Origin of the sequence: Lacticaseibacillus porcinae, from assembly GCF_003946305.1 — a bacterium.
In the GTDB taxonomy this organism is placed as follows: domain Bacteria; phylum Bacillota; class Bacilli; order Lactobacillales; family Lactobacillaceae; genus Lacticaseibacillus; species Lacticaseibacillus porcinae.
Genome location: NZ_RHNS01000003.1, coordinates 173,015 through 282,524 on the forward strand (window position 1 = coordinate 173,015; position 109,510 = coordinate 282,524).

The 109,510-nt window shown below is 46.9% G+C and carries 105 protein-coding genes (1 of these 105 only partly in view); 31 read left to right on the forward strand and 74 right to left on the reverse strand.

The window, feature by feature from the left end:
• The 10 genes from EKM92_RS04540 to EKM92_RS04585 form a co-directional block, all read right to left on the reverse strand.
• A protein-coding gene (locus EKM92_RS04540; RefSeq protein WP_125708325.1) for a WxLIP family cell surface protein crosses the window boundary here: on the reverse strand, positions 1 to 652 show its 5' portion. 392 nt of this gene lie to the left of the window's left edge; the window shows 652 of its 1,044 coding nt (coding positions 1-652); its start codon is at positions 650 to 652; the stop codon falls past the left edge of the window.
• A gap of 83 nt (positions 653 to 735) precedes the next feature.
• Positions 736 to 1,752: a WxL domain-containing protein gene (locus tag EKM92_RS04545; RefSeq protein WP_125708327.1), complete on the reverse strand. Its 1,017-nt coding sequence runs from the start codon at positions 1,750 to 1,752 to the stop codon at positions 736 to 738.
• A gap of 365 nt (positions 1,753 to 2,117) precedes the next feature.
• Positions 2,118 to 3,551, reverse strand: a complete 1,434-nt coding sequence (locus EKM92_RS04550) for a helix-turn-helix domain-containing protein (RefSeq protein WP_164509898.1) — start codon at positions 3,549 to 3,551, stop codon at positions 2,118 to 2,120.
• Between the two features lie 16 nt (positions 3,552 to 3,567).
• A complete protein-coding gene (locus tag EKM92_RS04555; RefSeq protein WP_125708330.1) occupies positions 3,568 to 4,248 on the reverse strand; it encodes a hypothetical protein in 681 nt (226 codons plus the stop codon).
• Positions 4,248 to 4,796: an alcohol dehydrogenase gene (locus tag EKM92_RS04560; RefSeq protein WP_125708332.1), complete on the reverse strand. Its 549-nt coding sequence runs from the start codon at positions 4,794 to 4,796 to the stop codon at positions 4,248 to 4,250. The genes EKM92_RS04555 and EKM92_RS04560 overlap by 1 nt, the downstream gene beginning before the upstream one ends.
• Positions 4,797 to 5,247: 451 nt before the next feature.
• A complete protein-coding gene (locus tag EKM92_RS04565) occupies positions 5,248 to 5,865 on the reverse strand; it encodes a TetR/AcrR family transcriptional regulator (protein WP_125708334.1) in 618 nt (205 codons plus the stop codon).
• A 442-nt stretch (positions 5,866 to 6,307) separates the two neighbouring features.
• Positions 6,308 to 7,465, reverse strand: a complete 1,158-nt coding sequence (gene nagA, locus EKM92_RS04570) for an N-acetylglucosamine-6-phosphate deacetylase (RefSeq protein ID WP_125708336.1) — start codon at positions 7,463 to 7,465, stop codon at positions 6,308 to 6,310.
• 122 nt (positions 7,466 to 7,587) lie between these two features.
• Positions 7,588 to 7,920: a type II toxin-antitoxin system RelE/ParE family toxin gene (locus EKM92_RS04575; RefSeq protein ID WP_125708338.1), complete on the reverse strand. Its 333-nt coding sequence runs from the start codon at positions 7,918 to 7,920 to the stop codon at positions 7,588 to 7,590.
• Positions 7,920 to 8,171, reverse strand: coding sequence for a hypothetical protein (locus tag EKM92_RS04580; RefSeq protein ID WP_125708340.1), 252 nt, complete (start codon positions 8,169 to 8,171; stop codon positions 7,920 to 7,922). The genes EKM92_RS04575 and EKM92_RS04580 overlap by 1 nt, the downstream gene beginning before the upstream one ends.
• Positions 8,158 to 8,415: a type II toxin-antitoxin system Phd/YefM family antitoxin gene (locus tag EKM92_RS04585; protein WP_125708342.1), complete on the reverse strand. Its 258-nt coding sequence runs from the start codon at positions 8,413 to 8,415 to the stop codon at positions 8,158 to 8,160. The genes EKM92_RS04580 and EKM92_RS04585 overlap by 14 nt, the downstream gene beginning before the upstream one ends.
• A gap of 124 nt (positions 8,416 to 8,539) precedes the next feature.
• On the opposite strand from EKM92_RS04585, the gene EKM92_RS04590 reads away from it, so the two are divergent.
• The 3 genes from EKM92_RS04590 to EKM92_RS04600 all read left to right on the forward strand — a co-directional run bounded on the left by EKM92_RS04590 (position 8,540) and on the right by EKM92_RS04600 (position 11,838).
• Positions 8,540 to 9,988: a glycoside hydrolase family 1 protein gene (locus tag EKM92_RS04590; RefSeq protein WP_125708344.1), complete on the forward strand. Its 1,449-nt coding sequence runs from the start codon at positions 8,540 to 8,542 to the stop codon at positions 9,986 to 9,988.
• 105 nt (positions 9,989 to 10,093) lie between these two features.
• Positions 10,094 to 10,276: a hypothetical protein gene (locus EKM92_RS04595; RefSeq protein WP_125708345.1), complete on the forward strand. Its 183-nt coding sequence runs from the start codon at positions 10,094 to 10,096 to the stop codon at positions 10,274 to 10,276.
• Between the two features lie 170 nt (positions 10,277 to 10,446).
• Positions 10,447 to 11,838, forward strand: coding sequence for an amino acid permease (locus EKM92_RS04600; RefSeq protein ID WP_125708347.1), 1,392 nt, complete (start codon positions 10,447 to 10,449; stop codon positions 11,836 to 11,838).
• 40 nt (positions 11,839 to 11,878) lie between these two features.
• Here the strand turns inward: EKM92_RS04600 and EKM92_RS04605 are convergent, their stop codons facing one another.
• The 10 genes from EKM92_RS04605 to argC all read right to left on the reverse strand — a co-directional run bounded on the left by EKM92_RS04605 (position 11,879) and on the right by argC (position 23,220).
• Positions 11,879 to 12,196 carry a hypothetical protein gene (locus EKM92_RS04605; RefSeq protein ID WP_125708349.1) on the reverse strand — a complete coding sequence of 106 codons (318 nt, stop codon included), beginning with the start codon at positions 12,194 to 12,196 and terminating at the stop codon, positions 11,879 to 11,881.
• A 77-nt stretch (positions 12,197 to 12,273) separates the two neighbouring features.
• Positions 12,274 to 12,651 (reverse strand): hypothetical protein, encoded by a 378-nt coding sequence (locus EKM92_RS04610; protein ID WP_125708351.1) that lies wholly within the window; start codon positions 12,649 to 12,651, stop codon positions 12,274 to 12,276.
• Positions 12,652 to 12,799: 148 nt separating this feature from the next.
• Positions 12,800 to 14,059: an NADP-dependent isocitrate dehydrogenase gene (gene icd / locus EKM92_RS04615; RefSeq protein ID WP_420812562.1), complete on the reverse strand. Its 1,260-nt coding sequence runs from the start codon at positions 14,057 to 14,059 to the stop codon at positions 12,800 to 12,802.
• 17 nt (positions 14,060 to 14,076) lie between these two features.
• Positions 14,077 to 15,171, reverse strand: a complete 1,095-nt coding sequence (locus EKM92_RS04620; protein WP_125708353.1) for a citrate/2-methylcitrate synthase — start codon at positions 15,169 to 15,171, stop codon at positions 14,077 to 14,079.
• A gap of 18 nt (positions 15,172 to 15,189) precedes the next feature.
• Positions 15,190 to 17,796 carry an aconitate hydratase AcnA gene (acnA, locus tag EKM92_RS04625; RefSeq protein WP_125708355.1) on the reverse strand — a complete coding sequence of 869 codons (2,607 nt, stop codon included), beginning with the start codon at positions 17,794 to 17,796 and terminating at the stop codon, positions 15,190 to 15,192.
• A 259-nt stretch (positions 17,797 to 18,055) separates the two neighbouring features.
• Positions 18,056 to 19,078, reverse strand: a complete 1,023-nt coding sequence (argF, locus tag EKM92_RS04630) for an ornithine carbamoyltransferase (protein ID WP_125708357.1) — start codon at positions 19,076 to 19,078, stop codon at positions 18,056 to 18,058.
• Between the two features lies 1 nt (position 19,079).
• The gene (locus EKM92_RS04635) at positions 19,080 to 20,216 is read right to left on the reverse strand and encodes an acetylornithine transaminase (RefSeq protein WP_125708358.1); all 1,137 of its coding nucleotides are present in this window, start codon (positions 20,214 to 20,216) and stop codon (positions 19,080 to 19,082) included.
• Between the two features lie 15 nt (positions 20,217 to 20,231).
• On the reverse strand, positions 20,232 to 20,972 hold the full coding sequence (gene argB / locus EKM92_RS04640; RefSeq protein WP_125708360.1) for an acetylglutamate kinase: 741 nt from the start codon (positions 20,970 to 20,972) through the stop codon (positions 20,232 to 20,234).
• 12 nt (positions 20,973 to 20,984) lie between these two features.
• Entirely contained in the window at positions 20,985 to 22,169 is a 1,185-nt protein-coding gene (gene argJ, locus EKM92_RS04645) for a bifunctional glutamate N-acetyltransferase/amino-acid acetyltransferase ArgJ (protein WP_125708362.1), read from the reverse strand.
• A gap of 19 nt (positions 22,170 to 22,188) precedes the next feature.
• Positions 22,189 to 23,220 (reverse strand): N-acetyl-gamma-glutamyl-phosphate reductase, encoded by a 1,032-nt coding sequence (gene argC / locus EKM92_RS04650; protein WP_125708364.1) that lies wholly within the window; start codon positions 23,218 to 23,220, stop codon positions 22,189 to 22,191.
• A 228-nt stretch (positions 23,221 to 23,448) separates the two neighbouring features.
• Between argC and EKM92_RS04655 the strand changes: the two genes are divergently transcribed.
• Together EKM92_RS04655 and carB are read left to right on the forward strand one after the other, a co-directional pair.
• Positions 23,449 to 24,519: a carbamoyl phosphate synthase small subunit gene (locus EKM92_RS04655; protein ID WP_125708366.1), complete on the forward strand. Its 1,071-nt coding sequence runs from the start codon at positions 23,449 to 23,451 to the stop codon at positions 24,517 to 24,519.
• The gene (carB, locus tag EKM92_RS04660) at positions 24,512 to 27,556 is read left to right on the forward strand and encodes a carbamoyl-phosphate synthase large subunit (protein WP_125708368.1); all 3,045 of its coding nucleotides are present in this window, start codon (positions 24,512 to 24,514) and stop codon (positions 27,554 to 27,556) included. Before EKM92_RS04655 ends, carB begins: the two co-directional genes overlap by 8 nt.
• Positions 27,557 to 27,614: 58 nt before the next feature.
• On the opposite strand, the gene EKM92_RS04665 is transcribed toward carB, so the two are convergent.
• On the reverse strand, positions 27,615 to 28,976 hold the full coding sequence (locus EKM92_RS04665; RefSeq protein ID WP_125708370.1) for an FAD-dependent oxidoreductase: 1,362 nt from the start codon (positions 28,974 to 28,976) through the stop codon (positions 27,615 to 27,617).
• A 13-nt stretch (positions 28,977 to 28,989) separates the two neighbouring features.
• On the reverse strand, positions 28,990 to 29,670 hold the full coding sequence (locus EKM92_RS04670; protein ID WP_125708372.1) for an EAL domain-containing protein: 681 nt from the start codon (positions 29,668 to 29,670) through the stop codon (positions 28,990 to 28,992).
• Positions 29,671 to 29,910: 240 nt separating this feature from the next.
• Between EKM92_RS04670 and EKM92_RS04675 the strand changes: the two genes are divergently transcribed.
• Positions 29,911 to 30,609, forward strand: a complete 699-nt coding sequence (locus EKM92_RS04675) for a GTP pyrophosphokinase (protein ID WP_125708374.1) — start codon at positions 29,911 to 29,913, stop codon at positions 30,607 to 30,609.
• 83 nt (positions 30,610 to 30,692) lie between these two features.
• Here EKM92_RS04675 and EKM92_RS04680 read toward each other — a convergent pair whose 3' ends face one another.
• Positions 30,693 to 31,319, reverse strand: coding sequence for a carbonic anhydrase family protein (locus tag EKM92_RS04680; RefSeq protein WP_125708376.1), 627 nt, complete (start codon positions 31,317 to 31,319; stop codon positions 30,693 to 30,695).
• A 17-nt stretch (positions 31,320 to 31,336) separates the two neighbouring features.
• Positions 31,337 to 32,200: a metal ABC transporter solute-binding protein, Zn/Mn family gene (locus tag EKM92_RS04685; protein ID WP_420812563.1), complete on the reverse strand. Its 864-nt coding sequence runs from the start codon at positions 32,198 to 32,200 to the stop codon at positions 31,337 to 31,339.
• Positions 32,201 to 32,299: 99 nt separating this feature from the next.
• Between EKM92_RS04685 and EKM92_RS04690 the strand changes: the two genes are divergently transcribed.
• The gene (locus tag EKM92_RS04690; RefSeq protein ID WP_125708378.1) at positions 32,300 to 33,223 is read left to right on the forward strand and encodes a LysR family transcriptional regulator; all 924 of its coding nucleotides are present in this window, start codon (positions 32,300 to 32,302) and stop codon (positions 33,221 to 33,223) included.
• A gap of 216 nt (positions 33,224 to 33,439) precedes the next feature.
• Entirely contained in the window at positions 33,440 to 35,650 is a 2,211-nt protein-coding gene (locus EKM92_RS04695) for a hypothetical protein (protein WP_125708380.1), read from the forward strand.
• A 114-nt stretch (positions 35,651 to 35,764) separates the two neighbouring features.
• On the opposite strand, the gene EKM92_RS04700 is transcribed toward EKM92_RS04695, so the two are convergent.
• The 4 genes from EKM92_RS04700 to EKM92_RS04715 form a co-directional block, all read right to left on the reverse strand.
• A complete protein-coding gene (locus tag EKM92_RS04700; protein WP_125708382.1) occupies positions 35,765 to 36,544 on the reverse strand; it encodes a sugar phosphate isomerase/epimerase family protein in 780 nt (259 codons plus the stop codon).
• 11 nt (positions 36,545 to 36,555) lie between these two features.
• A complete protein-coding gene (locus tag EKM92_RS04705) occupies positions 36,556 to 37,863 on the reverse strand; it encodes a PTS sugar transporter subunit IIC (RefSeq protein WP_225420716.1) in 1,308 nt (435 codons plus the stop codon).
• A gap of 101 nt (positions 37,864 to 37,964) precedes the next feature.
• Positions 37,965 to 40,313, reverse strand: a complete 2,349-nt coding sequence (locus EKM92_RS04710; protein ID WP_125708384.1) for a glycoside hydrolase family 9 protein — start codon at positions 40,311 to 40,313, stop codon at positions 37,965 to 37,967.
• A complete protein-coding gene (locus EKM92_RS04715) occupies positions 40,313 to 41,266 on the reverse strand; it encodes an ROK family protein (RefSeq protein ID WP_125708386.1) in 954 nt (317 codons plus the stop codon). The genes EKM92_RS04710 and EKM92_RS04715 overlap by 1 nt, the downstream gene beginning before the upstream one ends.
• 192 nt (positions 41,267 to 41,458) lie before the next feature.
• Here EKM92_RS04715 and EKM92_RS04720 point away from each other — a divergent pair, with 192 nt between their 5' ends.
• From EKM92_RS04720 to EKM92_RS04730, 3 genes are read left to right on the forward strand one after another with little or no spacing between them, the layout of a single operon-like run.
• On the forward strand, positions 41,459 to 42,526 hold the full coding sequence (locus EKM92_RS04720) for a LacI family DNA-binding transcriptional regulator (RefSeq protein ID WP_125708388.1): 1,068 nt from the start codon (positions 41,459 to 41,461) through the stop codon (positions 42,524 to 42,526).
• A complete protein-coding gene (locus EKM92_RS04725) occupies positions 42,523 to 43,332 on the forward strand; it encodes a Cof-type HAD-IIB family hydrolase (protein ID WP_125708390.1) in 810 nt (269 codons plus the stop codon). Before EKM92_RS04720 ends, EKM92_RS04725 begins: the two co-directional genes overlap by 4 nt.
• A 12-nt stretch (positions 43,333 to 43,344) precedes the next feature.
• The gene (locus EKM92_RS04730; protein WP_125708392.1) at positions 43,345 to 44,439 is read left to right on the forward strand and encodes an SIS domain-containing protein; all 1,095 of its coding nucleotides are present in this window, start codon (positions 43,345 to 43,347) and stop codon (positions 44,437 to 44,439) included.
• Positions 44,440 to 44,580: 141 nt separating this feature from the next.
• Here the strand turns inward: EKM92_RS04730 and EKM92_RS04735 are convergent, their stop codons facing one another.
• Both EKM92_RS04735 and EKM92_RS04740 read right to left on the reverse strand, forming a co-directional pair.
• Positions 44,581 to 46,365: a bifunctional diguanylate cyclase/phosphodiesterase gene (locus EKM92_RS04735; RefSeq protein WP_125708394.1), complete on the reverse strand. Its 1,785-nt coding sequence runs from the start codon at positions 46,363 to 46,365 to the stop codon at positions 44,581 to 44,583.
• 153 nt (positions 46,366 to 46,518) lie between these two features.
• A complete protein-coding gene (locus EKM92_RS04740; protein WP_125708396.1) occupies positions 46,519 to 47,682 on the reverse strand; it encodes an acyltransferase in 1,164 nt (387 codons plus the stop codon).
• Between the two features lie 169 nt (positions 47,683 to 47,851).
• On the opposite strand from EKM92_RS04740, the gene EKM92_RS04745 reads away from it, so the two are divergent.
• Positions 47,852 to 48,787, forward strand: coding sequence for a DHH family phosphoesterase (locus EKM92_RS04745; RefSeq protein WP_125708398.1), 936 nt, complete (start codon positions 47,852 to 47,854; stop codon positions 48,785 to 48,787).
• Entirely contained in the window at positions 48,787 to 49,257 is a 471-nt protein-coding gene (locus EKM92_RS04750; RefSeq protein ID WP_125708400.1) for a nucleoside 2-deoxyribosyltransferase, read from the forward strand. Before EKM92_RS04745 ends, EKM92_RS04750 begins: the two co-directional genes overlap by 1 nt.
• 65 nt (positions 49,258 to 49,322) lie before the next feature.
• On the opposite strand, the gene EKM92_RS04755 is transcribed toward EKM92_RS04750, so the two are convergent.
• A complete protein-coding gene (locus EKM92_RS04755; RefSeq protein ID WP_125708402.1) occupies positions 49,323 to 51,215 on the reverse strand; it encodes a heavy metal translocating P-type ATPase in 1,893 nt (630 codons plus the stop codon).
• Between the two features lie 154 nt (positions 51,216 to 51,369).
• Between EKM92_RS04755 and EKM92_RS04760 the strand changes: the two genes are divergently transcribed.
• Entirely contained in the window at positions 51,370 to 52,080 is a 711-nt protein-coding gene (locus EKM92_RS04760; RefSeq protein WP_125708404.1) for an EAL domain-containing protein, read from the forward strand.
• 745 nt (positions 52,081 to 52,825) lie between these two features.
• Here EKM92_RS04760 and EKM92_RS04765 read toward each other — a convergent pair.
• Positions 52,826 to 53,134, reverse strand: coding sequence for a metal-sulfur cluster assembly factor (locus EKM92_RS04765; protein WP_225420717.1), 309 nt, complete (start codon positions 53,132 to 53,134; stop codon positions 52,826 to 52,828).
• A 121-nt stretch (positions 53,135 to 53,255) separates the two neighbouring features.
• Between EKM92_RS04765 and EKM92_RS04770 the strand changes: the two genes are divergently transcribed.
• Together EKM92_RS04770 and EKM92_RS04775 are read left to right on the forward strand one after the other, a co-directional pair.
• Complete coding sequence (locus EKM92_RS04770; protein WP_125708408.1) at positions 53,256 to 54,662, forward strand: C69 family dipeptidase; 1,407 nt, start codon at positions 53,256 to 53,258, stop codon at positions 54,660 to 54,662.
• 125 nt (positions 54,663 to 54,787) lie between these two features.
• Complete coding sequence (locus EKM92_RS04775) at positions 54,788 to 55,129, forward strand: hypothetical protein (RefSeq protein ID WP_125708418.1); 342 nt, start codon at positions 54,788 to 54,790, stop codon at positions 55,127 to 55,129.
• 43 nt (positions 55,130 to 55,172) lie between these two features.
• On the opposite strand, the gene EKM92_RS04780 is transcribed toward EKM92_RS04775, so the two are convergent.
• The 6 genes from EKM92_RS04780 to EKM92_RS04805 all read right to left on the reverse strand — a co-directional run bounded on the left by EKM92_RS04780 (position 55,173) and on the right by EKM92_RS04805 (position 60,738).
• Positions 55,173 to 55,463: an iron-sulfur cluster assembly protein gene (locus EKM92_RS04780; RefSeq protein WP_125708420.1), complete on the reverse strand. Its 291-nt coding sequence runs from the start codon at positions 55,461 to 55,463 to the stop codon at positions 55,173 to 55,175.
• A gap of 150 nt (positions 55,464 to 55,613) precedes the next feature.
• Positions 55,614 to 56,489, reverse strand: coding sequence for a metal ABC transporter solute-binding protein, Zn/Mn family (locus EKM92_RS04785; RefSeq protein WP_225420718.1), 876 nt, complete (start codon positions 56,487 to 56,489; stop codon positions 55,614 to 55,616).
• 112 nt (positions 56,490 to 56,601) lie between these two features.
• Positions 56,602 to 57,717, reverse strand: coding sequence for an AI-2E family transporter (locus EKM92_RS04790; RefSeq protein WP_125708422.1), 1,116 nt, complete (start codon positions 57,715 to 57,717; stop codon positions 56,602 to 56,604).
• Positions 57,718 to 57,729: 12 nt separating this feature from the next.
• The gene (cls, locus tag EKM92_RS04795; RefSeq protein ID WP_125708424.1) at positions 57,730 to 59,190 is read right to left on the reverse strand and encodes a cardiolipin synthase; all 1,461 of its coding nucleotides are present in this window, start codon (positions 59,188 to 59,190) and stop codon (positions 57,730 to 57,732) included.
• A gap of 146 nt (positions 59,191 to 59,336) precedes the next feature.
• On the reverse strand, positions 59,337 to 59,891 hold the full coding sequence (locus tag EKM92_RS04800; protein WP_125708426.1) for an ECF transporter S component: 555 nt from the start codon (positions 59,889 to 59,891) through the stop codon (positions 59,337 to 59,339).
• Between the two features lie 13 nt (positions 59,892 to 59,904).
• Complete coding sequence (locus tag EKM92_RS04805; protein ID WP_125708427.1) at positions 59,905 to 60,738, reverse strand: pyridoxamine kinase; 834 nt, start codon at positions 60,736 to 60,738, stop codon at positions 59,905 to 59,907.
• A gap of 82 nt (positions 60,739 to 60,820) precedes the next feature.
• Between EKM92_RS04805 and EKM92_RS04810 the strand changes: the two genes are divergently transcribed.
• A complete protein-coding gene (locus EKM92_RS04810) occupies positions 60,821 to 61,621 on the forward strand; it encodes a MerR family transcriptional regulator (protein WP_125708429.1) in 801 nt (266 codons plus the stop codon).
• 42 nt (positions 61,622 to 61,663) lie between these two features.
• The gene (locus EKM92_RS04815) at positions 61,664 to 62,347 is read left to right on the forward strand and encodes a DUF554 domain-containing protein (RefSeq protein ID WP_125708431.1); all 684 of its coding nucleotides are present in this window, start codon (positions 61,664 to 61,666) and stop codon (positions 62,345 to 62,347) included.
• On the opposite strand, the gene EKM92_RS04820 is transcribed toward EKM92_RS04815, so the two are convergent.
• From EKM92_RS04820 to EKM92_RS04845, 9 genes are all read right to left on the reverse strand, one after another.
• Entirely contained in the window at positions 62,300 to 63,052 is a 753-nt protein-coding gene (locus EKM92_RS04820; RefSeq protein ID WP_225420719.1) for a glycosyltransferase family 2 protein, read from the reverse strand. The two genes, EKM92_RS04815 and EKM92_RS04820, sit on opposite strands and share 48 nt — an antisense overlap.
• Positions 63,053 to 63,085: 33 nt before the next feature.
• Positions 63,086 to 63,241 carry a hypothetical protein gene (locus tag EKM92_RS13570; RefSeq protein ID WP_164509900.1) on the reverse strand — a complete coding sequence of 52 codons (156 nt, stop codon included), beginning with the start codon at positions 63,239 to 63,241 and terminating at the stop codon, positions 63,086 to 63,088.
• A gap of 87 nt (positions 63,242 to 63,328) precedes the next feature.
• On the reverse strand, positions 63,329 to 63,715 hold the full coding sequence (arsC, locus tag EKM92_RS04825; protein WP_125708433.1) for an arsenate reductase (thioredoxin): 387 nt from the start codon (positions 63,713 to 63,715) through the stop codon (positions 63,329 to 63,331).
• 57 nt (positions 63,716 to 63,772) lie between these two features.
• On the reverse strand, positions 63,773 to 63,916 hold the full coding sequence (locus EKM92_RS13575; RefSeq protein WP_164509901.1) for a hypothetical protein: 144 nt from the start codon (positions 63,914 to 63,916) through the stop codon (positions 63,773 to 63,775).
• 18 nt (positions 63,917 to 63,934) lie between these two features.
• Positions 63,935 to 64,531, reverse strand: a complete 597-nt coding sequence (locus EKM92_RS04830; protein ID WP_125708435.1) for a helix-turn-helix domain-containing protein — start codon at positions 64,529 to 64,531, stop codon at positions 63,935 to 63,937.
• Positions 64,532 to 64,616: 85 nt separating this feature from the next.
• Positions 64,617 to 65,225, reverse strand: coding sequence for a helix-turn-helix domain-containing protein (locus EKM92_RS04835; protein WP_125708437.1), 609 nt, complete (start codon positions 65,223 to 65,225; stop codon positions 64,617 to 64,619).
• Positions 65,226 to 65,363: 138 nt separating this feature from the next.
• The gene (locus EKM92_RS04840; protein ID WP_164509902.1) at positions 65,364 to 65,939 is read right to left on the reverse strand and encodes a helix-turn-helix transcriptional regulator; all 576 of its coding nucleotides are present in this window, start codon (positions 65,937 to 65,939) and stop codon (positions 65,364 to 65,366) included.
• A gap of 168 nt (positions 65,940 to 66,107) precedes the next feature.
• Positions 66,108 to 66,230, reverse strand: a complete 123-nt coding sequence (locus tag EKM92_RS13810; RefSeq protein WP_263853884.1) for a hypothetical protein — start codon at positions 66,228 to 66,230, stop codon at positions 66,108 to 66,110.
• 65 nt (positions 66,231 to 66,295) lie between these two features.
• Positions 66,296 to 66,607, reverse strand: a complete 312-nt coding sequence (locus EKM92_RS04845) for a DUF2200 family protein (RefSeq protein ID WP_338035098.1) — start codon at positions 66,605 to 66,607, stop codon at positions 66,296 to 66,298.
• Positions 66,608 to 66,864: 257 nt separating this feature from the next.
• Here EKM92_RS04845 and EKM92_RS04850 point away from each other — a divergent pair, with 257 nt between their 5' ends.
• The 4 genes from EKM92_RS04850 to EKM92_RS04865 all read left to right on the forward strand — a co-directional run bounded on the left by EKM92_RS04850 (position 66,865) and on the right by EKM92_RS04865 (position 71,046).
• The gene (locus EKM92_RS04850) at positions 66,865 to 67,203 is read left to right on the forward strand and encodes a DUF1048 domain-containing protein (protein WP_125708441.1); all 339 of its coding nucleotides are present in this window, start codon (positions 66,865 to 66,867) and stop codon (positions 67,201 to 67,203) included.
• On the forward strand, positions 67,200 to 68,117 hold the full coding sequence (locus EKM92_RS04855; RefSeq protein WP_125708443.1) for an ABC transporter ATP-binding protein: 918 nt from the start codon (positions 67,200 to 67,202) through the stop codon (positions 68,115 to 68,117). Before EKM92_RS04850 ends, EKM92_RS04855 begins: the two co-directional genes overlap by 4 nt.
• Positions 68,104 to 68,886 (forward strand): ABC transporter permease, encoded by a 783-nt coding sequence (locus tag EKM92_RS04860; protein ID WP_125708445.1) that lies wholly within the window; start codon positions 68,104 to 68,106, stop codon positions 68,884 to 68,886. Before EKM92_RS04855 ends, EKM92_RS04860 begins: the two co-directional genes overlap by 14 nt.
• A 372-nt stretch (positions 68,887 to 69,258) precedes the next feature.
• Positions 69,259 to 71,046, forward strand: a complete 1,788-nt coding sequence (locus tag EKM92_RS04865) for a flavocytochrome c (protein WP_125708447.1) — start codon at positions 69,259 to 69,261, stop codon at positions 71,044 to 71,046.
• Between the two features lie 92 nt (positions 71,047 to 71,138).
• Here EKM92_RS04865 and EKM92_RS04870 read toward each other — a convergent pair whose 3' ends face one another.
• Entirely contained in the window at positions 71,139 to 71,957 is an 819-nt protein-coding gene (locus tag EKM92_RS04870) for an aminoglycoside 6-adenylyltransferase (protein WP_125708449.1), read from the reverse strand.
• A 1-nt stretch (position 71,958) separates the two neighbouring features.
• Positions 71,959 to 73,947: a KUP/HAK/KT family potassium transporter gene (locus tag EKM92_RS04875; RefSeq protein ID WP_125708543.1), complete on the reverse strand. Its 1,989-nt coding sequence runs from the start codon at positions 73,945 to 73,947 to the stop codon at positions 71,959 to 71,961.
• A gap of 171 nt (positions 73,948 to 74,118) precedes the next feature.
• Here EKM92_RS04875 and EKM92_RS04880 point away from each other — a divergent pair, with 171 nt between their 5' ends.
• Positions 74,119 to 74,556, forward strand: coding sequence for a MarR family winged helix-turn-helix transcriptional regulator (locus EKM92_RS04880; protein ID WP_125708450.1), 438 nt, complete (start codon positions 74,119 to 74,121; stop codon positions 74,554 to 74,556).
• 42 nt (positions 74,557 to 74,598) lie between these two features.
• Here EKM92_RS04880 and EKM92_RS04885 read toward each other — a convergent pair whose 3' ends face one another.
• Positions 74,599 to 76,062, reverse strand: a complete 1,464-nt coding sequence (locus EKM92_RS04885) for a glycoside hydrolase family 1 protein (RefSeq protein ID WP_125708452.1) — start codon at positions 76,060 to 76,062, stop codon at positions 74,599 to 74,601.
• A 59-nt stretch (positions 76,063 to 76,121) separates the two neighbouring features.
• Positions 76,122 to 76,943 (reverse strand): Cof-type HAD-IIB family hydrolase, encoded by an 822-nt coding sequence (locus tag EKM92_RS04890; protein WP_125708454.1) that lies wholly within the window; start codon positions 76,941 to 76,943, stop codon positions 76,122 to 76,124.
• Between the two features lie 92 nt (positions 76,944 to 77,035).
• Between EKM92_RS04890 and EKM92_RS04895 the strand changes: the two genes are divergently transcribed.
• The gene (locus tag EKM92_RS04895) at positions 77,036 to 77,908 is read left to right on the forward strand and encodes an AraC family transcriptional regulator (protein ID WP_125708456.1); all 873 of its coding nucleotides are present in this window, start codon (positions 77,036 to 77,038) and stop codon (positions 77,906 to 77,908) included.
• A 180-nt stretch (positions 77,909 to 78,088) separates the two neighbouring features.
• Here the strand turns inward: EKM92_RS04895 and EKM92_RS04900 are convergent, their stop codons facing one another.
• The 3 genes from EKM92_RS04900 to EKM92_RS04910 all read right to left on the reverse strand — a co-directional run bounded on the left by EKM92_RS04900 (position 78,089) and on the right by EKM92_RS04910 (position 80,046).
• Positions 78,089 to 78,730 (reverse strand): SDR family oxidoreductase, encoded by a 642-nt coding sequence (locus EKM92_RS04900; protein WP_125708458.1) that lies wholly within the window; start codon positions 78,728 to 78,730, stop codon positions 78,089 to 78,091.
• A gap of 92 nt (positions 78,731 to 78,822) precedes the next feature.
• A complete protein-coding gene (locus tag EKM92_RS04905) occupies positions 78,823 to 79,398 on the reverse strand; it encodes a TetR/AcrR family transcriptional regulator C-terminal domain-containing protein (protein ID WP_225420720.1) in 576 nt (191 codons plus the stop codon).
• 21 nt (positions 79,399 to 79,419) lie between these two features.
• Positions 79,420 to 80,046: a pentapeptide repeat-containing protein gene (locus EKM92_RS04910; RefSeq protein ID WP_125708462.1), complete on the reverse strand. Its 627-nt coding sequence runs from the start codon at positions 80,044 to 80,046 to the stop codon at positions 79,420 to 79,422.
• 59 nt (positions 80,047 to 80,105) lie between these two features.
• Between EKM92_RS04910 and EKM92_RS04915 the strand changes: the two genes are divergently transcribed.
• Positions 80,106 to 80,912: an HAD family hydrolase gene (locus EKM92_RS04915; RefSeq protein WP_125708464.1), complete on the forward strand. Its 807-nt coding sequence runs from the start codon at positions 80,106 to 80,108 to the stop codon at positions 80,910 to 80,912.
• Here EKM92_RS04915 and EKM92_RS04920 read toward each other — a convergent pair.
• The 5 genes from EKM92_RS04920 to EKM92_RS04940 form a co-directional block, all read right to left on the reverse strand.
• Positions 80,901 to 81,518, reverse strand: coding sequence for a LysE/ArgO family amino acid transporter (locus tag EKM92_RS04920; protein WP_125708466.1), 618 nt, complete (start codon positions 81,516 to 81,518; stop codon positions 80,901 to 80,903). The genes EKM92_RS04915 and EKM92_RS04920 overlap by 12 nt on opposite strands.
• A 244-nt stretch (positions 81,519 to 81,762) precedes the next feature.
• Positions 81,763 to 81,978 (reverse strand): P8 family protein, encoded by a 216-nt coding sequence (locus tag EKM92_RS04925; protein ID WP_125708468.1) that lies wholly within the window; start codon positions 81,976 to 81,978, stop codon positions 81,763 to 81,765.
• Positions 81,979 to 82,910: 932 nt separating this feature from the next.
• Positions 82,911 to 83,579 carry an EAL domain-containing protein gene (locus tag EKM92_RS04930; RefSeq protein WP_125708470.1) on the reverse strand — a complete coding sequence of 223 codons (669 nt, stop codon included), beginning with the start codon at positions 83,577 to 83,579 and terminating at the stop codon, positions 82,911 to 82,913.
• A 149-nt stretch (positions 83,580 to 83,728) separates the two neighbouring features.
• Positions 83,729 to 84,427 (reverse strand): EAL domain-containing protein, encoded by a 699-nt coding sequence (locus tag EKM92_RS04935; RefSeq protein ID WP_125708472.1) that lies wholly within the window; start codon positions 84,425 to 84,427, stop codon positions 83,729 to 83,731.
• Between the two features lie 229 nt (positions 84,428 to 84,656).
• Entirely contained in the window at positions 84,657 to 86,129 is a 1,473-nt protein-coding gene (locus EKM92_RS04940) for an MFS transporter (RefSeq protein ID WP_125708474.1), read from the reverse strand.
• Between the two features lie 144 nt (positions 86,130 to 86,273).
• Between EKM92_RS04940 and EKM92_RS04945 the strand changes: the two genes are divergently transcribed.
• The gene (locus tag EKM92_RS04945) at positions 86,274 to 86,768 is read left to right on the forward strand and encodes a GNAT family N-acetyltransferase (RefSeq protein ID WP_125708476.1); all 495 of its coding nucleotides are present in this window, start codon (positions 86,274 to 86,276) and stop codon (positions 86,766 to 86,768) included.
• Between the two features lie 38 nt (positions 86,769 to 86,806).
• On the opposite strand, the gene EKM92_RS04950 is transcribed toward EKM92_RS04945, so the two are convergent.
• The gene (locus EKM92_RS04950; protein WP_125708478.1) at positions 86,807 to 87,397 is read right to left on the reverse strand and encodes a DUF1801 domain-containing protein; all 591 of its coding nucleotides are present in this window, start codon (positions 87,395 to 87,397) and stop codon (positions 86,807 to 86,809) included.
• A 98-nt stretch (positions 87,398 to 87,495) separates the two neighbouring features.
• Here EKM92_RS04950 and EKM92_RS04955 point away from each other — a divergent pair, with 98 nt between their 5' ends.
• Entirely contained in the window at positions 87,496 to 88,260 is a 765-nt protein-coding gene (locus tag EKM92_RS04955; RefSeq protein ID WP_125708480.1) for a putative ABC transporter permease, read from the forward strand.
• Between the two features lie 44 nt (positions 88,261 to 88,304).
• Here the strand turns inward: EKM92_RS04955 and EKM92_RS04960 are convergent, their stop codons facing one another.
• The 4 genes from EKM92_RS04960 to EKM92_RS04975 all read right to left on the reverse strand — a co-directional run bounded on the left by EKM92_RS04960 (position 88,305) and on the right by EKM92_RS04975 (position 93,674).
• Positions 88,305 to 89,381 (reverse strand): Ldh family oxidoreductase, encoded by a 1,077-nt coding sequence (locus tag EKM92_RS04960; RefSeq protein WP_125708482.1) that lies wholly within the window; start codon positions 89,379 to 89,381, stop codon positions 88,305 to 88,307.
• A 49-nt stretch (positions 89,382 to 89,430) separates the two neighbouring features.
• A complete protein-coding gene (locus EKM92_RS04965; RefSeq protein ID WP_125708484.1) occupies positions 89,431 to 90,261 on the reverse strand; it encodes a PucR family transcriptional regulator in 831 nt (276 codons plus the stop codon).
• 285 nt (positions 90,262 to 90,546) lie between these two features.
• A complete protein-coding gene (locus EKM92_RS04970; protein ID WP_125708486.1) occupies positions 90,547 to 91,905 on the reverse strand; it encodes an RNA-guided endonuclease InsQ/TnpB family protein in 1,359 nt (452 codons plus the stop codon).
• Between the two features lie 371 nt (positions 91,906 to 92,276).
• Positions 92,277 to 93,674: an L-cystine transporter gene (locus EKM92_RS04975; protein WP_125708489.1), complete on the reverse strand. Its 1,398-nt coding sequence runs from the start codon at positions 93,672 to 93,674 to the stop codon at positions 92,277 to 92,279.
• A gap of 963 nt (positions 93,675 to 94,637) precedes the next feature.
• On the opposite strand from EKM92_RS04975, the gene EKM92_RS04980 reads away from it, so the two are divergent.
• The 4 genes from EKM92_RS04980 (at position 94,638) to EKM92_RS04995 (ending at position 98,262) form a co-directional block, all read left to right on the forward strand.
• Positions 94,638 to 95,624, forward strand: a complete 987-nt coding sequence (locus EKM92_RS04980) for an ABC transporter permease (RefSeq protein WP_125708491.1) — start codon at positions 94,638 to 94,640, stop codon at positions 95,622 to 95,624.
• Positions 95,618 to 96,382, forward strand: coding sequence for an ABC transporter ATP-binding protein (locus EKM92_RS04985; RefSeq protein WP_125708493.1), 765 nt, complete (start codon positions 95,618 to 95,620; stop codon positions 96,380 to 96,382). The genes EKM92_RS04980 and EKM92_RS04985 overlap by 7 nt, the downstream gene beginning before the upstream one ends.
• 23 nt (positions 96,383 to 96,405) lie before the next feature.
• Positions 96,406 to 97,467 (forward strand): ABC transporter substrate-binding protein, encoded by a 1,062-nt coding sequence (locus tag EKM92_RS04990; RefSeq protein ID WP_125708495.1) that lies wholly within the window; start codon positions 96,406 to 96,408, stop codon positions 97,465 to 97,467.
• 93 nt (positions 97,468 to 97,560) lie between these two features.
• The gene (locus EKM92_RS04995; protein ID WP_125708497.1) at positions 97,561 to 98,262 is read left to right on the forward strand and encodes an SDR family oxidoreductase; all 702 of its coding nucleotides are present in this window, start codon (positions 97,561 to 97,563) and stop codon (positions 98,260 to 98,262) included.
• A gap of 42 nt (positions 98,263 to 98,304) precedes the next feature.
• Here EKM92_RS04995 and EKM92_RS05000 read toward each other — a convergent pair whose 3' ends face one another.
• The 10 genes from EKM92_RS05000 to EKM92_RS05045 form a co-directional block, all read right to left on the reverse strand.
• The gene (locus EKM92_RS05000; RefSeq protein ID WP_125708499.1) at positions 98,305 to 100,233 is read right to left on the reverse strand and encodes a copper-translocating P-type ATPase; all 1,929 of its coding nucleotides are present in this window, start codon (positions 100,231 to 100,233) and stop codon (positions 98,305 to 98,307) included.
• Positions 100,233 to 100,502, reverse strand: a complete 270-nt coding sequence (locus EKM92_RS05005) for a cupredoxin domain-containing protein (RefSeq protein WP_125708501.1) — start codon at positions 100,500 to 100,502, stop codon at positions 100,233 to 100,235. Before EKM92_RS05005 ends, EKM92_RS05000 begins: the two co-directional genes overlap by 1 nt.
• A gap of 11 nt (positions 100,503 to 100,513) precedes the next feature.
• Positions 100,514 to 100,885, reverse strand: a complete 372-nt coding sequence (locus tag EKM92_RS05010; RefSeq protein WP_191988945.1) for a cupredoxin domain-containing protein — start codon at positions 100,883 to 100,885, stop codon at positions 100,514 to 100,516.
• The gene (locus tag EKM92_RS05015) at positions 100,882 to 101,322 is read right to left on the reverse strand and encodes a CopY/TcrY family copper transport repressor (protein WP_125708505.1); all 441 of its coding nucleotides are present in this window, start codon (positions 101,320 to 101,322) and stop codon (positions 100,882 to 100,884) included. The genes EKM92_RS05010 and EKM92_RS05015 overlap by 4 nt, the downstream gene beginning before the upstream one ends.
• A gap of 120 nt (positions 101,323 to 101,442) precedes the next feature.
• Positions 101,443 to 101,973, reverse strand: a complete 531-nt coding sequence (locus tag EKM92_RS05020; RefSeq protein WP_125708507.1) for an NYN domain-containing protein — start codon at positions 101,971 to 101,973, stop codon at positions 101,443 to 101,445.
• A 1-nt stretch (position 101,974) separates the two neighbouring features.
• A complete protein-coding gene (gene rlmB, locus EKM92_RS05025; RefSeq protein ID WP_125708509.1) occupies positions 101,975 to 102,844 on the reverse strand; it encodes a 23S rRNA (guanosine(2251)-2'-O)-methyltransferase RlmB in 870 nt (289 codons plus the stop codon).
• Positions 102,819 to 103,238 carry a Mini-ribonuclease 3 gene (locus tag EKM92_RS05030; protein WP_125708511.1) on the reverse strand — a complete coding sequence of 140 codons (420 nt, stop codon included), beginning with the start codon at positions 103,236 to 103,238 and terminating at the stop codon, positions 102,819 to 102,821. The genes rlmB and EKM92_RS05030 overlap by 26 nt, the downstream gene beginning before the upstream one ends.
• Positions 103,235 to 104,638 (reverse strand): cysteine--tRNA ligase, encoded by a 1,404-nt coding sequence (gene cysS, locus EKM92_RS05035; RefSeq protein WP_125708513.1) that lies wholly within the window; start codon positions 104,636 to 104,638, stop codon positions 103,235 to 103,237. Before cysS ends, EKM92_RS05030 begins: the two co-directional genes overlap by 4 nt.
• A 187-nt stretch (positions 104,639 to 104,825) precedes the next feature.
• Entirely contained in the window at positions 104,826 to 106,586 is a 1,761-nt protein-coding gene (gene recQ, locus EKM92_RS05040; RefSeq protein WP_125708515.1) for a DNA helicase RecQ, read from the reverse strand.
• Positions 106,587 to 106,720: 134 nt separating this feature from the next.
• Positions 106,721 to 109,021 carry an FAD-dependent oxidoreductase gene (locus tag EKM92_RS05045; protein ID WP_164509903.1) on the reverse strand — a complete coding sequence of 767 codons (2,301 nt, stop codon included), beginning with the start codon at positions 109,019 to 109,021 and terminating at the stop codon, positions 106,721 to 106,723.
• Between the last annotated feature and the right edge of the window lie 489 nt (positions 109,022 to 109,510).

Consider the following 109,510-nt stretch of genomic DNA (forward strand, 5'->3'; position numbering starts at 1 on the left):
CCTTGTAGTTTTGCAATGTTGCCGTGACTGCAGTGCCAGTAAAATCATTGACCACACCAACTTGTTTTAATCGCAAGTCAGGCTGTTCGCTAAGCCCGTTAGAAAGCCGTACAGCTACAGCGTACCCATACGTATTGCCAATCCCAGCTTGAGTTGACTTCTTAACTACTGGGCTGACACGAATCGCCCCTAAGATGATTCCTCTGAATTTCTGTGTAGGCATCGTTATCGGCATATGAAACAAAGCAGTTGATTGACCAGGAATTGTGAGTTTATGATATGCGTCAGGGATCTTGATCAAACTCGATAGTGGATGAGCTAAAGATGAATCCTTTGGTTGTGTGGTATTAGCGTATGAGATTTGTGAGCCAGTACTAGTTGTACTAGTGATAGCTTGCATATCCACAACGATCGCCTTTGTACCCTTATTCGCCAGCTTCATCTGTAGTTCTGTTGATTTGCCTGGTTGGATCTCCAAGTCATAAAAAGCAGTATTGGCATTCACCTGATACGGATTTTTAACTGGGATCACTGACAATGGCACTTCTTCATAACTTTTGCTCGAAGCCGCATTGACACTGTGACTTGTCCCAATGACTACTCCAAATATTGCAAGTAGTACTGGAAGCCACCAAAGTTTGATTTTTCGCATATCCCTCACACTTTCTACCAAGTTAGTCCACTTGTGGTTCTCCCCAAGACTAGTTGGTATCTACAGCTTACAACGACTTTGAGTTAGGCACCAGGAGTAACTGCTGCATCTAATGAAGTAGTAGGTACTGCAGAAAGTGTCCAGTCGATAGTTGCCTTGTATTGACCAACCGTTGCAGCATTTGGAATGCTCAAGGTAACATCTTTAGTTGCCCATTGTTGTTGAGTAACACCCTTTTGCTTTGCGCCTACAATGATGTTGGTGCCTGCGTCGTTAGTGGAATCCAAGATAACCTGCTTGTTTTCGTCTTGGACGATTTTTTCACTTGATTCTGCCCATGTCTTACCATTTACAAATGCTGAAACACCATTTGCTAAGATAATCTTGGCCCCAGTCAAGCCTTCCTCATTGTCTTTAGTGGTGAAATGACTCAGCTTTGCATTCAAAGTCCATGCAACGTTTGGATCTGCAGTCACGTTAGTTTCTTGAGCGAAGATTTTGCCCTGGAACTGTTCAGTATTTGTGACGCCTTTATCATCAGTGGTCGTAGAAGTCCCGAAGTCAGTGGTCTTTGTCGTGCTACCGTTAAATGTGGCATCCGTACGGGTATCGTTTTGTGCATCCTTATAACTTTGATCGCCAGAAAGGAGTTGAATTGTTTGTGCAGTACCAGTCGATGCGTTAACACCAAAGTTCAAAGTGTTAGGAATGGCATCCAAAGTCAACGTCCCAGTTTCATTGGTAATATTAGGGTTGTTACCTTCATCGATTGGTTTAACCGGAGTGTCAGGATCGCCAGGTGTGACAACTGGGTTACCATCCTTGCTAGTTGTGATTTCAACATATGCATTACCTTGTTCAGTTACTTTGCCATCTGTACTGTTAACGCCTTGATGAGCAGCTTTAGCAGTGGTAGTCGTGCCAGTTGTAGCACCAGTATCAGTCGTGCCAGTAGAATCAGTAGCACCAGAAGTGTCGCCAGTTTGTTCTGTACCAGTTGGATCCACAGTACCGGCAAAAACAGTGCTACCTACAAAGCTACCGCCTAATACTAAAGCAGAGAATAAAGCTGCTGCGGATAATTTAGTTTTGTTAGTCATGATATATTCCTCCATTGTGTGTATGTTGAGAAGCCCAACCCTTGTTCAAGTTTCGAACAAGTTTTAAATATTTAATTTATGCTTTTAGTATATCCACAATTTCGTCACAAATAATTCATGATTTAATAAAATCCTTTTGATGATTTGGAAAGTATAGTTCTTTAACTCCTGATTTGTGCATACAATTCAGCGTTTTACGGGGTCAATCGGCATGTTTGCGGTTAACACACGTTTTTCATGTACAGATGTTGATACATTGCAAGCGAATCATTCCATAAAAGATAAATTAGAATTCAATGCGAATTTGTCCCTACAATCTGAAAATGAGCCCATATAAAAAGGAGACTGCATACGTCTCCTTTTTATCATCCCACATCATTCAAACTGTTTTGCTTTTCCACTAAGGTTTGGATCAAGCTTTCACGATATGGTGAGAGGTCCAAAGCATTGGGATACCAAGTGAAATCCGGCTGTTCTTCTTGCAAGCTATCGGCATTGCCGATCACTAAGTCACATTTAGAATCGCTGACCCCAGCCACCCAAGGCACACAGTTGATAAAGCCAGTTAATTCTTGATAACCTTCGCTTCTTGGATCAACAGACAACCGCACGTGCAAGCGACGATGATGCATGACACTGTCTAAATATGGGGCAATCAATGGTCCCATGGTGCTGATAAATCGCGGTTCAAACTTCCGAAACGCTTCAAATTCTGAAGTCTTAGGCAGGCTTGCGACCACTTGGCTGAGCAATTGTTGAAGCTCTGCAGACACTGGGATCACTGGCCCGCCAACATAATCATGGGCTTGTGGCGTCGGCCCTTCAGCGATCAAGAACCCGCTGATCACCCGCAACAAGTTTAAGTACAGATCATCGCTTAAATCACCACATTCTTTTCGATAAACTGCAGCGACTAAAGTATCGATCACGATCGATGAGGCATCGTCGGTCAACAGTGCCAACTCAACTGCCGCAGCTTCTGGGACACGGGTTTGCATGTCAAACCGTGACTGGCTGATTTGGAAGAAGTTGAACGCTGCGACATCCACCGGCATAAACGGTGGCCGTACACACCCAGCTCGCAAATTATGTTGCTTCACTTTGCTGTCAAAAGCACGCAAGCTTTCAGTCGGACGGATCCGCGCTTGTTTGCCGACCCGCAAGTGGCTGATAGCCAAGAAATACAGTTGTTGTAGATGGGTCAACGGCCGATCAGCGACGATTGTGATCGCCGCAAATTCATCTTCCAGCTGCTCGCGATCAACAGTGGCAAATGGCCATTGAGTTCCGCGGTACGCCCACCAATACATGGTGAACAAGAAGTAGCGAATGTTGATCTCATCGCCGTCAAAGGCAAACTTGGCAAGCTTTAACTTCAACCCGAATTGCTTAAGCAGATCATTTAATGGTTTGAGCTTCCGGGAAATTGTTGAGCGACTGACGAATTCTTGATCGCAGAATTGCGAAGGACTTGGACTTGGTGATTTGATCACATAATCGACGATGCGATAAACCAAGGAATTTTGAACCAAGTACGCGCGATAAGCATCTAAACTTAATGGTAAGTCGACGCCTGCTAACATCGCCGTGCGAACATTTTCCCGAGAGACGCCGGATAAATCAACGAGATCATCCAGCAATTCTTGAAAGACGTTATAAGTTGGTTGATATTTACTATTTAACATCACCGCTAAATCGGTGATGGTGACATCTTTAACGTAAGGCCGCGACAACACGGTATAGAGTTGGTACTTCAACCAGTCAGCACGTTCTAGAAATATTTGGGCATAATCGATCAAAGTGCCACCTCCTTTTTTAGTCGACATCCGTGAAAACGAATGTTCCTGCTGCTGTGGTTGCCGCCTGTTTCAGCGGCGCATCGAACAATTCTGTGATTTGTTGGTCTGCTTGTTGCCAATCACCAAGCGTGATCTGCACTGCATCAGGCAATGGCGTCAAGTGTTTAGGTTCTGTTTCTGGTGCTTGTTGCAAGAATGCCTCAAGGGTTTGACTTTCCTTCATCGGCCAGCCATCAAGCAATTCCGCCACACTCACTGGCATTTGGTAATCGTCGCTAGCGCCATTGGCTAAAAAGTCAAACATCACTTGGGCAGGCATTACCAAGTTCACCACATTTTGTTGTGGGATCGCAGTGCAACCAGCTAGTTGCGCCAACACCCCGCGGTCAATGTCTAACGTCGGCACTTGTAATAAATACAAAGGCTCGAGGTTTTGGCCATCGACCGCGGTAAGAAATTCTTCTACCGCAGTCGCCGTCAGCGGCAACGCTTGATTGCGGTCAGTCAACCGCAAAGCGCGGATCGCTAAGTCTTTGACATGGTCATGCCGACGCAACTGCCAGTAAAAACGTTCTGGTTGCTTTGCTTCGCCGAAGTGGACGATCACACTACGCGTTGGTTTTGCGATCGTTGCGGAGATCACCTCTGGGGTCAGCCGTGGTTGCGGCTTACGCCCCCAGAGCCACCACCGGCGCATTAGTGCTTGCGGGCGGCAACAACTGCCAATACCCGCTGTAAGCTACGAGAATCTGGGGCGGCATCGAGTTGACGTTGAACTTCCGGCGTCAAGAAACGCTCTTCTGCTTCGCGACGCGCTGCCACGGCATCACTATAGTTAACAAACATTTGATTGAGAACATAATGTCCGCGTAACATCAAACGTGCGACCCAATGAGCAGAGGTTTTATCAAAGGAGACACCAGGCACGCCAGAGCGATTGTTCCGACGTGGGATCAATGAGGCTTGTAAGTTCACCCCATCATGGATCCCAAAGCCTGCACGAGAGCCGATATGGGCAACAAACGCAGGATTTTTATGAGCGTTGACGATGCTGACTTCACGCCGCCAGCAGCCACATGAGCTGGTGCTACCGTGACGTAAGCGATAGCCATCAGTCACCACAGTGTTCCCACAATCGCAGGAGCATTGCCACAAGGCGTTGCCATTATGATTATCCCGACCAGCATAAGCAGTGACCACTAACCGACCAAAACGTTGGCCCACCATATCGATTCGTTTTGTCATACCCATTCTCCTTAAAGCGGCTGCGCGCCCCCACCCGCAGTTTCCGCACGTTTTCATAATAAAAATATAAGCCACATGAATGTTTTATGGCGTTCATCTTTTATAAGAATCCTTATACAGATTTGGATTGGTACCTAATTTCGGGTACCAATTTACGATTACAGAAATGCAAGAAGTGCAAAAGACTAGGCTTTTGCGATGACAAGAAATCGCTTGCACTTAGTTTACCCAGAATTTGTTCACTATTTTTGAATGGTGGTGACCGCGTCGCGACCCAGTAGATGTTGACGACTGTAATCTGAACACTTTTTCAAACTACAGTTGTCATTGTTCGGCTATATTCTGAAAATCAGAAATCCTATACCTTTTCGTTCGGAATGTATCGTGGTGAACTCATTTTTGCTCGCCCATGAAAAAAACTTAAGCCGCAACTTAAGTCTCGATTTCAAGATTATTTACCGTTTTTCAAACAACCAGCAGCCAACCACTGCAATTGTTGCGCCACAGATTGTTTAAGGGCATTAACTGAACCCAGTTTTTCCGGGTGTTGATAATAAGTGGTCATGGTTTGAACAAACATCCCCACCACTGACCAAATCAACAACTCGACTGCTTCATCGCTTTGCTCGTTCAATTGGCTGCGATCGAGATGGTCCTGTAAATATAACGCCGCGCCAGTTTGGGGTTGCGGCGTGAAGTATTCAGGCCCTTGATCTTTGAGATAGTCGAAAACATTTGCATAAAACGGCGCATAAGGCCCACTGACCAACATGTCGATCAAACGATCAAAGACGATGGCGATCGCCGCAAAAAAGTCATTGTGCTCTTGCGCTAACACCTCGCGCATCCACGCAATGTTGTGATTTTGTTGTAAGCTCAACAAATAATCGAAGATGTCTGCTTTATCTTGAAAATACTGATAGAAACTCCCATGCGCAACTTGGGCCCCGCGAATAATGTTGGACACACTGGCATCATGAAACGGTGCTCGAGCAAATTCGGTATACGCTGCTTGAACGATTCGCGCCCGTTTCGGCGTGGGCAGCCGATAAAAAGTAGCAGTAGGCATCACACAACCTCCAAAGAAAAGATGATGACACCATCCTATCAAATTCGTTCCTTGATTTAATCGGCCTAAAGTCCAAAAAATTCAATGACGTGGCATTCAATTGAAACAAGTTGACCATGCGGACATTGTTGTGATTCGAAATTTCAACGTTCACGTCAACATCACCTATTTCTCGCAGTTACCTGACGCCACATCCGTGATTTGAAATGGGGACGGAAGCTGGCCGCCGCTACATGGTGAGATTCTCGTTAGCGGTTTACCGCTTACGAGAAGCCGCAGGAAAAGATCCACTTGGAACGGAGCGTAGCGACGGATCAAGTTAGCTTTTCCGAGGACCCTCACTATGTAGCGGCGAGCCAGCTGGAGTCCCCATTTCAAATCCCCCACGCCATTAAAAAAATCACCAAGCACGCGGCTTGGTGATTTCAATTAAAGATTTAAATTACGCTTGGTAGCGGGAAACGCCATCCAAGTAAGTTTCAGACAAGGACATGTCCTTGTTCAATACTAAGAAGTCAGCGTCGCGGCCTGGTAAGATCGAACCGCACTTATCGTCGATCTTAGAAGACTTAGCAGGCACATAAGAACCCATCATGATGGCTTCTTCAGGGGTGTTGCCGTTCCAGTCAACGACATTCTTGATGGCATCGTTCAACTTCAAAATCGAACCGGCCAAGTTGCCGCCGTTCTTCAAACGAGCAGTCCCGTCTTTAACGATAACTGGGAATTCACCTAACATGTAGTCGCCTTCTGGCATCAAACCTGCAGACATGCAGTCAGTGATCAAGGCGATGTGTTCAGGGGTCTTTTCACGAATCAAAGATGAAGCAACTTCTGGACGCACATGGTGGCCATCGCAGATCAATTCGTCGTCAACAATGTTCATAAACATCGCGGCGCCGACCATCCCAGGTTCGCGGTGAGTCAAGCCAGACATCCCGTTGAAGGTATGGCAAAATACAGTCGCGCCGGCTTCAACACAGGCCTTGGCTTGTTCAAATGTCGCAGAAGAATGACCTAAAGCAACCGCTTTGCCATCTTGGGCCATGTGCTTCGTAAATTCAACCGCACCGTCACGTTCTGGGGCTAAAGCCATTTTTTGTAACAGGCCTTTAGCAGACTTTTGCCATTCGTCGTATTCTTCGATGGATGGGTCGCGGAAGTACTTCGGGTTTTGGGCGCCTTTGTGTTCTTCAGTAAAGAATGGGCCTTCGAAATAGATCCCTTGGACCTTGGCACCAGTTTCTTCACCAGCGTGGTCGCCGATAGTCTTACATACGTCATTCAGATGTTCAAAATCAGCAGTCAAAGTAGTTGGCAACCAGCTGGTGACACCAGTTTTCAACAAGCCTTCAGACATGTCGTTAATGGCGTTCCAGTCGTTGTCCATCACGTCATGGCCTAAAGAACCATGAATGTGGGTGTCGACCAAACCTGGGGCGATCCATTGATCCCCGTAGTCTTTGATCTCGCCGGTTGGCTTTTCGCCGTAAGATGGGGTGTAGTCCCCAAACTTGCCGTCGTCAGTAATTTCAAGCCAGCCACCGTTTTCAGTGGTGTTCTTCAGGAAAAACTTGTCCGCATGGATGTAGTAGCTCATTAGATGATCTCCTTCATTGAAGTTTGCCGTTTCTCAACAGTTACAGTGTAGCACGGAAATCAATAGTGGTCTAGGCCAAAAGTTCAGGGTATCCTGATTTTTTGAAGGCGGTCCACGACGCATTAGTTTCGTTCACGAAAGAAAATTGCCTGAGCTCGGATCAATTCGGTGCGATTATCGATGATCGCGTAAATTGAAATCACAGATTGCGCATCGTCCAGATGATATAAGACTGTGTTCTTCCCAGTTTGAAGCGTAAATAGATTTTCAGATTCTGCGGCTTCAAATCTAGGCAATCTTTTACCCAACCTAGGAAAATAGCTGAGACTGTCGAGTTGATCAAGCAACAGCTTGATCTTTTGCTGGGCGGTACGTTGCCCAAAACTTTGCTTGAGATAGGCTTCGATTTTGAAAAGATCAGCACGCGCCTCTGGGTAAAGGATGACGCGATACATCAGCGTCCCAACAATTCAGCACGAACTTCAGCGAGAGATTTTGTTTCCCCATGCCGCGCCTGAGCTGCGATTTCGTTCAGTTCTCGAACGACCAGTTGTTGCCCTTGTTGATAGAAATCGTCAAGGGATAAAACGGCGAATTCATCGACATCGTGATCGTCCAGCATCAAACGATGATCCTGTGTCACAGAGGCGAGTAACTGCTGAAAATCGCGCAATTCCCCAATCCGATGTGTGTCAATTGTTGTCATCTTCCTCTAACTCCCTTTTGATCGCAATTAATTCACGATAATCCTTAATGGCTAATATGACATACTTGCCATAACCGTTTTTTGTTAAAATTACTGGGTGCCCTGGAACGACATCTTTTAATACTTTGCGATAATGCCGCAATTCCGACATCGGTCGAATATCTGGTTCTGTCAGAAAATCTTTGCCTTCCAATCCGTTCACCTCCCATGTCAAGATATCATAACTGCTGAAAATTTTCAACATAACCAGTTCTTCCTGCCATTGCCAATTAAGCTAACCGCCGAGTTGCCCTATACTCCTCATTTATGTGCGTTGAGTCCAGTGTGTTACAATAACGGTAGCGCTTACGCTGAAAGGAGTATACTGTATGAGTTTTCCAAAACATTTCTTATGGGGTGGCGCCACTGCTGCCAATCAACTCGAAGGTGGCTGGCAAGCAGGCGGACGCGGCCCGTCCATCGACGACGCGTTGCCTGGGGGTAAACAACGGTTAAACATTGTTGCCGACCCAAACTTTGATTGGACCATCGATCCATCGAAATACACTTATCCGAACCACGAAGGCATCGACTTCTTCCATTATTACAAAGAAGATATCGCCTTGTTTGCGGAAATGGGCTTCAAATGCTACCGCTTCTCGATTGCATGGAGTCGCTTATATCCTCAAGGCACTGAAGATAATCCTAACGAAAATGGCCTCGCCTTTTACGATGATGTGATCAACACATGTCTTGAACATCACATTGAACCAGTGATCACCTTGTCACATTACGAATTACCATTGAACTTAGCGATCAACTTCGGCGGCTGGAAGAACAAGCAATTGATCACCTTCTTCAAACGCTTCGCCGATACGGTGATCGAACGTTGGGGCAACAAAGTCAAATACTTTCTCACCTTTAACGAGATCAACTCTGCGGCGCACTTCCCAGTATTGTCGCAAGGGATGGTCGGCGACACCCCCAAAAAAGCCGTTTTCCAAGCTTGGCATAACCAATTTGTTGCCTCGGCATACGCTGTGCAAACGGCACGCCGCGTCAACCCTGACATTCAAATGGGGAATATGATCTTGTATGCCACCAGTTATGCGTACAATGCTAATCCCGTCAACCAACTGGCCAACTTACAACATAACCAAGATTTCAATTTCTTCTGCGCTGATGTCCAAGTCCGCGGCGAATATCCCGCCTACACCCATCGCTATTTAGGTGAATTCGGGTTAACGGAAGCGGACCTTGACCGCACCCCAGAAGAACTCGCGTTGTTGAAAAAATATCACGTTGATTTCTTGAGTTTTTCCTATTATATGTCCAGTGCCACAGAAATCACCGGTGAAACTAAGGACACTGTCGCCGGCAACTTAATGGGCGGCGTGAAGAACCCTTACCTCAAAGCCAGTGACTGGGGTTGGCAAATCGACCCTACCGGCTTGCGCATCGCGTTGAACGAACTTTACGATCGCTACCAAGTCCCAGTCTTTGTTGTGGAAAATGGTCTCGGTGCTCGCGATAAAGTCGAAGCCGACGGTCGGATCTTTGATAGCTATCGCATTGATTACTTGCGCGAACATGTCAAAGCCATCGAAGGGGCTCTTGAAGACGGCGTCCCCGTGATGGGTTACACCCCATGGGGCTGTATCGACTTGGTGTCTGCTTCAACTGGTGAAATGTCCAAACGCTATGGCTTCATTTATGTCGATCTCGACGATGAAGGCAAAGGCAGCGGCGCTCGCAGTCGCAAAGAATCGTTTGCTTGGTATCAACGGGTGATCGCCACCAATGGCGCGAACTTATCGAGTGATGATTTGGATTACTGATGGTTTTCACGTATCAGATGCTGTGAGGCATCTGATATTTTTTTGCGTAAAATTCGTCAAGGCGCCAACGTCATGTTAAATTAGTTGAAAAAGGCGGTACGGCACATGTTTTGGTTGCTGATCATCGTGATTTTGTTGACGTTCGCTTTAGTGATGGCGACCCATCGATTTCTCCAAACCCGCAGACGCAGTGACTTACTGGTCATGATCGGCTTCGCCACTTTGATTGCGATCATTGCCATCCCATGGCTGATGATTTTTCTTGGAGTCGGGACGAATATCGAATAAATTCTTTTATGGTGAATATTATTCATCTAAATCTTGATAAATTTCACACAGCTCACTTAAGCCCGCCACGACGCGTTTTCATTGATGTGGCGGGCTTTGGTCAGTTGCACCGACAACATTCGGTCGGTAACATAGAAAACGTGAGATTTTTTCAGAAAGCAGGAGAATGCATGGCAAGCAAGCAAAACGCAGACGGCACCAAACGTGAATTAACCAAACGACATGTGCAAATGATCGCCTTAGGTGGCACCATCGGCACTGGGTTGTTCCTTGGCGCCAGCAATTCCATCATGAAAACTGGTCCCTCGATCTTGTTGGTTTACTTGATCTTAGGCGTGATCTTCTTCTTGATGATGCGTGGGATCGGGGAAATGATGTACCACGATCCTGATAAGCACACCTTCATCTCCTTTATCGGGAAATATTTAGGGAAAACCGTCGGCTACTTCGCTGGTTGGACTTATTGGCTCGGCATTATCTTCGTCGCCATGGCCGAACTAACTGCTGTTTCCAAGTATGTGCAATACTGGTTCCCGAGCTGGCCGACCTGGGCGATTCAAATCGGTGTCCTCGCGATTCTCGTATCGATCAACTTGATTGCCGTTGGGTTGTTCGGGGAAGCAGAGTTCTGGTTTGCAATGATCAAAATCACCGCCATCGTGGTCATGATCATTGTCGGGTTGTTCTTAGTGTTCACCAACTTCAAAACCCCTGTCGGTCATGCTAGCTTTGGGAACATCACCAATCACTTCTCCATGTTTCCAAATGGCATCATGAGCTTTGTCGCCGCCTTTCCAATGGTATTCTTCGCCTTTCAAGGGATGGAATTCATCGGCATTACCACCAGCGAAACCCAAGATCCTCGTAAAGTGTTACCTAAAGTCATTAACGAGATCATTTACCGCGTGTTGTTATTTTACATCGGTGCCATCGCCATCATCATGGCGATTTACCCTTGGCAATCGCTTGACCCGACGCAATCACCTTTCGTGCAAGTCTTCCAATTAGCCGGCATGAAAGCCGCTGCTGCAGTGATCAACTTTGTCGTCTTAACCGCTGCGGCTTCTGCGTTGAACTCTTACATGTACTCCGCAGGTCGCCATTTCTATCAATTGGCGTTAGATACCAAGCACTCGAAGTTTATGACCCACTTCCGGAAAATTTCTCGGACTGGGGTGCCAGCACGTGGGATCTTATTCTCTGCCGCGTTAGTGTTGATCGGCCCGATTTTAAATTCAATGCCGCAAATCACTGATGCCTTTGCTTTTATCACTAGCGTTTCGTCAGATCTCTACATCATCGTTTACTTGTTGACCATGATGGCGCACCGCAAGTACCGCGAATCTGCAGACTTTGATCCTGAAGGGTTCTTGATGCCGCATTATAAATTCACCAGTCCTTTGGTGATCGGCTTCTTCGCCTTGATCTACGTCAGCTTGTTCTTCACCGGCTCCGGTGCCATTTGGCCAGCGATCGGCGGCTTGGTTTGGACCGTCGGCTTTATGGCGATGATCAAATTCGTCAACCGCCAAACCGCTGTGAGTATGAACGTCGAAGATTAATTCAAAAAACCGCTCAACTTTTAAAAAGTTGAACGGTTTTTTAGTCCTCAATCATTCGATATTGTTTCGCGAACTGTTTGGCCGACACCACGCGATGATTGGTCACATCGAGATAATCACCTGGATACCCTAATTCATACATCCCATACCCTGCAAATCCGCCACCAACTGTGCCCACGGCGCCGGTTTTTAGATTTTGGGTAACAGATGGTCGCAACCCACTCATTAAAATCCGCACATGATGGTCTAACCACACCAAATAATTTTCTGCAAATGCACGTTGCACCCAGTTTGGTTGAATCCCAGTTTCGCTGATTTGCCACACGTCAGCAACGGCACCTTTGTACATGACTTGCATCTGGTTACCTCTTAACGTAATCGCTTTCATTTTACTGGAAATAAAAGCCTTCGCCGACAGACGAAAGCTCATCGCCTTTAACACACCCCTGTGCGCGTGGCGACCATCAGCGTCAACTCATCGCAAAGACTAGCGACGGTGTGTGCTGCTGGGAAGAATTGCAAGTTTTCTGGTTGTGATGATTGCCATTGACTTGCTGAATATCTTGGGGCTTTGTGCGCGATAGCTCGTGCATCAAGGCCCAATTCGTCTGCAAGCCCCCACAAGCGGCGCAGTTGCGTGATTCGCAATTGATTGGTGTAGTGGCCCACCACTAACACCGCCGCCATCCATAAACCATAGGCCAACATAGCAGCAATGACCGATTCAAACACCAAACCAATGATCACATGCATCATCAATAAGCCTGCCACCATAATCATCAATTCGAATGCTTTTAACGTGCGTCGTTTCATGACTGCCACCTCCGACATTTAAGATACACGCCTGCATCAATTCCCTCAAGCAATGTGACAGAACTGTTAGTTACCGTCACCCAACCGGTTGTGCACAAGCATTTTAAAAATGACACCAAAAAAGCAGGCACAAAGCCTGCTTTTGAATTTAGAGATGTTCGGCGACATAAGTGCCAAAGCCTTGCGTCCCAAGCACTGTGGCAGCGTCGCTAGTCGCAAAGTCTTGGGTGACATGTTGACTGGCAATGGCTTCAGCAATGCCTTTGCGGATCTTGTCCGCGGCTTCTCCCCAGCCGATGTAATCAAACATCATGACCCCACTTAAGATAATTGAAGTGGGATTGAGTAAATCTTTCCCTGCAAACTGTGGTGCGGTACCATGGGTCGCTTCAAAAATCGCTTGTCCAGATTCATAGTTAATGTTGGCCCCTGGGGCAATGCCGATGCCACCAACTTGCGCCGCTAAGGCATCAGACAAATAATCACCATTTAAATTCATCGTCGCCAACACTTCAAAGTGATCAGGATGTAGCAAAGTTTGTTGGAAGCAGTTATCACAGATAATATCATTCACAATGATCTTCCCAGCAGCTTTGGCGTCAGCTAACGCTTTATCCGCAGCCGCTGCACCAGCAGTTTTTTTGATTTCACCATACTGGTTCATGGTGAAGGTTTCATCAGCAAAGTTAGTTTCTGCTTCTTGATACCCCCAACGTTTAAAGCCGCCTTCAGTTTGCTTCATGATGTTGCCTTTGTGCACCAATGTCACAATATGGCGATCATGTTTGATGGCGTGTTCAATGGCTGCATGTACAAGGCGTGCTGAGCCTTCTTGAGACACAGGTTTGATCGCAAATGCCGCAGTATCTGGAAAACGCACTTTTCCAGCTTGTCCTTGTTTTGCCAACAAGTCCAACCAAGCTTGCGCTTCAGGTGTCCCTGCTGCCACATCGATCCCGGCATAAATATCTTCAGTGTTTTCACGAAAGACATCGATATCGACCAGTTCTGGATGAACAACTGGCGCCGGAACACCTTTAAAGTATTGCACCGGACGAAAGCAAGCATACAAATCTAACGTTTGTCGCAAGGTGACATTGATCGAACGATGTCCTTCGCCGACTGGTGTGGTCAACGGCCCTTTGATCGCCACTAAATGGGACTTTAACGCGGATAACGTTGCATCAGGCAACCACTCGCCTGTGTCTGCAAAAGCAGATTCTCCGGCAGCTAGCGGCAACCAGTCCACGGCACGTTCTCCTGCATAAGCTTTTTTTACGGCAGCATCAAAGACTTTTTGGGCTGCTTGCCAGATCTCAGGTCCAATGCCATCCCCTTGAATAAACGGGATCTGTGGGTGATCAGGAGTTTGTAAATGATGGTTTTCCATGGTAATCGCTGAACTCAAAAGATAACCTCCAAGAATTATTTGTCTGTGGTTGCTTTCACATGCCGATCAGTTGGCCCCACATATTCAGAAGCTGGGCGAATCAAGCACGCTTCTTCGCGTTGTTCCATAATATGCGCTAGCCACCCAGCCGTGCGGCAAGCAGCAAACATCACGGTAAAGGTCGATTCATCTAACCCTAAGCTGTGATAAACCACGGCGGTGTAGTAATCGACATTTGGATGTAGTCCCAACTTTTCTAACATGTAGCTGGCAATTTGCTCTTGGATCTCAAAAAATGGTTGATTGTTGGTTTCATCTGCCATTTCTTCAGCAATACCGCGTAAGATCTTCGCACGCGGATCGCCGTCTTTATAAACACGATGGCCAAAGCCCATGATTTTTTCATGATGGGCAATTTTGTTGTCGATATAGCGTTGAGGCGATACCCCAGTGTGGCGGATCTCTTGTAACATATTGAAGACTTGCTCATTGGCGCCGCCATGCAAAGGCCCTTTTAACGCGCACACTGCGGCGGTTAAACAAGAGTAAAAGTCAGCATTAGTGGAAGCAACCACCCGACTCGTAAACGTCGAGGCGTTCAATTCGTGATCAGCGTGCAGCACCATCACGGTATTAAACATCCGCACTTGCGACTTGCTTGGGCGCCGGCCCATAAACAAGTACATGAAGTTTTCCACGACGCCCCACTCAGGATTCACTTGCATTTGCGGTTGCGAATCACGCAAGCGAATGATCGCCGCGATGGTGGTGAGCATTTTCCCTAAAATTTCTCGTGGTTCATCAAGTTTGCCATCGTTGTTGGTGGTCCCAAGTAGTGACACCATTGTCCGCAAAATACTCATCGGATGTTGTGGTTCAAGGGCAATGTCACCCATTAAGCGAATCGTTTCATCAGGCAAATGCATCGAACTGAGCAGATCATGTTGCATGGTTTTGAGTTGTTCAGCATTTGGTAAGTTCTTGTGCCACAGCAGGTATACCACTGCTTCGTACGGCAAGTCTTTTAATTCTTCAATGGGGTAGCCGGCAAATGTCAGCTTCGAATCTTTCGTCGAACTGATCTTAGTTTCCGTGATCACGACCCCTGCTAATCCTTTCGGTACGTCCATATGGTAACCTCCTATAGCTTAATTCAGTGCATTGGCAACAATTTGTGGCATGATCCCACCTGCTTGGTAATAACCCCAATCTGCAGGGGTATCAAAACGGACTTTCGCATCAAAATGTTTGCTTTGACCTGCGTGATCAGTTGCAGTGACATGGGCAACGTGTTGATCTAGTTCAATGTCATAAGTCTCTTTACCAGTTAATCCCAAGCTTTCAGCAGTGTCCCCTGGCAAATATTGCAAGGGGATCACACCCATCATCGCCAGGTTCGCGCGGTGAATGCGTTCAAAGCTTTCAGCAATGATGGCTTTAACGCCTAACAACTTCACACCTTTAGCGGCCCAATCACGAGACGACCCCATCCCGTAATCTTTGCCTGCTAAAATCACCAAACCCGTTTCAGTTTTCGCATATTCACACGATGCTTCGTAAATCGTGGTTTGCGTGCCATTTGGCAAGGTGGTGAAGCCACCTTGAGTGCCTGGGGCAAGTTGATTTTGCAAGCGAATGTTGGCAAGGGTCCCACGCATCATCACTTCATGATTCCCACGACGAGAGCCATAAGAGTTAAAGGCTAACGGCTTGATCCCGCGAGCTTGTAAATATTTACCAGCTGGGGTATCTCTGCCGATAAAGCCTGCTGGTGAAATATGATCAGTGGTGACTGAATCCCCTAACTTCGCTAACACGCTTAATCCAGTTAAAGTCGTTGGGGCACTGCCTTTCAACGCCTCGCCAAATGGTGGTTTGGCAATATACGTTGATGTCGCGTCCCAAGCATAAGTGTCACCTGTGGCAGTTGGTAAGGCATCCCAGTCAGCGTTTTGATGATAAAGGGTTTGATAGTTGGCGGTAAATTGTTCAGGATGCAAATAATCTGCCGTTAATTGTGCGATTTGCGCATCGCTTGGCCACAAGTCTTTCAAGTAAACCGAGTGACCATCGGCAGCTTGGCCGACTGGTTGGGTATCGAGATCAATATCCATCGTCCCGGCTAACGCATAGATCACGACTAATGGTGGCGAAGCCAAGTAAGTGTCTGTGATCTTCGGGTTCACCCGACCGGTAAAGTTACGGTTTGCAGATTCAACTGCCGCCAGTGGATAAGGTTTTGCTTCTACCGCTGCTTGCAGATCATCTTGCAACGCCCCAGAGTTCCCGATACAAGTCATACAACCATAACCAGTTAAGTTAAAACCCAATGCATCAAGGTCTGCTTGCAACCCTGCCGCCGTCAAGTAGTCTGACACCACCCGAGAGCCTGGTGAAAAACTAGTTTTCACGTAATCAGGCACTTGCATCCCGAGTGCTCGGGCTTTTTTAGCAATTAATCCGGCGGCAAACAACACTTGGGGATTCGAGGTGTTGGTACAACTGGTGATCGCCGCTAACCCTAACGCCCCTGGATGTAAGTCAAAATGCTTCCCTGCAACTTCTACTGGAAATGCGTCCAATTGACGACGATCATCGAATTGTTTCGGCAAATCTGCCAAGTAAACCAGATCTTGCGGCCGCGTCGGCCCAGCAACACTAGGTTTAACCGTCGATAAGTCGAGGGCCACATTTTCACTGTAATGACGAATATCATCTTCAACCGGCTTATAAGCTAAATGATTGGCATCAGCATAAGCTTGGACTAACGCAATTTGCTCAGCGGAGCGACCAGTGAGCTTCAAGTAGTCGATGGTTTGACTGTCGATCGGGAAATACCCGCAAGTGGCACCATATTCAGGTGCCATGTTGGCAATAGTGGCACGATATGCTAAAGGCAAACTCGATAATCCGACGCCATAATATTCAACAAACTTCCCGACGACGCCATGTTCACGCAACAAATGGGTCAACGTCAACGTGAGATCAGTGGCAGTGACCCCAGGTTGTAAGCGCCCAGTCAACGCCACGCCGACGACTTTTGGCGTTTGCATCAATGTCGCTTCACCAAGCATATTCGCTTCTGCTTCGATCCCGCCGACACCCCAGCCTAAAACACCGAGCCCGTTGATCATCGTGGTATGCGAGTCAGTGCCGACTAAGGTATCAGGGAACGCCTCCCCGTCTTTGGTCATCACCACTTGTGCTAAACGTTCCAAGTTGATTTGATGAATGATCCCAGTGTCAGGTGGGACCACTTGTAAGTTTGAAAAGCTATTTTGGGCCCATTTCAAAAAAGTATAACGTTCTTGGTTGCGTTCAAACTCCCGCTTCACGTTAAACGCAAACGCTTCGTCATTGCCGGCTTTGTCGACTTGGACCGAGTGATCGATCACCAAGTCTACTGGGACAGAAGGATTAATGCTGGTCGCGTCGCCGCCTTGGGCAACCACAGCATCACGCATCGCGGCTAAATCAACGATGGCTGGGACGCCGGTGAAGTCTTGCAAGATCACGCGTTCTGGTTGATAGGCGATATCTTGGTCATGCGCATTGTCCCAATGCAACAACGCGTTGAGTTCGTCACCTTGTTCATGGCCTGAATTAGCGCGTCGCAACGCCGCTTCTAGTAAGATTCGAATCGTGTAAGGTAAGGTGTCGACTTGGGCTTGATGTTCGGCAAGAAAAGCTGAAATATCCGCATATTTGTAGGTTTGGTCGCCACTTTGGAACGTGTTTTCGTATATCTGTGCCATCCGTTATCCCGTCCTTTACGCTATTAAAAAGTAATTTTAATCTAAGTCTTAGTTTATCATATAAATTTAATATTATCGTGCTTATCTGACAAGTCAAGCGGTTTCGTCAGCTAATCTAACACGACAATTAATTAACTTACGGTGAGAATTCGGCATCATGGTTTTGAACAAAAAAACGAACAATTGCCCGACCGAATATTGACAAAAAAGCGGCGATCTAAACATCAGACCGTCGCTATCAGACGCAAGAGCTTTCAGCTTAATTAAATAAACTATCAGGAATAAACAAATCGCCTAAAGTCGCTACCATAATGGCTTTGATGGCATGCATCCGGTTTTCTGCTTCATCAAACACAACGGATTTGTCTGAGTTGAAGACCTCATCAGTGATCTCTAAGGCATCCATGTCAAATTCTTCACCGAGGGCTTTCCCGACTTCAGTTTGATGGTCATGATAAGCTGGCAAACAATGCATAATGATCGTGTCAGCTTTACCAGTGGCCGCCACCAGTTCAGCATTGATTTGATAAGGCTTCAACGCATTGATCCGCGCCGCGACATCGATTTTTTCACCCATGGAGATCCACACATCCGTGTACAAGGCATCTGCACCATTGGCAGCCGCCTTAGCATCTTCAGTCAATAACACTTCAGAACCAGCAGCAGCGGCATACTTTTTCGCAAGATCGATCACGTTTTGCGCTGGCCACAAAGACTTCGGCGCGCCGATGTGAATGTTGACGCCAAGCATTGCTGACGTCACCAACAAACTATTGCCCATGTTGGAGCGGCCATCGCCTAAATAAGTTAAGGTCAACCCTTTTAAGTGGCCGAATTGTTCTTTCAATGTCAAAAAGTCAGCGATCATTTGTGTCGGGTGCCATTCATCCGTCAACCCATTCCACACTGGCACGCCAGAGTACTTGGCGAGGTCTTCAACCGTTTGTTGCGCAAAGCCGCGATATTCAATGCCGTCAAACATCCGCCCCAGCACTTTGGCAGTGTCGGCAGTCGATTCTTTTTTCCCGAATTGAATGTCGTTTTTCCCTAAGAATTCTGGATGAGCGCCGAGGTCGATGCTGGCAACTGTGAAGGCAGAGCGAGTCCGTGTCGAAGTTTTTTCAAATAACAGCGCAATGTTTTTGCCTTGCAAATATGGATGGGGAATATGCGCATGCTTCAACGCTTTTAAATGCGCCGCAAAGTCGATCAAATATTCGAGTTCTTTAGGCGTATAGTCGATTTCTTTGAGCCATGAACGATTTTGAAAATGATTGGTCATGTTATGCCTCCTTTAAAACGCTAGCGATCAACGCTAAGCCTACTTGCAAGTCTTGTTCGCTCATCACCAGTGGTGGCAACAAACGCAACGTGTTGTGTTTAGCTGACAAGGTCAACAACCCTTTTGCTTGCAGTTGATGAATAATGGCTTCGACATCATATTGTTCATCAATGTGAATGCCGATCATCAACCCCATGCCAGTGATCCCAGTCACTGCAGGCAGTGGGGCAATGGTATCAGTCATGGTGGTCCAGACATTGGCAGATTTTTGTTGGACATCCACTAAGAATTCAGGGGTCAATTTCGTTAATACTGCTTGCGCTGCTGACAACGCCAACTTGTTGCCACCAAAGGTCGTGCCGTGACTGCCAGGCGTAAAGGCTGAGCCTAACGCTTTTTTGCCGATCATCGCACCAATCGGCAACCCTGAACCTAACGCTTTGGCCAACGTGACAATGTCAGGATCCAAATCAAAGGCTTGATAAGCAAATTTGTACCCGGTGCGGCCGATGCCTGATTGGACTTCATCAATGATCAACAAGGTGTCTGTGGCTTTACATTTCGCATCAACAGCTTGCAACCAAGCTTTATCGCCAACATACACACCGCCTTCGCCTTGGATCACTTCTAAAATCACCGCTGCTAAGTCTGAATCAATTTTATCTAAAGCTTCAGGATCGTTGTAATCAGCAAAAATCACATCTGGCACTAATGGTGCAAAGCCTGCTTGAATCGACGGGTTGCCAGTCAACGACATTGAGCCATAAGAGCGGCCATGAAAGCCGTTGTTGAAGGCTAAGACGCGAGTTTTCTCAGAAGCTTTACGGGCGAGTTTAAAGGCCGCTTCGTTAGCTTCAGTCCCAGAATTACAGAAAAAGGCGAGCTTGTCGTCTCCTGCCAACATTCCGCCGACAGTTTCTTGTAATTGTGATTCATACAAATTCGACGTGTGCCAAATTTGGGTGACTTGTTGTTGAACGGCGCCGGTGATTTCAGGATCATTGTAACCGAAACTACATACCCCAATGCCTGAGGTGAAATCTAAATATTCCTTGCCTTGGTTGTCGACCAAATGAACATCATGGCCAGACACCAAATCAAAAGGGTAACGCGCGTAGGTATTAAATAAATGACTCATACTTTCCTCCTGAAATTAACCAGCACAAGCTTCTACGACTGTGCCAGCGTGATTCAATGCATCAGTGATCACCACTTCATGCACCACTTGTGCGGTGTGTGCCGCCGCCTCGATTTTTGGTTGCATGCCTTTGGTGATCACGTTCGTCGCGATCAATTGGGCTGCTTTTTGTGGGGTGAGCTTGGCGACGACATTGCCTTGTTCTAATACCCCAGGCACATCGGTCAATAACACTAACTTGCTAGCGTGTAACGCGGTAGCCACAGCTGCAGCGGCCATATCAGCGTTCACGTTAAGCAATTGACCATCTTCTGTTTGTGCCAGTGGTGCCAGCACCCCAATATGCTCACTTAAAAATTCATCAAGTGCTTGGCCATTTACCCCGGTGACCGCACCAACTTGACCGTAAATTGTTTGATCTAAGAAATCACCGACTAATAAATGGGCATCGGTGCAATTCAACCCAAGAGCTGGTAACCCATGTTGGGATAATGCTAAACATAATTGCGGTTGCACCACGCCAAGTAACACAGCTTGGGTGACTTGCATGGTTTGCGCATCAGTGACCCGGATCCCTGCTTTTTTGATCGGGGTGAGGCCAAACTTTTCACTCCAAGCATTGATCTGAGGCCCGCCGCCATGGATCAATAACACTTTTTTGCCGGCTTCATGCCAGGCGGTCAATTGGGCAAAGAACTCTCCAGATAGCTGAGTGGTTGCGTTGCCCCCTAATTTAATAATGATCAGATCTGACATGTTTGCCTCCTGTTATGAGCGATAAGATGCGTTGATTTTGACGTAATTGTAAGTGAGGTCACAACCCCAAGCTTGCCCTTGGGCATCCCCAGCGTTGAGATCCACATCAATGGTGATTTTATGATCGCCCATTGCCGCTTTCACAGCGGCTTCATCAAATGGGAGTTCCAATGAATCTTCGACTAACTTGAAGCCATTGAGGATGATGGCGACATGATCGACATCGATTTTGACGTTGGTTTGACCGAGTGCTGAGATAATGCGGCCCCAGTTGGGATCTTCACCAAAAATCGCAGCTTTGACTAAGTTCGAACCGACAATCGCTTTGGCAGCGTGTTGCCCTTCAGCATGGGTCGCGGCGTGATGCACGTTGACTTCGACCAACTTGGTGGCGCCTTCGCCATCTGCAGCAATCCCTTGCGCAAGCTTTGCTAAAACACCGCTAAGTGCTTGGGCAAAGGCTGGGTAATCAGGATGGTTGCTGGTCAACAAGTGGTTGTCGGCTAAACCGTTAGCCATGACAGTCACCATATCATTGGTGGAAGTATCCCCATCAACAGTAATTTGATTAAACGTTTCATCAACGGTTTGGGACAACAAGCCTTGTAGTTGCAAACCTGAAATATTCGCGTCGGTGAAGACGAAACCTAACATCGTTGCCATTTTCGGATGGATCATCCCACTACCTTTGGCAAAACCAGTGATGGTCACTGTCTTGCCGTCGATCATCAACTGGGTACTAGCGATTTTGGCATGAGTATCAGTGGTCATCACTGCTGTGGTCACGCCGATATCTTGTTTAAGTTGCAATTGATCGATCCCAGCATGGATCTTCGTCATCGGCAGTTGTGCCCCAATCAAACCAGTAGACGCAACACCGACGAGTTCTGGGTCAATTTCTAATTTATCGGCCACTTGTTGTTGTTCGGCTAAAGCATTCTCCCAACCCTTAGCTCCGGTACAAGAGTTGGCGATCACAGAGTTCATGACGATAGCTTGCAAATGATGGTGTTCGGCGATCAACTGTTTGCATAATTTCGTTGGGGCAGCGATAAATTGACTCGTTGTATAGGTACCGGCAGCAGCGGCGGGGACTTTTGAGACTAACCAGCCCATGTCATTGCGATCGCGTAACCCTGCTTGAACGCCATCTGTGTAATAGCCTTTTGGCCAAATGAATTCATTGGTAATCGCCATGTGCTTGTCCTCCTGAAAGTTAAGGTAATGCCACTGTGGTCGGCAAACCTGCCAGTGGGTTGAAATTAAATAGTTGATTGAAGTTTTGAATGGCTTGGCCGCCAGCACCTTTGATCACATTGTCGATCACTGACACCACTAGGATGGTGTTGGTCACCGGGTTATACACCGCGCCGATATCAGTAAAGTTAGAACCGACGACTTGCTTTAATGTTGGCAGTTGCTCGCCGGTGAAACGAACGAAGAAATCATTTTGATAAGTGTCGTTGAACGCTTTAGCCACTGCTTCTCCATCCACTCCAGGCGCAGCTTTAGCGTAAATCGTGGCCATCAAGCCAGTGGTGACTGGCAACAAGGTAGTGGTAAATTGCAGTGCTGGGACTTCAGGATCCCAAGTTTGGACTTCTTGCATGATCTCCGGGATGTGTTTGTGGGTGTTGATCCCATAAAGTTGTAAATTCTCATTCGTTTGAGAAAAATGCGTCAGCGCCGTTAATTTCTTCCCTGCGCCTGACGTCCCAGACTTTGCATCAACGATCAACGAGTCTTTGACGATCAAGTGCTGTTGCACTAATGGTGCGATACCTAACAACGTTGCTGTGGCGTAGCATCCAGGGTTAGCGATATAGGTTTGGCCTTGCGCATTTTCAAATTCTGCTAAACCGAAGTGCGCCGCTTGTAAGTCTTTGGCATCTGCTGCTGGTTTGTGATACCACTTTTCATATTGAGCGGGATCTTTCAGGCGGTAATCCCCAGATAAATCGATCACTGGAAAATGTGCTTTAATGAAAGGTTTCGCCAAGGTGTTGGTGATCCCAGCGCTAGTGGCGAAGAAAACCACTTGGTTATCTGCCATGATGACATCTGCGTCATAAGGCTTGAGTAATGTGGTTTCAGTAGGTCCGAATTGAGGCACTGCTTCATATAATGGTTGGGCTTGTGTTTGATCATGGCCATATAAGTTGATCATCGACACTTCTGGATGACCTTTCAACAATTGATATAACACCATGCCGGCATAACCGGTGACCCCGACGATCGCAACTTTCATGTGTCTGCCTCACTTATGCAAAATATTGAATGACAGTAGCTTACCCCCTTCTGAACGAAAATACAAGCTTTTCGTGATTTTTATTCAACATTTATTCAAATTTAGGCGTAATTTGACCGATTTTCTCTATATTCTCTGAATATTTTGTTGACATTCTCATGAATTTGCCGTTAAATATGGACAAGCAATAATGAATATTGACTGCATAAATTTACGAGGTGGCGCAACATGAAAAAATATCTCTACCTACAAGACGGGACGCATTTTGAAGGCACCGCATTTGGTGCGACCAATGAAATCGCTGGCGAAGTGGTGTTCAACACCAGTATGGTCGGTTATCAAGAAGCCTTAAGTGACCCCAGTTACGCCAACCAACTTTTGACTTTTACCTATCCATTGATCGGCACTTACGGCGTGGATCCCACTCGCAATCAAAGCACTGGGATCTTAGCGCAATGTGCGATCGTTCATACCTTAGAGCATGAACCTGGCCCCACTGGTGAAACGTTAAACGACTATCTATTGAAATATCACGTGCCGGGCATTCAAGGGGTCGATACCCGCCAGTTGACCAAACACATTCGCCAATCACACACCATGCAAGCAGTCTTGTTGAATCAACCGCTTGTAGATGACTTTGACGTCGTGTACGGAAAGCTTTTTGCCCAATGCAAAAAAACGCCACAACTCGGTCATGCGACTTATCATAGTGAAGCAGCCCATGCCAAACATGTGGTGATGATCGATTTTGGCACCAAACAAGGGATCATCGACTCATTAGTCGACAACGGCATCTCAGTGACTGTGGTGCCTTACACCACAGATCTCGCCATGATTCAAAACTTGCATCCAGATGGCATCTTGTTATCTAATGGCCCTGGCGACCCAGCGGACTATGACGTCTTACCGCTGATTCAAAAACTCGAACACCTTTACCCCACTGCCGGCATTTGCTTAGGTCATCAGATCTTAGCCTTAGCCAATGGCGCTAAAACGGTGGCCATGGCGTATGGTCACCGCGGGATCAATCACCCAGTGCACGCGATCGGTTCAGACCACGCGATCATCACGAGTCAAAATCATGGCTACATGGTCGATCCTGATAGTTTAAACGGCACTGACTTAGTGGTGACTGCGGTGGAAGGCGACGATGGTACGGTTGAAGGCTTAGCCCATCAATGGCTACCAATGTTTTCTGTGCAATATCACCCTGAAGCCAATCCTGGTCCAAAAGATGCGAGTGGTTTCTTCACCCAATTCAAACAGTTAATGGAAAAGAAGGTCGCGGCTCATGCCTAAAAATTTGAACATTCATAAAATCGTGGTGATCGGCTCAGGTCCGATCATCGTCGGCCAAGCCGCTGAATTTGATTACTCTGGCTCGCAAGCCTGTTTGTCATTGCGCGAGGAAGGCTACTCAGTGGTATTGATCAACTCCAACCCAGCAACGATCATGACTGATGATGACATCGCCGACAAAATTTACTTGGAACCTTTGACCTTAGCGTCAGTCACTCACATCTTAGAGATTGAAAAACCTGATGCCTTGTTGCCGACGCTTGGTGGTCAAACCGGTTTAAATATGGCGGTGGCTTTAGATGAAGCAGGCGTCTTGAAAAAATTAAACATTGAACTCCTTGGCACCGGCTTGGATACCATTCATCAAGCAGAAGATCGCCAAGCGTTCAAACAATTAATGGAAGATCTCCATCAACCAGTTCCGCAATCATTGACAGTGCATGATTTAGACAGTGCTTTAAAGTTTGCTGATGCCTGCGGGTATCCAGTGATCGTGCGACCTGCCTTTACCTTAGGCGGCACTGGCGGTGGCATCGCGCATAACGTCGACGAATTAAAGACGATCGGTCAACGGGGTTTGGAATTATCGCCTAACACCGAATGTTTAATTGAAAAATCGATCGCAGGCTACAAAGAAATTGAATTTGAAGTGATGCGTGATGCCGCTGGTACTACGATTTCCGTTTGCTGTATGGAAAACGTCGATCCCGTTGGCATTCACACTGGTGATTCCATCGTGGTGGCACCTAATCAAACCCTTGATGATCCCACTTTTCAAAAGTTACGTTCAGCCTCTTTGAAAATTGTCGATGCGTTAAATATTCAAGGCGGCTGCAACGTCCAACTCGCGCAAGATCCCAATTCTGATCAATACTACATTATCGAGGTCAATCCCCGGGTCAGTCGCTCCAGTGCTTTAGCGTCTAAAGCCACTGGTTACCCCATCGCCAAAATCGCCGCCAAAATCGCAGTCGGCTTGAATCTACAAGAGATTCAAAATCCCGTGACCAAAACCACTTTTGCGGCTTTTGAACCGACTTTAGATTATGTGGTCGCCAAGATCCCGCGGTTTCCATTTGATAAATTCGTTTCCGCAGAACGTCAACTTGGTACACAAATGAAAGCCACCGGCGAAGTAATGGGTATCGGCACCACTTTTGAAGAAGCGTTACTCAAAGCGGTGCAATCATTGGAACTGGACACCAAGATGCAAACCACCTTGTTGCCTAAAGTCACTCCTTCTGAAGCCGAATTAACTGATGAGTTGGAACACCCTACTGATGTCCGCCTGTTCTACTTGTTTGAAGCCATGCGTCAAGGCTGGTCCAAACAAAAGATCCAAGCCCACACCCAGATCACAATGTTTTTCTTGAACAAGCTGGAACACCTATTCAACACGTTAACGGCCTTACACACCGGTCAACTCACGGTTCAAAAAGCCACACATGCCAATCAATTAGGCTTTACTGCCACCATGATCGCGACGGCTGCCGACGTGTCAGACTCAGTGGTGAACGCCTTGTTGCCAGCCCCAGTGTATAAAATGGTTGACACTTGCGCTGGTGAGTTCGCTTCTGAAACACCATATTTTTACTCAACCGCCTTCCCTGGCGAAAATGAGTCCCAGCCTTTAGGCAACAGTATCATTGTCATTGGCTCAGGTCCCATTCGGATCGGTCAAGGGGTTGAATTCGACTACACTACGGTTCACTGCGTCCAAGCGATTCAAGCAGCAGGCTATCACGCCATCATCATTAACAACAATCCAGAAACCGTTTCGACTGATTTTTCGATTTCAGATAAGTTGTATTTTGAACCACTGACGGCGGAATCGGTGAAGCATATCATCGACTTAGAGCAACCGCTTGGGGTGATCGTTCAATTCGGTGGGCAAACTGCGATCAACTTAACCGCGCAACTGGCAAAACTCGGCGTCAAAATCTTAGGCACCAGTTTAGCAGGGATCAATCAAACCGAAGATCGTCACGAATTTGAAACCTTACTCGCAGATCTGCACATCAATCAACCACTTGGTGACACCGCGATGAACCTTGAAGAAGCGCGTCAAATTGCCCCAGTAGTCGGCTATCCGGTCATGGTGCGCCCAAGTTACGTCTTAGGTGGCCGCGCCATGGCGATTGTTGAAGATGAATCACAACTTGCCGAATATGTCCAAAAAGCCATCGCCGCAGCCCCTCATCAACCGATTTTAATCGATCATGATGTCCAAGGCTTAGAATGTGAAGTCGACATTTTATCTGACGGCCAAGATGTCTTTATTCCTGGGATCATGGAACACTTAGAAGGCAGCGGCATTCACTCTGGTGATTCTATCGCCATTTACCCACCACAACATTTAAGTGATGCCCAGCAAGCGGAGATCATCAAAACTGCCACTGCGATCGGTAAAGCGGTGCATTGTGTTGGGATGATGAATGTGCAATTCATCGTCGCCGATCACCTGTATGTGATCGACGTCAATCCTCGCGCAAGTCGCACGGTACCATTCATGAGTAAAGTGACCGGCTATCACTTGGCGAAGTTAGCAACGAACTTGATTTTAGGGAAGTCTTTAGCCGACTTGAATCTACCTGTTGGCTGCCCAACACCAAAACCAGGCGTTGCCATTAAAGCCCCTGTTTTCTCCTTCACCAAACTGCCTGGCATGGCCACAGGATTGGCTCCGGAAATGAAGTCCACTGGCGAAACCATCGGCTTAGGTCACGACTATCATGAAGCCTTAGCTAAAGCATTATGTGATAGTTATCACTGCACCTTGCCACAATCTGGTGATGTGTTGTTGAGTTCTCATCCCCTCACTGGCGAATTAGCCGAAGCCTTGGCGCATGTTGGCGTCAAAGTCAACGTGTGGGACAACACCTTGCCTGATCAAAAACCTTGGGCAGTCCTCAACATTGACGACCACCAAACCACTGCCAGTCCTTTGAACTACTACGCCTTGAGTCATCAAGTACCTTTGTTGACCAGCAGTGCCACCTTGATCGGGTTACTCAAAGCAGTATTACAACCGGCATAACCAAATAATACCCTGATGATCACAACGGTGATCATCAGGGTATTTGCGTTTGAGGCATTCAGTCGGAGGTGCTGGCATGATCAGCTTGGGTCACTGCCAGTTGCGCCACCAAATTCAAATAATTGAACGGCTGATCATAATGCGGATTGAACAACATATCCACAAAGGCTAAATCATCAATGGTGTTGCGGTTTTGAATGGCGATCGACACTGCATTAGCAGATTGGGTGATTTCATGAGTTGACCACAGCTGAGCTCCTAATACTCGACGATCTTCGGTGCCGTATACCAAGGTGATCCGCACATCATCATGGTCTGGCATAAACGGCGGCCGATAAGGTCCAACGTAAGTCACACAATCAGCAGGAATACCTTCTTTTTTCGCCCGAACTAACGTTAAACCAGTGGTAGCTAACGTATGATCAAATAAGTGCATGGCAGTTGTTGCTTGCGTCCCCAGATCTTTTTGGATATTGCCAAAGACGTTGCGGCCAACGATATAGCCTTGACGCACCGCATTGGAAGCTAATGGCACATATGCTGACTTCCCGGTCGGATTAAAATGCACCGCACAAGCATCCCCAGCGGCATAAATATTTTCATCACTGGTTTGCATCCATTGATTCGTCAACAAAGCACCATGGCGATCCATTGCCACTTGTCCTTGCAACAAAGCGGTATTCGCAAGAAACCCAGTGCAAACGATCGCGACATCTGCTTCAACATTGCCAGCGGCAGTTTCAACAGTGATCCCAACATCCCCACTCCCTGCTTCAAAAGCCTTAACCCGGGCGTTTAACCGCACATCAACGCCATGTGAAACAAGTTTTTTCGCAATGCTAGCAGACATACAAGGATCGATATAGTTGTTCAGCAGTTGCGCATTGCCTTGAATCAAAGTGACTTTGTGGCCGGTGTTGGCAAACGCCTCAGCTAACTCGACACCGATGTACCCAGCCCCAACAATCGCGATATGTTGGCCAGCAGCGGTTTCTTTTTTGACCAATTCAGCTTGACGAGCATCTTTGCACATCAACACCCTTGAATCATCGATCCCAAATAATGGCGGCACCTGCACATATGAGCCCGTGGACATGATCAGCTTGTCATAATGATCATCAAATACGGCATTGGACTTAAGATCTTGCACTCGCAAGGTTTGCGCTTTTGAATCAATGGCGAGTACGTCATGGCGGATCTTCACATCAACCCCTAAACTCGCCAAATGTTCTGGGGTTTCATAGAACATGTCAGAAAGTTTTTCGACTTCACCAGATAAATACAAGGAGATGCCACAAGATAGAAACGACACATTATCATCGCGTTCATAAATCACCACTTCAGCTTCTGGGTGAAACGTTTTAATGGCCTTCACCGCAGAAACGCCAGCATGGGTACAACCTACGATCACAATTTTCAATGATTGGCCCTCCTTATGCGGGATCATCTGAGGCTAAGCGGAGTAAATGAGGCTTTCCATAAAAGTAGCCTTGTCGCAAATCAATATGTAATTCATCGGCAACCACGTCATCATGAACGTCTTCAATGCCTTCCAAAACAAACCGTAAATTGCGTTGATGTGCCAGATTTTGCCAAAATTCTACCCGTTGATGCACCGCAGGGTCTTCTAAGCTTTCCTCAAAATTTTGCAACGCAAATTTGATTTCAGACGCGTAAGGTAACAAATCTTTGACATGGCTGAAGTCGTTGTCCCCAGAATCCACATCATCAAGGCTTAGTTCCATCCCTCGCGCCAAGTAACGTTTGATCTGAGGCAACAATAAAGCAGTGGTAATGTTTTTGTCGCTAGGTTCCTCAGTTAATTCCACCACTAACTTCACCGGACGCAAGAAATTTTGCGCCTTGATCAACGCCGAGTTGACTTCAGCATCTAGCAATTGGGTGCGATTTAAGTTAACGGAAACTGAAGGGATCTTCAACGCTAATTTACTTGTGGTAGCAACTAACACGTCTGCCACTGTATGGGCTGGAATCGCACTAAAGCTCACTGGTGGCCGCCAACCTTGATCAGTATAAGTCTTCATCAACAACTCATAGCCGATCAAGGTATTATTGATCCGATTTAACTGGGGTTGGATGAAGTACCGATACATCGCCAAGCTCCTTTATTGAGGTCATGAATTCTTAATATCATTATCCTACTAAGGCCAACCTTGTACAAATTTTTTAATTTGTAAACATTCGTGGATAACTGAAACGTCAACACCTCGCGAAGTCCGAGCACCTTTCACTGCGGTTGCACCATGAACTGCCTCAACCTCACAACATCGATCACCCTCAACGTAGGTGATAAATATAATTATCATGGTACAATATCGGCATGGAGGATTACCATGATCTTACAACGTCCAAACTTACCAAACTTGCTTCAAACCCAAGAAGAGCTCAACCGCTTTGCACCGCCAGAATTACAAATGGACTTGACTGAATTCGTCAGCTATTACCAACTGTGTCAAGCAGCGGTTAATGAAGTCGGCACGAAACTCGAAAATCTCGATGCCGATTACCAACTCCATAATGCTCACAATCCGATCCATCACATGGAAGCGCGGATGAAAGATGCCCGAAGCTTATTTCGAAAAGTCAAAGCACACAACTTGCCGTTAAATTTTGCCAGCATTCATGATCATATTTTTGATATCGGAGGCATTCGCGTGATTTGCAATTACCAAGCGGATGTTTACACAGTGGCTGGGAATCTATTAGCACAATCTGATATCACCTTGCTGCGACGCAAAGACTACATCAAAACCCCGAAAGCTTCCGGTTACCGCAGTTTGCACTTAGTGGTATCGGTTCCCGTATTTCAAGCCAAAGGCGTTCAAAATACCCCAGTGGAGATTCAACTGCGCACTGTCGGTATGGATACTTGGGCAAGTTTGGAGCATAAATTACGTTATAAAACTGATGTCGACGCTGCCACCGTGTCCCGTTACGCCGCGCAGCTGCATCAATATGCCGATGAAATGGATCATATGGAACTTGGCATGCAACACATTTTTCACGCATTATCCGATCACAGTGAGTCGTGATATCTTGTCAGCATACCAAGAATCATTCCAACCGTCAAAAAAGTCCGTTCACTTTCATTAATAAAAGTGAACGGACTTTTTGATTAGTCTAGATCAAAGCATTCGATCACGCGATCGTAGCGGGGTTGCAAGGCGCGATTGTTTTTACCAAAATGTTGGACAAACCAAGTGACTTGTTGCTCAGACACAGTGAAATGCTGCGGTTGGATCACATACCACTCAACGCCTTCAGTCAAAGGAGGCGTCGTCAAGGAGCCTAAGTAATGATAAACCTTACCTTGGGTTGGCATCAGTGCCGATAAGTCGATAGTTTCAGGATGTTGACTGCCAGCTACAAAATCTGCGATCACTTGCTGGATCAAGGGATCCGCTTGACCTTTGCTGAACAGCACCGCCACAACGCAAAGCTGACCGATTCGATTTTGATGAACGAAATGTAATTCCAACGCAGCTGCTTGATCAATGACATGCTCAGCTGGCACATGAAAATGGGTTTGCACGCAATCATAAGTCCGCGCACCGATTTGGACTTGGCCTTGACCCAATAACTTGATCGTCGTGCCATCGTCTAACTCTGAATGCATGAGATATGGTGCAGTGACTTGCAAATGTACATTTGACACCATTTGGGCATCTGCCAAGGCGATCGGTGACTCTTGGGCACCAAAGCCATTGGGCCATGCTGCTTGCTTTCCATAATCTAAAACCATGATCCCATCTCCCAAAATTAATTTTGAATGGTTTGTAACTCACGATATTGTTTGAGCATCCAACTGGTATAAGACAACCCTTTTGGCAAGGTTTCAGTCACATGCAAAATCGGAATATGATATTTTTTTGCGGTCGTGATCGCATTGTCAACGATTTTACTGGAAACTTGGGTATTCACCACGAAAAATGCAATTTTGCCAGTAGCCATTTGGCGATCCAGCCGCCGCACATCTTGGGGACTGGGGTCGCTACCTTCTTCCACTGCTTGGGCAAAATGGGTGTTGGCGACGCGATAACCCATGAAAGTCAACGCATTGTTGAAGACTGGTTCAGACACTGCCACTGATTTGCCATGTGACTGCTGTTTTAAGTCATCGATCAATTGCATCATAGGTTGCAATTTCGCAATATAGGTTTTGGCATTTTGTTGATAATCAGCTGTGTGCAAGGGATCCAAGTGACCGAGCTTTTTCGCTAAAGCATTGGCGATTTTAGGCATAGCCGTTGGCGTATACCAAATGTGTTCGTTTTGGCCATTGTGGACGCCAACGATTTTGGCAGCAGACAAGGTCGCCACGTCAGGTTCTGCTGCAGTCAGCTTGTTCATCCAAGCATCATAGCCGGCCCCATTGGCTAAGACTAAATCTGATTGCGCGACTAATTTTCCTGTGGCAACCGTCGGATCGAAATCATGGGGATCGACCGCTGGATCATTGATCACACTGGTCACCGAGCCATGGTCACCCACCACGGCTTTGGCGACTTCCGCATAGAAATCCACACTGGTCACCACCTGCATGCGATGCGGCGCTTGAGGTTTGGCCGTACAGCCAGCAAGTGCCAGCACTAACAATAGAAATAACCATTTTAATTTTCGCACAGCCGTCCTCCGATTATGAACATATTGTACCAAAAAATCACGGCAATGCTTGCAGGTTTATGCCAAAATCGGCATACTAGATAAAAAGGGGGCTCGATCATGGCATTGTTTGACCGCGAAAATCAACTGATCCAAATTCTCGAAAGTTTATCGCGCACCGGGAATATTTCCCAAACCGCAAGTGAGTTATTTATGACGCAACCCACTGTCAGCAAAATTATTCGCACCCAAGAAAAAGAGTTTGATTGCGAGTTCATCGATCGCACTGCGCATCCATTGAAACTAACCTATGCTGGCGAATATTACCTCAACAAAATTCGCCAACTCGCCCAGTCTTATCAAACTTTGAGTCATGATCTGCAAACCTACGCCCAAGATGCCCATGGTCATATTTCCATCGGGGTCAATTCGAGTTTAGCGCAAGTCGTGTTGCCTAAGTTGCTCCCATTATTTCATGAGCGTTTCCCACAAGTCGGGATCCAGTTGCGAGAACTAGATTCCACCGTGTTACAACAAGCCGTTCAAAATGGCGAACTTGATGTTTATATCGGCGTCACCCCAGCTTATAACGCGGCATTAGCTTACCGTCACTTGTATAATGATGCTGGCGCTTTGGTTCTCCCCGCACGTTTAGTTCCTAAAGTCATGCCAGACTTGCCGATCGTCAACATTGCCCCATTTGTCAACGGTCAAGATTTCATTTGTGAAACCCCAGAGTCAGACTTTCAACGTAGTGTCGACGGATATTTAACCAAATACCACATCGCACCAAGCACCGTATTACAAACGCCGAATTTAACTACAGCTTGTGCGTTAGCATGTGCTGGGTTAGGTGCCACGATCATCCCCCACTCGATGCCTGCACATTATTTGCAAGATCAAGCTGTGACCGTCCTCCCGATCGCTGAATCGGCATTTCAAACCGCCGTCGAAATCGCCTACAACCAAGAGCGTCGCTTAACGACTCCGGTCCAGGCTTTCGTCGATCTCGCAATCGAAAGTTATACTGAAAAAACAGAATGATAATTTTCAAAAACCAGTCACTTTTTTCTGCAAAGTGACTGGTTTTGTTGTACTCTTAACAAGAGCCAACAATTGAGCGCGGCAAATGCTTTCGTCAAACTCTTGTTTTTGGTCGCGGGACGTTGCCATAGCGCGCGGCGTACCAGCACCATTTTTGACTCCGATCAAAATCATCACAACTTTTTTTGTTGTGCCATATATTAGGAGGAACAATCTATGAATGGTAGCACTGCCTTCCATTTGAAACAAATCATGAGCGCCGAGCATTTAAGCGTGACGCAAGCCGCAAAGCAAATCGGGATCTCACCGGTCAGCATGCGCAAAGTATTAAAAGATGCCAAAATGAGTACTGCAGTCATGTTCAAAATCAATCGTTTTATCGATGAACATGAAAGTATTATTGCCACTAAACCTGGTGAATTACCCACTGCCCCACAACCTGCAAAAAAAGCAGCTGAACCAGCTAAAAAAGCACCAACTGCCAAAACACCAGCTAAAAAAGCAACGCCTGCTAAACGCAACCATCAAGAATTAGCTGAAAAGGCTGCTACTAAAAAAGTTGCCGCTAAACAACCTGCTAAAAAAGTTGCTGAAAAGCCAGCGAAGAAATCCGTAACCAAGCAAACGCCTTCGAAGCAAACCGCTGCTAAACAAAAAACCACTAAACAAGCGGCGACTAAACAGACTACGGCTAAACAAAACACCGCTAAACAAGCTCCTACTAAACAGACTACGGCTAAGCAAAACACCGCTAAACAAGCAGCGACTAAGCAAACTACTGCAAAACAAAACACCGGCAAACAAGCGACAGCTAAACAAACTACGAAAAAATCCGCAACTAAAGCATCGAGTCAGTCAACAGCGACAAAGTCAGCTAGTCAAGTAACTGAATCAGCATCTCGCCAAGATCACAAGTCGCAAACTAAAGCCGCTAAAGTCAGCCGCAAGCAAAAGCCTGCCCGCTTCACTATTCATCAAATCGATGGGGCGCCAATTCAAACAGAAGCGGAACACGAAGCAGAACGGTTAGCTCAAGCTGCTGCAGTTGAAGCACGGGCAGAACAATTATCTCAAGCAGGCGTTGGGAGCATGAATCCAAGTGCTCAAGTACCTGCTCACCGCAAAGCCCAAACACCAGTCGTGCAACAACCAAAAGCAACAAAACCAACTGTAAAAGCTGAAAAGGTTGAAAAATCTGTCGTTGCTGAAAAATCAACCACCGCAAACCCAACTCTGGCAAAACCGGAAGCTAAGGCTGCGCAACCAACTGCTGCTAAACCAGCAACAAATGTCGTACCTACAAAAGACGTTGCGCCAGTCGAAGCAAAACCTGAAGCGACTAAAGCCTCAACACCAGTTGAAAAGCCTGCAACACCTACAGAAACAGCTGCCAAAGTTGACGCCTCCAAGAAGAATCCGCAAACCTTGCAATTGTTCATCGATGAATCGTTTGTCCATGGCAATGACTATCAACGCAACATGTTTATCGGTGCCACGTTAGTCGATCAAGACAACGATCATGCTTTAGATCAATTCTCAAACACGTTGTATCCTTTTGGTTGGCAACCAGGTGATGAAGTCAAAGCCCGCGGCAAGAGTCATGAACAAATTGCCGCGATGTTGACGCAAGCCCATGGCGATCAGGCGCAAAACTTTGTCACTTATTCCCCACAATCGGATATGGGGAACTTCGCGTTAGGCTTTGGGATCTGGTATCCATACTTAGCGACCATTTTACGCGTGTTGAACACCTTGGATTACTTACCAAATAAGGTACGCATCGCATTAGATCGTCGCAACGAATTTGAAGATGAACAATTGGCTGTCGCTGCTCGCATGCTGAATGCTTATGTCAAAGCCCAAAGTGGTAAAGACGTCATGTTCATGTTGCGCACTAGCGACTCTAAGTCCACCATCGGGATCCAATATTCTGATTTCTCCGCACATGCAGCGTTGACCTTCACCAAAGAACAACTTGCTGAATGCGGGATCACCCGTTTAGAAGACCTCGGTAGCCAAATCGGCGATCAAATCACCTTGTTCTCTATGATCGGGTTGCAAAAGTACATGTTGGATGATCGCTCTGTGGTCAAACAACAAGCCGGGTTCAAAAATCCTGTATTAGTCGCCGCTGAACGCTTATTCCGTTTAGCCAACAAAGCCACCAACTTGTCTCAAGTGCCTGATGAAACCTTGACGCAAGCCAAATTAGTCGTCAACCAATTGTTGCAAGTGTGCCCAAGTGCCATCAGCGGTGCCATCAACAAAATGCCTTTCCAAACTTGGTATGATATGGTCGCTCGCGCTGCTGCATTGCTCCACTACAACGATGAAACCTTACCAAACTTTGAATTAGATCCAGATGCGATGCAAATCGCTCAAGATGCGTTAAACAACATTGCCAACCTTTTGGCAACTGCACGTTAATCTGCAAATGAACCGAGTGTGATTTTGATGTCACACTCGGTTTTTGTTTGACCTAAAAGACCCAGCCATCATGACGACGGCTGGGTCTGCTTTGTAAGTAGAAATGAGAGAAAGTTATTTAACAAATGGTTTTAATGCCCTAAAGCATTGCGCCATGGTCTCAAGTGGACTGCCCAACGTGGTCGACTCAGGTTCGACCACCAGCCATTGAGATTCGGCATCTTGTGCAGCCTTCACGATCGCTGGCCAATTATTTTTGTCCGCTTCACTTCCCAAGGCAACTTCGTATTTATCTTTGGTGCCGTATGGTTTGCAGTGAACGAATGGCACACGACCAGTTAAGCGAAGCAGTTCATGTTGGGGATCGCGCCCACCTTCGATACAGTTGCCTGTATCCACTTCGATTTGAACGTCGGAGTCGACGGCCTTGAGTAAAATATCAAGTGATCCTGCTTTGCCTTCAACAAGTTCACCAAAGTCATAAGCATGGGTGTGATACCCCAGGGTCATGCCAGCATCATGAAAGACTTGGTTCATTTCATTGATGCGAGCAGCATGCTTCTGCCACGTCGCCACCGTGTTTTCAGAGATTTTGTGTCCTGATTCCCATGGACCGCCGAGTGCCGCGATCAACACATGCTGATTTTTCAACGCTTTTTGATAGGCGATGACTTTTTGTAGGCCCTCACCTTGCATCAAGCGCCATGGCACTTGAGCGCCAGTTAAGGCCAGGCCACTTTCATCGATCAATTGACGAATTTCACTTGCTGCCATGATGGGATCGCCATACCATTCGATGCCGGTATAACCGATAGCCTTCAACTGATTCAATGTGCCTTGTGGGTCTTTTTTAAAATCTTCTAAAACGGGATACAGTTCAGCAGCAATTTGCATGTGCACACTTCCTATAGTTCTTGATCCTTAATGCGGTTGGCAGCCATCACAAATGGTAAGTAAACCAAGACACCAACGGCAATGATCACGATTTGTAATACCGCGGCACGCCAGTCACCACCAGTTGCCAGGTAACCAGAGATCACAGCAGGAGTGACCCAAGGCACGATGACATAGGTCTTAGCAACTAACCCTAAAGCAGTGGCGACATAAGCGAGACTTGATGAGAAGATCGGGACGATGATATATGGGATCGCCAAAATTGGGTTAAAGGTAATTGGCAAACCAAAGATCAAAGGTTCAGAGATGTTGAATAAGGCAGGCACACCACCAATTTTAGCAACTTGGCGATAGTTGGCTTTCTTTGATGCGATCAAGATGGCAATGACCAAGGAGATCATAGTGATGAAGATGTAGCAATCAACAAATGGTTGGGTGACGATGTTTGGCGCAGCGTGCCCAGCTTTGATGGCACTCATGTTTTCTTGGAACGCCGTCAACAAAATTGGGCTAGAAACAGCGCCTAAGACGTCAGAACCGTGGATACCAAATGAGAACAAGAAGGAAACCATGACACCATAGATCGTGATCCCGATCCAGCTTTGGAAGCCGCCAACTAATGGGGCTTGAACCAACTTAGCAATTAAATCAGTGACACTCATACCAGTCAAAGATACAATAGCTTGTTCAAAAATACCAAAGATCGTGGCAACCATCCACATTGGGATCAAGCCGTTAAAGGAATCAGCGATAGCCGGTGGCACAGAAGCTGGCATCTTAACGCGTAAGTGCTTGTTTTTAGAGATTGCTTCAAGCAAAGGTGTTGCGATCAAAGCAGCGAAAATGCCTAAGAACATACCTTCAGCAGAAGTTTGAGAAGAAGTCAAAACCGCTGTGGCTTTGAAGACGTGGCCAGAAACGCTGGTGATGGACAATTCGTTAGGAACCAAAATGACCATGCAGACAACGGACATGACCCCATCCAAAACCCCGTTGGAGCCAAGTTTTTTACCTAAGTAATACCCGATCAAGTATGTGACCAGCAAGCCCATCATACCTAACGTCCCGTTGTAGACTTGAATGCCGACGTTGGTGATGAATTGGTGGCCTGGAATGTTTTTGAGGATCCCGATTGTTGGGTCCAACAACAAGTTATTAACTAAAACGAAGAACGATGCGATGATCGTCAATGGCAAAGCAGCACCAAAGGCATCACGAATTGCTAAAAGATAGGTGTTTCCGGCTAAGGCACCAGAAAACTTGGTCAAACCATTCATGACTTTGGTACCCAATGAGTTTGCGTGCTTTGGGTCATCCATGAGAATTCCTTCTTTCTTGAGTAGATCGATCGAAATGAATTTTGTATTCAGAATAAAAGGTCATGATGCAAACACGAGAACCGTGTTTTAAGTAAATGAGTTCATTTTTGGTCGGCTTTCAGCAAAGCTGCGATCACCGCAAGCCATTTGCCGTTATTGCCGATCCAAACTTCTTTATACGTGGCATTGGTAAACTGTGGCCAAAACGGCACATCTTCGTCAGCTTCCGTTTCGATGCCGACGGGTAAAGCCCCGACTTGTTGACCACAAGAGATGGCATACAAGTTTTCAAATTTGGTGCCAAGGCCATACATCAAAGACTGACCAAATGGATTTAGCCCAGTGACCCAGGCCAATTGATCTTCAGCCAGTTGGGCCAAGTTCTGATCATGTAAAGCATCCGCTAAGATCGCGGCACTTTGCGCAGTGGACAAGATCACGCCGTTGTTACCACGGAAGGAGAACCACACTGGGAATCGTTTGATGAATAAGTGTGGTCCCACTTGGATCCCGCCTTGAAGTTGGGTGGTGTATTCAGATTCAGCAGATTTATCGACCAAGAGGTGTTGAATATAAAAGCTGTCTTTGTCTTTTGGTTCATCATCGAAATAAAGCCCTGACGAGATCATCGGATAAGGTGCAGTGAAATGCTGCAACCACAAGAGGTAATCGCCATAGTTGCGAGCCGCTTGGACGAATTCATCATCGCCATCAGTCAAACCGATCAATGCATCTAACGCTTGTGCAAAGAGGTGTTCACGCGCTTGATGGTTGAAATGTTGAAAGACTTTGTGGGTCGCATCGCGGTAAAAGACGCCGCGGATGACAGTGCCATCATCAAGTTTCAAGCCTTTGGTTTCTTGATACGTCAACAGCCGTTTGCCATAAGTTAAAGCAGCTTCACGATAATCCGAATCTTTGGTCAAATTGAACAACTGAGTGGCCGTCCAAACGATCGTCGCATCATAGCTTGCTTTGGAAGTATTGTAGGTATGCTCCCACATGATCGGCTCTGCGGCATAAGGATGCTCACCAAAGGTCGCTTTGGCAAAGGCATAATCGCTGATCGCAGCTTGTTTTAAAGCATGAGCTTGAATTGGTTCTGGCATTAACGCAGCAGCTTGAGCTTCAATGCCTGAAAATAAAAAGTTGTCATAAGCGCTGTTGTGAACGCGAGCGTTGACATCATCAAAGTTGCCAATGTAGTTGTCGGTCCAACGCGAAGTCCCAGCACTGGTGGCACGGTAACCATCACCAAAGCGAGTCTTCAACACAAAATCCAATCCCCACTGCGCTTCTTCAACCATCCGCGCACTGAGTCTTGCATCAGCATCCCGATAAGAATCAGCCGCTTGCAATAAGCTCAACGCGACTTCAGCGGTTTGCATCGTTTGTTGTGATAAGTCGCCAGCATCATGCCAGCCGCCGTTAAACGGCATGATCAAGCCGTTATGTTGGGCAAAGACATCGGTGTGGCACGTTGGGTGTAAGCCAGGAACTGGAAAGCCGCAACGTTGTGAGTAAATGAAGTTTAGATCATCGAGCACGCTAGTTTCCCAAAGCTTAGCATTTTCAGCGATCGTCACTTTGGTATCAGGAAAGCCTTCAATTTGAAGGCGATAGTTCCCTACCGTTTGGATAGCCGAAAAGTCCGCCACTTTAATGCCAGTCTCGGCAACTTCTTGTAATCCTAAGTTACCTGACAAAACTTGTGTGCCCAATGCATCGACCAAACTAAAGCTCGTTGCATTGGTTTCACAGCTCAACAATGCGAGCTTTTGGCCCCAAGTCGGATATCCTGCTTGAGCGACCACAACGGTGTTAATTTGAGGCTCCCAGCCATGGGTCACTGGCTGTTGATCAGCGTTTGCGACGCTGAACGCTTCAAAGGTCATGTTGATCTCACCAGGTAAATTGAGATAAGACCCATTGGCGGTGGTATTGATGCTGATCTCACTGATGGCATCTCGGGGAAGATCTGCGATATTTAAGTAATAAGTATGTGGTTTGCCATCTGAGATCAAGTCCACTGCATGAAAGCCAACGCGGTTATATTCATCAGGGACTTTGATCACGCCATCGTTTTTAAAGGCCAAGGTAATATTGGCATTGATCACGCCAACATTGTTCACTGTGGCAGAAAATACGAAATGATCAAAAGCGCGCCAGTCTTCGTGATTGATCGGCAAAAACGTTCCGATCTGGCCATATTGGATGTAATCCCCATCTTGAGGTGCGCCTTGAGGCCAACTTTCATAGCGTGTTGGCGAATGCAAGGTCACCGCATCACCATCAGTTTCAATGGTGCCGCGATCACGTTGTTGCCAAACGCCGTTGCCTTTCAGTGGGACTTTGGTTTGATGATGGATCTCAAGCGGCTTAGTCAATGGCGGAGTTTGCAGCATACGATGCAATTCACCACTTTGATCAAGTAATGTATCAACTGACATCACAGCAATCCTCCTTTGACAAACCCTAAACGACTAGCACCCATGATAGCGACTTGGTTGGGATCAAGTTGACTCTTGACCACACCGACTTTCATCAAGTGGGTCACCGCGTTACCTAAAAGTGGCTTGAGGTGAGTCATCAGCCAGTCGCCATTGGTGACGCCACCGCCTAAAACAACTGCTTCAGGGTCGCTGACCCGGATGAGATTCAAGATCAAGCAAGCTAGTGCGGAAAGTGCGCGGTCAACGACCTCACGTGCCACCTTGTCCCCTGCATCATATGCTGGGAACAATTGCTCAGTACCGACCCGTCCATGATCATCGATCTTTAAGCTAGTGTCCTCACCTGCATTGATCTTTTCGATCGTAGCGCGGCTCATGCCAAGACCTGATGCGATCGGTTCAACACAGCCGAAACGTCCACAGATGCACTGTTCTTTACTATTGAAATCGACCACCATATGACCGATCTCGCCAGCATCTGAATGTGCCCCTTGAACGATTTGACCATTGGTGACGACGCGTCCAGCAATGCCAGTGCCAACATTGAGATAGATGAAGTTATCCGTGGTTTGACCGATGCCAAAGGCTTGTTCAGCGACGGTCGCGCTGTAGACGTCATTGCCAATGTAAGTCGGCAACTCAAATTGCTTTTGAATGATGTCTGCAAGTGCCACTGGTGTTGGATGGTCGGGATTGATCTCGTACCAAATGCCAGTTTCTGAATCAATGCGGCCAACAGTGCTAATACTGATGGCTTTGATGTCACCATGATGTGGTTCTTTCAAATACTCAGCGATGGCTGATTGGATCTGTTTAGTGGCGGCGTGTTGGTCAGACACGTCTGATGGATACTTACGACTGTTGAAAAGATGTCCTGCCTGATCACATTCAGCGATCAAGATCTTGGTCCCACCTTGGTCAACCGTCAAAACTGTTGGGGTTAATTGCATCCTCACCCCTCCTTTTTGAGAACGTTACCAAATATTTGTAATCGGTTACTTATGTGCACGTCTATAGGCTACAACCGTCTGAACAGTTCGTCAAGGGGTTCTGATAAATTTTGGTAACGTTCCCACAAATTCTTGCAAGCGCCGCCACCTTGCATTAAACTAGGACTATCGAGTTGATGTGGAGGTGGCGTGATGCCGAAAAAGGAACTAACGATAGTAGAAATTGCCAAAATGGCTGGGGTTTCGACCAGCACGGTATCACGGGTCCTCAATAAACAAGACCACGTCAATCCCGCCAAACGCCAAAAGGTTCAAGAGATCCTCGACCGTTCAGGTTTTCAACCTAGTGCCACTGCACGCGCGATGGTATCAAAGCGGACCAATACCTTTGGCGTCGTGGTTTCTGATATCAATAACCCTTATTTCACAACGCTGGTCTCACAAATTGAAGCGGCCGCTAAAGACGCTGGCTACAGTTTGCTCTTATTTAACACGCAAACTGCCGGCGGCCTGCAACAATCGACCATTACCACAGTTGAGATCGAAGCCTTCCATCGCCTAGAAGAAAAGAAAGTCGATGGTGTTTTGATCTTAGGTGGTGAAATCGACCGGGCGGATCCTGACGCGGACTATTTAGATGCCTTGCATCAATTGGCTCAGCACTTACCAGTCGTGATCGTTGCGCAGCCTTTAAAAGATAGTGGCTTTAACTTTGTGGCCCGTTATCAAAAGCTCGCCGCCACGACTATTACCCAACATCTTTTAGCATGCGGCTACCATGATATCGCCTTTATCGGCGGTGAACCTGGCATCACCATCACCAACGAACGTCTAGCTGGGTATCGCGAGATCATGGAGACTTATCGTACCTTTCGAGAAGATCGCGTATTTCTTAGCGATTACTACGCGCAAAGCGGTTTTGACAGCATGACTGAGCTCATTAACCAAAATGACCTGCCAAAAGCAGTTGTTGCCATCAATGATCAAGTGGCATTAGGTGCGATCCGTGCATTAAACGACCACGGCCTTAATTGTCCAAAAGATATTGCCATTGCTAGCTGCGACGCCTTTCCTAACAGCACCTTCTTCACCCCTCGGATCACTACCATTGATCATCACAATACCCGTTTGGCTCAAATCGCCGTAGCAAAACTGCTCAACGCCATTTCGCCAAAACGTTATCCTTTAGGCGATCTATCCATCGAGCCGCCGAGTTTGTTGATCCGCGAATCTTCTGGGTTGAAAGGAACAAAGTCATGAACGAATACGCAATTTTCATGGACATTGATGGCACTTTAGTTGATGACCACCAGCATATCACCCCTAAAACCAAAGCCGCGATCCAAACGCTTAGCAAAAAAGGCCAACACTTCTTCATCGCCACCGGTCGCATGCTTGATGCCGCTCGTGCCATCGCTGCCCAACTTGGTCCAAACGTTGGTGTGATTGCCAGCAACGGTGCCGTCATCCAGACTACAAGTGGCGTAAAGTGCAAACATTTAGGCATTGAAGCCTTAACCGCCACTTACCAAGCTGCTGCCAAAAACAAGATCTCAACGTTTTACTTTACCCCAGAGCGTGTGTATTACACGGATCAACTGCCTGACTACTTCTCCGCAGACGCCAACCACCGCGTGGCAGGGACAAATCAGCCCAAGTATGAACAAGTCTCCGACCTAGCAGATCTACTTACCCATGAAACAGAGATCGTCAACGGCATCATGATCTCTGATGATGACCCAGTAGGACTAGCTAATGCATCTGCATTTTTGGGAACGTGCCCAAATCTAGATATCAGCACTTCTGCCCCAAATAACATCGAATTACTGCCACTTGGGGTGACCAAAGCCACAGCAATTCGAGCCATTTGCCAAGATCTGGAGATCCCAATGACTCATACCATGGCATTTGGCGACGGTGAAAACGACTTGGCGATGCTTAAAACCGTCAACATTGGTGTCGCCATGGCAAACGCTGTACCAAAAGTGGCCAATTCGGTGAGAAATCACACCGACAGCAACTTGAACGACGGTATCGCCACATTTTTGACCCACTATTTTGATTAGGAGGAACCCATCATGTTACCCACAATGATGACTTACATTGAAAAAGAACCCGAAGCACTCAAACGCGTATTAGACGCCTACCCCAAACCTGAAGACGAAGCCTTAAAAGGCGCACCTCTAGGCACCCAAGACTGGTTGATATTAGGGACAGGATCGAGTATCAACGCGATTCGCAGTGCCAAGTTATATATGGAAAAAATTGCTAACGTCCGGATCCAAGTTGAGGAGCCTTACAACTACGCCCAATACGAAACTGTCAGCAAAACTACCGATTTCGTGATTGGTGTTTCTCAAAGTGGTCAAAGCACTGCCACAATCGACGCGATTGCTAAAGTTGCCAAGCAACGTTCAATCTTCCGCATGGCTGTGACTAGCCAACCTGGCAAAGAATTATCGCAAGCCAGCGATACTACATTGGATATTCTCACTGGCAAAGAGCGCGTGGGCTACGTCACCATGGGCTATAACGCCACAGTACTGTCCTTAATGTTAGTGGCCTTGCGCTATGCCAAAGCGAACAAACAAATCACCAAAGCCGAAGAGACCGCCGAACTAGAGCAGCTCGCCCAAGTCATCGCCAAAGTTCCTGACGCCATTAAAGCAACCGACGCGTTCTACCAAGCACATGCCAAAGCCTTAAAAGACCCTCGCCAATACAGTGCCATTGGTTACGGCGCTACCGTCGGCACAGTAATGGAAATGCAAACGAAATTTGTTGAGGTGGTTCGCCAACCAGCCGGTGGCCACGATCTTGAAGCCTTTATGCACGGCCCTTATCTTGGCATTCACAAAGACGACATCCAATTTTATGTCCAAACCAAAGCTGATACCTCAGTGCGCACCAAGATGTCCGCACTGCGCGATTATGAAGCGCGCTACATCGATAAGATCTACACCATCGATTTAACTGGTGAACCTGCAAGTGCCAACACACTTGCATTAGGTGAAATTGAAGACCAATTTATGTCCTCATTGGTTGCAGTCATTGCTTTTCAAGTCCTTGCATGGCGCATCACTTGTGCGAATGGTGTCGACCTAGGTAAACAAATCTTTACTGATTTCTCTGAAGTCGTCCACAACAAAACTGAAGTCCAAGATTACGTTTAATCGATAAAACAGCGTTGAAGATACAAGTGGTGGTATCTTCAACGCTGTTTTATGGGGTGAATTGGACTTGCCCCCACCTTTCATAGATGTGAGGATGGAACAAAATCATCGTCGCAACCCTTGATATGATTTTCATTAAATCTATAAAATTCGCGGCAACACTGGGCGACTGAAGAAGTTGCCTTGGCCATAGACGACCTTGAATTCGTCAACTAACCGCATATCAGCGTCACATTCGATTCCGTCCAGTGCCAATTGAAGATGATGAACGGTACAAACATGTTGCCAATAGTTTAGATTAGCAATCAGAGTCTGTTCGGCGACGGCATCGCGTTTAGGTGCTAGCGGAACCTTCACGATATCAAAGTATTGCAGGACTGGTGCAAACGCCGCAAAATGTCCTGGTGTGGTGGCTGCGTCGATCACAAACCGAACGCCAGCTTGCCGATACTTCGATCCGATCGATGCAAACAACTTGGCATCTGGCATATGATTTAGCTCCACGATCAACTGCACTTGGGCATTGGCATTTAAATAGGCGAGCAACATCTCTTGAATCTGCGGATCTGCCAACTCTGCAACTTCATAGTTCATCGCCAAAGATGGTACTTCCAATTGGTGGGAAATCGAGCGGATCAAAGCCATCATGGTTTCAGTCGTGACATTGTAATGCTTCGCTTTGCCCCACTGTCCCTTCGCATAGCGCTCCAACCGTAGTTCATTGGTGATAATGTGATTATCTGACAACCCCATCACTGGCTGCGTGTAGTAGGTAAAGTTGATCATCGCCGAATGTGAGTTGTTCAATAAATCTGCTTGTCCATCCACAGTGATGCGATCACGTCCGTGTTGTTTGGATAAATACATTGAATTATCTGCACGTTTTAATAATTCATCTAAGTTTTGGTCTTGCTGTTCTAAAAATGCAACCCCGACTGAGATCGAACAACGAAAGTGGTTATCACCATAGGCCACCGGAATCGTTCGCACAGCATTCCAACAATTGCGTACCAAACTCACCGCTGCTTCTAACGCAAAGCCAGGCATGATGATCGTTAATTCTTCGCCACCAGTCCGATATAGCTCTGCAGGTGCAGACGCATGCTTCAATTCAGTTTGCAAAATATTGGTCAAACCGATCAATACCGCATCCCCGGCATCATGCCCGTAATCATCATTAAATGACTTAAAGTGGTCGATATCCATTACGGCCACTCCCATTTCAATTCCTTGTTGTTGACAATCAGAAAAAGTGTCAATGCCTACTGAATTCAACCGTGACAAACTAAACGCATGCGTCAACACGTCGTGATTCAGCTCTTGCGTCAAGCTTTCTTGTTCAGCAATGACTGAGCGCATTCGGTGAATATAACTATAGGAATACCCACTCATCAGCGCAAAGATCAACGGATAACCATACAAGCTACGCAATGGTACGTCGACATAAGTGGTCCAAAACAACGTCGCCGTAGCAATGGCGAATAACATATACCACCCAAATTGATAATGCACAGTCGCTTGAAAATAGCGCAATCCCACCGAGGTCAGCGCAAAGGCCACGGCCACCAATAAGAATAAACGCGCATCAAAGGGATGATTTAAAAACCAAAATAGGCTCAATACCGCCCAGTTGAACAAATATTCACTGATACTCGCCCCTTCGTCAAGCAAGGCGTAGCTGATCACAAACAACGCCAAATTGACATACATGTCGCCACCTTGACGCACGCTGACAGCCGCCCATTGTAAGCCGAGCGCAACGGTCAGGGTGATAACAATGCGAATTAAAGCATGACCCCAACGCACAGCGGCTTTCCCAGAGTTGGTGCGCAATTTTTGATAAAACGATGAATCATAGTACGTTAAATAACCAGCCACGAAAAACACCGATAATACCGTGCGGCCAATCCACATCCCAAATGCCATAAGCTCCCCCAAAAGTCACTGTGACATGCACACTTCTATTAGTAAATCGCGTCAGTTAATCATTGTCAACGAAAAACTAGTTCCGGTAAAAACTAATTCTGATTTTTTGATACAAATAAACCGAATAGAATGTTTTTTTCACATGGCACATGCCTATCGATCCGCATTTTCAACGATTTGCGGTTTTGACGTTTTCAAACGTAAATGCCATCGCGGCCTCCCGATCAAAAGGCCAAATGGTACGAAGCGATAGCAAAACCAAGCCATTGCAAAACTCATCGACACCACAGCAACATAACCAATCGGTAACACCCAAACTAATTGCAGTGACGACCAACCGGTTTGTGATAACACCCATTTCACCCCCATCAACGCAAGCGTTTGATTGAGATACATCCCAAAACTCACCGTCGCGATATTATGAATGAATTTGGCGATCCAATGTTTTCGATGCGTCAAGCGCCAGCTAGCAAAACGTTGCCCTAACCCATACGTCATCAAGATCATTGCAGTATCATAAACTAACATATAAGGTTGATGCGGCGACAGCGCATGACTGTTGCGCAATGCTAACAATTGTTGATTAAACCCGCGATAATAAATCACGGTGCCTAAACCTAAGCTGATCGTGAATGGCACTAATAATCCCCAAATTTGATTCAACCAGTTCACGACTTTTTTGCGATGCAACGCCACATACCCACCTAGCACCACATAAAATTGATAAACAAACACATTGATCGAATAAGCTTTGAACCAGTATGGCCAGTTGTTGGTATTCACACCCCACAAACCGTATTTGATCAAAGTGACTAAACTCAATTGAATGATAAAGCTAATGATCACTAGGCGAAGTTGATGCCTTTCAAAGCGATGAAACAGTTTAACAATCACAGGAAACAACAGATACAACTGCATGGTGATCAACAAATAATACATATAGAAATGATCCCCATGCAGTAAGATTTTCGGGAGTTGCAACCATGAGTAATTACCTTGATTGACTCCGATCATCACGGCCAGCAACAAGGAATTCCAAATCAAATAAGGCCACAGCACGCCGTTATAGCGTTTTTTCCAGAATGTTGGCCAATCATGTTTTTCATAATAGATCATCATCAATACTAACCCCGTCATAAACATAAAGCCCATCCGAGAAAAATGACCAATCATCCGAATACTACGCAAGGCGTAATACGGGGTGTGCCAGTGATGGGCCATGAGGCTAGTGAATTGATTGATCGTGTGATTCCACAATACCCCGCAAATGAAAAAAGCGCGCATGAAATCCACTTCATGTAAATATCGTCTTGCCATAAGTTCCTCCTGAAACGGCAAAAAGCGGGCACCTGATAAGGCTACCCGCAATTTCCCGATTGAATGGGTTTAATATAGCGAAGCTGACTTAAACAGAACTTAAAGCAAAAACTTTGCATTCCGTTGAATTTCCACTAAACTAAAAGAAACTAGTTTTGGAAAGGACATTATGCTAACTGATTTGATTGCGGCCATCATGCAAGCCGACAACATTATCATTCATCGTCATATCAATCCTGATCCTGATGCCTTTGGTTCACAAATGGGTTTAAAAGCCTTGATCCAACACCAATTTCCGCAGAAACAAGTTTTTGCAGTTGGCGAATCGCAACCAAATCTCAACTGGATCGGTGTCCCTGACGTGATCGCCGATGTCCAATACGCCGGTGCCTTAGTGATCGTGATCGATACTGCCAACACCGCCCGCATCGCTGATCCTCGCTACACCACTGGTCAACAGTTGATGAAAATCGACCATCATCCTGATCGCGAACCTTTTGGCGATTTATCATATGTGGACACAAATGCTTCTAGTAGCTCAGAAATCGTGTATGACCTCGCACAAGCCGCCAAGTGGTCACTGACAGCTGAAGGCGCACGCTGTTTGTATGCTGGGGTCCTTGGTGATACTGGTCGTTTCATGTTTGATCTCACCACGCCAAAGACCTTACGGGTTGCCGCAGACTTGATGGCGACCGGTATCGATGCCCCAGCGATTGCCAGAGCAGAAGACCAACTAACGCCGAACATGGCGAAATTGATCGGTTATGCGCTCCAACATACCGAAGTGACTGAAGCTGGCGCAGGGAGTTTCATTTTATCCACAGCAGTGCGTGAACAATTTGATGTGCCTTTAGGTTTAGAACAACTCGCAGTGAATTATGTGGGTAAGTTGACGACCATTGACGCTTGGGTCATGTTCACTGAACGTGAAGATGGCAAGTATCGCTGTGAATTGCGCAGTAAACACCATCCGATCAATCAAATCGCTGTCGCTTTTGGTGGCGGCGGTCATCCCCTAGCCTCTGGTGCTGTCGCTAAAGACCTTGACACTTGCCAACGCATGATCCAAACCTTAGACCAATTATTGAAGGAGCAACGTTAATGAAAACTGCATATTTGGCGGAAAGTTGGTTCAATCCAGCACAAATCGCCTTGCTTGACGCCGCCACCCCAAAGCTAAAAGCTAATCCCACATTGGATTGGGAAAACTCATTTCGACCACAAGAACATGCTTATCAAAACTGGACGCCAAATGATCATCCTGACATGTTCGCCAACCCTGAATGGCAAATGGCAACTTTTCGTGAAGATGTCTCAGGGATCAATGCCTCTGATATTGTCGTGGCGTTATATGACCCCACGCCTGCGAATTCTGATCCTGGCGTGTTATGGGAAGTCGGTTATGCCTACGGTTTGAACAAACCAGTGATTTTGGTATTGCCTGACGATTGCCAAACTGATTTAAACTTAATGCCAGCCCTTGGCGCTACTGCGGTAATCTCAGTCAAAGACCTCGCAAGCTTCAACTTTGCCCAACCGCATTTACATCATTTTGAAGGTAGCGTTTATTAACTTGTGGATAACTGCCACAAACAAAAAAACTTTTCCCCAGCTGTTTTGGGGAAAAGTTTTTTAATTTAAGCTTGTTGAGCGGTTAAGGCTTGCGCTTTTTTACCACCGAAGTTGATCAACCGCATGGCGTTGAAGATCACCACAAGAATTGAAGCTTCATGAACGAACATACCACTGGCCATGTAGATGAATCCAGCGATCAAGCCGATCAATAAGAAGGCGACAACGGCAATGGCGATCGCCACATTTTCACGAGTGTTCAATACCGTCTTCTTGGCTAAGCGATAAGCATGGTTCAAGGCGGCAAAACTCGATTGCATCAACACCACATCAGAAGTTTCGATCGCGACATCAGTCCCAGAGCCCATCGCGATGCCGATATCTGCAGTGGCAAGCGATGGGGAGTCATTGATCCCATCGCCGACAAAAGCAACGGTGCGACCGGCAGCTTTGAATTGTTGAACAAAGGTCACTTTATCTTCTGGCATCAATTCTGCATGGACTTCATCGATCCCTAATAACTCGGCGACATGTTCAGCAGTGGCTTGATTATCACCAGTCAACATGACCAAATGCTTCGCACCAGCTTGACGCAAGCTAGCGAGTTGATCCGCCATCCCTTCACGAATTTGATCGGCAATGGCGAAGATCCCGGCGATTTGATCATCAATGGCAACGATCACTGTTGAAGCCCCAGCACTAGCCAATTCATGCAAAGACGCTGCTTGCTCATCAGTTAATTGTAAGTTGTGAGCAGCCAATAACTTCACATTCCCGGCGCAAACATGATGCCCGTCGATAGTAGCGGCAATGCCTTGACCTTTGATCGTGTTGGAATCGGTCACAGCTAGGCTTTGATAGTCTTGGCCTTTGTGGTCAGCGTATTGTGTCAAAGCACGACCTAGTGGATGATCAGATAAGCTTTCAAGCGCTGCGGTTAAGCGGATCAACTGATTTTTGTCATCAGTGTAAGTTAACACTTGATCCACAGCAGTTTTACCAGTGGTCAACGTCCCAGTTTTATCAAATACAAAGGTATCGACTTTGGCAAAAGTGTCCATTGCTTCGCCGCCTTTAACTAAGATCCCGCGCTTGGCGCCATTGCCGATCCCAGCAACATTAGAAACCGGCGCGCCAATTACTAACGCCCCAGGGCATCCGAGGACTAAGACAGTGATCGCAGTGCGTAAGTCTTTGGTGAAAATGAAGACTAAAGCTGCTAACACTAACACTGCCGGCGTATAGTACTGGGCAAAACGATCGATAAATTTCTCGGCGTGAGATTTGGTGTCTTGGGCATCTTCAACTAATTCAACGATTTTAGCAAAAGTGGTATCATCACCAACCTTAGTCGCTTCAACATCTAAGAACCCATCACTTAACATGGTACCAGAGAAGACTGGGTCGCCGACTTGTTTGGAAACAGCGCGCGATTCACCAGTAACTGCAGCTTCATCAGCATAGCCAGAACCAGAAACAACATTCCCATCAACTGGGATCGCGGCACCGGTTTTCACCCGAACCACATCCCCTTCATCGACATCATCGACGTCAATTTCGTCTAGGCTCCCATCTGCTTGCACCACTTGTGCAGTGGTTGGGGCCATTTCGGTTAAGCTTTTGATCGATTCGCGGGTTTTGGATAAGGTTTTTTGTTCGAGGAAGTTCCCGAATAAGAATAAGAAGGTCACAATCGCCGACTCATTGTATTCTCCGATCACAAATGCCCCGATCACCGCTAAGGTCACCAGAAACTCGATTGAGATCACTTTCACGCGAATCGCTTGATAAGCATGCATCGCGATCGGTAGCACCGCGATGATCGAAGCCACTGCCAAAACGATTGCATAAATCGTCGGCTGACCTAAGAATTTAGCGGCATAGCCGATCACGATCAACGCAGCAGATAACCAAGTGATCGTGGTTTGATTCTTTTGTAAATATTGTTGGAATTTCATGTTTGCTTTCCCCTTTCGCTCATTGACAAGTTCATTGTATGGCCGCAAGCGAAAATAAAACTTGACGGAGATCAAGTTTGGAACAATTCTTATTAAAATTTCCCCTTGACTCAATTGACCTTGAGTGCTTAATCGCGGTATGATGGGTTAGCTGATGCGTTCAGTCAGTCACATCAAAGGGGAACAACAGATGATCACCTTTTACGGTCAACCCAAATTTGCTAACATCGACAGCGACGATACCGCCAGCGGGTATGAACTTTTGATCCGCCAGCACATCGACGGTCGGTGGCTATTGCCAGAAGATTTCACGGCATTGCCACCTGATCAATTTGAGTATTTATTACGCAAAGCATTAATTGCGATGCCACCAACCATCACACGCGTTTCCTTTAATTTGGAACGGGTCCATTTTGTGAACCCTGAATTTCTGGACATGGTTCGCCGCGTCCAAAACGATACTGATGTGATTTTGACCGTTGAATTGACTGAACGTTATGATCCAAATATCGATAATTTAACGATCGTCCATGCCGCCGAAGCCTTCTTCAAAGCTGGTATTGAAGTCGTCATCGATGATGTCGGCAGTGGCAATAATTTACCAGGCTTAGTCGAAGCGTTGACCCCTTACGTCGTGGGTTATAAATTCGGCATTCAAAATCTGCGACCTTATGCCACTGACGAAGACTTGCATGATCGCTTGAATTTCTGGGCGCAACAAGCCGAACTGAGGCACAAACGTTTTGAAATTTCTGGCGTTGAATCGTTAGATGATGTTGAAAATATGCAACGTATTCCCGGTTGCTCCGACATTCAAGGTTATTACTTCGGCCAACCAGTTCCATTAAGTACCGAAGACTTGTAAATCATCCTCAAGCTAAGACGACATACAGTCTTGGCTTTTTTCATGCACTCGCTGTCCGGCACGAAAATCTGTGAGCTCCGACGATTTAGCGTCACTGCGGTGAATTGGACAAGTTGCCGTGCGGCCGGTTTCAGAAATCGGCAAAACCCGCCGATGTTCTTGCACCTAGAATTTGAACCAAAGAAAATCGCTTTGTTTCAAATTCTGCCGGTGAAATCTGCGCGAACCGCCAAAACCCGGCGTTTCACTTGATTTTACTACCACAGGCAATTGTCCAGCTCACCTCCGTTCTGCCAAATCATCTCCGACCACAGCTTTTCTGCATTAATATTGCTAACTTACAAATCAAATACGTTAATATACGATGTCATTCAAATGACTAATCATGATATCACGCAGACATCACGTGACTTGTAGCTGTCAGGTGACAGTAGGCTAGCGTAGTGGAAGTGATTTGAAATGGGGGATGGAAGCAGGCCATCGGTGCGTGGTGAGATTTCCGTAAGCGACAAGTCGCTAACGGAAAGCCGCAGGGGAAGATCCGCTGGTGGGGAGCGTAGCGAGACATCCAGGCTAGCAACCCCTTGGACCCTCACTACGCACCGACGAGCCAGCTGGAGTCCCCATTTCAAATCACTGAAACGGAGCTAGTCCACTGTCGCCAGATGGCGGCATGAAACACTAACGAATAAAAACAGAGGCTCAGACAAATTGTCTGAGCCTCTTGGTATGTTTTATCCGGTGATCAGTGGATCCCAAGCATGATCTTGGCTTGACGCGATAAGTTATCCACCGACCAAGCAGGCTCCCAGACTAAGTTGATCTTCACTTGATCGACTTCTGGAAGCCGCGCTAAGGTCGCGTCGATGTCTTCTGACAACATATCAGACAATGGACACCCCATGATCGTCAACGTCATGGTCACGGTGCAGACGCCGTCATCGATGGCGACATCATAAATTAAACCAAGGTCGACGACATCGACGCCAAGTTCTGGGTCGATCACTTGCTCCAGCGCCTCTAGTGCGCGATCTTTAAAGGTTTCATCCATCATGTCGTCCTCCGTTTCATTAGGGTTATTATAGCCCGCAAAATCAAATCGCGCCACTGTCGACTTTTGTGTCTGTCATCAAAGGACTATAATAGACCCATCTTATACAAAGGGATGACCTTAATTGACTGAATATCATCACGGTTCATGTACCACCGTATTAGTGGGTAAAAAAGCCTCCATCGACGGCTCAACTATGATCGCACGTAACGAAGATGGCTTTGCCCCGTTAAACTTTGAAAAATTTGTTTTGGTAAAACCTGAAGATCAACCACGCCACTACCAAGCGAAACTTTCCAAGTTCCACATCGAATTGCCTGACGATCCCATGCGTTACACCTCAACGCCAGACGTTGAAAAAGAACACGGCATCTGGGCTGCTGCTGGGATCAACAGCGCCAATGTCGCCATGACTGCCACTGAAACCACCACCACCAACTCACGGATCTTAGGGTTAGACCCATTAGTTAAAGACGGTTTAGGTGAAGAAGATATCACTGCCATCACTTTGCCTTACATCCACTCTGCACGTGAAGGTGTGGCTCGCTTAGGCGCTTTACATGAAAAATATGGCACTTATGAAACCAACGGGATCGCGTTTTCCGATGAAGATGAAGTTTGGTACTTTGATACCATCGGCGGTCACCACTGGGCTGCAGAACGCATTCCTGATGATGCTTATGTGATCGCACCAAACCGCTTCAATATCGACTGGTTTGATTTTGATTCTGATGACACCATGTGTTCAGCAGATCTTAAGACGTTGATCGATGAAAATCATTTGAACCCTGATCGTGAAGGTTACAACTTACGCCATATCTTTGGTTCAGCAACCCCTAAAGACACGCGCTACAACAACCCTCGCGCCTGGTTTGGTCAAAAATATTTGACCCCTGACGTTGAACAATCACCGATCGATCAAGATTTGCCTTTCATTTGCCGAGCCAACCGCTTGATTTCCATTGAAGACGTCAAGTTCATCGAATCGTCTCACTACCAAAATACCCCTTATGATGTTTATGGCACTGGCACTGAAGCACAAAAGAAGCAATTCCGTCCGATCGGCATCAACCGTAACCAAGAATTGCACATTTTACAAATTCGTCCCGATGTTCCTGATGCTTTAAAAGGCGTGCACTGGTTAGCCTTTGGGCCTAACACCTTCAACGCTGTAGTGCCATTCTACGCCAATGTCAACGATACGCCTGCCGCTTATCGCGATACCACCACAGAATTTGATCCATCGAACATGTACTGGCTCACCTACTTGCTGGCAACATTTGGTGATTATGACTTTGATTTGTTCCAAGATCAAGAAGACATGTTCGAAGAAAATTCCGTTGCTGCTTGCCGCAAATTGCAACATGACGCCGACGCCGCAGCTGCAGAACAAAAAGACTTGGCTGCTTACTTAACCGGCGTCAACCAACAAATGGCTGACGCGGCGTTGAAACAAGCCACTCACCTACTTGGTGAAATGGTCAAGTTATCCGCCCCACGGATGGCTTTGCAATTTACTTTAAATGACTAATTGAATCACTGCGCCTACCGAAGTTTTCGGTAGGCGTTTTTTCATGCATCGCCTAACACTTTCGTCACTTCACTGGACTGCATTCGCGCTTGAGCATACACTAAAGCCACATTGGAGGGACGATTATGGAAAAAGACGCCCAAGTACTTTACGATTTAATCGACGCTGCATATCCCGAACACGGCGATTTTGAATGGATCAAAGCGTATAACCAGATCTTGTTGAAATATGCCAAAGCGCTGGATGACGGGGAAGCGATCACAGAAGTTCGCGTCCCGATGTACATCGAATTATACCAATTACCTTATTTTCGAGCGATGACGTTATCGCCTGCAGGACGCGCGTTATATGGGAAGTTGCATCAAGATTGTCATGACTATGATGCCAAGCAATTACGCCAAAAAGCCCTCGCTTATGGCATCATTGTCGCGGCCGGGACTTGGGCTGCAAGTTTCGGCGGCAATTAAGAAAAGGTTCTGCTGGCGATCACGCTAGCAGAACCTTTTTAAATTACCAATTTAACATTTCACGAATCTTCATCACTAAGCGGACTGGCGGCCAGATCATATCAATGGCCACGCGGTCCACACCATCAAGGCGTTCTAAGACCCGCGCAATTTCTTCACCAGTCGATTCTGCTAAGGGATTGCCCCATACCGACTCTGGCATGGTGACGATGCAATTGCCATCAGCGTCCACCTCAACGTGATTGATCAGCCCTAAGCGGACCACGTCAACGCCTTGAACTGGTTCGATGACACTGCGTAAAACAGCACGTGCTTGTTTGGTAATATCAGTCATGTGCTCAGCTCCCTTCTCTTACAATGATTATTATACCGCGTCGAGAACGTTTTCTCATGTACGAAAACGATAAGTCTTCTCAGAAACTTCTTATTGCAACATGCCATAACCTAAAATTCAGTCGCTTATTATTTTCATCTCAGTAAAAAATTATTTTTCTAATAGTTTTATCAGATTACGATATTGATTCAATTGCCATTGCAAGTAAGTTTGATGGCGCGGCATGGTTTCGGTGACTTTGAGGATCGGCACCCCTGCCGCTTTTGCTTGTTGGGTGAGATGCGACACCACTTTGCTTTGCACTTGCTGATTGATCACCACAAAGGCGACTTGATGTTGCTTGAGTAACGCCTCATTGCGACGGATATCTGCCGGCGTGGGGTCACTGCCTTCTTCAATGGCTTGGGCGAAATGTTGATCAGCGACACGAACGTCGGCAGCTTGTAGCGCGTTGTTAAACACCGGTTCAGAAACGATGGCTGATTTTCCTTGACTCAAGTGTTTCACTTTGGCCACAGCTTGATCCAATGGCTTGAGGCTAGCGATATAGCGTTTGGCATTACGCGAGTAGGCAGCTTTGTGTTGGGGATCCAATTTGCTGAATCGTTTGGCTAAAGCGTTGGCCATTAACTTCATGGCTTGAGGTTTATACCAAATATGTTCGTTTTCGCCATTTTTAACGCCGACCACTTTGGCAGCAGAGACGATCGGTGTATCAGGTTGTGCTTTAGCAAGCTTGGTCATCCAACTATCATAACCGGCACCATTTTCGATCAACAGATCCGCTTTAGCGACAGTTTTACCGATTTGCGTGGTGGGTTCATAATCATGAGGATCAACATTAGGATCGTTGATCACTGACGTCACAGTGCCGTGTTTGCCTAACACTTGTTGTGCCACTTCTCCATAGAAGTCGACGCTGGCGACGATATGTAGTTTGTCATTGGCCGCGCGATTTTGTCCGCAGGCAGCAAGGCTGACCATTAACGTGAATAAAGCTAGCAGTAAAAAATTGCGTTTGTACATGAGCAATCCTCCAAATTTTAAATCGTAACTATTACGATTTAAAATCATAACAAAGGTCATGAACAATTGCAAATTAAAAACTGCCTCAGCGTTTTGCCGAGGCAGCTCATCATTAAATTTGTTGTTCTTTTTGTAAGGTCGCGTTTTTGATCAAACGATACAATGTTGCCGTTAACGGCACGCCAATCAAAATCCCTAAGATCCCAGCTAAACCAGAACCGATGGTGATTGCCACCAATACTAAAATACCAGGCAAACCGATCGAACCGCCGACCACGCGAGGATAAATGAGGTTCCCTTCCAATTGTTGTTGAATCACCAAATACACCACAAACGCTAACCCTTGCATGGGATTGGCAACCGCGATCAGCACAAAGCCGATCGCTCCACCGATAAATGCCCCAAACATTGGGATCAAAGTGGTCATCCCCACCAACACCCCAATTGAAATTGCATTCGGAAAACGAAAAATCGACATCCCGATCACTGACAAAGTCCCAACAATCGTCGCTTCGGTGACTTGTCCGACAATGAAATGGGAAAACATATCATCGGCGACACGCAGCACATAACGAGTATATGCCAGCGGTTTGGCTGGGACAAAGGCGTTAAGCACGCGGTTTAAGTGCCCTGCGATCCGTTCTTTGCTCCCGACAAGATATAACGCAAAGGCAAACGCTAAAATAAATGAGAAAATGCCGCCAGCTAAATTAGTGAAAATCGATACAGAACTGGAAAAGATTCCCGTGATCCCAGACGTTAAGAACTTCAACGCTTTTTGTTGGAGATCAGACCAATCGATTTTTGCTGCGGCCAGTTGTTTAGTCACCGCATTGGCTTGTTGCGATTTGGCGAGCCATTCATTGATCAAGTTGATCGTATGCGGCAAGCTGGTGAAGAAGTTGGTCAACGCCGTAATGAATTGTGGGATCACAAGCCACATCACAAACCCGATCAAGACTGCGACGACGACCACCGAACTCAACAAGGCGACTGGCCGGCGTGCCCCTAACGCCATCCGACTCGACGCCTTGGGCCACAACCGTTTTTCAATACGGACACACACCAAGTTCAAGACATAAGCAAACGCTGCGCCTAAGATCAATGGCTTGGCGATCGCTAATAAATGCGTCAACGCACCAAATAACTGTGCCGGATATATCAACCCGATCAAAAATAAGGCACCGATCACCGCGATGCGGATCAGTTGTTTGCGATTGAGATTCATAGGGACCTCCTGTTACAAAATTGGGGATAATAACCGGGAAAAGGCTTGCTTGAACCGCAACCATAACGACATATTGTGGAAATCTGCTGGTGTGATCAACGTACTGTCTTCAATATCATCCAGAAAGATCTTATGGAGTTGCAGGGCAACTTGTGAATTATAAATAAAGGCATTGGCTTCAAAATTCAATTTGAAACTGCGAAAGTCCATATTCGCTGAGCCGATCGATGAGATGGTATCATCGATGGTGACGACTTTGGCATGAAGGAAACCTTTTTGATAGAAATAGATCTTCGCACCATCATCTGCTAAGAGATGCGCATAATATTGCGTTGCGCGGTAGACGAAAGCGTGATCTGGCATATGCGGCACCATGATGCGCACATCGACACCGGAGTGGATCGCACTACGCAAGGCGTTGATCACCGAATCATCAGGGATCAAGTAAGGCGTTTGAATATAAAGATGTTCGCGGGCTGAGTTGATCAACCGCAAATAACCAAGTTTGATCTGTTCCAGATCTCCAGTCGGACCGCTGGTGACGATTTGCAACATCGTGTCGCCGAGGCCTTCGTCTTTTTTTGGAAAATGCGTTTGATTGACATCGAGTTTATGTGTCGTGACCGTCGCATCCCAATCTTGAATAAAGTGTTGCTGCAACGCCAACACCCCATCCCCGACTAGCTTCAAATGCGTATCACGCCAGTAACCAAACTTTTTATCGCGGCCAACATATTGATCGCCAACATTGAAGCCGCCGATATAGCCGACCCACCCATCAATGGCAACGATTTTTCTGTGGTTACGGAAGTTCAACCGAAAATCAAATAAATTGGAATGGATCCCTAAAAACGGTTCCGCAAATCCACCTGCTTCACGCAACGGGTCGAAGAATTCAGACTTTGCGCCCATGGACCCCCATGAATCATACAACACCCGGACGTCGATGCCTTCTCGCGCTTTAGCCGTTAAGGTATTGAGTAGTTCGGCGCCGAGTTGATCGGCATAAAACGTGTAGAATTCCACATAAACATGATGTTGCGCGGCACGGATCTCTTGTTGCATGTCTTTAAACAACGTCGGCCCATCAGTAAAAATCGCAGTTTCGTTATTGGTGGTGACGAAACTATTATCGATGCCTTGAAATAAGTTGACCAAATTCTTCACTGAAGCTTCAGTGTGGGTATCAGTTGCGCGATATGGTGGGACGGATTTTTGTTGCGCCTTTAAGGCATCGGTTAATTCTGCATTTGGTTGGGCGCGAATTTTATCCAATTGACGATGGGTCAGCTTGCGACCTAAGAAAGCATATAGTAAAAAGCCGACCACTGGCAAAAAGTTCAACACCAATAACCACGCCCAAGTTGCCGCAATGTCGCGTTTTTCACGAAACACGGTGAAAACCGCACCGATCGTGTTTAAGACGATCACCACTTCGATGATGACTTTGATGGTATTCCAGTTCATGCACACATCCTCCGATCTCTCTGTTTACTAAATTACCGCATGTTAGAGAGATTACAAGTCTAAATTGCCGCAACATCCATCCAAAGATGGCAATCCTTGGGCTTTCAACACAAAAAAATCAGTCGGACGGATGTGCCGACTGAATTGCTATTTTATCGATTGATTCGCTTGAAGGCTGGAAATAACGCCAGATATAAAATCGGCACCACAATCGCCGTCGACACCGCGTTAATGCCAGCAGAAGTCAAACTCATAAAGCTGGCGACGATAGCAACGTGGAAACTGGTCCCTACCATCATCGCTTCAACGATCGACACCAAATAGCTGGTGATGATCTTGGTGATCCCTGCAGTGACGCTGATGGTGATCAAGGCTTTGGTATCGAGCTTGTGGGTTGAGCCTTTGAACGCTTTGAATAAACTCGATACCACAATGGCCATCACCAAACACTCCAACACCGTCAACCAGCTAGTCGCTGCATAGCCGTTCAACACATCAAAGCCGCCTAAGCCGATGGCAGAAGCGACAAAGCCGTAAGCGCCACCTAAAAACAAAATCGCTAACACCATTAAGGTATTCCCAAAATGAATAAATGGCCGACCAACAATGGCAAGCAACGGGATCCGTAACATCCAGATCCCAATATAAATAATTGCAGCAAACAAGCCTGTGAAGATCAGCTTGCGTAAGTTAGTGGTTCGTTTCATTAACAAGTTCCTCCTAAAGCAATTTTGAAATCATTTCTAACAACCACGGAATTTCCGTGGTATAAGCGACCCCGAATTTTGGATCAGCCTTCATAGCCAATGTGGAAATAATCGCGCGGGATTCAAAGTGCACGGCAATTTCACTGGCTTGGCCGAGGGTTAGGCCGCGCAACAACGCACCACACAACACAGCAGCGAAAATATCGCCAGTGCCAAAGTAATGCCCTGACAACCGTTGCGTTTGCCACCACTTTAAATCGTCGCCATCTACGACGATCACGCCAACGCGATCATTCACCAACGTCACCCCAGTTAACACCACTTGCACCCCAAAGCGTTGCGCCAACCGGGTCCCTAAACTGCGCGCCGCCTTCATAGTCAGCGGCTCAGCGTTAAGTTCATCCCCTAACAACAACTGCGCTTCCGTAGGATTTGGCGTGATCACCGTCGCGTGCGTGATCAGTGCTCGCATGGCTTGCACATACGCGTCGTCAAAGCCGCGATATAGTTTGCCGTGATCCCCCATCACCGGATCGATCACCACTAATGGCACGTCATTGAATTGAGGCAACCATGTTTGCCACACTTTCAAGGCATTCTTCCCTAAATACCCTAACAAAATCGCTTGGGGATCAAGTTCAAGGCTTTCCCAATGCGTTAAGATCTCAGCCATTTGCGCTGAAAGATCAAAATAAGTGTTGTTGGCAAAGCCGGTATGGGCGGATAATAAAGCCGTTGGCAACGGCAGCGGGTCATGACCAAGCGCCGCGATCAATGGCAACGCCACGCCCATCGACACTTGGCCGACTCCAGAAAGATCTTGGCTGATGATCACTTTTGCTTGCATTTGGTCCTCCTTGTCAGCACACCGTCTTATTTTAACCGAATTCTCATCTCAATACTAGCATTTTCAGAAAAAGGAGACCACTATGGCGACAGAATTTTCTATCGGGCAAATGGCCAAGCTGTTTGCCACTAGCGTAAAAACGTTGCGCTATTACGCGGACACCGGTATCCTGCCGCCTGCCCGGATTGATGTGCACAGTGGCTATCGGTATTACACCATTGCGCAATTCGAACGGTTGAACACCATTTTCTACTTAAAAAAATTGGGGTTGTCGCTTTCAGAAATCAAAACGCACTTAGCGGCGCCTGATCGTGAAAGTCTCATTAAACAGCTTAAACACCAACAAATGACCATCGCCGAACAAATTGCCGCTTTGCAACGTGTGCAACAACACTTACAAACGCGCATCAAGGCGTTATCGACATTAAGTGAGTTTGACCGACCCTATTTAGAAACCTTACCTGCCAGACCGTGTTTGCGTTTAAGCGTGCCGATTCGTTCCAATCAAGACTTAGAGCTGGCGTTGCGGCAATTTGATCCGCAAGCCTTAGCCGATGCAACCTTATTTTCTGGTGGCGTCGGCGTGATCCGCGCGCAAAGTGCGATCAATGCATCCGATTTTGAATCGATTTCCGCGATTTTTGTCTTGGCTGATCGCTCAGGCAATGCAAATTTACCTGGCGGAAAATTTGCGACGTTGAATTTCAACGGGGGTCATGACCATGCTGCACCAGCTTATCAACAACTCTTGAAATTTATCGCTGATCACCATTTAAAAGTCTGCGGTGATGCGATCGAACGTACCTTGATCGACCAAGATGTATCCGCAGATCCCAAAGATTATTGCACCCAGATCCAGCTACCAGTGTTGACTCTCCCTTAGGTGGAGTGTTTATGATAAATAAAACAGTTTCTCGGAGGGCACATGTTAGGCACACTTTTTAATACAGCTATGATCATTTTAGGTTCGACCTTAGGCGCCTTAGGCAAACGCGGTATCAAGCCGTCAACGCATCAGATGTTAATGGAAGCTTTAGGATTATGCGTGATCGCGATTGGCTTAAACACCACTTTAAGTCATATGCCAGATTCGAAATATCCGGTTTTATTTATTGCCAGTCTTGCGATCGGCGCTTTGATCGGCAGTAAACTCGATCTTGACGGCCGCTTCAACCGCCTGCTAGCCAAGCACGAAGGCCAACAAGGCTTGGCGCAAGGCTTAGCCACTGGGATCTTACTGTATTGCATTGGCACTTTATCGATCGTCGGTCCCATCACTGCCGCGTTAAAAGGTGATATCACCATGTTGTTGACGAACGGGATGCTTGATGCGGTGACGTCGACGATTTTAGCCACAAGTTTTGGCTTTGGGATGATTATTGCCGCACCAGTATTATTTTGTTGGCAAGGCGGCATTTATTTGATTGCCAAATTATTAGCAGGCGCCATTTCCAATGCGATGATCACTGAATTGTCGATTGTCGGCGGGGTGTTGATCTTAGCCTCTGGCATCAGTATTTTAGGGTTGAAGCCGATCAAAACGCTGAATCTTTTGCCAGCATTAGTCGTACCGATCGTGGTTGTGGCCGTGATCCAAGTGTTTCGCTAAATCGTGAATTCGATTGAACACTTGGGCTTCTTGACGACGATCTGCAGTATGGATGGTGCTGTTCGGCCGCGCGACTTTGACATAGCGGACATTAGGTTCAAACGCGTAAGTCCCAGGATTTTGCGCCACAAAATTAGCAGTAAACCAATAGTCTTCGGCAATGTGTAAGCTTTCATCAAAACGTAAGTCGCCGATGGCCGCGCGACGAAAAGCTTTGTTCCACACATAACCACCAACTGCACTGCCATGTTGCGTGACTTGACCAAACATTTGCTGCTGATCAAACAACACCCACCCAGGTAAATGATGTTGATTGACACCCCACCAGCGATAACCGACTGCTGTAGCCATGATATTTGGTTGTGAAAAACCTGCTTGCAACATTTGCACAAAATCTGGTGCCAGCCGATCATCACCATCAACAAATCCGATCAGATCACCAGTTGCATGTTTCAAGCCAGTGTTGCGAGCAGCGGAAATGCCGCTGTGGGCAATTTCTATCGCATGCCAATTCGCGATCCCACGCACAAATTGTTGCGCATGTGCGAAGGTTTCATCAGTTGAACCATCAGAAATCAACCATAATTCAAAATTCTCAGTTTGATTGGCTAAGGTATCAAGCATCGGTTGCAGATATTCCCCTAAATTATACATTGGTACAATAACAGAAAAGCGCACCATGATCGCCTCCTTTAAGGTCATCATGGGCGCTTCTTTGCTGGGCGTCAAATTCTAGCATTAGAAAATTGCTAATAAGGCGATCACTGCGATCACAACCACGGCAACAAAGCTGCCTGAACGCTTAGCATCAGCGTTTGTCCAATAGTCATCGGCGACGCGATCCATACCGCGGTCTTCTTCAAAGTGGCGGACGTCTCGTGAATTCATCATCATAATCCCCAACCCCTTTAATCTTTTTCTAATTTTGTTATACCGCATTTTGACCAAAGAAAAAAGCCCTATTGCTAGGACTTTCCAAAATTAGTTTAATGACAAGACTTTGGTTTTGATTTCATCGCGCACTGCACGAAACACATCAAGGTCATGTGTCGGTGCCGGATCTGGCAGCGGCCAATGCAACTTTGTCACTGTTGGCGGTGTGATGGGGCAACGATCTCGCGCATCACCGCAAAGCGTCACCACCAAATCACATTGATTCAGGTAAGTGGTATCGATCAACTTCGACGTATGATGAGAAATATCGATCCCCACTTCTGCCATCACTTGCACGGCTTGAGGATTGAGGCCATGAGTTTCGACCCCGGCACTTTGAATCTCCCAATCACTTGGGAGCAGTTGCTTGGCAAAGCCTTCTGCCATTTGACTGCGACAAGAATTGCCGGTACATAAGAAATAAATTTTTTTCACGGGTACCACGCCTTTCGTATCGTTAGTATGCAGGCTTTACCCTGACTTGTCAACTCGTTACCAAGGTGCCATATTACCACCGCTTTGTTGGTAGATAATCTCATATGGGGTGCCGGCAGCAAGCTTTTTAAATTGATCAGCAGTCAATGCTTTGAAATCGAGATTTTGATGCGTCGTCAACTGCATCGGATCTTGAAGCAAGACGTCATGAGTTTGCGCTCAGGCAATTAACGCTGGCACTGCTGTTGGCGTCGGAATCAACAAGTTCATGTGTTCGATAGTGACCAGCGTGCGATAACGTGTTTCCATGATCGGGACTGTGCCAATCGAAGGAAAAATCACACTGCTTAATAAGGCAAGGCTCATCCGCTTGGGCACTGCTTGATAAAAGACATGGCCATGCTCGTCTTTTAACGTCAACTGGTCATCAAATTCTGCATCGCCTACCGCCATTGAAAAACCGGCAATGACGCGATTCAACCATTTTGGCGTGGTGCGTTGAGGATATTGCACACCGTCAATGACTGCTGTCATGTACGCAGGACGCACTTTAATATTGCGAGCGATATCTGCCATTGCCGGCATGCCTAATAACTCGTTCATGGTTTGATCACGCGTGGTTTTGACCCCAAGCAATTCACGGGCATCGAGTTTTAACAAGCGACACAAGCTGGCGATGGCTTCAAGATCAGGTTTGCGTTGATCGTTTTCCCATTGCGAAACCGTTTGCCTGGTCACAAATAATTTGTCTGCGACTTCTTGTTGCGTGAACCCCATTTTTTGTCGTCCAGCGACTAATTGTGCCCCAATTTTCATCTGCACTCGCCTCCATTCGTATTATCGCATAAAGGCAAGGGCTTTTGACGGTTTTGCCTGAGGTCACAAACTGTGACGTATCGATTTATGATTTGAAAAAGTGTCGCATTAGCAATTTAACGGTGACTAAGGTAACCGTCATGCCAACGATCGCACCAGCAAACTCAACGGTCCAGCCGAAAAGCAAAAAGACTAAGCCTAACGCCAGTAACAACATTAACCCGGTCAACCACTGACTGCGAGTTTTTGCTTGCGCACTCAACGGACCTTTCAAGCGGCGATAATTGCGAGTGGCATACAACAATACCACCAAATTGATCACCATCACTAACGCCGCCGCTAACCGCGTACCAAACCCCATAGTCATGCCATTGACGTGTTGTTGGGTCATGATCACTAACCCCAACAACACCAGATTCACCGCGTAAGCACCCCAATACATCACTTTCGCGCCGCGGCGTTCTTGTTCTTTCACTTGTGCATCTGTCATCATTCCTGCATCTCCTTTAAGTAATTGATCTAAAGAAAGGGCAAAGAATTCTGATAACGCGAGCACGCTAGCGAGATCTGGATAGCTGCGACCAACTTCCCAACTGGAAATCGTTTGCCGCGTCACATGCAATTGTGCTGCGACTTGTTGTTGCGTCAACTGACGTGCTTTCCTTGCTGCCGTTAACTGTTCTCCGATCGTCATCTTTGCACCTCCACCATTACCTTAAGGACTATGCTTCAATTCTACCAGCAACCAAGCCTTGCAAGCACGCAACTAGCCTAAGCACTTGATGATTTTGCGAAAAAAACACGCCAACTCACAGAGTCGACGTTTGACATACTAATGCCATAACAGATAAGGCAGACTAACCAGCAAGGCAATCACACCACTGACAACGGCAAATAACAATACAATGATGGCTTTGGACCAAAGATCACGTCGCTTGTGACGTTGTTGACGTAATTCTTCGACGTCTTTGCCTTGCATATATGCCAAAATTTCTTGATACGTGTGCACATCAGCCTTTTTCTTAAAAGCTTCCAAGCGGAGTGCGAAAATCATGGCTATTCCCCAAAATATTGCGGATGGTAGCAATGTCCAGTATTTCAGTAAATATAACGATGGTCCAATTGAAATTAAACTGGCAAGCATGAGTCCCAGCATTAGCTTTGCGTCACGATCAAGATTGTAAAGCTTGAGTTCATGTTTCATTTGCACGACATCTCCTTTGACTAATTCGTCGAGGGAGAGTTGAAATAATTGACTCAGCAACAACAAATTCTCGATATCCGGGTAGTGTCGGTCATTTTCCCAATTGGAAATAGTTTGACGAGTCACGAATAATTTCCCAGCCAAAGCATCTTGTGTCAGCCCTAGGCGTTGGCGGTGAATTTGAATTTGTTTGCCGATTTGCATCTCAACTCCTCCCATCACTATTTTGTCTTAGGATACCGATAGCTTACCATCAAAAGGCTTCAAATCCACGCTAAAAGCTTTTGACCTTGAACATTTCCTGGGAAATATTCTTGCAAAAATCTTGCTAAGGCGACCTGTTTCCACTTGTGCTTTGACGAAGCGCATCGTTCACGATGATTTTTCGATCATCCAAATAAAAAACCAAGTGATCACCCAACGACTGCCAAAAATCATCGGCTTTTTGCTTCTGTCGCCTTTGACTTTAACCAAATAACCTGACCACACTAACATGATCAGCGCCACCAAATAAAAAATTATTCGAATCACGGCCATGTTGTTGATTCTTTCCGACTATCTCACCGTTTGATTTTCTCGATTGCTTTACCTTTGGCTAACTCGTCAACCACCTTATCCATTTCACGGATCTGCCTCATCAAAGGATCTTCGAGTTGCTCCACGCGAACACCACAAATGACACCTGTAATCAACGTTGCTTGTGGTGACATTTTAGCTTCGGCAAAAAAATCTTGTAGCGGTAACTGGCTTTCATGCAAGCTGCTAATCTCATAGCCTGTCAACCAACTTAGAATTTCATCGAGTTCTGCTTGCGTACGACCTTTTTCGTTACTTTCTGCAGGTAGAGCTGGTAAATCTTGTTGAATTGATATTGAAAGACCCGTTCTGACATGATTTCACCTTCCATTTAAAAGCCTTTTCATCGTTGACCTTATCATACCTAAGGAGCATAAGGGTAGCAAACAACTGGTGACAAAATTATTTTTTTAAAACAGTTGACAGCCTTACTACCCGCTGTTATTATGTAGCAGTACTTAGCCGTGATAAGTAGATGAACGGTCACTGGTTAACTTAATCTGATTTTAGCTTCACTACCTAGCAATACAATTTATTTAAAAGGAGTTTCCCAATGCCTGATTTTATTTCAAACTTGATCCAAGACAAAAAACGCTACAAACAATTTCTCAAGGACGTCAACGCCTTACCTGCGCCATACGCTCAAACGTTAATGGCGATCCAAAAATATTTATGGAACTTCGCCCGTTCTGGCAGTATCATCGAACCCCTTGAAGAAATCCTACACCTATTTCAAGAAAGTGCTGCGGAAAACGTCCCAGTGCAACAAATCATCGGCTCAGACCCTGTTGCTTTTGCCGAGGATATCATGGTCCAGTATCCAGAAGCTTTATGGCTGATCAAATACCAAAATCAACTGCGACAACAAGTCAAGGAGGCAGAACAACTGTGAAAGCAATTGAAGTCAACGGCGTCACCAAGCAATTCGGTGCTTTAAAAGTCCTTAAAGACATCAACTTAACCGTTGAAAAAGGTGAGATCTTCACCTTACTTGGTGAAAATGGCGCCGGGAAAAGTACCTTAATCAATATTTTAGCCACGTTATCTGCCCAAGATTGCGGTACAGTGAAGATCTTAGGCCTAGATCCCATCAAACAAGGCAATCAGGTGCGGCCACTGATCGCATTAAATGCGCAAGACACGACTTTTGATGCTGAGTTTTCTGGCCTCGACAATTTAAAATTGATCGCTAAATTACGGGGCATTCAAAATATTCCCGCAGCCATCGATCGTGTGTCACGGCAACTCGACTTGACCGAATTTCTAGCTCGCAAAGTTAAAACCTATTCTGGCGGGATGCGGCGGCGCTTAGATTTGGCAATGTCTTTGCTCGGCGATGCGCAAGTCATTTTCTTAGATGAACCGACCACTGGCGTCGATCCTAAAAATCGCTTAGCATTGTGGCAAATGATCGAAGCGATTCGCGACGCTGGCAAAACGGTATTTCTCACCACGCAATATTTAGATGAAGCAGACGCCTTGTCCGATCATATCGGCTTCATTCGTGATGGGGTGATCGTGAAATATGGTACCCCTGCTGAAATCAAGCAACGCGTCACCGCTACCTACACCATCACCGTCGACGAGCAACAAGTTCAACTGGCGCAACAACTGTTAAATGAGGCACACATCGCCTTCACCAATACAAACGCGCGCTTCAACTTGCATGCAGACGTTGCTGCTAAGGCCATGAGTTTGATGTTGGACCATCACATCAATGTCTTACACTACGACCGCGACGAAGCCGACTTAGAATCCGTCTTTTTAGCAATCAATGATCAGGAGAATAATCATGCAAACGATTAAACAATTGAATGCCTTAACTGCGCGGATCGTGCGGCAGAATCTCACGAATGCGGATACCATTATTACAGTAATCGCCATGCCAATGTTTATGTTACTGTTTTTTGTTTATGTGTTAGGTGGCAATATCGCCACGGCTGGTGGTGCTGGTAGCGCCACTACCTACTTACGCTATGCACTCCCAGGATTTTTATTGTTGACGATGGCGATGGGATCCGCTTATACGTCTTTGCGTATCAACAATGATCGCACCTCAGGCTTTCTCAACCGCCTGCATTCTTTGCCGATCCCACGATGGGTGATTTTAGGATCGCATGTGCTCGCGTCGTTGATCTTTATGTTGTTAGCAGAGCTTGCAGTGTTTGTCGTCGGCTTGATCATGGGTTATCGCGTGCATGCGACGATCGGCTCGGTACTATTATTTGTTGGGTTGTCGATGTTGTTTGGCCTGGCGATCACGTTGCTGGCGATTCCCTTCTCATTGAAGGCAGACAATTATGCCTCAGCTGGCGGCTTCTCTTATGTGTTGTTGATGTTGTTATTTGTCAGTTCGGCTTTGATGCCAACTAAAGGCATGGCCAAAGCAGTACAGATCTTTGCAGATCATCAACCGATGACGCCGATTGTTAACACTGCACGGAAGTTGTTAGATCACTCCGTTTCGCTGAGTCACAACACATCGATAATTGCAGGCATTTGGTTAGTGGCGGGGATCCTCATCTTTGCGGTATTGTCTTATCGCGTGTACGCTAAAATGTATTTAACGAAATAATCATCAAACGCCGCCTTCAATGCGAAGCCGGCGTTTTTGCGTGACGCAATTCTTTTTTCAATGACACAATGGCGATCAACGACCGAAAAATTTGAGAATTGTCATTTATAATTGTGCACCACCAATTCAAGTTGATGTTTTCTAGCTTAAAACCCCAATCAAATCACCAATCATAACTTACAATTAAACTCATACTCACCTCATTTTCAGCCATTGATTTCACGCTTTATTTTTTTAAGGTTCGTTCAACGTTGCCCACATCCCATTTGCTTGAGTATATTGCTCATTGAATTTTTAGGACTGAATTCACTTTGCATGTGTATCTTTTCACAGTATTCTTCGTTACGATTATAGATATACGGAGGAATGATTATGAAAAAAATAATTCAACGCATTATCTTTGGCGCAGTGCTACTACTCGGGTTAGTCGCAGTTGCCAATGTTACTACCCAAACTGTACAAGCCAGCACAAAAGTGAAAGACGGCACATACGTCGGCACTAGCAAAGGTGAAGGTGGCAAACTTAAAGTTGCCGTCACGATCAAAGACAAGAAGATCACCGACATTAAAACTGTTGAAAGTCATGAAACCAAAGGCTTAGGCAGTGAAGCTTCGGAACAGCTGCGCGCAGCGATCGTTGCGCATAACTCGGTGAACGTCGATGCCGTCTCTGGCGCATCTAAATCAAGTGAGGGTTACCTTGATGCCGTCAAAAGCGCGGTGAAGCAATCTGGCGCGCCACTCTCCATGTTTATGAGCAAAAAGAAAATTGCCTTGAGCAAAGGTCTCAAGAAATCCCATTATACTTATGATGTCGTTGTCATCGGTGGCGGCGGCGCTGGGCTTTCTGCAGCTGTGACTGCTGCAGAAAATGGTGCCAAAGTCGCTGTGTTAGAAAAACAACCTAATGTCGGCGGTAACACCGCGGTTTCTGGTGGCGAATTCAACGTTCCAGGTTCAGATATTCAAAAACGCAAAGGCATCAAAGATAGCAAAGCACAATTTGTTTCCGATACCCTTAAAGGCGGCGACAACATTGCCGACCCTGCGTTGGTCAACACGTTAGCGGACAATGCTTTAGGCGCCTACAAATGGTTGAAGTCTGATGTTGGTGTTCGCTTCCACAAAAATGAACTGTTACAATTTGGTGGCGTCAGTGTCCCTCGCGCCGTTGTGCCTGTGGGTGGCACTGGCAATGAAATCGTCCAGAAATTATTGACTAAGGCTAAGAAACTCGGCGTTAAAGTGTACACCAGCACCAAAGCGACAGCCTTGATCAAACCTGCAGATCGCGTAACTGGCGTGACTGCAACGAACACTGGTAAAACCGTCACCTTCGACGCGAAGAAAGGTGTCGTTGATGCTGCTGGTGGTTTTGCCGCTAACGTCAACATGCGGATGCAATACAATAAGAAATACGATGCAACTTACAAAACCACTGCAGTTGCTGGTTCCCAAGGTGACGGGATCGTGATCGCCCAAAATATCGGCGCACAACTCGTTGACATGAAACAAATTCAAACTTACCCAACGTCGAATCCTGAAACTGGGATCATCAGCTATGTTGCCGACTCACGCTTTTCTGGTGCGATCCTCGTCAACCAAGCCGGGAAGCGTTTTGTCAACGAATCTGGTCGCCGCGATGACATCAGCAATGCTATCATGGCCCAACCTGGTCATTATGCTTACTTAGTTTGGGGACAAGAAGTTGAAAAACTTGGCAAAACCACTAAGACCTACAAGAAAGAATTCAAGACCCTTAAGTCCGATAAATTGTTGTTTGAGAAAAACTCGATCAAAGGCCTCGCAAAGTCTTTTGATATCGACAGCAAGACTTTAGTCAATACGGTTGATACCTTCAACGGCTATGTCAAAGCCAAAAAAGATCCGGACTTTGCCAAGTCAGCAGCCTTCACCCCAATTAAAAAAGGTCAGTTCTACATTGAAAAAGTCGCCCCTTCCACTCACCACACCATGGGCGGCATTAAGATCAATACCCAAGCAGAAGCCATTAACACCAACGGTCAAGTGATTCCAGGCCTTTACGCAGCTGGTGAAGTCACTGGCGGGATCCACGGCACCAACCGCTTAGGCGGCAACGCCATTTGCGATATCATCGTCTTTGGCCGCATCGCTGGGAAGAACGTTTCACAAAACTAATACCAAATGAAAAGTGACCATCGCGATACTCTTGATTGAAGAGTTGCGATGGTCACTTTTTCTAGTTGTCTAAACTGTTCACTGCACGCAAGCTACCACTCACGCAATTGTCGTAACCCTGGTTCAAACCACGCCGGCAATTGAAACTTCAGATGCTTTGCAATATCACGACTCGCAGTTTCGCATAAATCGATCAACGTCTGCAAACATGCACGTGCTTGTCGCAAATCACCTTGCGCATAACTCGATACCAATTGCTGACGTTCAGCTTCAGATAACGTATTCGCAAGAAACTTCCAATGCGATCCTGCATTGAAGTGTTCATGAATCAACGCCAATTGCCAACTCAACAATTGCAACACACCAGGTCGGACATTTTCATTCAACTGTTCATTGGCATGCACTAAGTTTCCGCGATGCAAAGCTTTAGCGACGTTGCCAGCACACCACAGTACTTCATTCACTGCGTCGAAAAATTCAGCAGCGGTCGGTAATTGTACGGTGTGACTCAGTGAATGAGTTGCTTGTGGCGTCAGCACTTGCCCTTCACGCCAAACAATTTGGTTCAACGTGTCAGCGGCAAGATAGTTTTCAAGGTCAGCAATCGGGGCAAACTTCCAATCGATGCGCCGCGTTCCCGCATAACGCACCAAGTACGTGTCCCAAATCTCAGAACTCTCACCAAACAAATCGCGATTCAACAAATGTTGCCAAATCACTGGCTCGCCGAATGCACATACCCACTTCGTCCAAGCATCATCGCCTAAGGACTCGCGCACAAACACCGTGACATCAAGATCTGACCAGGCATCTTCAGACACTGCCGGATCGTTACGCGAGCCTTCAGTGCCGATGGCGACAACGCGAGGATCCGCAGCGGCTAATTGAAAGATTTGCGCGACTTCACTCATCTTACTTCACCTTTTTTAGATTAAGGACATCCCCATGATCAAAATGCGGCTGCTTTGGACTTTCAATAAACAGCGGTACCGTTTCTTCAATCACTTCTGAGAATTCCAACCCATACCATTGTGCCGGCGTCGTGGTGACATTTTGCATCCATAAGCGGCCACCGATCAAACGCTTTTGCCAACTTGGAATGTTGTCGGCAGCGAGCAGTCCGGCAGGTTTTTCGCCGATGATGACAAAACGGAAGTCCCCAACGCGGCGGTTGCGCATCGTTGAGTATTGCGGTGTTTGATCATCTAAGATCTTTTGGTCAAGCAAGTCGTTGATGATCTTGCGAATGTAGACATTGACGTGTTGTGAGCAACGGAAGCCCAGATATAACTGAACAGAAACCACATTGCTGGTACCCATCATGTCGACAGTGTAGCGCTTATCCCAAGGGGTGTCGGTTTCATTCACCGTCACAAACCAATAGACTTTCGCGCGCTTTGGTTGCTTATCTAAAATCGAATACATCGCGGTACGCTTCAAGCGGTAACCCGCTTTAACTTTGGTCATGAAGACTAAGTTAGTGGTCAACAGCGGGATCGATTCATCGCGAGACAAGGCTTGCAACTGCGATAAGTAATCCGTCAAAGTGACATATTCAGATTCATCTTGATAACGTTCACGGAATTTATTCCCAAAGTACCATACCACCATGATGCCTAAGATCAACAACATAATGATCAAGGTGATGTAGCCACCTTTAAGGAACTTCGTGAGACTCGCCAACAAGAAGATTGCTTCGATCACCCCAAAGAATCCGGCGATCAAGGCTGCTTGCCAACGATTGCGATGCATGGCTAAGAATTCATACAGCAACAACGTCGTCATCAACATCGTCACAGTGATGGCCAAACCATAAGCCGCTTCCATATGTTCAGAAGTTCTGAAATAGAACACAACACCTAACGTGACTAAGCATAAGAACCAGTTGACTAATCCGATATAGATTTGACTGCGGGTATCGTTAGGATGTTTGATCGACATTTTCGGCAAGAATTTCAAGCCGACTGCTTCATTCACCAACGTAAAGGAGCCAGTGATCAACGCTTGTGACGCAATCACAGCAGCAAAAGTTGCGAGGACAATGGCAAACATCCGCACACCACCTGGCAACATGCTATAAAACGGATTGATGGTCGCCAAGTTGCGATAAGTGGCGTCTTGGGCGTGGTTCAACAACCAGGCACCTTGGCCGAAGTAATTGAGCATGAGCATCGCGTAAACAAATGGCCAAGTGCGATAAATATTGCCTTTGCCGACATGGCCCATGTCAGAATACAAGGCTTCAGCCCCGGTGGTTGCCAGGAAAATACTCCCTAATAAGAAGATCCCGACTTTATTATCTGGACTAAACAAGGTTTGGATCGCATAAACTGGTGACAACGCTTTGAGAATTTCTAAGTGAGAGGTCATATGTAACAACCCAGCGACACCTAAGAAACTGAACCACAGCAACATCACTGGGCCAAACAATCGGCCGATGCTTGAGGTCCCAAACTTTTGGATCATGAACACCACTAAAATAATCGCGATCACGATGGCCATGACGACATTTTGCGAATTTGAAAAGACAAAACTGCCAAATTGTTGGCCTTTGAGCCCTTCGATCGCACTCGTCACAGTCACAGCAGGGGTCAGCGTCCCATCAGCAAGCAACGCCGCGCCACCAAGTAACGCAGGAACCGCTAACCACTTACCGCGGTGACGCACTAAAGCGTACAGCGCGAAGATCCCCCCTTCACCTTTGTTGTCAGCGCGCATGGCAATGCCGACATACTTAATGGTGGTCAATAACATCAATGTCCAAAAAATCAAGGAAACTGAACCGATAATATAATCTGGGCGCAACGCCCCGACTTTACCAGCATCGCCGATCACGGCGTTCATAACGTACAGTGGACTGGTCCCAATATCACCGTACACGATCCCTAGCGTGATCAACATCCCCGCTAACGAGACCTTAGACTTTTTCCCCAAAATGGTGCCTCCATGTTCTTCAATGTACTCACAGTCTAATGCGTTAGGGGGTGAAAGACAATCTTAGTAAAATGTTGTTTACAAAATACACAAAATCGGCTACATTAATGTCATTATCATGTACAAAGAAGGCCGACCATGGATCAATCAACGATCATGCACGAATATATCAAGTTGTTGCCGAATGTGTTTGCAGACTTTCAAAACCTCTCGGCGAACATGCCACTTTCCCATTTGCAATTAATTGTGATCGACATGTTAAGTAGTAGCGGCACGCCGTTAGCGGTCAAAACGTTGCGCGATCATGTGCAAACTTCACGCCAACAACTCAATGCGGTTTTAAACACGCTTCAAGCGGCGGGCTACATCACGCGGACGCCGAATCCAGACGACGGCCGCTCAGTGTTGATCGCGTTGACCCCTGCCGGCCAAGATTTAAATCAGACGCGGTGGGAAACCGTCGCCAGTCGCACCAATCAACGCTTAGCTCGTTTATCTGATGAACAACAGTTGGAACTCTACTATTGTTTACACAAATTAAATGGGTTACTGGGTGACATGCGAACAAACGATTGATCACACCAAAAAAGCAAGCTAAGCTCAGCTTGCTTGCCATTTTTAGTAATCGATCTTAACGTCAGTATTTTCACCATTCGACGCGATCAGGCGCTTGTACCAGTAGTAACTCTTTTTAGGGATCCGGCGGAAGTCACCTTGCTGATCATCATTGCGATCGACATATACAAAGCCGTAGCGCTTGGCCATTTGACCAGTCCCAGCAGAAACTAAGTCGATCCACCCCCATGAGGTGTAGCCGATCAAGTTGACGCCATCTTCAATGGCACCTGCCATTGCATCGATATGTTCACTTAAATAACTGATGCGATAATCATCATAAATTTTGTCATCATCAGTCAAGGTATCAAAGGCACCGAGACCATTTTCAACCACCATCAACGGGATCTGATAACGGGAGTTCAATTCATTGAGATACCACCGCAAGCCGTCAGGATCTGTTGCCCAGCCCCAATCACTGTATTTGAGGTAAGGGTTCTTCACGCCTGCACTCATGTTTTGATCGACACGTTGCTTCGTCTTATCGGCAGTTTCGACACTGGAGCTGTAATAACTGAAGGAATAAAAGTCGACACAGCCAGCTTTTAAGTCTGCGGCATCAGCATCAGAGATCTCAATGTTGACGCCATGTTCGTCCCAATAGCGCTTGGCAAACGCAGGATAAGCACCACGCACTTGGACATCCCCGCAATAGAAGTTGATCAATTCATTCGAGCGTTGCGCCAACAACACATCTTTTGGATCTGGGGTCAGCGGATACTTGACTTGACCGGCGATCATACAACCGATTTGATTGCGATGATCAAGTTTGTGGCCGATTTGCACGGCGCGGGCGCTAGCGACAAATTGATTATGTAACGCCAGCAAGGCATGTTGAATACTTTCATCGTCGGTTTGTGGTGCAAAACCGGCGGCGCCATCGGGAATCGGCAACCCTAATGACACATAACCGCCTAAGAAAAAGCCGGCGTTGATCTCATTGAAGGTCAACCAGTATTTCACTAAGCCTTTGTACGCAGTGAAAAGCGTGTTGGCATATTTTTCATAAAAGCCGATCACATGGCGATTCTCCCAGCCGCCATATGCTTCAGTTAAGTGGTATGGCATTTCGTAATGAGAGATCGTGACTAATGGTTCGATGCCATATTGATGGCACAATTCAAACACATGGCGATAATAATCAAGCCCTGCTTGATTTGGTTCAGGATCGTCGCCATTAGGAAAGATCCGGGTCCAAGCCACTGACATGCGGTAGACATTAAAGCCCATGCCTGCCATTAACTTAATATCTTCTTCAATGTGGTGATAGCCATCTGAAGCTAATTGGGAAGGATAATACTCCCCTGGGATCAAAGCTTTGGTGAAGCGCCGTGGTGTATCAACGGTGCCACCAGTTAAATGATCTGAGGTGCTTTCACCTTTGCCAGCTTCTTGCCAAGCACCTTCGTATTGATTGGCAGCGACTGCGCCGCCCCATAGAAATCCTTTTGGAAAATGATTCGTCATGTGGTTACCTCCAATAAAATGTTTCGTGATCATCATCGCACAATTGAAATCGCTGTCAATTATTTTTTGACGTCGAGGACGAACTGTTTGATCGCCTTGGCGATGCCACCGTCATCATTGGTGGCGGTGACATAGTCCGCATGCGCCTTGGCGATCGGCGTGCCATTGCCCATCGCCACAGCAATACCAACCGTCGCAAACATTTGCAGATCATTGCCTTCATCACCAAACCCCATCATTTCTTCAGGTTTGATGCGGATCGCGTCGCCTAACGCTTTCAACGCACTACCTTTATCGACCCCGGCAGGCATCACTTCGAGGAAATTCTTCCCAGCGCGGATCACACTGAAGACGTCGCCAAAAGTTTCACGTACCAGCGGTTCAGCAGCATCGAGTTTGGCTTGATTGCCGACGTAAAGGCCTTTGGTGATGGCAAAATCATGCGGCAATTCATCAGGTTGGCGCACTGATAAACCAGCAGAGTTTTCCATTGCTTGCACCACAGTGACAAAATCGACATCACGGTCAGCGGTGTAAATGCGACTTTCTGCATCTAACACATTGAAAGGCAGCTGATGTTCTTGACCAAAGGCCGTTAACCACCGATACCCGGCGTTGTCGATCAACTTTTTGGCGATGATCGCACCAGTAGTGGATTGAATGATCGCCCCGTTATAAGTCACCACATATTGATCTGGACCGTCAATGCCGAGTTCATCAAGCCATTGTTGCACCCCTGCAAGCGGACGGCCGGTACACAGCACGATTTTAATGTCGCGAGCTAAGCATTGCTTGATAGCATCCAGCGTACTCGGTAAAATGGTTTTGTCTGAAGTTAACAGTGTGTCATCGATATCTAACGCAATTAATTTAATCGTCATGGTCATTGCCCCCTTAATGAAAGCGTATCAAACGAATCATATTTACAAGGCGCAATGTTGAAACCAACACGCGACATTTAGGAGGAGTCATCATGGCAGCATTTGAACAAGTGGAACAATGGCCAACGTTGCCCTTTAAGTTTTATCAGAATGATCCCCGAAAACCGATCGATTTTCCCAGCCACTGGCACCCAAGCATCGAATTGAATTTCTTAGTTGCCGGCGGGCCGATGACTTTCGTGACTGACGGTGTCGAGCGCATTTATCAACCTGGTGATGTGTGGGCGACTGATCGCCGCGTCATTCACAGCAATTACGGCGATTCGACGCTTGATTGGGATCAATTCGGGATGATCATCGACGAAGATTTCTTAGCCGCGAAACTGCCGAGCAGTGCGAACTGGGACTTACATTTGATCGGCCATCAAGAACACCCCTCGCATGCTTATCGTGAAATTTTTCAACATGGGTTAGCGATCCGTGATTTGATCCAACAAGGAGTCGACGATTATCGCCGGTTGGAGATCTTGAGTCACTTTTATGCGCTGTTGGTAACGTTAGGCCGGAACTTCACCACCCAACGGCCAACCAATCATGTCGCTGACAATGGGCATTTAGTCGATGCCGTGATGCAAATGATCCACACGCGTTTTGCTGAAGACTTACATAGCGCAGACCTTGCACAGGCTGTGCATGTGTCTACCACCACTTTGAATCAACAATTTCAAGCGCAAGTCCACATGTCAGTGCATCAATATATTCGCTTAGTCCGCTTGATCAAAGCGCGGCGCTTCTTATTGGAATCAGATTTTCCGATCGACTACATTGCTGCGACTTGCGGCTTTGGCAGCACCAAAAGCTTTCAACGTAATTTCAAAACTTGGAGTGGCATGGCACCAACCACTTATCGGCAAACTGTCCACACCTTGCCACCTGATGACCTCGCTTTTTTACATGATGACTAAAAAAGAGACCGAAACATCATTAAAGGCAACAAAATAATCACGACAATTACAAGATCGTACGAGCCATACGCAACGCATTTGCGTAAAAGGCGCCTGCCAAGCAAATCCTAAGTTCGGGATTTACTCGTCAGGCGCCTTCTACTCTATGCTAAGTTCGCGTATGTCTCAGCCACTTACATTTTAATAAAATGAAGGCTTGTCGCCGTCAGTCCCAGGTTGATCAACACCTAATGACGCTTTGATGTGCTGGGATGGGTCATTGATCAACTTCACCACGAGATCTGCGATACTCTTGCGGGAAACTTCAGTACCTTTGAAGGCTTCACCTTTTTCAGTGGTTTCATAGTTCACTACGTTCTTGTTGGATAACCAAGCTGGGCGAATGATCGTGTAGTCGAGATCAGAAGCTTCGATCACTTTTGCGGCAGCGGCATAAGTTTCCAAGTAGCCACCGTCGAGCATTTGGTGATTCCACTTGCCATACTTGCCAGGAACTTCATCATAAATGCCTAACGTTGAGATCCAAATCAACCGCTTGACGCCGGCGCGATCCATCGCTGCGACCACTGACTTGGCTTGATTTTCGATTTGGGCATTGCCAAGGTTGGCATATACCACATCGACACCTTTCAATGCGGCATCTAGTTGTGCGGCGTTCAACACATCCCCATCGATGACCGTTTCGCGGTTGGCATCAGTGACATTCAAGCGGTTCGCACGCCGTAAGAATAACTTTAAATCGTGGTTCGTCTCATTGAGTAATTGTTTCGTTGCCAGTTGGGCGATTTGTCCATGCGCCCCTAAAATTAAAATGTTAGCCATATTTTTTGACTTCCTTTCGCTTTCACTTACAAAGTATAAGAGGAAACTAGAGAAAATAAAACGGACAGCTTTTAAAGACTGTCCGTTTTTTCTTAACCGATCTCGCGATGATTCAATTTCCGTGCCCGCAACAAGAAGCCATTGATGCCATCTTGGAAGTACGCCTGCAAATATTCAGTTTCTTGTTTGACTGATACCGGATCGTCAGCTAACAGCCACTCTTTAATGCCTGATAGCAACGCCGCGCCGAGCAAGTCTTTTAAGAAGTTGCAGTAGCTGGTATCGATCAGCACTTGTTCTGCTTCCCCCATAGTCTTAAAAATGTCGGCGACCATTTGCCGCAAATGCGCTTGGATCACGGTTTCTGGGGCATTTTGTTCATCGATTTGAATCACTCGTTGATAAAACGCGCGATTGGTCCCAAAGTAAGCGACAATGCTTTCAACCGTTTGTGGCCAATATTGATAATGACCGCAATAATGCGCCGCTGCAGCGACTTCGCTTGAATAAATATCGCCAAGGACATCGTATTTATCGCGGTAATAATCATAAAAGGTTTGCCGCCGCAACCCGGCTTGTTGCATGATGGTGGTGACATTGATGCTGCTGAATGCTTGGGCCACCACTAAACGTTTAGTGGCGTCTTTAATTTTGGTTTTTGTATCCATGGGCATGATCCTCCGCTTCCACTATACCACGTGCAGACCTAAATAGCGCTTGGCGATGAAACTGGCTTGCGTATCGGTGACTTTCAATCCCCGCATCCGCTCCAAATCGAGTTCTAAGTTTTCAAATTCGCAGCTGGATAAATCGAGATCTTTCAGGTTAAAACCCAACAACCCCACGCCGTCGATTGCACAATCAGTGAAGGTGAATTTTACTTTTTGGGCGCGAGAAAACTCGCCGCCATCAAGTCGACATCGCAAAAAATCCACGGTTTTAAATGTCGCTTCTAGTGCCCATACCAATGACATTTGGCAATCCACAAATGCAATATTGGCCGCATACATTTGCGTCAAATTCGTTCCAACAAAGCGACACTGGTCAAACACCACACGATAAAACGCCGCTTCACTTAAATCAACGTTCGCAAAATCACAATGAGAAAATACACAATCAGATGCTTCAAAGCGTTCGCCTTGCATCTTCGTGAAATCAGTGTGGTCAATGCGGGAATTTTCGATGGTGGGATGATGCAGGAAAACTTCCGGCATAGTGTCGTGATCGATCAACACCCCTTGTAAGTATGCCTCTGAAGCTGACCAATCACTTAACTGGGCCGGCTGTAAGTCGTCAAATAGCTGTGGGGATTCCAAAGAATTTACCTCCGATTTGTGATAAGGTTAATGGTAAACGCTTTACTAAGGAGATTGCAATGCCGATTCGACAAATTTTTTCTGATATGGATGGGACTTTGTTAAATTCCCAAGGATTGTTGGCGCAAAGTAATGCCGACTTGATTTTACAAGCCAACATCCCAGTAACATTAGTGTCAGCGCGTGCCCCGATCGAAATGGCCCCAGCTATTAAATTATTACATCTCACCGGACCACAAATTGCTTTTAACGGCGGATTGATTTTTCGACCGAATGCGACGTTTGATCCGTTGGTGTCACATCCGATGAGCAAAACTTCGGTAGCGACGTTGCTTGACGCGATCGAAACCCATTTTCCTAAGGTGTCACTGAGTTTCTATGATCGCAACCAGTGGTACACCAGCCGTATCGATCGCGGGATCGAATTTGAACAAAGCTTGACTGAACAGGCACCAGAGCTTGTCGTCACCGACTCGAGTGCGGCTGCTAACTTAGAAGTGTTCAAATTGATGATGATCACTTTTGACCTTGAAGAAATGAACGCCTTAAATCAATACTTGTTAGACTTGAAAGTCGATGGCGTCTCTATCCAACGCTCCGGTGATGAATATTTAGAGATCACGTCAGACCTTGCCAAAAAGTCTCACGGCATTCAATATATTTTTGATCACACGGGCTTAGTGCCTTCGGATTGTGCAGCCTTTGGTGACGGCCATAACGACTTGCCAATGTTACAACGCGTCGGCACCCCGATCGCCATGGCTAACGCCCAACAAGAAGTCCTTGATCTGGCGACTTACACCACCTCAAGCAATGATGAAGATGGCGTTGGTCGCGGGATCCATGACTTTTTATTAAAGAAGTAATTTGATCGCAGTCCATACCAAGGTGCAGCCGTAAACCATCACGATCGCCCCAGAAATCAAATTGACCCACATGAGAAACCGCCGCGGCAGGCGGTTTTTTAATACGCCGATGATCAACGTCACGCCGAAGAACCACAAGAAGGTACTACTTAAGATCCCTAACAAGAATGGCAACACTTCGCCGCTAGCTAAGGTACTGCGCATCGCCCCAAATGAAACTGAAGTATCAATGATCGCTTGGGGATTGGCAAAGGCCACTGCCCAAGCAGACACGAACGCCTCTTTAAGCGGCAATGGCTTCACTGCACCTTCAAGCGTGGTCGCACTAGCCCCTTTGAAAATGCCATACCCCATCCAAATCACGATGCCCCCGCCGACAAATAAAATGATCAGCTTCAACCAAGTGTAATGGGTGATCAATGCCCCCATCCCTAAGAACGCGACCACCGTCAACGCCGTATCTGCTAGCCACACGAAACTGGCGATCAAAAAGGCACGCTGCAGCCGATTAGCCATCGCCGAGTTAAAAACGAATAAATTCTGCATGCCGATCGAACTGACTAATGCAATTGAGATCAACATTCCCCGTAAATACACTGATAACATATTTCCCTACTTTCTCGCTTAGGCCTAATATAACAAAAGGCATCCACCCCACGATCTTCCAGCTTGCGCTGTGCCTACGATCGTGTGGTGGATGCCTAAACTGTGTGCCCGACGACATCACAGCCTAATAGCGATTTAATTGTTAAATTAATGGTAGAGTATTGGGAAAATTTTGTCAACGGCTATTTTTCAAGCGCAATAAAAACGACAGGTATCCCTAAAACTCGTAATTAAAACCCGGTGACTACTTCTTCAATTCCTTTTCTGCCAAAGCTTTCACATCAGCATCAGAAGCATCCAACAAAGGCTTCATTTGTTCTTCGGTCTTGATGGTGTCATGGGCATTAGCTTCCATATAGTGGTTCCACAAAGCGTCGCGGACAGGCGTTTCATCAGAGCTCCAGTCAAATACCGCGTTCATTGGTTCATCCAAAACTAAGGTCTTTTCTACATCAGCCATGATTCAATTTCCTCCACTTATTAATTTGCACCAGGTGCGGTGCTTTCTTACTTACAAATTCATTATAGTCCTTTTTTTCAATTTCGGCGCAATTAAATTAGCACTTTATTGCCCAGATTGCTAAAAAAGTTTCGCAACTGCGTCACCGCGGCTTTTGAGAATTTTGACCACAACAAATCCACGAAACAGTTGCCCATTTCGTGGACCTTTGGCTTTTACGCCGATACAATTACGTTCTAGCGTGATCAACAATACAAGTGCGTATCTGCGTCGCCGAAACTTATTGGGCGTCGACCACTTTAGGGACTACTCAGCAATGCATTAGCCTTTGGTCCACAGGCGCACAAGCTTCTCATGTCGCCATGAGGAACTCGACCCGGTGTCACTGGTTTGAACCCCACAGGGGCCCTTCAGTACCGGCACTCTGATACGAGAGATCCAACGTTGCACAACAACCAAACGTAAAAGTCGCTGTGGCGCTGCGGGTCTGTCTCATTCGGTTTAACGAAGCTCTTCCGCTTCGCCATGAAGTGGTACAGGCGACTTGGCCTAAGCCGTCTACTCCTCCTGACTGTGATGATAACGCGTTTAGTTTTCCGTGACAAGACTGCAGCTTATAAACGTTTTTTCTAAAAATCCGTCGGGACCTTGCAACATTTCAAAGTAAGTTCCACCAGATAGCCCTTTTGTTCAAACCTCTGGACAACATTGCACTTGTTTGAGCAATACGAGGGCAGTTCACGGTGCTCGTAAAAAAAGTGCTGGGAATCGTCGAGCGATTCAAAACAACGCACCTGCGATTAGCTCGCTCAAGCACCAAACCCAAAAACCAGGGTTTGATGCTTGAGCGAGGCTACTCTTGATGCTAAAAGCGTTTTGAATCACTCTGGGCATAAGAAAAGACCACTACCCCAAGTTGTGGCCTTCTGATTTTATTGATCTGCTAAAAGCGTCGGTTTACCCAGTAAATAGCCTTGCACCACATCGCATGGATAATCTTTGCGAATGTCGTCAAGTTCTGATTTGGTTTCTAAACCTTCGATCGCTAACATTTTATGATGGCGATGCGCCAAGCTATACCAAAAATCTAATTCTGGTTTGATTTCATCAAGGGATTCAAACGGGCGGAAATTTTGCAAGGCGAATTTATATTCGGAAATCGACGGATTCATTTTCAACACCATTTCTGGGGTGTTTTGACCAGTGCCGACATCATCGATGCACACCAAAATCCCAGCTTCATGGTAACGCTGGGCAGCTGCGATCAATTGTTTTTCTGAGACTCCTTTGGATAGGCGCTCAGTCAATTCCACAAATAAGCGCACCGAACAGCGCGCGGCAACGCGTTTGACCATGTCCAAATATTTGGGTTCGATAAATTGATCTTGCTCCAAATTAAATGAGATCAGTGTGGTATGCGCTGGTAGAACTTGAATGATCTCATCTAACAATTTCTCGATCGTAACATCAGTCAGTTGAGAGAAATCTTTGGGTAAGACCCATTGGCCATCGACCAACTCCCGCACAAATAGCTCGTAGCCGACGGGCCAAGGATGATCTGGATCTAAATCAAATTTCGGTTGTCCAAAGAAACGAAACATCGTCTACCCCCTCACTTGCTCAAAGGCACAAATCAAACCGAGCATATCTCATCATACGCGCATCGGGTACTCGAAAAAATTGAGCCTGAGCAGTTTAATCTTGTAACGACCAAAAGTCAGTTTAAGGAAATTTTTCAGAAAAGTTGCGGCTACTCGCCAGAAACCTTTTTAGGTTCATACAACACGTGATCTAAGCGATGTTGCTTGCCAAACAAATACCCTTGCAATAAGTTGCCAGGATAAGCGGCTTCCAATAACGCCAGCTCAACGTTGGTTTCCACGCCTTCCCAAGCTAATACTTTATGATACTTTTCTGCCATGTCACACCAAAACTTCAATTGTGGTGATAATTCATTGACTGAACGCAATGGGCGGAAGTTTTGAAAAGCGAACTTATATTCACTGATGTAATCATTGAGCAACATCACCAAAGCTGGTGAATTCTGATCAGTGCCGACATCATCAATGCACACTTTCAACCCACAAGCTTCAAAACGCTTAGCCGCATTCAACAATTGGGCGGTTGTGACGCCACTGCCTAAACGTTCAGTCAACTCAGTGTATAATTCAATCTCAGTATTTGCTTGGACACTGGCGATCATCGCTGGAAACGCTGGATCAACGAATTGGCTTTGTTCCAAGTTGAACGATAAGATCTTAATGTGTGCTGGCATTTGGGCAATCGTTTGACGCAACAAGTGATTTAACGTCATCACGCCAATACCTTCAAAAGGTAGCGGTTGGGCCCACTGCCCATCGCGCCATTCTTTGATAAATAATTCATAACCGATGGGGCGCACTTGAGGCGCTCCCATTGGATATTTCGGTTGGGCAAAAACTGTATACATCCCATCCACCTCCAGTGTGATCACTCCAATTCCCCCATCACGACAATAAAAATAAAAAACGACCCTAGCATGTCTCTCTCATGCACGGGTCGTATGCTCGAAGAATCTCGAGCTTGAGCAGGTCTTCATTTGTCGTTACCTATATTATAACTAAAGCTTTTGTAATAATCCACAACAAATTTATGATATATCGGGTATTTTGTGGGAATTTTTTTTCAAAATCTGGTCGCTAAGCCAATTGCTTTTGCTTTTCGCGGTGCAATGCCACAATATTCACCAATAACGCGGCGATCATCAAAATCAACCCTAACCACATAATGTGATGCAACCCTTGGAACATGATCGCCCGCATTTTTGGCAATAAGGCTTGCGGTAAGGACTTGTTGCTTTGGGCATTGGACAAGTTGTTCATCATCGCCATGGTAATTTTCCCATGAGCTTTGGCAACCCCAGCCCGCAACGCGTTATTCATCAAGATGCCGTATACCGCTGCAGTCATGGTTTGACTGAGCATCCGGATCAAAAAGCTAAAACTGGTGGCCACTGGCACATCTTGAGGTTGGGCATCAGTTTGCACTTTGACTTGCAATTCGGAAAAACACATCCCGTTACCAAATCCTTGAAACACACCAGCTAACATGATCGCCCAATAAGGCGCATGTTGATCGACTAACACCATGATCAAAAACGTCATCATTAAGGTTAAGATCCCGACTAATACCACTTGTTGTGGCGATAAATGCCGCCGCAGCGGCGCAGTGGAGCCTGAACCTAAGAAATTGGTGAAGGAACCTGGAATTTGCGTACAGCCACCGATCAATGCCGACACCCCAAGCATCGCTTGCACCCACATCGGCGCGTACACAATAAAGCCCATAAATGCGCCCCAAATCAACGTGAACAAGACAAAGTCGATCACCAATTCGGGATCTTCAAACAATCGACCAGGAATGATCGGATCTTTGGCGCGTCGTTCAACCACCACCATGGCACCAAGAGCTACGATCGCGATCCCAGCAAGTAATAACAAGATCCCAGTGCTGGTGGCACCGATCATTTCAATGGCAGACAGCAAACTGATCAACCCCACAGTGAGTAATGCAGCCCCTTGATAATCAACTGGCACATTGCGTGGCGCCTTTTTTTCTTCTTTGAAAAACAGTTGTACCAATACCGCAGAAATTAAACCGATCGGGACATTGAGGTAAAACACCCAATGCCATGACCACGCATCAACGATCGCACCACCAACTAAAGGCCCAATGATGGTAGCAGTGGAATAACTTGCTGACACCAACCCTAAGACTTGCATGCGTTTGCGGGGATTTTTGTATAGTTGTGCATAAATGATATAAGGCAGCGACACCATGCCACCATTGCCGATCCCAGCGATCGCGCGTGACATGATCAACATCACCATTGATGGTGCCATCCCTTGCAAGAAACTTCCCAGCACAAACATCAACGCCGCGAGTTGATAGGCGCGACGATTGCCGAGACGTTCGCCGAGTTTACTCCATAAAGGCGTCGACACTGCTGTTCCCAGCAGAAAAATCGCTACGATCCACCCCATCAACTCCAACCCGTGGAGATCAGCGATGATCGCTGGCAGTGCAGTATTGACAATGGTGTTATCTAAGCCACTCATTGCGTTAGACAACAGTAACGCAAAGGTGACTAACCAAATATTTTTCTTCGACACAAGCTTCCTCTTTCTGAAAACAAAACGATACCTTCTATAATAGCGCTGAAAGCGGGCTTGTGCCATGTTAAATATGGTGACATGAACGCTCGCATCTGCTGAGTGCGCGCGGTATCATAAAAACAATTATTGAGGAGGCTGAATATGTCTGTTGAATTTGTTAACGCCGAACACGGTGATCTCCCTGCGATCGTGGCGATTTATAATCAAGCGATCCCTGGTCGCTTAGCCACTGCGGACTTAGAACCGGTGTCTGTGGCATCTAAAGAAGCGTGGTTTGCAGAATATAGCAAGGATCATCGGCCGTTATGGAAGATCATGGTGGATGGCAAGCTGGCTGGCTGGGTCGGCCTAGAATCCTTCTACGGTCGTCCAGCTTACAGTCACACGGCAGAGATCAGTATCTACTTGGATGACGCCTTTCATCATCAAGGCCTCGGCCAACAAGCGTTAGCCTATGTGATCACCCAGCTCAAACGCTTGGACCTCAACACTTTAGTGGCCTTCATCTTCTCTCACAACGCCCCTTCACAAGGCTTATTCAAGAAAAATGGCTTTGAACGCTGGGCCCATCTTCCAGATGTGGCGTTGATGGATGATCAATTGCGAAGCTTAGATATTTTAGGCAAACGTTTCTAAGCGAAAAGTCCACCGAATCTTTTCGGTGGACTTTTGCTTTACTTTCGCGGATGCCAAGGCTGCTTCATATACACATCACCTGCTTGAAGTTCTGCCATCATTTGATCGCGGCGCTTCACCTGGGTGATTTCACGTTTTGCTTGGGCGATCCAATTCAAATAATCAGTTTGCTGATACTGAGGTCGCGCGTCAAAGGCCTCTTTTAAATCGTTCGCCGTTAAACTTTCAGCGATGGCTTCAGGCATCACTGCTTGAGGTCGCCGCTTCGGTGTGGTGCGCTTTTGAATGTGACTAGCGCGCCACTGAGTGATTTTGATGACCAAATCAATGGGAAGTGGCTGATCATAAGGAAATTGAATCGCCGCTTTTGACGTGTGGTAAGGTGAAAGTTCGGCTGCAAATTCAGCAATCGGCGCGGCGGTAGGATAAAAACCTAAGAATTTGGCATTCGCACCAAAATACACCAACACTTGCCTTTGCCAAAACGCTGGCATGCCGTAGCTGATCCGCTCTTCAGCGTCTGGCAAAGCTTGTTGTAAGGCTGCATAAATCGTCTCGAGATGCGGTTGCGCAAGTTGTGGTTGTTGCGCAATATAATCAGAGATCTCACTCATTTCAGTCACCTTCATCGAATTTTGCTTCTATTATACTGACAGGCGCGATTCGTGACTAGCTAGTCTTCGTGGTATGATAAGAACAAATTCAAGCATTTTGAAAGGAATCATTTATGCCCTTTGAACACGAATTCACCTTGTGGCTACTTTACTTTTTCGCTTATGCCTTTGTCGGTTGGCTGTGGGAATCAGGTTACGTCAGCTTTCAAAAACGCAAATGGGTCAACTCTGGGTTCTTAAACGGCCCGATCATTCCGGTTTACGGGTTTTCGATGGTGACGGTGCTAGCGATCATTGAACCATTTGAAAATAATCTGCTGATTTTATATTTCGCCAGTGCCATCGTGATCACCGTTATCGAATACATCACCTCTTGGGGGATGGAAAAACTGTTTCACGCGCGTTGGTGGGATTATTCAAAAGTTCCGCTGAACCTCAACGGCCGCGTCGCCTTGCCGATTTCCGCATTTTGGGGGTTAGGGGTCGTGGTGATCGTGAAGTTCGTCCATCCTTTCGTCGCTCGCGGCGTCAACTGGTTTGACGGCCATTACGGGATCTACGCTGCGATCGTCTTCTTAGCCGCCGCAATGTTTGACTTCGGCTTCACCTTAGCCAACGCCTTAGCTTTCGGCGCTGCCACCAAGCGGATCGGCGACACCATCGAAGCCAAGAAACTCGAATTGCATGAAAAACTCGATGAATCGCGCGATTGGTTGGAAGCTTATCGCAAAGATGCGGATGCGCGGACGCATTTGCCACAATTAAACGCAGTGCAACGCCGTTTGTTAAAGAGTTTCCCGAACATGAAGTTACGCGATACGCATACCACTGCGCATGATATCGAAGACTTGATGAATTTACTCCGCAAAAAGAAATAACCACGAAGGCCTCTCGGAAATTTTTCCGAGAGGCCTTTTAACATTCAGAATTCAGGCACATCAACTTGCAATCGTTGTGAGATCTTGACTAATTCTGCAAAAGTTTTGTCATCGATCACTAACCCATTGGCTTTGCGATCGGCATACGCCGCGGCTTCTTTATCGCCGTGGACATAAACTTGCTTGCCAGCCACTGCCGGTTGCGCGCGCAATTGTTGCAAAAAGTCATCAAAGCGCGAGAACATGGTTCGCGAATCGCCGAAAATCGCTGGATCAATGGCGATGAAGCTGTGGCTGGTACCTGCATGTTGGCCATCTGAGATTTCTGGTGACAGTGCCCCACCAGAAAACAACCCAGTGAAAATTTCCACGATCATCGCCAAGCCGTAGCCTTTGTGACTGCCAGTCGCTTCAGTAAATCCACCTAAAGGCGTTAACCCGACAGGCGCAGATTGTTGCCGAATGCCGGCAAGTTCTGGTGCGTTGTGATCATGAATGGGCCGCGTGCCATCAGCGAGTACCCAGTCGGCAGGAAAATCTTTTTCGAGTTTGCGATAGACTTCCACTTTGCCTTGAGGGACTGTCGTCGTTGCAAAATCTAACCAGAAGTGATGCGGCTTGGCTGGCATGGCAAACGCAATCGGATCGGTGCCTAAGAAACTGTGAATACCATTGGTAGGGATCAAACCAGGATTGGAATTCGTCGAAGAAAAGCCGATTAAACCGGCATCAGCAGCTAAGTTCGCATAATACCCGGCGATGCCGTAATGGTTCGAATTACGCACCGAAACAATGCCGACGCCACTGGTTTTTGCTTTTTGAATGGCGGTGTTCATGGCAAAGGTCCCGATCAATTGGCCCATCCCTAAGTGCCCGTCGACGACTGCCGACACTGGGGTTTCAAACACGATTTCAGGTTGGGCGTGTAAATCGATTTTCCCCGCTTGAATGAAGCGGTCATACATGCTCAAGCGTTGCACGCCGTGAGACGCGATGCCGTGAAGATCGGTGTAAGTGATCATGTTCGCAACGGCTTGCGCATCTCCCGCCTCAAAACCATAAGCTTCATATAACTGTTGGACCCAATCGTGAACTGTTTGACTGTCATAACGCATGGGCAATACCTCCTTGTGAATAAGGAAAGCTTACGCGCATACGCTTAAGTGAAGCTTAAAGCTGTTGGGCTTTGAGGTAAGCAGAAACTTTGTAACTCGCCGCCAGTTTAAAACATGTTTGGGCATCTTTTAAATCTAATCCTGTCAATTCGTGGATCCGTTGCAGGCGATTGCGCAACGTATTGGGGTGAATGAACAACGCTGATGCTGTTTCCACTTGATTGCACGTCGCCGCCAAATACGCTTGCAAGGTTTTCACAAAGTCGCTATGCATTTGCGTATCGTATTGCGATAATGCCTGCAGTGCAGGACTAATGAAAAACGGTAAAATCGTATCCCCGTCTTGCACTTGCGCCAGCATGAGATCAAAAGCAACATCTTCACAAAAAATCACCGGTTGCTGCAAGTCCAGTTGCGCTGCCCTCTCACATACTGCAGCAGCCGGCTTCGTCATCGCAGGATCCGTGTAGAAATGCGACACGATCAAGCGGCACTGGGCTTGGACCGCGAGTTTTTCTAGTTGCGCATGAAAGTGAGGCGAATTATAAGCCTTCAAACTTACTGAGATCAACGCCAAACATTTTTGATGTGCTAAGGTGATCAGCACTTGATCAAACATTGGGGCAGCTAAATAACTCATACGTTCCCGTAATTCACCAAGATCATGATCGACGGTCGGAATCGCTTGAACAATCACGCAAGCATCGGGAAGTTTGGCATGTTGCAAGCGAAACTGTGCCGCCCAAGTCGCATCCACTGGGGCATCCAGCAACAGATTCACCAGTTGATCACGCGCAGATAACTGTTTTTCGATCACGTGCTGAGCCACGGCAATATGAGCAATCAACTGTCCAAGCTTTGGTAACAGTGCCAAATGCCTCGGCATGAACTACTCGGGAATGAATTTCCGAGTTTCCAAGAACTCTCTTGAAATCATCGTAAACTGCAAGTCATAAGAAGTACTCATGATCTCTACAAGGCCATTAGGGTAGCCCGAACTCTAACCACAACGACCGTGTTTTGCCACAAATGCTACCACCTGCAGGTCAACGGTATACGCTCGTGTTCAGGTCTTCGTTTACTTTACGACCAGCTTATCCCTAATTTCATGGCTGGCCGAAGGAAGTTGTTCTGTTCTCCCTAGATAAATTAAATTAATGACAGTTTCTGACTAAATAATTGAACTGACCATAGCGACAGTAACTTTAGAAAAGAGTTTCACCTTGATGTGACGTCTTGGATGTAAGCCCCACTCCAAGATGTTTTGAGCGGCGTTGCGATCACGGTCAATCACTTTACCTGTAACTGGACTGATCCATTCACGTTGAGATAATGGATGCTTGTCGATGACGTCGGTGCCATATTCCACCTGACTAGTTTTGTAGGCATCGACTTCTACTACAGTCACGCCTTGCTTGAACGCTCGATTTTGAATCACTTGCTTAGCTTCGTACGGCTTTAACAAAGCAAGCTTACGATTTTTAGCTTTACCTGTGGACTTGCGCATATCCTTGGCACCGAGTTTCTCCATCACTAAGACTTTAATTGGGGCAACCAATTCAATTGCAAGTTTGCGGTAGGCCTCTTTTAACAATTGTGCACGCTTGGCAGAAAGTCGTTGAATCTTCTGAGTGAGGTTCTTGGTACTACCACGCAAGAGACTGCGCTTGCTTTTGAATTTCTTGATTAGGCGTTCGTAATGGTCTGCTTTGGCAATCACATCTGGCGGCAACCGATATTGCTTGTTGTTGGAATCATGATAGGCAACGTTGTTGGTCATGTTCCAATCAATGCCGATCGCTGGTTCTGCTTGAACGTTAGATTTAGCCTTCGGTTGAACATGCGCAATTTGAAACTGATAAGTGCCATCACCTTTACGCTTGAGCTTGATGATCTTGACATCAGAGAAGTCATATTCCTTCGCATTCTTGTGTAAATGTAGAATCCCAAAGTTAGGAACTTTGATCACGTGCGCTGAAAGCACTTGAATCGGCGTATTCTTTTGAATCTCAATCGATCTCGTTCTTGATTTCAAATTAAAGCGGAGGTGTCCACGTTTGTACCAACTGTTGTGATGCGGGTTCTTGTGCTTGCCGTGTTTGTCTTTGATGATGTTTTGCTTGAATTGAAACTTGATTATATCCGACCACTTAAAGCCTGCGCGTAACAATTTCTGATACTCAGTGAAGTTGATGATCAGGGTTTGGAGGAATAGTTGGGCATTGTGTGAAGATAACGACAGGACTTTGTGACTCCAGCGATTAAGCTGGTACTTCTCATTGAGAAACATCCTGATGATGTGATTGATGAGCTTGTGTCGATCGATACCAGTCGGAATGTTTCTGTCGATATGCTTGCGGCCATAAGTCTTGTACATATAATTCAACGAATAATTAAATAACTGATCTTGAACCACTAGAGCGTGCTCGTGTTGGACGATCTGTTCGCATGACAATGTGACTTTAAACTTTTCGGTGAACGCAAGCGTCTTGGAACGACTGCGTTTTTCCTGTACCCAAGGCTCAGCCATAATGAAGTCTCCTTGAATTTGATGATTCCATTATAGCAAACAAACGTTCGAATTTCAAATTAAAAAAAACAAAAACTGCCTATCTAATCGCTAATTCTTCCCAGGAATGAATTCCTGGGTTTGCTTAGCTGACAGACTAGATCAAGTATGACGCCGCTTTTTGGCGGCATGCGCAGATTTCTGCAGACGGCTGCACTGGCAACTTGTCCAATTCACCGTAATGACGCCAAATCGTCGGAGCCCACAGATTTTCGTGCCGGAGGCAAGTTGGTATAGCGAAATGAAAAATAAAATTCACATTCACAAAGCCGCACATCGTTTGCACAAAAAAATTGCCAGTACGAAGGATGAACTGGCAATTCTTTTTGATTTTATAAGGTGTTGGCGACTAAATTATCGTCATCATCTAAGACTTTGCGATCGAGGTTATCTGTCGCTTTAGCTGCGATTAAACCAGCTAAAATCGAGTCGTTGACGTTCACTGCGGTGCGGGCCATGTCGACGATCGGATCAATGGCAATGATGACAGCCATGATCGCCACTGGCAAGTTTAAGGTGCCTAAAACCATCAGCGTGGAGAACGTTGCGCCACCGCCGACGCCAGCAGAACCAAATGATGCAATGGTGACCACTGCGACTAACGTTAAAATAAATTGAGGGGTGAAAACGTTGATCCCAACGGTTGGCGCAATGATCGTTGCGATCATCGCAGGATAGACACCGGCGCAACCATTTTGTCCGATAGTTAAACCGAAGCTGCCAGCAAAGTTGGCAATTGCTGAATTGATCCCAAGTGATTCAGTTTGAATCTTCAAGTTCAATGGTAACGTCCCGGCACTGGTACGTGAGGTGAAGGCGAAAATCAATGCAGGCCATACTTTCTTGTAGTAGCGGATCGGGTTGACGTGGTTGGCAAGCAAGATCAAGGTGTGGACGATCAATACCGCGATCAACGCAACGTATGCGGCAATGATGAAGACCCCGAGTTGGGCAATGGATGCGATCGAATCAGTGGCAGCAGCTTTAGTGATCAAAGCAAAGATCCCATAAGGTGTCAGCGCTAAGACTAACTTGATGATACCGTGTACCAAACGGTCTAATACGTTGATGCCTTTGGCCACTTGAGCGGCAATTTCTGGTTCAGTTTTCCGTAATCCAAGATAAGCGATCCCAGTGACAGCCGAGAAAATCACGACGGCGATGGTTGAAGTGGCGCGGGTGCCGGCAAGGTCGGCAAAAATGTTTGTTGGGAAGAAGCTGATGATTTGTTGTGGTAACGTGACCCCTTTTAATACGGATTGATGTTCTTTGATCGCGGCGAGGTTAGCAGCATCAGCGCTGGTGCCAGCAACAAAGTGTGCACCTTGCAAATGGAAAGCAAAGACTGATAATACCCCAAGCAAGGCGGCAATCGCAGTGGTGATCAAAAGAGTTGCCAACACAGTGACGCCGATTTTTCGGAGGTTAGCGACATCAGTCAATCTAGTGAATGCACCGATCAATGACACGGCCACTAATGGTGTGATCAAGGTTTGTAGCAAAGCGACATAACCGGAGCCAACAATGCTCAACCAGTTGATAGTTTGCGTGGTGATATTAGAGGTATTGCCCCAAATCAATTGGATCCCCAGGCCGAAGATCACCCCAACAACTAAGGAGCCGAAGACTAATTTGGTGAAGCTAGTGCCTTTACGATGGAGATAAGCGATCACACCGAGGATAATAGCAGCGACAATTAAAATTGCGATGATGGTTAAGTTTTGAGTCATAAATAAATTCCTTTCAATGGCGAGTGACAGTTACAACATTCGCCAGGCACATTCGTTTGATTGCCATAGTCAGGCCCCTTTCTGGTGTCGATGAAAAATACTGGGCAAACAAAAACGTCCCCCACTTCGCTATGAAGTGAGGGACGCATCTGCGTGTTACCACCCTAATTCGCGCAAAAGATCTACGCCTCAACGGTACGCTTTCGCATACCCGGCAAAGTAACGCTTGCCAACGGTTTGCAAGCGTGAACTTGCAACCAGCTCTGAGCTCATCTTCGGGTATTTGATCGTTAGGCCTCTCACCAAATAGCCTTTCTCTTGAAACGATCGCCTGCCGTACTCTTCTCATCGACACCGAATTATTTGAATGACGTTATTATGTGGGAACGAGGAGAAAGTGTCAACCCTAATTTCAGAAAAAGTTAATCTTTTTTACAAATGAATGATGTACCATTCGATTGCTTCCATAGATGTCGTTAAATTTTGTTGATTTAACGGGACCGTTTTGTGAAATTGTGGCTGATCAAATTGCGTGCGTGTTATTTTTTCAGTTTCGGACCCTCATTTTATTTTAATTTTAAAGGCCTGAGAAATTTTCTGTGTTATCTTTTCTCTAATCTGTTGACAGGACCAATTCAGACGACTATTGTAGACAACAATAACTTGATCGAACACGTCGACAGGATAAGTAACCGCGCAATGTTGCTCAGAGAGCCGCCATTTGGTGCAAGGCGGACAACAATCACAGTGAAAATGGTCCTTAAGTGTTTCAGCGGTGAGCATTGGTAAATCGCTGACGGGCAGACGCTCGTTACCACGTCACGGTATCGCTTCGGCTGTACCGGTTGAGGTTTATTGTGTGAGCAATAAACAACTCCAAGGTGGTAACGCGCATGTCGCCCTTGGCCTAGCAATAGGTCAAGGGCGTTTTTGATGTTCACGATCAAAGAAAGGAATGTATTTATGACAGAAACATCCAACCTCTCCGAAGAGGAAGCACCACAAATTGAAGCCATCCGCGCATTTTTTGCCCCTGCTGCGATTTTTCTGACGTTGATCGCGCAGCTGATCCTCCCAAAAGCCGCTGCCGTCACCGCGAAATCGCTGCCTTGGTACACTGACGTCTTACTCGTGGCGTTGGTGATCACTGTTGCCTTGGCTTTGTATCATTTATTCACTGGCAAAGCACAAGGCTTCGTGTATAAAAGCTATTTTATCGGCGGGGTGTTCTTAGTTTTAGGGCTGTATAATCTGGTCACGTTAAAATTCGCCTTGATCAATCCGCTATTTTTCCCTAGCCCTGAATCGATCCTCAATGTCATTGTCAAAGACTGGGCCTTCTTGTTAAAGTGCTTAGGCTACTCCACGAGGTTATTGCTGACAGGACTGGCGTTTGGCATCACCACTGGGTTGATCACCGGCGTGTTGATCGGCTGGTATGCCAATTGGAGTTACTGGTTGTCGCCAGTGGTCAAACTCTTTGGCCCCATTCCTTCCACTGCTTTTATTCCAGTGGCATTGTCGGCATTTGCCACCAGCTTTCAAGCCTCAGTGTTTTTGATCGCGTTATCCACCTGGTTTCCGATCACGATTTTAACGAACTCCGGCATTATCAATGTCAAAAAAGAATTCTTTGAAGTTGCCGACACCATGGGCGCAAGCGACGCCCAAAAGATCTTCCGCGTTGCCATTCCAGGCGCTTTGCCAGACATTTTCGTCGGGATTTTCAACGGCATTTGCTCATCGTTTATCACCTTGATGACTGCCGAAATGATCGGTGTGAAATATGGCATCGGCTGGTACATCAACTGGCAGCGTCAAATCATGGGTTACGCTAACGTCTACGCCGGCTTGTTAGTCATCGCCGTCAGCTTCAGCTTGTTGATCACGATCTTCTTTAAGATCCGCGATCACTTCCTTCGCTGGCAGAAAGGAATCATCCAATGGTAGAAACATTAGGCGAAATTCAAATCAATGATGTGCAAAAAATTTACCCTGCCGATGGCCTCGGGGCCAAAACCACAGAAGCGATCCACCATGTCTCCGCGACCATTCACCCAGGCGAATTCGTCGCGTTGATCGGGCCTTCTGGTTGCGGGAAATCGACGCTATTGCGCATCCTTGCTGGCCTTGATGTCCCCACTGAAGGCACGGTGATCGTCGACGGCAACCAAATCGCCGGCCCCAGTCGCGAACGCGGCCTTGTGTTTCAAGATGCGACGCTTTATCCATGGTTGACCATCGCAGAAAATGTCCGTTTTGGGTTAAAGCTCGACCATCAAAAAGATACTGACGCCAAAGTGCAAGAGTTCATCGATTTAGTCGGATTGACCGGCTTTGAAGAGCAATACCCATCGCAACTCTCTGGGGGGATGCAGCAGCGCGTCGCCATTGCTCGCGCGTTGATCAACTACCCGAAGATCTTGTTATTCGATGAACCCTTCGGCGCCTTAGATGCTTTCACGCGTATGCGGCTACATGATCAACTGATCAACATTTGGCAAAAGCGCAAATTGACGATGGTCATCGTCACTCATGATGTGGAAGAAGCCGTGTACCTCGCTGATCGCGTGTTCACCATGACGCCTCGGCCAGCAATTTTAAAAGAGATCGTGCCAGTGAACTTACCACATCCGCGCGATCGCAACAGTCCAGAATTCATTGCATTAAAAGAAAAAGTCTTGGGGATCTTAAATTTTAAGGCGTAATTGCCAACGAGGAGTGTCAAGTAATGAAAAAGCAAAACAACAAGAAAACGGCGTGGATCGCCGTGGCAGTGGTCGCAGTGCTCGCGATTTTACTCGCTGTGGTGTTCGTTAATCAAAACAAAAAGTCCGCATCTAGTAGCAAAACCCAAACCACTGCGATCACCAACAACAAAAAAGACGATAACTATGTTTTAAAGCTCGGCGAAGCTGGCGGTGTCTGTGGTGCCCCACAACAAATCGCCCAAGCAAAAGGCTTTTTCAAAAAAGTCGGGTTGAAATACAAAATCGTCAAAACTTCCGCTGATTCTTCTGCGGTTGAAACCGTCACTTCTGGTAAAGTCGATGCTTCTAACACCTTGTTAGGCTCGATCATTCAACCATTAGCCAACGGCGCACAATTGAAGATCACCACTGGTTTACATACTGGCTGTGTCAGCTTACTGACGGCTAAAGGCTCGACCATCAAATCTGCTAAAGATTTCGTCGGCAAGAAAATTGGGGTTTCCACTGTTGCCGGCACTGAAGCCACTTTCACCAAGCGTTGGTTAGGCGATAACGGCGTTGACGTCAACTCCAACACGTCTAAAGTGCAATTCGTGCAATATGATGCATCTGAATTATCAATTGCTTTGGCAAAAGGTCAAGTGGATGCGATCGCCATTGAAGATCCTGATGTCCAAATCGCCGTTAAGCAATACGGCTTTAACGTGTTAGCAAGTTCTGCTAAAACTGCCCCATTCAACACCGAATATTGCTGTGTTGCCTTTGTTTCTGACAAACTTGCTAAAGAACATCCAGAAGTTGCGCGTAAGTACACTTTAGCAATGCAAGAAGCAACAAAGTGGGTCAAGAACCACCAAGGTGAAACTGCAAAAATTGCCATCGCCAAGAAATATGTTGCCGGCAAAGCGTCTGTGAACATGGAAGCCATGGCCACCTACAACTGGAAAGCCTCTTATAACGGCGGGACCAAAGCCTTTGTTCAAGCTGGGACTGATCTGCAAAAACTCGGCATCGTCAACAAAGACACTGATCTCAACGCCTTAGCCAAGAACTCCTTCATCAAGTTTGATGGCGTGAAGTAATTTTCGTGAAGTCTCGAATCGTCATGATTCGAGGCTTTTTTGCGTTGTGAGGTAATTTCTGCGCATAATAGCGGTGAATAGGAGTTGACTATTATGGCTTTCAAAAATCAACGGATCTTAATTATCGGCGGCACCTCAGGCTTTGGCGCTTCAGTCGCAAACTCAGCCTTGAAAGCTGGCGCTCATGTGCATGTCATCGGCCATGACGCCATTCGCCTGCATAAATTTTTAATGACACATCCTGGGATCGCCGGTTCCTCACTTGATGCGAGCGATCCTGAAGCGCTAGATGACTATTTTGATCGTCACGACGATTACGATCACTTGGTTTCAACGCTTGGCGGTGCAATGGGTGGTGGCTTCTTAGATAGCGACATCGCGTTGATCCGCAAAACTATCGAAGATAAGTTCTTTGCGAACCTGACGTTGGCACGCGCAGCCGTCGGTCACATCACGCAAAGTATGACTTTCACCTCGGGTTCTGGTGGTCATCCCCAAGATGCCAGTGGCGCGATCATTGGCAATCAAGCCATCAACACTATGGTGAAAGGATTGGCTGTCGAACTTGCGCCACGTGTTCGTGTGAATGCCGTCTCCCCAACATGGACGCAAACTGGATTATGGCGCGGACTTTCGGAACAACAACTGGCTCAACAAGCCCAAGCTTTCGCAAAAAGCGTTCCCCTTGGTCGCACTGCCACAATTGAAGAAGTCGCGAGTGGGTATTTATATTTGATGCACAACCAATTTATCACCGGACAAATTCTAGCGATTGATGGTGGCGTCGACTTATAAACGCAAAAAATCTGCCGAAAACATTTTTCGACAGATTTTTGTTTATGCAGCCGCAGCTTTGGTTTCGATTTTCACACGGTTCAATAATACAGAGCTTGTGACCACTGACAAACTGGACAACGCCATCGCCAGCCCTGCAAACTCAGGACTCAATGTCAACCCAATCGCATAAAACAACCCAGCCGCCACTGGAATACCTAACACGTTGTAAACAAAGGCCCAAAACAGATTCAACTTGATACGATTGAAGGTCTTTTTACTCAAGGCGAGTGCGCGATCGACATCCATTAAATCGTTTTTAACTAAGACAATGCCACCAGCTTCAATGGCAATATCAGTTCCAGAACCCATCGCAATGCCGACATCAGCGACAGTCAAGGCCGGCGCATCATTGATGCCATCCCCAACAAACGCGACGGCACCGTCTTTTTGCAGTGCCTGCACGTGATCGGCTTTGTCGCCTGGCAACACATCGGCGATCACTTCATCGATCCCGACTTGCTTGGCGATTGCTTTGGCAACACGCACATTATCACCGGTCAACATCACCGTCTTCAAGCCGCGAGCATGCAAGGCAGCAATCGCAGCTTTGGAGCTCGGCTTTGGCGCATCTTGAATGGCGATCAAACCGATCACTTGATCTTCAACGCCAACATAAACAACCGTTTTGGCTTGATCTTGAAGCGCTGCGACTTGCGCTTTCAAGTTATCAGGCAACACACTGTCGGCAGCGAGTTTATCATTGCCGACAAAAGCCTGCTTGCCATCTACTAACGCCGTGACCCCTTTGCCTTCGACGGCTTTAAAGTCTGAGACTGTTGCGATCGTCAAGCCATCAGTTTTTGCTTGGGCAGACACCGCAGTTGCAAGTGGGTGTTCAGAGGTCGCTTCAAGGGCGGCAGCGGTTGCCAACACTGTGGCGCGTTCGCCGATGACGTCAGTGACGATCGGCTTGCCGTTGGTGATCGTCCCAGTTTTATCAAAGACGACAGTTTTCACATCGTTGACGGCTTCAAGCACTTCCCCATTTTTGATCAAAATGCCCATTTTCGCTGAACGACCAGTGCCGACCATTAAGGCAGTTGGGGTGGCTAAGCCTAACGCACAAGGGCAAGCGATAACGACAACAGACACGGCGAAGATCAAACTATTAGCCACAGAGGCGCCAACGATCACATACCACACCATGAACGTTAAGATCGCAATGATCAACACCACTGGCACAAAGATATCAGACACTTTGTCGGTGAGCTTTTGGATCGGCGCATGAGAGTTTTGCGCTTTTTTCACCATTTCGACGATTTGGGAAAGCATCGTGTCATCGCCGACTTTTTTGGCGGTGTAAGTGACAGCACCAGTCCCATTAATGGTGGCACCGATCACTGAGTCCCCGGCTTTTTTCTCGACTGGCATACTTTCACCAGTGACCATCGATTCGTCGATTGTCGATTGTCCGTCAACGATCACACCATCAACGGCGATTTTTTCCCCTGGACGGACGCGCAGTTGATCGCCAACGACGACTTCAGACAATGGCAGGCGCACCCAAGCGCCATCACGCATGACTTCAGCGTCTTTGGCTTGCAAGTCGACCAGCTTGGCAACGGCGTTAGACGCGTTGTTGCGCATCCGCTCTTCAAAGACTTGACCGAGCAAAACGAAAGTCGTCACCACTGCCGCAGATTCAAAGAAGACTTCACGCCCAGTGGCCATGGCGTAAATACTATAGAAGTACGCTGTGGCGGTCCCAATCGCCACCAAGGTATCCATATTGGCATGATGTTTAGTAAATGACGCCCATGCACTTTGCCAAAACGGTACCGCTGAGATCACCATCACGATGCTGGTGAGGATCAACATCGTCCACTGGCCACCAGGTAACATCCAGCCGAACAGTGGGTGGAAGATCATTTCCAATACCATGGGCAAGCTAAAGATCAGCGATACCCAAAAGCGGCTGGTAATTGACATTACTTCACCTCCACATGCCCAAAGAACATATCCATCCCACAACTATAAGTGAACGTCCCAGCTTTAGAGGTGTCGATATCAACAGTTTGCGGCTGATCGATCGGCAGCTCGGTTTCAAAATTGAAATCTTTGGAATGCACCACGTCTAAACAACCTTGGGTATTGGTGCGGGTAAAGGTCAATGTGGTTGGAACGCCTTGTTTGACTGTCACAGTTTCTGGTTCATAGCCACCGGCAACGGTGATGTTGATGTTTTGAATTTCTTTCATGATTGTTCTCCTTATTCGATGACTAATTGGCCGTGAAACATATCCATCCCACAAGCCCAAGTGTAAGTGCCAGGTTTTGACGTGTCGATTTTGATCGCTTGCGTTTCACCTTTAGGTAAGGCTTGGTTGATCCCAAAATCTGAGAACACCACGCGATCCAAACAACTCGACGGATCAGTTCGAGTAAAGTTCAAGACTGCTGGGACGCCGGCTTTTAACACGACGCGCTCTGGTGAATACCCACCTTTGACTAACACATCGACAGTTTGTTGTTGATCTTGCACCACGGCGGATTCAGTGGCGACAGCATGTTTGCCGAAGAACCACCAAATAATAAACCCGATCAACGCGATGCCGACGATCAAAACGATCAATTGACTCATGATTGCACTTCCTTTTCACATTCACAGTTATCGGCTAAACAATTACAGGCGACTTGTTCTGGCGCGGTTTTTGCTTTTTCAGCGAGGACGGCTTGCATTTTTTGGATATCTGAGCGACTCAGCGGGCTGCTTTGAAGCAAGTCAGTGAGGATCGCTCCTTTTTTCATGTCACACAAACTATCAAACAAGGTATCCGCAGATTGTTTCATTGCGTGTTGTTCTGAAATTTCTGGATGATACATGAATTGCCGGCCCACCTTCGTTGTGGTCAACGCTTGTTTTTCAACTAAGCGCCGCAACAAGGTTTTAATCGTGGATTGTGCCCAGTCGCGCTTGGCTTGCATGGCAGTGATAATGGTGTTGGTGTCTGCTTGGGTCTTGGTCCAGATCACCCGCATCACTTCCCATTCTGCTGGGGACATTTCAATGGTTGCCATAGGTTCGCCTCCTAAAATCTACATCTGTAACTTACACATATAATATATCGCCATCATCTACATTTGTCAACGCTAAATACAAAAAAAGAGATTTAGACCGTTTGTCTAAATCTCAATGGTTCAATCGTCGCCTTCTTCAAGCTTACGACGCAAAGCATCAAGCTCTTGCGTTTGCGCATCATCCCAAGGGACATTGCGACGTTTCTCTCGAGTGATGAAAGGATCTGCAGAACTGGTGAATTCTTTATGTGAGCGACGGACGTAACCTAAGAAGTCATGCGATGAGATCCTTAAAGCACCGCGAGAAAATACCGTCCATTGTTCTGCTTGATCGCTGGTGACCACAGTTAGTTGCACTAAGGGACTGTTGTTGCGATCAGCTAAGGCTTCAATGTATGAATCTGCAGTTTGCTCTTCATCAGTCCACACGATCTGCATGTCCCATTGATCGTATTTCTGACCAATGCCTGGCACATACATCGCGTCAAATACCACGATGATCTCTGCATTTTCATGAGCGCGGTACTCGGCTAAAACTTGCAATAATAAATCGCGGGCAGCATCGAGTTTGTCTTCGGCTTTCAGCTTTGCCAACTGCGGCCAATTGCCGATGACATTGTACGCATCCACGATCAAGATGTGCCGGCGCATGTTACAGACCTCGGTTAGTGAACGCTTGATACATCAAAATGCCAGCGGCAACTGAAGCGTTCAAGCTTTGCACATGGCCGACCATCGGAATGGTCAAGGTTTGATCCATTAACTTGGCCACACCTGGGGAAATGCCTTTGCCTTCATTGCCGATCACTAAGGCGATGGCACCATGCGCATCCCACTTCCGGAAATCTTGACCATCCATGGCTGTCCCAAAGATCCACACGTTTTTCTCTTTAAGGGTTTTGATGGTATTGGCGAGGTTGGTGACGCGAGCGACTGGGACATGTTCAATGGCACCAGTGGAAACCTTCGCAACCGTTGACGTTAAGCCGACAGCGCGGTGTTTAGGAATGATGATACCGTCAACGCCGATCGCATCAGCAGTCCGCATGATGGACCCTAAGTTATGCGGATCTTCCAAGTTATCTAAAATGATAAAGAAAGGATCATGGCCTTCTGCATGGGCAAACAAGTCATCGATGGTGGCATAGTCATATGGACTCATCGCCAACAACACACCTTGGTGATTGCCGCCATCAGACATTAAATCGAGCTTGGACTTAGGCACTTGAGAGACTAAGATCTTTTTGTTTTGCGCAGCTTTAACGATGGCATGCACTTGATCAGACTTCATATCCGTTTGGACGAATAATTTGTTGATGTTAGTCGCAGAGCCGACTTTTAAAGCTTCTTCGACGGCATGCCGACCGAAAGTGAATTCATTGTCAGTAGGTTCTTGCGGTTCGACTTCCGGTTTCGACCGGCGATCGTCGCGGCGGGCCCGGGCTAAACGTTCATCGCGTTCAGCCTTTTGTTTGGGGTCGCGATGAAATTTACGTTTATTTGGTTGTTGTGATTTGGCCATGGCCAGTTCCTCCTGATTCGACATAATCAATACACCACTGCGCCAATTGATCGATGCGATCGTTTTGCTTGGTGAGTTTCAAATACCCGAACAACGCTTCAAAGCCTGTTGAGATCCGATACGTCACCACATCAGTATGTTTGGCGTGGGTGTATGATTTGGCATTACGTCCGCGTTTAAAATATTCCCATTCTGTTTCAGATAAAAGTTCTTGTTTCTCCATGCCGTCGATACAAGCCGCTTGAGCTTTGGCAGAAACGAAATTCGTCGCTGCCCGTTGCAGTTGATTCGGCCGCACAAAGCCGCGCGAAAGCAAATGCTCGCGCACATACACTTCGTACACCGCATCCCCTAAGTAAGCCAAGGCGATGCCGTTTAGTTGTAATTCACTCATTTGCGGCGCCACCTCGTTCCTTGTGGAGTATCTTCTAAAATGATCCCTTGGCTTTGCAATTCGTCGCGGATCGCATCACTCGTGGCAAAGTCTTTATTGGCGCGGGCAGCGTCGCGCGCTGCGATTTTCGCATCGACGTCAGCATCGAGCAACCCTGCTGCTTCAAAATGCACCCCAAAGATCTGAAGCCATGTGGCCAAGGTCTCTCGCAATAACGCCAAGCTATCAGCTTTTGGCGCGTCGGTTGCGGCATATTCATTCATCAACTTCGCGAGGTCGTAAACGACGGCTAAACCATTTTGCACGTTGAAGTCATCATCCATCGCAGTGGTGAAGGCGTCGGTCAAGACAGCGATTTGCTTAGTGATTTGTTCATCTGCGCCTGCTGGTGCGTCGGCTTGACGGAATTCGACGTTGGTGTCGGCGTTATGCAACTTTTCGAGATTCGTCGCTGCCTCTTGTAAACCCGCTTCAGAATAGCGAATCGGCCGGCGATACTGGGTCCCAGCCATCAAAAAGCGCAACACCATTGGGTCAACAGTTTTGACAATGTCATGCACAGTGATGAAGTTGCCTAACGATTTCGACATTTTGGCATCATCGTCGCCGATGGTCACAAAACCGTTGTGCATCCAGTAGTTAGCAAACTTTTTGCCAGTCTTCGCTTCAGATTGCGCGATTTCATTGGTGTGATGTGGGAATTCCAGATCTTGGCCGCCGGCATGAATGTCGATGGTGTCGCCGAGCATATTCGTCGCCATCACAGAACATTCGATATGCCAACCAGGCCGGCCTTCACCCCAAGGCGATTGCCAAGAGATCTCACCAGGCTTAGCGCCTTTCCACAAGGCGAAGTCGACAGGATCTTCTTTGCGAGCCGTTTCTTCAGTTGCGGTATGTTGACTCGCCCCAAGTTCCAATTCATCGATATTTTTGTTGGCGAGTTGCCCATAATGTGGGGACTTGCGCACACGGAAGTACACGTCACCGTCAACCGCGTAAGCGAAACCTTTGTCCATCAACACTTGAATAAAGTCGATGATCTCTGGGATCATTTCACTAGCGCGTGGGTGCGCGGTCGCAGGTTCAATGCCCACTGCTTTGGTGTCTTCCATGAAGGCATCGATAAAATGTTGCGCCAAATCAAGCGGTTCAACGCCTGCCTCATGTGCCGCATTAATGATCTTGTCATCGACGTCGGTGAAATTCGAAATGTACGTGACTTTGTAGCCGCGGTATTCAAAATAACGCCGGATCGTATCAAAGGCGATCGCTGAGCGGGCATTGCCAATATGAATGTAGTTATAAACAGTCGGACCACACACATACATGTGGACCTCACCTGGCACTAATGGTTTGAATTCCTCTTTGCGCCGCGTCAAAGTATTATACAGTTGCATCTCCGACTCCTTCCAAGACCTAGTTATGTTCATCATACCTAATATTAAACCTGACATAAAGCCCCAACCCGCCTAACGGCACGAAAATCTGTGAGTTCCGGTGGGTCGACGTCGCTACGGAACTCACAGATTTTCTCGGTCAGGCATGATCGTCTACATCGTCTTTAAACGACATCGGACTTTGGCGTTAAGCTTCTTGCAACACTTCAAGGAACTGTTTGCCGTATTTATCTAATTTGTGTTCGCCGATCCCTTTGATCTTCAACATGCCTAAGCGATCTTGCGGCTTTTCAGCAGCGAGTTGTTTAAGGGTTTGATCAGAGAAAATAACATATGGCGGCACCCCTGAGTCTTCGGCCAGTTCACGCCGCAAGTTGCGAAGTTGTTGGAACAAGTCATCATCAACGGCCAGCGTCGCTTTAGCTTTAGCTGCCATTTTCCGTTGGACTTTTTGTTGGCCTTTCAGCACAGCAACGCCACTAGCCGTCAAGCCGATGGTGGGATATTGCCCTCCGTTTGCTGCCAGCAACCCACTGGCGACAAGAAAATCGATGAAGCCGGTGATCTCTTTTTGCGTTTGGGCAGCCATTAAGCCGTAAGTCGATAAGTCTGATAAATGTAATTCACGAATGCGAGCGTTATTGGCACCGCCTAATACTTGCGCCACAACGCCTTTGCCAAAGCGGGAATGCAACCGCACGACACACGATAACACTTTTTGCGCGTCGACGGTGACATCGACGAGTTCACGTTCATCTAAACAATTCGAACAGCGGCCACATGGCGCGGACTTTTCACCGAAATACCGCAAAATGAACTGTTGCAAACAATCGCCGGTGTTACCGTATTGCTGCATGGTTTGCAGTTTCATATATTGATGTTGCTTATATTCTTCGTCGCCATCAGATTGATCGATAAAGAAATGGCGGATCTGCAGATCTTGTGGCGCAAACAACAAAATTGCTTCACTTGGCAAACCGTCACGCCCTGCACGCCCAGCTTCTTGATAATAAGATTCCAAGTCCCCTGGCACTTGGTCATGGATCACAAAGCGGACGTTTGATTTGTCGATCCCCATGCCAAACGCATTGGTGGCGATCATGATCAACTTGCGATCATAAAGGAAGTCTTCTTGATTTTGGGCGCGTTCAGTTTCTGATAAACCGGCGTGATATTTGGTCACTGATAAATGTTTGTGATCAAGGAAGTTGTACAGCCGCTCCACTTCTTTGCGGGTGGAGGCATAAATGATCCCAGATTGATCGTGATTGAGCTTCAAATATTCAGTCAAATAAACATCTTTATCTTGATCGCGCACCACGTTGAAGGCGAGGTTTTCCCGCGCAAAACCAGTGTTGACCATGTTGTGGTGATCAATGTCGAGGCGATCACAAATATCTTCAGCGACGCGGGTGGTGGCAGTGGCCGTTAACGCAACGATCGTCGGATGACTTGGCAGCTGCTCGGCGACTTGTTGCAAGTTCAAATAACTGGGGCGAAAGTCGTGGCCCCATTGGGAAATACAGTGGGCTTCGTCAACTGCCAGCAAGGAAATGTTGAGGCCAGCAAGTTCTGCTTGAAATTGTGGTTGATCCAACCGTTCAGGCGCGACGTATAACATTTTCACAGCACCTTGCGCAGCCAACGTCAGGCGATTCTCCGCTTCTTGATAGGTCAAGCTGGAGTTGATGTAAGTTGCATCGATGCCGTTTTCATGTAAGGCATCGACTTGGTCTTTCATCAATGCGATCAAAGGCGACACCACCAACGTCAACCCTGGCAACACCAATGCTGGGATCTGGTAGCACAACGACTTCCCGCCGCCAGTCGGCATGACGACTAACGTGTTTTCCCCGTTTAAGATCTGGGTGATGGCTAAGTTTTGCCCCGGACGAAAAGCGGGATAGCCGAATTTTTCTTGTAAAATCGTCAGTGCCTGCGCGTTCATCGAACTGCCTCCATTTCTGTCTTATCCATTTTACCCGTCTTATATAGATTACGCAAAAAGTCGGCAAACCATTTTTGACAAAATGATGACAAAAAAGCCTGACGAAAAATCGTCAGACTTTCAGAAAATTCGGTTTACTTTTGCGCTTGTTTCAACGCATCTTGCACAGCTTCTTTCAACGCTTTGCTGGAAACACTGGCACCAGACACGGCATCGACATCAGTGGAGTTGGCTTTGACCATTTCATCAGGTAATTGTTGAATGGCCTTCAACCCGAAGTCACCTGATTCGTTTTGTTGCAAGACTTCGATGTTTTCGATTTTGCCTGCCGCGTAAGTCACGCGAACCACGATTTCATTGCCCATACCAGCGGTGGAACGACCGATGTATTGGTTTTCGCCGGTGGTGTAAGTCTTAGGCGTTGCCGCGAGGTCTGAACCTAAGGAAGTGGTTTGTTGGTGAGCGCTGGCACCGCTAGTGGCATCAGTGGTGCCAGCTGGAGTATCAGCTTTGGGACGTGCGGCGTTCATGCCGGCGATTTTCCCAAAGATCAAGCATTCAGCAAGGTTATTCCCGCCTTGATATTGGTTAGCGGAAATGCCACCGAGTTCACCAGCAGAATACAAATGCGGAATTGGGTTGCCAGTGGTGTCGAGCACTTCAGTCCGGACGTTGCGACGTGGGCCGCCTTGAGTGTTCAACATGCTTTGACGAAGGGCCAACGCGTAATATGGGCCGTCGCCTAAAGCAGTCATCGTTGAAGCCTCGCGATCAAAGGCTTGATCTTCACCGTTATTGGCAAATTGATCAAAGCGGGCGCGGGTCTTTTCCAAGTTTTCAGCAGGCACATGTAAAATGTCTGCCAAATCTGCCAAATTATCCGCATGCGCGAGGCCATCGAGCCATTCAGGCTTTTGCGCTGCAAATTCAGCGTACTTCGCCGCATCAAAAATCAAATAAGGATGCACGTTGTTCGTTGGGATCCGCCAAGTGCCGTGATCATACAAGTGACCGTGACGGTTAGCTTGCGTTTCATTCATATAACGCGTGCCGTCGTCCCCGATGACAAAGGCGGAACCTGCTGCCATCGCCGTCCATGCAAACAAGATCTTGGAACGAGTCCCTTGAGGCTTGCGAATGGTCAACCCGAGAGATTCGTAATTGTGCATATGCCACAAATCAGCGCCAACTTCTTGGCCTAACAGCACGCCATCGCCTTTGTTGTACACAGAACCTAATGGCTGCAACGATTCTGCACCTAAGTAGTCTTGAATCATTTGTTGATTATTTTCAAACCCACCAGTGGCCAAAACGACCCCATTGTTGGCGCGAATGTTCAACAGCACGGATTCGCGTTCGATTTGCGCCCCGATCACCGCTTTGGTGGACGGATCTTGGATCAAATGTTTAGCAGGCGCTTTGAACCAAACGTCGATTTTGTCAGAGCGCTTGGTGACTTGATCACGTAACGTCTTCCAAAAGGCGGAATCAAAAGTCCCATCATGAACTAACAAAACGTCGTAGCTGTCGCCACCTGCATATTCTGGATATTCAGGTAACATCGATACCAGATCTGGTTTTTCATGATGCCAATCGCGACGGACAGAAAATGGCTTTTCGATTTCCAAATACTTTTGGAAATAGTCACTCATCCCCACCATGCCGTCGACATAAGTATCGATCATGTCTTCATCAAGCGCCAATGGGTATTGCAGGCGCTTGTAGTAGGTCTTCATTTCATCAAAGTCTGCAGCAGAGCCGACGATTTGGCCAGCATAACGGGTATTGCCACCTTCATGGCCAAGTGGCGCGGCATCGACTAACAAGACTTTGGCCCCGGCATCAGCAGCAAAGCGCGCAGCTGTGGCGCCGGCACCACCGAAACCTAAGACAATAACATCATAAGTGGCATCCCAGGCAATTTTTGGTTGAGACATAGACGGATCCTCCTGTTTAGAAATCTCTGATTTTAATTGGGCCATGGCCTTGTGGACTTGCGTTTGCGCATCATCGGCCAAAACGCCGTTGGCAAATTGATGTTGAATATCATCAAGCGGCACTTTGGCGATCACCTTAGCTTTAACGCCATGGGCATCCATGGCTTGCGCAATGGTATTCAAACTCGCATGTTGCCCTTGCACCGCAAAGCTGGTACTAAAGATTACCACTGGCTTTTGCGCCAAGCGCGGCTGATCTTGCGTCAAGCTTTGAATAGCGTTGAGCATAGTTTCAGTTTGCGCTGGCTCATGTTCTGCCGTGGCGATTACCAACCCGTCAGCGTCATCGACGGCTTGCTTTGCAGCGGCATCAAGCAGCGGCGCTTGTGCCGCGATAGTCACGACTTGCAAGCTTTGGTGCTTGCGGTGTAAAGCTGATAAAAGTTGACGGTCAAACGCTTTTGGATCTCGCGTCGCCGTCAATGCAACGAACTTCATCAACATCAACTCCTTTAGATTAGTGTAATCCTTGTGAAGCATTGTTTAAAGTCACACAACCGGTGCGTCATTATGCAACAACTGGCATACCTTCTAAATGGCAGCCGATGACAAATTGTCAATCAAGTTGAGAAAAATAATTGATCACGCTAAATTTTAGTTGATTTCAGTGCCGGCCGATCTGAAATCGTATCGAGCATTCCCCTTTGATCACGTTGCCGTGATTTTGCCTTGGGACGGAAGCTGGCCATCGACGCATAGTGAGATTTCCGTTAGCAATTTATTGCTTACGGAAAGCCGCAGGTGGAGATCCACTTGGCGGTGAGCGTAGCGAAACGTCCAAGTTAGCTCCGCCGAGGACCCTCACTATGCGTCGATGAGTCAGCTGGAGTCCCAAGGCAAAATCACAACAAGTCAAAAACCACCCGTTAAACGGGTGGCTTGCTCTGGGGCTATAAGCCCCCGTTACCGGCAGCGTCTCAAGGCGCT

Bases quoted from the DNA above. Each gene is read 5' to 3' on its own strand.
- EKM92_RS04545 (WP_125708327.1), bottom strand. From the start codon at position 1,752: ATGACTAACAAAACTAAATTATCCGCAGCAGCTTTATTCTCTGCTTTA.
- EKM92_RS04555 (WP_125708330.1), bottom strand. From the start codon at position 4,248: ATGCGCCGGTGGTGGCTCTGGGGGCGTAAGCCGCAACCACGGCTGACC.
- EKM92_RS04560 (WP_125708332.1), bottom strand. From the start codon at position 4,796: ATGACAAAACGAATCGATATGGTGGGCCAACGTTTTGGTCGGTTAGTG.
- EKM92_RS04565 (WP_125708334.1), bottom strand. From the start codon at position 5,865: ATGCCTACTGCTACTTTTTATCGGCTGCCCACGCCGAAACGGGCGCGA.
- nagA (WP_125708336.1), bottom strand. From the start codon at position 7,465: ATGAGCTACTACATCCATGCGGACAAGTTTTTCCTGAAGAACACCACT.
- EKM92_RS04575 (WP_125708338.1), bottom strand. From the start codon at position 7,920: ATGTATCGCGTCATCCTTTACCCAGAGGCGCGTGCTGATCTTTTCAAA.
- EKM92_RS04580 (WP_125708340.1), bottom strand. From the start codon at position 8,171: ATGACAACAATTGACACACATCGGATTGGGGAATTGCGCGATTTTCAG.
- EKM92_RS04585 (WP_125708342.1), bottom strand. From the start codon at position 8,415: ATGTTGAAAATTTTCAGCAGTTATGATATCTTGACATGGGAGGTGAAC.
- EKM92_RS04590 (WP_125708344.1), top strand. From the start codon at position 8,540: ATGAGTTTTCCAAAACATTTCTTATGGGGTGGCGCCACTGCTGCCAAT.
- EKM92_RS04595 (WP_125708345.1), top strand. From the start codon at position 10,094: ATGTTTTGGTTGCTGATCATCGTGATTTTGTTGACGTTCGCTTTAGTG.
- EKM92_RS04600 (WP_125708347.1), top strand. From the start codon at position 10,447: ATGGCAAGCAAGCAAAACGCAGACGGCACCAAACGTGAATTAACCAAA.
- EKM92_RS04605 (WP_125708349.1), bottom strand. From the start codon at position 12,196: ATGCAAGTCATGTACAAAGGTGCCGTTGCTGACGTGTGGCAAATCAGC.
- EKM92_RS04610 (WP_125708351.1), bottom strand. From the start codon at position 12,651: ATGAAACGACGCACGTTAAAAGCATTCGAATTGATGATTATGGTGGCA.
- EKM92_RS04620 (WP_125708353.1), bottom strand. From the start codon at position 15,171: ATGGACGTACCGAAAGGATTAGCAGGGGTCGTGATCACGGAAACTAAG.
- acnA (WP_125708355.1), bottom strand. From the start codon at position 17,796: ATGGCACAGATATACGAAAACACGTTCCAAAGTGGCGACCAAACCTAC.
- argF (WP_125708357.1), bottom strand. From the start codon at position 19,078: ATGACCAATCATTTTCAAAATCGTTCATGGCTCAAAGAAATCGACTAT.
- EKM92_RS04635 (WP_125708358.1), bottom strand. From the start codon at position 20,216: ATGAGTCATTTATTTAATACCTACGCGCGTTACCCTTTTGATTTGGTG.
- argB (WP_125708360.1), bottom strand. From the start codon at position 20,972: ATGTCAGATCTGATCATTATTAAATTAGGGGGCAACGCAACCACTCAG.
- argJ (WP_125708362.1), bottom strand. From the start codon at position 22,169: ATGGCGATTACCAATGAATTCATTTGGCCAAAAGGCTATTACACAGAT.
- argC (WP_125708364.1), bottom strand. From the start codon at position 23,220: ATGAAAGTTGCGATCGTCGGGGTCACCGGTTATGCCGGCATGGTGTTA.
- EKM92_RS04655 (WP_125708366.1), top strand. From the start codon at position 23,449: ATGAAAAAATATCTCTACCTACAAGACGGGACGCATTTTGAAGGCACC.
- carB (WP_125708368.1), top strand. From the start codon at position 24,512: ATGCCTAAAAATTTGAACATTCATAAAATCGTGGTGATCGGCTCAGGT.
- EKM92_RS04670 (WP_125708372.1), bottom strand. From the start codon at position 29,670: ATGTATCGGTACTTCATCCAACCCCAGTTAAATCGGATCAATAATACC.
- EKM92_RS04675 (WP_125708374.1), top strand. From the start codon at position 29,911: ATGATCTTACAACGTCCAAACTTACCAAACTTGCTTCAAACCCAAGAA.
- EKM92_RS04680 (WP_125708376.1), bottom strand. From the start codon at position 31,319: ATGGTTTTAGATTATGGAAAGCAAGCAGCATGGCCCAATGGCTTTGGT.
- EKM92_RS04690 (WP_125708378.1), top strand. From the start codon at position 32,300: ATGGCATTGTTTGACCGCGAAAATCAACTGATCCAAATTCTCGAAAGT.
- EKM92_RS04695 (WP_125708380.1), top strand. From the start codon at position 33,440: ATGAATGGTAGCACTGCCTTCCATTTGAAACAAATCATGAGCGCCGAG.
- EKM92_RS04700 (WP_125708382.1), bottom strand. From the start codon at position 36,544: ATGCAAATTGCTGCTGAACTGTATCCCGTTTTAGAAGATTTTAAAAAA.
- EKM92_RS04705 (WP_225420716.1), bottom strand. From the start codon at position 37,863: ATGGATGACCCAAAGCACGCAAACTCATTGGGTACCAAAGTCATGAAT.
- EKM92_RS04710 (WP_125708384.1), bottom strand. From the start codon at position 40,313: ATGTCAGTTGATACATTACTTGATCAAAGTGGTGAATTGCATCGTATG.
- EKM92_RS04715 (WP_125708386.1), bottom strand. From the start codon at position 41,266: ATGCAATTAACCCCAACAGTTTTGACGGTTGACCAAGGTGGGACCAAG.
- EKM92_RS04720 (WP_125708388.1), top strand. From the start codon at position 41,459: ATGCCGAAAAAGGAACTAACGATAGTAGAAATTGCCAAAATGGCTGGG.
- EKM92_RS04725 (WP_125708390.1), top strand. From the start codon at position 42,523: ATGAACGAATACGCAATTTTCATGGACATTGATGGCACTTTAGTTGAT.
- EKM92_RS04730 (WP_125708392.1), top strand. From the start codon at position 43,345: ATGTTACCCACAATGATGACTTACATTGAAAAAGAACCCGAAGCACTC.
- EKM92_RS04735 (WP_125708394.1), bottom strand. From the start codon at position 46,365: ATGGCATTTGGGATGTGGATTGGCCGCACGGTATTATCGGTGTTTTTC.
- EKM92_RS04740 (WP_125708396.1), bottom strand. From the start codon at position 47,682: ATGGCAAGACGATATTTACATGAAGTGGATTTCATGCGCGCTTTTTTC.
- EKM92_RS04745 (WP_125708398.1), top strand. From the start codon at position 47,852: ATGCTAACTGATTTGATTGCGGCCATCATGCAAGCCGACAACATTATC.
- EKM92_RS04750 (WP_125708400.1), top strand. From the start codon at position 48,787: ATGAAAACTGCATATTTGGCGGAAAGTTGGTTCAATCCAGCACAAATC.
- EKM92_RS04755 (WP_125708402.1), bottom strand. From the start codon at position 51,215: ATGAAATTCCAACAATATTTACAAAAGAATCAAACCACGATCACTTGG.
- EKM92_RS04760 (WP_125708404.1), top strand. From the start codon at position 51,370: ATGCGTTCAGTCAGTCACATCAAAGGGGAACAACAGATGATCACCTTT.
- EKM92_RS04765 (WP_225420717.1), bottom strand. From the start codon at position 53,134: ATGATGGATGAAACCTTTAAAGATCGCGCACTAGAGGCGCTGGAGCAA.
- EKM92_RS04775 (WP_125708418.1), top strand. From the start codon at position 54,788: ATGGAAAAAGACGCCCAAGTACTTTACGATTTAATCGACGCTGCATAT.
- EKM92_RS04780 (WP_125708420.1), bottom strand. From the start codon at position 55,463: ATGACTGATATTACCAAACAAGCACGTGCTGTTTTACGCAGTGTCATC.
- EKM92_RS04785 (WP_225420718.1), bottom strand. From the start codon at position 56,489: ATGTACAAACGCAATTTTTTACTGCTAGCTTTATTCACGTTAATGGTC.
- EKM92_RS04790 (WP_125708422.1), bottom strand. From the start codon at position 57,717: ATGAATCTCAATCGCAAACAACTGATCCGCATCGCGGTGATCGGTGCC.
- EKM92_RS04800 (WP_125708426.1), bottom strand. From the start codon at position 59,891: ATGAAACGAACCACTAACTTACGCAAGCTGATCTTCACAGGCTTGTTT.
- EKM92_RS04805 (WP_125708427.1), bottom strand. From the start codon at position 60,738: ATGCAAGCAAAAGTGATCATCAGCCAAGATCTTTCTGGAGTCGGCCAA.
- EKM92_RS04810 (WP_125708429.1), top strand. From the start codon at position 60,821: ATGGCGACAGAATTTTCTATCGGGCAAATGGCCAAGCTGTTTGCCACT.
- EKM92_RS04815 (WP_125708431.1), top strand. From the start codon at position 61,664: ATGTTAGGCACACTTTTTAATACAGCTATGATCATTTTAGGTTCGACC.
- EKM92_RS04820 (WP_225420719.1), bottom strand. From the start codon at position 63,052: ATGATGACCTTAAAGGAGGCGATCATGGTGCGCTTTTCTGTTATTGTA.
- EKM92_RS13570 (WP_164509900.1), bottom strand. From the start codon at position 63,241: ATGATGATGAATTCACGAGACGTCCGCCACTTTGAAGAAGACCGCGGT.
- EKM92_RS04830 (WP_125708435.1), bottom strand. From the start codon at position 64,531: ATGAAAATTGGGGCACAATTAGTCGCTGGACGACAAAAAATGGGGTTC.
- EKM92_RS04835 (WP_125708437.1), bottom strand. From the start codon at position 65,225: ATGACGATCGGAGAACAGTTAACGGCAGCAAGGAAAGCACGTCAGTTG.
- EKM92_RS04840 (WP_164509902.1), bottom strand. From the start codon at position 65,939: ATGCAAATCGGCAAACAAATTCAAATTCACCGCCAACGCCTAGGGCTG.
- EKM92_RS13810 (WP_263853884.1), bottom strand. From the start codon at position 66,230: ATGTTAGTGTGGTCAGGTTATTTGGTTAAAGTCAAAGGCGACAGAAGC.
- EKM92_RS04850 (WP_125708441.1), top strand. From the start codon at position 66,865: ATGCCTGATTTTATTTCAAACTTGATCCAAGACAAAAAACGCTACAAA.
- EKM92_RS04860 (WP_125708445.1), top strand. From the start codon at position 68,104: ATGCAAACGATTAAACAATTGAATGCCTTAACTGCGCGGATCGTGCGG.
- EKM92_RS04865 (WP_125708447.1), top strand. From the start codon at position 69,259: ATGAAAAAAATAATTCAACGCATTATCTTTGGCGCAGTGCTACTACTC.
- EKM92_RS04870 (WP_125708449.1), bottom strand. From the start codon at position 71,957: ATGAGTGAAGTCGCGCAAATCTTTCAATTAGCCGCTGCGGATCCTCGC.
- EKM92_RS04875 (WP_125708543.1), bottom strand. From the start codon at position 73,947: ATGTTGATCACGCTAGGGATCGTGTACGGTGATATTGGGACCAGTCCA.
- EKM92_RS04880 (WP_125708450.1), top strand. From the start codon at position 74,119: ATGGATCAATCAACGATCATGCACGAATATATCAAGTTGTTGCCGAAT.
- EKM92_RS04885 (WP_125708452.1), bottom strand. From the start codon at position 76,062: ATGACGAATCATTTTCCAAAAGGATTTCTATGGGGCGGCGCAGTCGCT.
- EKM92_RS04890 (WP_125708454.1), bottom strand. From the start codon at position 76,943: ATGACGATTAAATTAATTGCGTTAGATATCGATGACACACTGTTAACT.
- EKM92_RS04895 (WP_125708456.1), top strand. From the start codon at position 77,036: ATGGCAGCATTTGAACAAGTGGAACAATGGCCAACGTTGCCCTTTAAG.
- EKM92_RS04900 (WP_125708458.1), bottom strand. From the start codon at position 78,730: ATGGCTAACATTTTAATTTTAGGGGCGCATGGACAAATCGCCCAACTG.
- EKM92_RS04905 (WP_225420720.1), bottom strand. From the start codon at position 79,398: ATGGATACAAAAACCAAAATTAAAGACGCCACTAAACGTTTAGTGGTG.
- EKM92_RS04915 (WP_125708464.1), top strand. From the start codon at position 80,106: ATGCCGATTCGACAAATTTTTTCTGATATGGATGGGACTTTGTTAAAT.
- EKM92_RS04920 (WP_125708466.1), bottom strand. From the start codon at position 81,518: ATGTTATCAGTGTATTTACGGGGAATGTTGATCTCAATTGCATTAGTC.
- EKM92_RS04925 (WP_125708468.1), bottom strand. From the start codon at position 81,978: ATGGCTGATGTAGAAAAGACCTTAGTTTTGGATGAACCAATGAACGCG.
- EKM92_RS04930 (WP_125708470.1), bottom strand. From the start codon at position 83,579: ATGTTTCGTTTCTTTGGACAACCGAAATTTGATTTAGATCCAGATCAT.
- EKM92_RS04935 (WP_125708472.1), bottom strand. From the start codon at position 84,427: ATGTATACAGTTTTTGCCCAACCGAAATATCCAATGGGAGCGCCTCAA.
- EKM92_RS04945 (WP_125708476.1), top strand. From the start codon at position 86,274: ATGTCTGTTGAATTTGTTAACGCCGAACACGGTGATCTCCCTGCGATC.
- EKM92_RS04950 (WP_125708478.1), bottom strand. From the start codon at position 87,397: ATGAAGGTGACTGAAATGAGTGAGATCTCTGATTATATTGCGCAACAA.
- EKM92_RS04955 (WP_125708480.1), top strand. From the start codon at position 87,496: ATGCCCTTTGAACACGAATTCACCTTGTGGCTACTTTACTTTTTCGCT.
- EKM92_RS04965 (WP_125708484.1), bottom strand. From the start codon at position 90,261: ATGCCGAGGCATTTGGCACTGTTACCAAAGCTTGGACAGTTGATTGCT.
- EKM92_RS04970 (WP_125708486.1), bottom strand. From the start codon at position 91,905: ATGGCTGAGCCTTGGGTACAGGAAAAACGCAGTCGTTCCAAGACGCTT.
- EKM92_RS04975 (WP_125708489.1), bottom strand. From the start codon at position 93,674: ATGACTCAAAACTTAACCATCATCGCAATTTTAATTGTCGCTGCTATT.
- EKM92_RS04980 (WP_125708491.1), top strand. From the start codon at position 94,638: ATGACAGAAACATCCAACCTCTCCGAAGAGGAAGCACCACAAATTGAA.
- EKM92_RS04985 (WP_125708493.1), top strand. From the start codon at position 95,618: ATGGTAGAAACATTAGGCGAAATTCAAATCAATGATGTGCAAAAAATT.
- EKM92_RS04990 (WP_125708495.1), top strand. From the start codon at position 96,406: ATGAAAAAGCAAAACAACAAGAAAACGGCGTGGATCGCCGTGGCAGTG.
- EKM92_RS04995 (WP_125708497.1), top strand. From the start codon at position 97,561: ATGGCTTTCAAAAATCAACGGATCTTAATTATCGGCGGCACCTCAGGC.
- EKM92_RS05000 (WP_125708499.1), bottom strand. From the start codon at position 100,233: ATGTCAATTACCAGCCGCTTTTGGGTATCGCTGATCTTTAGCTTGCCC.
- EKM92_RS05005 (WP_125708501.1), bottom strand. From the start codon at position 100,502: ATGAAAGAAATTCAAAACATCAACATCACCGTTGCCGGTGGCTATGAA.
- EKM92_RS05010 (WP_191988945.1), bottom strand. From the start codon at position 100,885: ATGAGTCAATTGATCGTTTTGATCGTCGGCATCGCGTTGATCGGGTTT.
- EKM92_RS05015 (WP_125708505.1), bottom strand. From the start codon at position 101,322: ATGGCAACCATTGAAATGTCCCCAGCAGAATGGGAAGTGATGCGGGTG.
- EKM92_RS05020 (WP_125708507.1), bottom strand. From the start codon at position 101,973: ATGCGCCGGCACATCTTGATCGTGGATGCGTACAATGTCATCGGCAAT.
- rlmB (WP_125708509.1), bottom strand. From the start codon at position 102,844: ATGGCCAAATCACAACAACCAAATAAACGTAAATTTCATCGCGACCCC.
- EKM92_RS05030 (WP_125708511.1), bottom strand. From the start codon at position 103,238: ATGAGTGAATTACAACTAAACGGCATCGCCTTGGCTTACTTAGGGGAT.
- cysS (WP_125708513.1), bottom strand. From the start codon at position 104,638: ATGCAACTGTATAATACTTTGACGCGGCGCAAAGAGGAATTCAAACCA.
- recQ (WP_125708515.1), bottom strand. From the start codon at position 106,586: ATGAACGCGCAGGCACTGACGATTTTACAAGAAAAATTCGGCTATCCC.
- EKM92_RS05045 (WP_164509903.1), bottom strand. From the start codon at position 109,021: ATGAAGTTCGTTGCATTGACGGCGACGCGAGATCCAAAAGCGTTTGAC.